The sequence below is a fragment of the Mucilaginibacter sp. UYCu711 genome (assembly GCF_050433825.1).
Lineage (GTDB): Bacteria > Bacteroidota > Bacteroidia > Sphingobacteriales > Sphingobacteriaceae > Mucilaginibacter.
Map to the genome: position 1 here is coordinate 285,558 of NZ_JBNPWM010000003.1, position 115,343 is coordinate 400,900.

Consider the following 115,343-nt stretch of genomic DNA (forward strand, 5'->3'; position numbering starts at 1 on the left):
TTTTAAGATCTATAAAGACAAATGGCGCGATAAAGAAGTTAGCTACTACCTTGAGCCTAAATATGCGCCTTATGCTAAAGAAATTTTTGGTATGACGCCCGAGCTGATCGAATTTTACTCTACAACTTTAGGGGTTGATTATCCATGGGCCAAATACGCACAAATTGTAGTGCGCGACTATGTGAGCGGCGCGATGGAAAACACATCGGCTACTTTACATGGCGTATATGTACAAGGCACCCACCGCGAATTAATTGATGCTAATTATGACGCCGGCCGCAGCACTATAGCGCACGAGCTGTTTCACCAATGGTTTGGCGATTTAGTTACTGCCGAAAGCTGGAGCAACCTTACGGTAAATGAGTCGTTCGCTGATTTTAGCGAGATACTTTGGGCCGAACATAAATATGGCAAAGACGAGGCTGATGCTCATAGCTACCAGGCAATGTTGAATTATATGGCTAATCCTGCTAATAAAACTAAGGATCTGGTTCGTTTCCATTATAATGATAAAGAAGATGTTTTTGATGCTGTTACCTACCAGAAAGGTGGACGCATATTAAACATGCTGCGCAACTATTTAGGTTACGAAGCCTTTTATAAAGGGTTAGGCATTTACTTAAAAACCAATGCCTTTAAAGCCGGCGAACCACAGCAACTGCGTTTAGCTTTAGAAGAAGCCAGCGGCCTCGACTTAAACTGGTACTTTAACCAATGGTACTATAACCACGGTCACCCTAACTTAAAAATTAGCTATAAATGGGATGATGCCAGCAAAACACAAACCGTTTACCTGCAACAAACCCAGGATGGCGACGCCTTTAAACTACCAATGGCAATTGATATTTATGCAGGTGGCAAAAAAACGCGCCATAAAGTTTGGATGAATGATAAGGCTGATACGCTAACTTTCGCATCTACCGTTAAACCCGACCTGGTAAATGTTGATGGCGATAAAATTTTATTAGCACAAAAAACCGATAGCAAAACTTTAGACGAATACGTTTTCCAATACTTTAACGCGCCGCTATATCTTGATCGTTTTGAAGCAATAACTAAATCAGCTTCAGAGCAAGGCAATGAAGGCGCCCGCAAAGTAATGCTGGCGGCTTTAAAAGACAAATACTACGGCTTGCGGATCAAAGCCGTCGTTGGGTTAAACATGACCAATGATGATGTACGCAATCCGGCCCAGCCGATATTATTATCATTGGCGCAAACAGACCCTAATACATTGGTACGTGCTGCCGCTATAACCGCCTTAGGAAAACTAAAAGCATCGGGTATGATGAACACATTCAGGGATGCGCTGAAAAGCGAATCGTATGCCGTGCAAGGTGCCGCTTTAAGTGCAATAGCTTTGCAGGATCCTGCAACAGGCATTTCATTAGCTAAACCTTTTGAGAAAGATAATAAAGGTGCGCTTACAGCAGCGTTGGTAAAAGTATATAGTTCGGCCGGTGGCGATGCGGAGTTTCCGTATGTATACAAACAATTTACTGATGCTGAAATAAACGGCAAGTTTGGTATGATAAGGGACTTTGCCGCGATGACAGGCAAGGTTACAAAACCTGAATATGCACAACAAGGCATTACAGCTATTAAGGATGCTGCTATTAAATACAAAATGTATGGTGTGGCTGCTCCGTTAAAAGTAATGATAACTGATATAAAGGGAGAACGCACTAAAAAGGGCGATACCGCGTCAGCCAACTTTGCTGATGAAGCTATTAAGGAAATAGATTCAAGTAAGTAATCTGTTTATATATTGATTTAAAAGGGAGGCTTGTTTGAGCCTCCCTTTTTTGTTTTATCAGTATTAAACAATCACGCATTTTTAATACATTGCATCAACCAATTATAACCGTTCGACATTACACTTTCTATAGCCTGTATGAACACAACCATATTAAAAAGAATCTGTACCGTAGTTTTGCTGCTCATGCTATTTTTTAGCGCAGCTTTTGCTGTTCCATTAAGAGGCATTAGCGTACTGGTTTATACCAAAAACGGCAAAGGCTATGTGCATGATAACATTGCTGCCTCTGTTGCGTGCATCCAAAAACTGGGAAGGGAAAATGGTTTTAAGGTTGATGTATCTGATGACCCTGCGGTTTATACTGATCAAAATCTGAAACGATATACCTTACTGATCTTCACCAGCACTAATAACGATGTTTTTGATACCGACGCACAGCGGCTGGCTTTCAGGCGGTATATCGAGGCAGGCGGTGGTTTTGTTGGCCTGCACTCCGCAGTAGGTACAGAACGCAGCTGGACCTGGTTCAAACAAATGTTGGGCGGCACTTTTGCCTGGCATCCGCCGCATCAAAAATTTACCGTTCGCGTCATTGATCCACTGCATCCTACGGTAAAAGACCTACCCCTGGCCTGGGAACCACCTTTAGGCGACGAATGTTATTTCCTTAAGGAGTTTTACCCCGGTATTAAAGTTACCGCCGTCCACGATATCTCCACCCTTAATCCGCACGATTCGGTCAGCATAAAAAAATATGCAGGCTCATTTGGCAGCCTGATGCCGGCCGAGTGGTACCAGCGCTTTGATGGCGGCAATAGCTGGATAACTACGCTTGGGCATGATAAGGAATATTACCAGCGGGCCGATTTTTCTGCTCATATTTTAAGTGGCATACAATACATCGCCGCGCAATCCGCTAAATTAGATTATACAAAGGCTTACGCTGATTCGCGCGATACGCCTGTTAAATATAAACCAGCATCTCTACTAAAACTCCAACAACATGGACGCTAACAAAAATGCCTATACACGCCGCGAATTTGTTAAAACTGCCGCGCTAACTACTGCAGTTATCGGTATGCCCACTATTGTACCGTCGTCGGTATTTGGTAAAAGCGCGCCAAGCAACAAGATCAACATAGGCCAGATAGGTTGCGGGCGTATTGCCATGACGCATGATTTGGTCGAAACCTTTAAATATGATAAGGCTCGTATTATGGCAATGGCCGATCTCGACCGTCCGCGTTTGCTGAGTGGGAAGAAAGTGATTGAGGGGTGGTATGATAAAAAGATGGGTAAGACCGGCTATATCGACATTAAAGCCTACGACGACTACCATGCACTGCTGGCTAATAAAGACGTTGACGCTGTTATCATCAGCACGCCCGACCACTGGCATGCCCAGCCTGCTATTGAGGCTGCTATGGCCGGCAAACACATCTACCTGCAAAAACCTACGTCGTTAACCATAGAGGAAGGGCGTGCTATGAGCAATGCCGTGAGCAAATCGGGGGTTACGTTTCAGTTAGGCAGCCAGCAACGTGGGGATAAACCCTGGCCCCAGTTTAAAAAGGCCTGCGAGCTGGTTCGTAATGGCCGCATAGGGAAGCTGCATACTGTAAATGTTGGTTTACCTGCTGATATTGTTGGCGGCAACACCGCCGAAATGCCGATACCCGAAGGGCTGAATTATGATATGCTGTTAGGCTCGACACCCTGGGTGTATTACACTTTAGACAGGGCGCATTCAACAACTGATGTTGGGTCGCGTGGTGGCTGGCTGCGGTGCGAGCAGTTTGGCGCCGGCATGATAACCGGCTGGGGTGTGCACCATATTGATATTGCCCATTGGGGTATGGATACAGAATATACCGGCCCTATTGAAGTTGACGGTCATGCTACCTTCCCTAAAACAGGTTTGTGGGATGTACACCTGGATTTTGACGTACGCGCCAAATATGCTAATGGCGTTACTATGCTTATTAACAGCAAGAACACCAACGGAATTAAATTTGAAGGTACCGACGGCTGGATCTTCGTGGCCCGCGATGGTGGCGGCGTTACCGCCAGCGATCCGGTAGCCAATAAAAACGCCGCCTTTACTGCCAGCGACCCAAAAATACTAACCTCGGTAATCGGCCCTAACGAGCATCATTTATATGCCGACGACCATGAGCAGCATGGCAACTGGCTGGATTGCATAGAAAGCAGGAAACCTACCATCAGCCCGGTTGAGGTGGCACACCGCTCGTGCAGCGCTTGTTTGGTAGCGCATATCTCGATGAAAGTACCCGGCAAACTGCATTGGGACCCAAAAGCAGAACGTTTTACCAATAGCGTCGAAGCCAATAAGTGGTTATCCCGCCCGCAACGTTTCCCATATGGCACCAATTATGTGAAAGGCGTTTAGTGTATTTCTTCGGTCCGACACACTGTGTTGTTTCACGCGTGTGTGAAACAAATGAAACAGGTGAAACAAGATTTGGCACTAACCAATTGAAATTAAGTCTATTACAAAAAATTTGTGAAACAAAATGAAACAAAATTTCAGGCTTAATTACTTGATATAAAGATAGTTAGCTAAAATAATATTTGTTTAAACATACAAATGGGGCAAAACAAGTTAATTGCCATTAACCTATTGATAATCTGACACTTAAGTAAAAACCGCACTAAAATAATTGCTATAAAAAATGGCATAAACACTTCATTTCGCCATTTTTGGTCTTGGTATTGCCATGCTTGAAAATTAGTATTATGCTTCTTTAAAGTCAGTACTTCTTAAATTAATTGACTGATAATTAATTGATTATGAATTTTATTAACATTTATATGGTACTATGTATTGCATAATACTATACAATGACTACCTTTGGTAAAAAAAACATAAGAATCATGAAAGCAAATTTAAAAAGAACAATATTGGCGCTAACCTTTATGATGGTGGCCGGTGCAAATTACGTATACGGGCAATGCGATAAAACCGTAACCCTCAAATCATCAAAAACTTTAATATTTGATGAAGAAGGCAAATTAGAACGGACCAGGGATGAGGCAACAGCAATAACTATCTCCAAAACATATATATCTATTGTACCGGGCGACGAGGGTAATACAATGTCGGGAGATATCACCTCTAAAACCTGCGAGTGGACCACGCCTTTTAAAACCGGAAAAATGGTAGTTAAAGGTACCCTGCAAAACGGTAATGGCAACGAAGTACATGCTACAATAACTATTGCAGGCGTGGATGGCAAGGTTACACTAACGTTCGAGGCCGAAGAAAAAGGCAAGCGTAAAATACAGGTTGTTGCCGATAAGTTTGAGTAACGATGTTGTTCCCTAATTGTTAAAAATGTTAAATAATTAGGGAACAACACTTTAGGTTATTAACTTAGTATAATACCTTATACGTTATGAAAAGATTATTTGCAATCCTGGCTATCCTAATCAGCACTATAGCGGTAAATGCACAAAGTAACAGCTTTTCACTTTTCCCAAAATCGGCGGTTAAAACTAAGCCCCGCAATTTCGTTTGCAACTGTAGTACTAATCATTTATTACCGTTGTTAAAATCCAAAGCCAACGCCGATTGGTTTCAAAAAATGACAAAATTATCGGTGGACACCATCCAGTATAAGCCATCTACCGTACCTGTATATGCTAACATCCCCGTAACAAACCTGCCACAGCTTTTAAACATCAACGCGGTTGCTAACCCCGACCGTATGCCTATTGCCAAACTAACTAATACCGATAAGCGAATGCCAATAGTAAAAACCGACAGGACCGGTTACAATATGCCAATTGTGGGTAAAAGCAAAGTAATAGGGTATGCAATCTACAAAACCAAAAGCGGTGCAGATAGCGTAGTAGCGTTTTAAATAATTAAATAGAAAAATCTTTATTCAGTAATTTCTCCAGCTCAGCAAAACTAATATTCATTTTAACTTTGCCCTGTTTTGCGTACGAGATCTCGCCGGTTTCTTCGGATATGATGATAGCCGTGGCTTCATTAGCCTCGGTAACACCAATACCGGCCCGGTGGCGCAAGCCAAACTGTGCAGGCAGGTCAACCTTATCCGTCAACGGCAAAATACAACTGGCCGATTTAATTTTGTTTTCGGCAATAACTACCGCCCCATCATGCAGCGGGCTGGTTTTTTGAAAGATGCTTTCTAATAACCGTTTAGAGATTTTGGCATCCATCACTTCGCAACTGTTCTGGTAAAATTGCTCGTCGTAATATTTAGCAAAAACTATCAGCGCGCCGGTACGGGTTTGCTTTAAGATCTTACAGGCATCGATAATAGGTTTAATGCGGGCGTAGTTGTTTTTCTCGTCCTGTACCCTACCAAAGAAATAGCGCCACCAGGCTTTGTTACGCTGCAGCGATGCATTCTTACCCACCAACAGTAAAAACCGCCTTATCTCCTGCTGAAATACAACGATGATGATGATTAAACTTGCATCTTTAAAATACCCTAATATCCTGGTAAGTATGGGCATATGCAAGTTGCTTACCACGAAGTAAAGCACATAGATCACACCCATGCCCAACAGAATATTTACTGCGATGGTGCCACGTACCAGGTTATAAAGCTGGTATATAATAAAGGCTACCAGCAATATATCCAATACACCAAGCGGCGTTATTTTAAAAAGGCTAAGATCTAAACCGTGCATTCACGAAGTTAATATATAGAAGCGAGATTTGAGATATTTGATTTACGATGATGCCTCTTTGACATCTATATGTTATTTCTGCAGCTATTAATTGCCCGTATACGGCCCACCCGGCACGCCCCAATCCCATTTTGGCATGGGCATATCAGGATCTTCTGCTGCTTTATCTAAATTCGAATTAAGCACAGCAATGCGGGTACCCCACTCAAGATAAGCCATAAATGCAGAGCGGAACTCGGGGTCATCAGGTAATTGCAATTCGTCGGCTGTTTCTAATAATAGCTCCATCCAGCGTTTGCGGTGCTGTTGAGTTAAGTGTTTGGCCAGATGCTTTTGGATCATCTGGAAATGGCTGCCTTCACTTTCGCTGTATAGTTTCGGGCCACCCAAAACTTCGGCTACAAAATGGGCCACGTGTAATCGATGCTGCGGCGACATATGCTTAAACACAGGCTCTAAAATATCATCGGCTAATACCTTATCATAAAATCGGTTAAACAATTGCTCAAACATGGGCATACCACCTGCCCATTCAAATAAAGAGGGGACAGACTGGTTTTTGTTATCATCCATATTGATTGCTATTTATGCTTTACTTTCTTCTTTGGGAACACCAATGATGCTACCACACTAATTACCAAAATACCCAATATAACCAACAAAGACCGCCCCGTAGTAAGGCCTATCTGGTCGACATAATTAGCTGCCAGCATTTTTAAGCCGATGAAAGCCAGTAAGGCCGCCAATCCAACTTTAAGGTAATGAAACTTATCGATAATATTAACCAACAGGAAGAACATGGAGCGCAGGCCCATAATGGCAAATATGTTAGAGAAGAATACGATATAAGGATCCTTAGTTACCGAGAATATTGCGGGGATAGAATCGACCGCGAAAACAAGATCGGTAACCTCAATAATCAGCAATACCAGGAACAATGGCGTGATAAACTTTTTCCTATCTATCTTAATAAAGAACCTGCTCCCCTCAAACTGCGGGTGTACCGAGAAATATTTAGAAGCCAGTTTCACTACCGTGTGATTTTCGGGATCGATGTTTTCTTCCTGGTTCCGGTTAATAAACATGGTTACACCGGTATAAACCAGGAACGCGCCAAACAGGTACAAGATCCAATGGAACTCTTCTATTAACGCCGCCCCAACAAATATAAACAGGAAACGCATTACCACCGCGCCAATTATCCCCCAAAGCAACACTTTATGGTAATGCCTTTTATCAACACCAAAAGCGGTAAATATCAGCACCATTACAAAAATATTATCTACCGAAAGGGCGTACTCAACCACATAACCGGTAATAAATTCAAGGCCCAGGTTTTTTCGATATAGTGCTAAGCCCCCTTCAAAATCGTTGGGATTTAATTGAAGATTATGCAGGTTTTTTGTATTGATCTCTTTTAAAGCGGCAAAACTGTCTACGTGATGCAGCAGCTGACCGAAGTTTAGTATCAACGCATAAAAGCCAAGCGCAAAACAAACCCAAACAGCACTCATAAAACAGGCCTGCTTAAGGCTTACCGGTTTGTTTGAATTGCCAAATAAGCCCAGGTCAATAGCCATCATTATAAAAATGAATACTAAAAATCCGCCTATAAATAAAAGTTCACTATCCATTACTTGTCTCTTTCGGTTGTAAACGTCACCAATTGCTCCAACCCACGGCGCGAGTCGCTCTCGGGGAATGTATTTAATATTTCAAAAGCTTCATCCCTGTATTTCTTCATTTGGGTTTCGGCATATTGCAAGCCACCGGTAGTATTTACAAACTTAATAATGGCGGCAATTTTTTCCGGTTCGTCATTATGGTTCTTTACCAGGTTGATGATTCTTTTTTTCTCCGTCGCGTCACAATTGTTTAACGCGTAGATGAGCGGCAGCGTAACCTTCTTTTCTTTGATATCGATACCCAATGGCTTACCTACATCGTCGGTGCCAAAATCAAACATATCATCTTTGATCTGGAAAGCGATGCCTATCTTCTCGCCAAACAGGCGCATTTTCTCTGTAGTTTCATCATCAGCCCCGGCTGATGCCGCGCCGCAGGCACAACAGGCAGCTATGAGCGATGCTGTTTTTTGGCGGATAACATCATAATACACAGGTTCGCCAATATCCATGCGGCGCACTTTTTCAATCTGTAATAGCTCGCCCTCGCTCATTTGCTTTACCGCTTCTGATACGATCTTGAGTAATGTAAAGTCGCCGTTATTAATAGAAAGTAATAAGCCTTTTGACAGCAGGTAATCGCCCACTAAAACAGCTATTTTATTTTTCCATAAAGCGTTGATAGAGAAAAAACTGCGACGCTGGTAAGAGTTGTCAACTACGTCATCATGCACCAATGTAGCCGTATGCAATAATTCAACCAGGGCCGCGCCACGATGGGTAGACTCGTTAATGCCCCCGCAAATACTGGCCGAAAAAAATAGGAACATGGGCCTTATTTGCTTGCCTTTACGCTTAACAATATAATGGGTTATACGATCAAGCAACGGTACTGAGCTTTGCATGGAGGCTTTAAAACGCTCCTCAAAAACGTCAATATCAGCAGCAATGGGTTTTTTGATCTCGTTGATGCTTAACATTAAAATTGCACAGGCTTTTTATGCGCCAAACTGCCTGTTTGGCTAACAGTAGCAAACATAAGCTAAAAAAGTTTATCTGCATTATTACCATAAAAATTTTGGTTGCAATTAAACTAATTCAAACTTAAACACTCTATATAATACATTGATGTTACAGCAGCGCTGTAATTAAAAGTGGAAATATAGTTTTTGGTTATTTTTTATACAAGCGAGGCATCCGGCGGGGTGCTTCGCTTTTTTTATGCTGAGCGACGGGATATTATTTTAACTTTGCGCGGTGTTAGAGATTAGTGATTGGAGATCAGAGATTAGTTAGTGATTGTAAAAATTGCTATCAAATACCATTGACCAATGACGAGTGGCTAATTAACTAATGACCAAAAACGGAGAGGTGTCTGAGTGGTCGAAAGAGCACGCCTGGAAAGTGTGTATACCTCAAAAGGGTATCGAGGGTTCGAATCCGTCCCTCTCCGCCAGCTAAAATGCTGCCTACCAAGTGGGTGGCATTTTGTGTTTAAGGGCTTTGAATTTTCTTCAGCTAAACATTAAAATTCAACGCTACAAGCGCGGCGACAGCTTAAGATGAGCCTGCTCCACAACTGATAAATGAAATTAATCCGTCTCTCTCCGCGAAGAAGTATTCAAATAAAATCAAAAACGCCTAGCTGTATTGCTGAGGCGTTTTTTGTTTGTTCGTTCTGTGTGATGCCTATGCTCGCGCTAGCCAGGGGTATTCGTCAGGATATATATGCCTGATTAGTGTTAAATCCAGCAATGCCACCCCCAGGGGCCTTCTGAAAAAACAGCTGATTAAAGGCCGGGGACGACGGAAGTGGCCGTGAGCTAATAAAAGTTTTCTCCTCGTAATTAATCTGACTCTTGGCCTCGATATATCCTGAAGTGATTAAGGTGATCGTTGGGGTTACCCATGGCTTCTTAACTGGGGGTTGATTTTCCATTTCGCAAAATAAGTAAAATGCTGAAAATGAACACCAGGAACTACATTTTTTTTTAGAATTTCTAAATATTTTATTAAAATCTAAACACCATCTTATATTGAGATGATCAATAAAGTTCGAATGCCAATTACCTAACCTTCCCCATTATACCCCGGCAAAAAAATACAAATATATTTGCGCAACTCAAAAGTTGCATATATATTTGCAACCTGAAGGTTGCGTAATTAATAAAAAATGAAACAAGATATATTCCAGGCCATAGCCGACCCAACACGCCGGGCTATTTTAACTTTACTTGCCATCCATGCGTTGACACCAAATGTAATGGCCGAAAAATTTGATATGACCCGCCAGGCAGTATCAAAACATATTAAAGTATTGCACGAATGCGAATTGATCAAACCCGAGCAAAGTGGCCGGGAAATTTACTATCACTTTAACGCGAAAAAGATGCAGGAATTTGACCATTGGTTAGCGCAATTCAGGCAAAACTGGGAAACTCAATTTAACCAACTCGACCAATTATTAACAACAATTAAAAAACAGAACTAATGAACAACGATTTGCTATTTGATTTTAACGTTGACAAGACAGCGAAAACGGTATACATCACCAGGGAATTTAATGCCCCGCAGGCATTAGTATGGGACGCGTTTACCAAAGCAGAATTACTGGACCAATGGGGAGCACCTGCACCTATGCGTGCCAAAACCAAGTACATGGATTTTAAAGTAGGCGGGCGGAGATTTTACGCGATGATAAGCGCCGACGGGCGGGAGCGTTGGGCGGTACAGGAATTTACTTCCATCACCCCTAAAACCAATTTTAAGATGTACAACGCGTTTTCAGATAAAGACGAAAACCGTGAGCTGCCGGGTTCTGAATGGGATTACAATTTCAGCGAGCAAAATGGTATCGCCAGGGTTGACATTATCATTTTTAATGAATCGTTTGAGCGACTGGAAAAATTATTGGAGGGCTTCAAAATAGGCTTTACCATGACATTAACAAACCTGGAAAATCTCTTATCAACCTTATCGGAAAAACAATAAAGGAAATTTATCAGCACATTTAAAATAAAAATCATGAGAACAATTAACACCTGGATCAACTTCAACGGAAATGCTGAAGAAGCATTCACTTTTTACAGATCGGTTTTTGGCGGCGAATTCGCAAAGATCATTCGTTTTAAGGACCTGGCAAGCGCCGAATTTTCGGTACCAGAAAAGGAAGCGAACAAAATAATGACCATTGCCTTGCCGCTTGGTAAACACAACATGTTAATAGCCAATGACGTTCCCGAATTTATGGGGCGGGTAAACGAGAACGAAAACAGGTCCAAAATAGTAGCGAGCGCTGAAAGCCGTGAAGAAGCTGACAAAATATTTAACGGACTATCAGCAGGCGGAGACATTGAAGGGGCCATCGGCGACAGTCCCTGGGGTACCTACGCCGGAATGTTTAGAGACAAGTATGGTATTGAATGGATCGTGGAATTTGACCCAAATTATAACGCGTAAATTTAACCGAGTAAAAAGCGGCCCTTTGGGAGCCGATTTAAATTTTAAAGTGCCTGGCTACGCCGGGCGCTTTTTTGCTTGTCACCTTTAACCCTTTCATTTGTCACATTCACACCTCACGCATCCTGCTATCTTTCCTGACATTTGTATCGTAACAAATCAAATTTCAAATCAATCTGTTTAAAACAAGTTAAAGGAGACAGCTATCATGAGAAAAATCATTGTATTATCATTCATTACATTAGATGGCGTAATGCAGGCACCGGGCGGACCGGAAGAGGATACCGAAAACGGTTTTAAATATGGCGGCTGGGTAGCGCCTTACAGCGACGAATCGTCAGGTAGTACGATGCGAAAAATACTGGAACCGGCGGACCTAATGCTGGGCCGAAAAACATTTGATATCTGGGAAAATTACTGGCCGCAAAATGGCGAACGCTGGCCGGGTGTAAATGAGGTAACCAAGTACGTATTATCAACCACCCGCACAAAAACAGACTGGCAAAACTGTGTGTTTTTAAGCACTGTGGACGATATCAAAAAGCTAAAAAACACAGAAGGTGCTGATATCAAAATTTGGGGCAGCAGCGAACTTGTACAGCTATTACTAAAGCATGATCTTGTTGACGAGTTTTGGCTGATGATCCATCCCGTATTGCTTGGTAAGGGCAAGCGTTTGTTTAATGATGAAGCTATGCCTGCAGCGTTTACATTAGCAGACAGCACCATTACATCAACCGGTGTTGTTATGGCCAATTATACCAAAGCCGGCGAAGTTAAAACGGGTGCTATTGGCGAATAAAAAGAAATTTATCCTGTTAAAAACAAAATAGCCCGTCCCGACTATCGTTGGGACGGGCTATTTATATTACAATATTAGGTACTTATTTTTTCTGTTGAGATAAGAAAGTAACCAGCGATGCCATTTCCTGGTATGATAAGGCATTGGCCATACCTACCGGCATCATGGAGGTTTCCATTTCTTTACGCGAGATAATATCGCTTGTTTTAACGGTGAATACGGTACCGGTAATATCACGCATTACCAAGCGGTCGGCGCTTTCTGAGGTGACAAAGCCCATATAGGTTTTATCGCCTTTGGCAGTTATTACATTGGTAGCAAAGCCTTGCGATATAGACGCGCTTGGTTTTAATATCGACTCAGCTATCTGCTCGCGTGTCATGATCGAGCCTATCTGCCCCATAAAAGGGCCTTTTGGCTTCTCACTTCTGTCTAACGTATGGCAGCTAATGCAGCCCTGCTGGGTAAACAATGCACGGCCTTTTACCGGGTCGCCTTCTAATTTTGAAATGGCAAGCATAACATCTTCTATAGATGCCTTACCAACCTGGCCTTTCTTATTTTTAATTTTCTCCAGATCTATCTTTGGCTCATTTGAAGCAACAGGTTTTTCCTCTTCGCCGCCAAATTCGGCTATCGCCATACGATGACGGATGTTAAGATAGGTTAGATACTCTTTACCGCCTGCATTGGCTTTCTTCCACTCGCCTTTCAGAAAAGCCTCGATAGTTGGCGAGCCTGCCCACAGGTCGGCTTTATAGTACGGGCCCGGTGAGTCCGGGCGGGTACCCCACCACCATGATGCATCGTACGGCGCTTCTTCCCTAAAAAGACGGGAAACGGTAGTTAAAATGTCTTTTTTTAGTTTTGGATTAGCGGTGCGTTTATATGCAGCAATTAAACCATTAACCGCTTTTTGGTTGTGCATATAACGCAATGCCCATAAACCAAGTGTCGAGTTTGGTGTACCAATTGCGGCAACACAAGCATCAGTAGCGTTAAGCGCTAATAAGGCGCGTACCGCTAAATGGGGTAATATTATTGGCGAGTTTGGCGTAGCGTGCGGGCCTTCGGCAACACCTTTTGCAGGTGTTACAAATGATGCCGGCACTTTTGTTTTTAATAAAGCCGGGATAGCCGCAGCATTGCCTAAACGGCCCAAGCCTATAATTGCAGCGGCATGTACCCGTGGGTTAGCGTCATTTAATCCTGCTAAAAATGGGGCGATAGAAACTTTTGATGCAAATTCTTTACGATCAGCAATTGCACGCAAAGCAAACTCTCTTAAATCTGCATCTTTAACTAAAGCGGTTAATGTAGCAATACCATTTATACCAGCGGTCTGAGCATAAGTATAAACACCAGCTACGCGGCTTTCAAGTGTAAGCCCTTTGTTTGTAGCAATAGCTAAAGCAATCGCAGCTGCCTGTGCAGCCGGGCGCCTTAATAACTCCTGCGATGCATTTAAACGTGCCACCGCACTTGGCGATTTAAGCAGGTCGCCTAATTCTTTTTCCGACAATTTAGCCAGCTCAGGAAAGGCGGTGTACTTCCAGTCGTTAGGTACAACTCTAACTACATAACCTTTGCTTGGGCTACCATTATAACCGGCACCATCCCACGCAGATAAATACAGCCTGCCAGAACCGTCAACATCAAGATCGGTGATCTGCGGTAGTTTTATAAATTCCTCGTCTTTTTGGGTAAAAGTTGGGCCGTCAGGTGTTACACGGTGGATGTATAGCATGCTGCGTCCCCAATCGGCCATCATAGGTACTTTGGTGTATTTTGCCGGCCAGTTCGGTTCGTCAAAATATAAAGAACCTGTACCAGACCCACCACCAACATCAACCAGGGCAGGGATTATTTCATCTGTAAAATGCTGGAACAATAAAGGATAGCCATATTCACCGGTTTGGATACTGTGCGAAAACCGGATGTTCCATCCGCCGCCGTCATTTGTATTTTCACGGGTAAATATATTCATGAAGGGGTCTATCGCTACGTCATACACATTACGTGTGCCGTGGGTATAAACCTCCATACCGGTACCATCAGGCCGTACACGTACAATACCACCGCCAAGCATGGTCATTTTTTTGCCCGAACGATCTACAGCGTTATGAAAACCAAAATCGCCCACACCTACATAGATCCAGCCATCAATACCCATACGGATGCCGTTAGTGGCATGGTCAGTACCACGTTCCTGCAAGTATTTGGTGTTGCTAAAGTTTTGGATAAGCGGTTTCTCAGGGCCATCGGCTACGCCGTCGTTATTTTTATCTTCAAAAACCACCAGGTCCATACCGGTAGCTTTGCCTGTTTCTTTAGAGAAAGTGGTATGCAATACATAAACCTTATCGCCGCTGGCAATGATGCCGCGCGGGTTATCAACCATAGCAAACTCGGTATGCTTATCAATTTTGCCGTCGTTGTCGCTATCTATCAATTTCATGATACGGCCCTTGCCCGGGTCCTTACCTAATGACCCTATCATGTCCACGCCTACAAACACTTCGCCGGTTGCGGCTACTGCTAAACAAGCAGGGCTTGGGGTAAGATCAGGGCCGGCAAACTGTGTAATGGTCAGTTCGGGTGGATTAACAAACTTAGGTTTTGGTGCTTCAAAAAAACGGCCTACTCCTAAAAAAACGGTCAGGGCCGATAGAAAACTTACGGTTACTTTTAACATGATGTATTTATTATTGTGCTGCTACTCTTTTTGTTGACATTAATTTATCTACCACGGCTTTAAGCTTAGCCGGATTTTTGGCATATTTTTCAAGATCGATGATCTCTATTTTTCTGAAATCGGTCGGGTGGCTTTCGGCTTGGATAGAGATACTGCCGCTTTTTAAAAATTCGCCTTCTTTTTCGCCTTTAGCCGGGTCATGCTGAGGTTTTTCGTACCGCATTACTTCCTCGCCGTTTACATAATGTATCACCAACGAATCGGCCAATACCAACGCTTCAACCCGCACCCACTGGTCGCCATTATAAGTTTGCGATTTCGAGTCGGTGCAATGCTGGGTTATGATCTTGCCATCTCTTTCAAACTGTGTACCCGGGGTACATAAATTCGCAGTAGAGCGATTGCCCTTGCCTGTCCCACCCAGTAATTGCACTTCCATTGAATTTGGGAAATCCTGGTCTTTTTTCATGGTTTCAGGCGCTTGCCCATGGATCATAATCCCGTTATTACGGAACGCCCAACCGGGGCCGCCTTTACACTGGTCGCCCACAAAACGATATTCAACAGCTATCAGATAATACGAGTATGGCTTTTTATAGAACAAATGACCATAGGTCTCATTAAATTTATCGTACTGATCATATCTTACTTCAAGCAGGCCGTTCTCCACCCTGAAGGTATTGTTAAAATTATCATCCAGATCGTGATAGCGGATTTTAGGATGCCAGCCGTTAAGGTTTTTGCCGTTAAAAAGCTGCTCCCATTTCGGGTCGGCTGCGGTAGTGTCTTTAACGGTGCTACCGGTAAAAACTAAAAATATCAACCCCAAAAAAAGGAGATTTCTAAACATAGTGAATTTAAACATCGGATTAATGTTAGTTGTTGGTTTATGTGAGCCTAATTGGTAAGCGTAAACTTACAATTATTTTATATTTATTTAACAGCACACAGGCATTAATTGCGACCGTATCAAGCTATTTACAAAACTTTTATTGTGCAAACGTTTGCATGGCTTGAGGAGTTTTGCTGATATTGCCTACTGTGACCTGAACATTATTTTGCAATAGGATGCTATAAAATTTCGCTTCCGGCCGTCAGCAATGACAACACTATCACATACCGTTATATTTTGGTAATTTTGCTGCATATCACATCAGCTTTATGTTTTCGCAGTTTATAGATAAGCCCTTCAGGTTACAGCTTTCGTTCCACAAGATAATTGAGGCTTTGGAAGAGACTGCCAAAGCCGATACCGGCCAAAGCGGCATAAACGCCAAAGCATTGTTGGCACGGGTTAATGAGCACCCCGAATTGTGCAACGGAATTACGTCCGAAGAACAAATTATTGAAAATACCGAATTGATAGCTGATCTGTTGGCCGACCTATTCCCTAAAGCATTAACTTTAAACGAGATAAAAGCGGTAAGCATCCCTTACCAGGGACTAATCTTTAATCATTCGCAACGATTTAAAAATATCTTGAAAGATGCCGGGCCTGGGTTTGAAATAAACATTCGCGACTTTGATGATTTGCAGCTATATGTGCTAAGCTGCTGCATGATATTGGCCAGGGTCTATGGCACGATGCTTGATTTTAGTAAACCCATGTTTTATGATATCCCCACAAAAAATGGCGTTATAAAACATTACCGGATACTATACAATGCAGATTTTATAGAGGTATTTGCTACCGATGAAGCCCCGAAGTTAACCCAGGATGACATTGATGAGCTGATGGATAACTATAACGACATTGAGCTTTGGAAAGAAAAATTCCCGATAGGCAGCTATGTAATTAAAGGCTTTGGCTTGATGACATTGATAGATGTGACTGTTGAGAATGCGCTTTCTACTTTAAAGAGTAATTTATTGAGCGATTATACTTCGCCCGAGATTAAGAAGAGCTTGATAGCCATTTTCCAGTCGATGTATGGTATACCTGATCTGCGCATGGGATTTACTTTGTTTAACCAGAACGAAGACAAATTTATGAGCGTAAAGTTTGGGCCTGATATGCAGAGCTTTTTATTGCCCTCCATTGAAGCTTGCGATACCAACGAAATACTTTGCGGAGAATCCTACCAAAACATTGTAAAGCAGCACACTTACTTTGCTGTTTCAAATGTTGATACTTATATTAAGCAAAATCCCGGGAATTTAGGAGAGCATTTTAAAAAACAAGGCATCCAAAGCTTTATACTGGCGCCTGTTATTAAAGACGATGTTTTATTGGGAATACTGGAACTGGTGTCGCCGCGGCCGCGCGAGTTAAACAGCGTTACGGCCAATAGGCTTGAAATTGTAATGCCGTTTTTGGTTGATACCGTTGATCGTAAAGTGCATGAACTGGAAAACAGGGTGAGGTCTGTTATACAAAGTTACTACACCACCTTACATCCAAGCGTATACTGGAAGTTTAAGCGCGAGGCACAGAACTATATTCAAGATACCAATGCGGGATTAACCTATGCCTTAAAAGAGATAAAGTTTAAAGAGGTGTACCCGCTTTACGGACAGGTTGACATCAGCGAATCATCCGTTACCCGCAACCTTAGTGTGAGTAATGACTTGCGTAATCAACTTAACCAGCTTATCAATATTTTACAGGGGCTAAGTAAGGCTGACAGCGGATTACCTGTTAAACAGCTATTATTTGATCTGAAAACTTTTACAAATGAACTGGCGATAACTATCAGGGCAGATACAGAGCAATTTATTCAGCATTACGTTGAAGATAATGTGCACCCAATATTATTAGCCGCAGTTAACACAGGTAAAACACTCCGGGCAAAAATCGATAACTATTTTAAACAGGTTGATCAGCTAACCGGCGAGTTCCATACCAACCGGCGCAATTATGATAAAACGCTGTCGCTTATTAACCAAAAGCTGGCCAGTATATTAGATCAACGGCAGGCAGAGATACAGGCGTTTTTCCCGCATTATTATGAGCGGTTTAAAACCGATGGCGTAGAGCATAATATGTACATAGGCGCCACAATTGCCCCAGAAAAAGAATTTACTATCCGGGATCTGCATCGCCTGCGCTTGTGGCAGCTACGGGTTATTGCCGAAATGGAAGTGGAGCAATATGATCTGAAAAATGTGTTGCCATATCAACTGGGTGTTACTTCATTGATATTGGTTTTTGGTACGCCTATCGCCATCCGGTTCAGGATGGATGAGAAACACTTTGACGTTGATGGCGCCTACAACATCAGGTATGAGGTTATTAAAAAACGTATAGACAAAGCCCATATTAAGGGTAGCAACGAACGCATTACCCAACAGGGCAAAATAACCATTATCTATGCGAAAGCCGAAGAGGAGGAAGAATACCTGGATTATATAAATATCTTACAAAAAGCTGGAATTTTGGCCGACCATATAGAGCATTTTGAGGTTGAAGAACTACAAGGGGTAGCCGGTTTAAAAGCGTTAAGAGTAGGTTTAATACATAGCTCTGAGTTGTTGTCGCAACGCGGCAAGTCATACAACTACCTGTACAATCAGCTTGGTTAAAATCTAAACCCGGCAGACACATAAGGGTAAGCCCCTTCTTTTGAAAAGCCTACAACACCCTGTACTAATAATAGCTCGCCCGGCTCAAAATAAAAACCGCCACCAAAACCATTATGCCAGGTGCTTGATATTTCGCCCGGTGTCCATACACGGCCAACATCATGGAACCCAATCATACCTAAGGTGCCGGGTAACAGGTACGATGCAAAATCACTTATCTTAACCCGTACTTCAAAATTATTATAAGCCATGCTTTTGCCGGTAAAGCGCCAGGTATAAAACCCTCGTAAGTTAGCGTTACCGCCCAATTTTAATTGTTGGTAATAAGCTGCATTACCTATAGTTGTGCCGCCACCAATCCTATCAGCAAATACCAGTTTTGATTCGTTATCGGGGTTTAACAGGAAACTAAACTCAGAAACTATTTGCCCGTACGAATGTGCATTGACGTTCAATTCTTTCATGCCGGTTAAGCTGGTTTTCCAAAGGATACCACTATGCGGCACCAAACTTTTATCGCGGGTATCAAGTGTGATATCTGACACCAAACCGGCAAGCGCCTGTTGGCCAAATACGTTTTGATCCGGATGTTGCGCATCATAGTCATTAAGCAGGCGGCCGTTGTTACTATCTTCATCGCCGTTATAATATTGGGCAGCAACGCCGGCGCTTACTGTCCAATTATCATAAGTACGCCTCAAGCGGATATCAGCATTAATATAGTTATAAACGTTGCGATAGTAACGAATCTTTTTATGGCCTTCGTCAACAAATTCAGTATTATTACCTACACCAAAAAAGTTGCTTGTATAGTTAGGCCCTTTGTTCAGTACGTTTATCACAAGGTCGTTATTTCCGATTGATTCTTTAAACTCACCATTGTAATTTACAATCAACGAGCTTACGCCCAATCCGTAATTAATAGTCATGCTCTGTCTAAAAGCGTAAGGCTCTTTCCTAAAACCTTGTTTCTGATAAACAAACTTGCCTATAAGCTGCACGCCATAGTCCTTATTATAACTCACCAAAAACAATGGTTGTAAGAAATCGTAAGCGAAGTTTTTCTTTTTGTATTGGTTAACCGTAGTGTCGGTCGAGGTTAGTAGATGTACCTGGTTTTTTGCCGGCAGCTCGTTTTTCTCGTCCGACCGATCATAAATATAGCGGTTACCCCTGCCGGTTATATTGCTGTCTATAGCAAAAGTATCGTTATCATCACCACCTATCATTCGTACTGTTATCGGCGAATGTCCATTACCGTGTACCGCAAAAACATCCTTATCAGCAAACCCATACAGCCTGATTTCATCAGTTACTTTTGGATCGAAAGTTCGGTCATACATAACCCGTTCCTTTTCGCCTTCTTTATTTACTTTGTTTACGATTAATTTAACGCTGCCATCAGGCTCATTGGTAATGTCAAAATTTTCGTGTTTATCTGTACCCAACACCTCTACCTTACTTGATAAAAAGCGGTAGTAGTTCATAGCTTGTTCTTTCAGGATATTTTTGCGGTGTATTAATTTGCTAACTATGTCTGGCCCGCACAATTTATAAATCGTATCGGGCATGCGCTTGACAGCGCTGGTTAATAATTCGTCAGTTAGTTTGCTTTGTACAAAGGCAATTTGTTCTTCCCAATCTTTTTCGTTTAACTCGTTTAAAAAATAGCGGTCAAAGTTACGGGCATTTAAATTCCAGCGGGTAATAGACCGGATATGATCCTCATAAGTCTGAAACTTAGCCATCAGCAAATATCTTGATACCAGCCACGGGGCAACGCCCCCAGTAGTGTAAAATACCTGATCGCGGTCGCGCGGTACCGGTTCATAAACGCTGCCTTTATCCGTCTTTTTCTTTTCCCAGCGCCATTGGTCTTCATGGCGGTCCCAATCACCCACCAACATATCCAGTAACCTGGCCCTTAATACGGTCTTCTGGTTTACGGTATTATCATTATCTTCTCTTAGTTTTTCGGCGACTTTTTCAGAATTATCAGTTTTCCTGGCGTCCGATGGCTCGCGTTCTTCAAACAAAAAAACCTGGTTAATAAAATCTTTGCGATACTCACCGAAAGCAGGATCATCAGCAACATATACAATTTCCGGATTAGCGTGAGGCACACCCAATGCTTCAGCCAAAGGCGGCACCGCTAAAGCCGAAAATGGGTGTTCACCTGCTATCTGGTCTTTTATGATTGATTCTGCTATAGTTTTTCTAAGTGTCGGTGGCAATACTCTTTCGGGGTATTTTTGGATGGTACGTATCACCCATTCCCGGCCGGTGGGATCTTCTAAACGCAATGATTTAGTTTGCATACCGCCGCCTTTTTCGGTAACTTTTAATCCGCCTTTTTCTTTGGATAAATGAAATACCCGCATCTTAACCGGCGCCGACCAAAGTTTACGGTAGCTCTCGCCGAAGAAAAAACGGTGCACTTTATTCGCCTCATCATATTCAGGCCCAACGGCAATAGTGATACTATCTTGCTTTACTTGCGCAAACCCTTTGGCTGCGATAACGGTTAAAAAAAAAATCGACAGGAATCTATATAACGCCATACGCTATTTTTTATAGATAAATTTGTAAACCGTACCGGGCGTTATTTTATCTCCCTCGTTACTAATATATAAGTTATTTTGGTTATCAAAGGCAATTCCCTCAGGCTGGATAAATAATGATGGGTTAATAGGGTAAACGCCTTTTACTTTAAAAGCCGCATCGGTAACCACAATCAGTTTATTAACCGACGACAAGATATACCACTCGTTGGTGCTTTGGTTTTTAGCTAATGCCGATGGATGAAACGCTACCTTTTTCTGACCTGATTGTGCCTCAATATCTTTTACGCTGATACTAAACTGGCCGCTTTGTTTTACCGCGCCGTTAGCTGCCATTCTAAAAATATAGCCGGTGTTGCTTTTCTTTGTATTATCTACATTGCAATGTTTGCAAAGCGCATACAATTGGTTGGTCTTTTCATCTGCATATAAACCTTCGTATTCGCCATCTGGTAATATATTTTCCTGCTTTTGCACATTTGCTATCTCGCCGCTGCGCACCTGGTTAAATGGAAAAGTAAAGAATACGCCATCGCTTCTTAGCATTAATACCTGGTCGTTTAAAATGGCTAAATCTTCATAATCGCCGGCTTTGCCAAATTTTGAGTAACCCGGCGCCTTTTTATCGCCTAACTTTAAATAATAGATGCGGCCGTTTTCATCCTGCTCGGCATATAGCGAATCACTTTTACCATGATGAAATGCAATGCCGGAGATCTCTAACAAGCCATCTGACATAATATATTTAACCGGTTTATTCAGATCGTATCCCGGCGGGTTAGTATAGCCCTTTTGTTCGATGCATGACAGCCCGGCAAGCATAACCAGCAACAAAAATAAAACCAATGTTATACCTTTTAAATTTTTCATCCTTTTGCGTTTAAGTATTTATACACTTCATATTGCGAACGTATAACAGGCGTTGTTGTTTTTATAAGCACGTTCTCCATATTTGCATTAAGCGTAACCGCTTTAACGTTATCCGCCAATTGCAGGTTAATTATATCGGTTATTTCAGCTTTTATTTGCTCATCATAAACAGGGAAACAAACCTCAATGCGTCGGTAAATATTGCGGTTCATCCAATCTGCCGAGCCCATATACACTTCGGGTTTGTTATTATTATGAAATATAAAAATGCGGCCATGCTCCAAATAACGGTCAACGATACGCTTAATAGTGATGTTTTCGCTCATGCCTTTTACACCAGGGATAAGGCGGCAAATACTGCGTACAATTAGTTGAACTTTTACACCTGCCTGTGACGCGTCGTACAACTTAGCTATCAGCTTAGGCTCTTCTAAATTATTAAGTTTGATGCGGATAGATGCAGGATGCCCCGTCTTTGCTTGGGTGATCTCCCTATCAATCATCTCAAAAAACCTATCCTGTAAATTAAATTGTGCAACCAGTAAATGCTCAAACTTTATCAGCTCAGCCGATTTTGGCTTTTCGCGTTTAGCAAGAAAAATAAACAGCAATTCTATTTCGCGCAGTAACTCTTTATTTGCGGTTATTAAAATATGATCGGTATAAAAAGCAGCGGTGTTTTCGTTAAAATTACCGGTAGCCAGCAAGCCATAATATTTTGTCCTATTGTTAACCGTACGCTTTACCAGGGCGACTTTGGCATGGACTTTTAGGGCAGTTACACTATAAATAATTTCGGCCCCGGCAGCTTTAAGCCTATTGGCCCATTTAATGTTATTGGCCTCGTCAAACCGGGCTTTTAGCTCAACCAGCACAGTTACTTTTTTACCCGCCGATACCGCGTTTATCAATGCATTAACAATTCGCGAATCACGGGCGACACGATATAGTGTAATATAGATCTCCTCAACCTCTTCATCCAATGCTGCGGCATTAAAGAAACGCAGGATGGTATCGTATGATTGATAGGGGGTATTGATTAGCAAGTCCTTCCGTTCAATCTGATCAAAAATTGATTCATCGGCGCTAAGCCGATTATGTATGGTTGGCCATTCATCATAATGCAAAGCAGGCGAACTAACCGGGAAACCGAGCAGATCCTTCTGGTTATGATAGTTACCCCCTTCAACCAAACTTGATGATTCTATCCCCCAACTATCACTAACCATCTGCAATATGCGCAATGGGATACCCGGCTGGTGCAAAAACCGGGTGGCTATACCTAAGTCGCGTTTTTGCAATTGCTTTTCAATTTGTTCAGACAGGTCCCCGGGATATTCGTCTTTCAACTCAAGCTCGGCATCGCGGGTAATTTTGAATGAGTAGCAATCCTTTATCGTTACGCCTCTGAATAGTTTATCAAGATTGTACCTGATAATATCATCCAAAAACAGAATATAAGTTTTGCCTTTCTCCTCAACTTTATAAAATCTCGGCAAATCGTCCGAAGGGATATTTAGTACAATTAGCTTTTCTTCGCCCTTATCATTTTCAATTACCACTAAAAAATAAAGCTCATTATTTTGCGGAAAGAATTTCTTTCTACCTGAGAATTTAAACGGGCGTAAAAAAGCCATCACCTGGCTAAAAAAGTAGTCGTTGGTTTTATCGATTAATGCAGCCGGGATGGGCTGATTAAGTAACAGGTGAATATTATTTTCTTTAAGCGCAGGTACAACGCCGCCACTAAATATTTTACCGAATTGCTGTTGCTGATGATTGATCAATTCCTGGGCGATTGTCAACGGGTCATCAACCGCGCTGGTGGGTGATGTGAGCTCGCCCAGCTTATCCATGGCCTGTAAAACCGGCATCCTTACCCTATAAAACTCATCCAGATTTGAGGAGAAGATAGCCATAAAGTTTACCCGCTCCATCAGCGGCACAGCATCCTGGCCGGCCATTTCCAGGATCCGTCCGTTAAACGTTAGCCAACTCAGGTCCCTGTCAAAAAAAGTATATTCTGCCATATTATGGTCTAACTAACGGCGCATCGCGAAAAATAGAAGCTATAATAAATCCAATAACAGCTATAATTAACCCAAACATGAAAATGTTATAAGCCACTCTCAATAACCGGTATTTGCGCCCCAAAACTACACCTTGCGAATACACATCTTTTATCAGCGTGCCATATAAAAACGCTCGGTCATCCATCACTTTTAACATGCCGGCAGTGTATTCTGGCAGGCCCATTTTATAAAAGTTGCCAAAAAATAAAAGGTTCACTTTTTTATCGTCGATATCTTTAGCGGTAAAAGTACCCTCGGGTATTGACGGACGGGTAGCCAGGATAGAGAAGATCATAGACAGTAAGCTCACTGTTAACAATACAAAACTAGGGATAGCTAAAAAACTATTCTCTTCGAGCTTACGCAAAACCAAACTGATAATGGCCGACAGGATAATGGAATTAACGGTAATGAGGATATGCGCCTTATTATCGGCCATATCGCTTAACCGCTGGTTATTGCCCGATGTTATTCGGAACATGGTTTCAATTCCCTTCTCTGGTTTTTCTTTTTTTTGCTTCTTTTCCTCTTTTATCTCTTCCGTTATCTTTTCTTTCCTGGTTGGTTCTACCCTACCGTTTTGTTTATTTTTTTCTGGCCCGGCTTTTTCTGCGTCGGCCTGTTTTTCTTTTAATTTACGCAGGTTCCTTTCTTGCTTATCATGCAATAATAACTGCGCGTAGTCTGTAAAGTAGTTATGTGCTTCCAGCAGTTCTATATTTTTTTTACGCCATTGTTGTTTATCTATATCAACGTGTTTGGCGGCGGCAATCTCTTTACGTAACTGTTTGTTTTTATCTGCGAAATCATCGGTACCTAAATGAAACAGATCAGCATCGCACATAATTTGCTGCAATAAACCGGTTGGCTTTTGGGGCATTTTGGTGGCCATTATGCAACCGCTAATTTTTTCGACCACCGTGGCACTAACTTTTAACGGCTTTAAAAATTCGGCAGCCAACCGCGCACCTGCAGCTTCGTGGTTAGCCCTATCGGTAAAGTAGCCAATATCATGAAACCAAGCCGATGTAATCACCACAAAAAAGTCCTCGTCGCTTAGCTGATAGTGATTGGCAATACGGGTAGCTGCCGTAACAACCCCTTTGGTATGATTAAGATCATGGTACAGCAGGTCGGGGTCATAATGCTCATGGAAATAATCCAAAACATATTGCTTTACATCTTCTAATAATTGCTGAAATTTCATTTAACTGCTTTAAAGTATAGTGTTATCCAAATTTACTGTTAAAATCTATATGTTTTTATGCTTGCGGTTCTTTCTTTTCGCAGTTTAACAGCGCCGCCAAACACAGCTAATAACCTAAAGAGTTGGGAAAAGTTTATGGTGCAGATGGCTGCTGGTAGAAATTTGTTAGTAAAAAATGTCTATCGCCTCCAAAAGACCTTGGTGGCTTACATCGCAGAGTTTTATAATATGGCTGTCCGTTAGCCGGGAAACTACAATCTATTTAAACAAGTCGGTCATTACTTTGCCTTTGCTGCTTTCCATTTTAAAGTTTAACAATTTAGCAACTGTTGCACTAATGTCTATTTGTTCGTAAGGGGTTTGAAAGCCTACGCCTTCTTTAAAATCAGGGCCCAGCGCTAAAAACTGGATATGCCTGCATCCTTCGCAGCCGTCGCCATGGCTAATAAAACCATCTGCAACGCCCGATAAATGCCTTCCGTGGTCGTTAGTAATGATAAGGGTTGTTTTGCCTCTGTAGTTATCATCATTTTGAATATAGTCGTATAAATCTCTTATATTTTCATCTGTTGATTGAATACCTTTGATATAATTACTCCATGAACTGCTGTGCCCGAAATAATCAGGGTCTTTTAAATTGATCAGCATTAAATTAGGGCGATACCGGCCAAGCACATTTTTAGCATGCACAACTGTAGTATCATCAAGTCGATAACCCGAAAATAAACCGTTATTACCACAATCAGTACGAGGCATATATTTACCCTTCCAATCTTCTTGTGTACAATTACCTAATATTTGCAATTTGTCTTTAGATGCTACTACCCAGGCTTTTTCGGCTGGCTTGCCGGTAGATTTAAGGAAGCTTTGAAATATAGACGGATATTGAGGTAATACATGTCCGTTGTTCTCTAAATCCTCATAATTACCTGTGCTAATAGCGTCATGCCCGGAATCAGTATTTGTGGTTCCCATATTATGGAAATTATTAAGCATTACACCTTTAAAGTATAAATTAAATTGGTTCGGGATGTTTTGACGGGTATAATCACCCCAGGTTTCGCTATAGCGGGCGCCGTCTATAACTACAATTATTACATTCTCTGTTTTACAACAAATGGCTGCAGATGTATTAACACGGGCTGTTTCTGAGCTATTGGTAGTTGCTGTTACGGTATTGGTTGCTTGCAGACCGGTAGTGTTTGATACTACTTGTGCGGTATTACCTGATTCTGATGTGCCGCTTACAGCGGGGATCGATGTGTCTTTTTGGCATGCTGCAATTAGGCATATGATTACGAAAACAATCACAGTTAGTGAAATGCGAGGGGTAAACGACATTTAGTTTAATTAATTGGCTTGTTTATACAAGTATACAATTAACACTTCAATGTAACAAGAAAGATACAATATTTTTTATAGCTGTAAATCAGCCAGTTATACAGCAAAATCCAATACTATGAAGAATACTGTCTCCAAAATATCTCCCGTGAGTCGTTGTATCATCACCCAAAGAGAAATATAGCAGTTTGTTTTTACAAGCCGTTTATGTAGGCGTCTATCATATTGTATTGATCTGTATACCAGCCAGTCATGTAAGCTGCTTCGGGATCAAGGTCCTGAGTTATGTTGGCCCATCTGTACCGCTCGCGCGCAAATGCATTGGTATTTACCAGCATCTTTCTATAAGCCTCAATACGGGCGCTTATTGTAGTTTTACTCAGTTGATTACTCTTGAGGCTGTTCCATCGGGATTTTAACAGACCTTTAAAGTTTTCAGGGTTTAATTTGATCAGGCGTTGCAACAGCTCGTTGTTTCCTGCTCCAAGTACATCATTCGCTTTATAATATCCCCCGGCATTTCTGCCCATCGAACCATCCAAATCCCATGCCGAATAGAAAAAGGCACCGGCTGTACGATAATCATAGAAGCTAAAAAATGTGTTTTTATTTTGATTATCAAAAGCTTCGGTTATGTTCATAAAGATGAAGTAATCCACCATATTATTAATGTCTACTTTATTTTTTATTTGGCTGCTAAACTCTTCATCGGTTGATGTTGAAATAAAATTAACAATGTTATATAAGTATGACCAATCAGGGGCGGGGGTATCGCCAAGGTCCGGATACTCCAGTTCCCAACCACCCCATGTATCCAGCGTATTGTCAAAAGGTGCCACGCTATAAAAATCGGTTTGATTTGTCCAATCGTTTGCTTTGTATATATCGCCATATTGCTTTTTAACCTGTAGCTGTTTACGGTCAAGTTTTTCGGTAAGGCAATATATCCCTGCGTATTTATTATTTAAAAACACTTCGGTCATATATCCCCGGGTTCCGTTATGGGCCGTTGGTTCGCTGGCTATATAAGGTACATTATTAAAACTATTCCAGATATCTGTAGTTAGCCGGTTTCTCATCCTGGCCTGGTCAATATACATAGCATCAAGTATCCAACTATTATCGTTACGTAAGCCCATCAGGGGGGCATCAGTATCGGCACCACTTGCATCCACCAAATGAACCGCGTACGAACTCTTAGGGTAATAACGGGAAGTGGCCCCCCTTATATTTATCATAATATTTGATGACATCTCTAATTTACTGCCTTGGGCCTGGTAATCGGGATTAACCAGGTTAAATGCTCCACTTATCTGATTATCACCAATTGCAGCACCGGCCTTTAACGTAACAATAGGCAAACCGGTAATAATTAATTTATAAGTAGTTGCTGCATTAAGGCTATTTAAGGCTTTAATTTCAACTTCCTGGTTGGTTGTTAGTGTATAATTAGCAATAGCACCTGCTTTTAGCCTGGTATTATCAATTAAAATGGCTTTTGCCGCCGTAGTATCAAAACTAACTACATAACCAGACAAGGAAACACTTACAGGTACCGGGTAATAATAAGCATTAGTGGTCGAATCGAAAGCGCAACTGGCCCCGTTTATTTTAAAACCAAGTAATTGTGCCGGCGCTGTTGGCAATGTTTGGGTAGGTTTACCATCATTATTGCCTGTTGTACTATTTGTGGAAGGCTTCCCTATATTATTTTTTTTACAGCCGTTAATAAACAGTAAAACTAATATGGCATAAAGCAAATAACGTGTTTTCATAAGGCAGTAATGTTGCAGCAGATATAAAAAATACAAATTGCGCGTACTCAGAAATTTGTATTGGTAAAAAGTATTTCGTTGATGAACTTCTCAGTTCCAAAAATTAATACCTGGTACGTTAGGGGAGAACAAATTGATAATACCGATTTGTTTAATTAGCAGCTGTACATAGTACAACCGCATTGTGATTTTGTTTTTGATGATTAGCCCCCAATAGTTAAAGGATTGCCACCAACAGTGTCGTTTTATAGGTTAGGATATAAAACTTATTAGCACTACAAAGCTAAAAAGTATTAGTATTGCATTGGGCGCAGCACAATAATGTTACTTGTAACAATTTTGTTTAGTTAAATTTAAGTCTGATAAACCGGGGCCTGTACAAGTTAGGGTCTCCGGGCAGATCCTTAAAAAACTCCATTGAGTTAATGTTATAGGAAATTAATAACTCGCCGGGTTTTGACAGACTTGGATGCGCCTTGGCATTGTATACAGTATAGGTTTTCTTAGTTAGGTCTTTGCTACAATCCCATATTTTAATGGCGGGGCCAAAGAGCCCATAAGGCGTTTTGCCAATACGCAAGCCAACATCTTTAGTAATGGTGCCAATTTGGAATATCAAAGCATAGCGGCCATCTGGCAATGGCGATACACTTAATTCGTTTGAAACCCAATCAGCCACCCTGGTAGCCTTTTTTATATCATTTGTCCAATTGCGCCCATTCCAATAGGTCCATTTATCATAATCTTCAAAATATTTAGGCAATACTCTGGCTACTAACAGTTCCTTCCATTTACCTATTACGCCGTATACATAAATATAACCATCAGGAGCAGGCGCACCCGCAGACTTAGTATTGACATAAATCCCTGCTCCAAATGATCCGGAATTACCTTCATTATCAGCTATATAAAATGGGGTATCTCTTTGTTGTTGGTTAGTGTAGGTAGGTTTGCTGTTAACCGGTATTTTAATTAACGTGTTCCCTACTTCTTTAAATCCAAAAGCGGCATCGCTCACGTTTTTAATTCGGTATCCAAAAATATAAATGCTATTATCCAGTTCAGTGTTTACAAAGCCATCACCCAGCCAGTAATAATCATCCGGCCCGGTTTTAGGGGTTTTAGGGATAAATAGCGTCTCGGGTTCGCCTTTTTTATCTTTTCCCCAGTAAAATATTATTTTATTCTTATCCGGGCTATTTCCGTTTAATATAGCAACCGAATTATGGGTCATTTTGTAACCGGGCATTAATGAGTTGTCTTTTATTTCGCCTATCATACTATCGCTAAACAAAAAAAGTATTTTATCAGTGGGCGATGCCTGTGCATGTTCTTTGCCGTTAAGCGGGATTGTAAAAATGCCATCGCCGCCAAACCAACCCGAACTTCTTTTTAGTAATGCAGTCCACTCAGGCGCTTCTTCTACTGTGTAGTTGAGCGTAGTTAAATCGTTGGGGTGTTGTAGCGTTTCTTCTTTCTGAGCGTTTGCATTCAGAAAAAAACATACAAACAGAATAGAAGCGAGGTATTTCATTTTTCATGATTAAGCGGTGCATACTAAGTGACATTAAATCGATAAATATAAGTCTATTATCAATATAACATAAAACATAAAACCCGGCTACAATGTAACCGGGTTTTATATAGATTGAATATTTAAGCTGTCTTATTTAAAGAATGCAAGCTCTGTTATTTGGAACGCACTTGCGAATGTGCTGATAACTCTCCACCTGTAAAATGTATATGCTCCAGTTGTTTTTAAAGGGTAATACCACCATTTTCTGTAACGGATGTCGATACCTGAAGGTCCGTTTCCACTTAAACCAAGATCAGTACCCATATCATAAAAACCTTTTGTTAGAGTGATATTATCTAACTCTATCCAGGGGCCATCTTTACTGTTTGATCCTTCAATAGCCCATTGTTTTGGGTCACGGGAACTTTGAGAGTCATTACCATTCATTATGCCATATGATTTTACAACTACCGGAGCCGGGAATTGCAGCGTAACGATCAATGGTTGTGGGAAAGCCGAATAGTACCCAAATTTAGTTGTTAAGTTACCATCTACCAATTTAGATGCACCTTCGTTAACACCTTGGGCCGTGTTTTCAACTGTTGTAATTGCTGCCGGATACAGCGGTGAATTATTGATATAAGATGCTGTAATATCAGTTGCTATACCATCTACAGTAACACTTCTGGTAAGTGAGGCAGTAGAACCTTTATCAGTAACAATTTTTACAGTAAACTGGTTAAATGATCCTATGAAAAGTTCAACTTCAGGGCTCGCTTCCGTACGGGTAAAAATAACCGGGCTGGTACTTCTGTTATCTGTAAATGTCCATAAGTAACTTTTTACGTTTGCTGCTTTTACTTTAGCCGTGAATTTAACAGTACCCGTTTTTGAGGTAGTAGCGATCCTGGCGGTGCTAAGCTGTATTATACTATCCGGATAGATCGGGATATCCAGGTATTTATGGGAAATATCACCTGTTGATGAAATAGCTTTCAAGTCGATAGTGTACTTGAACTGCTTAGCCGGATCGCCTGTGTTTACATACGTGTGCGAAACATCCGCACTGGTTGATAAACTATCGTCTCCAAATCGCATCTCCAGTTTTGTAAACTTAGTAGATGCATTTGTAAACTTAAAGGTAAAACCATCTAAAGCATCTGGTTTCACTGTAAAGTCGGCTAGTGGAAATATAGGCTGTGCATCCGGAACCACAGCTTCAACTTTACGAGAGCAGGATGATATCATAGCTCCCAGGCAAAAAAGCAAAGCTATTGATTTTAATGATCTGTTCATTGTGTTTGTTTTTAATGTTAGTTTATTTTATTTAACTATGGTAGTCTTGTAAAGACTATACCTCTCATATCGTAAGATGCATTATTCTCAAAAAGTTTAACTATGTGATAACCAGCAGTTAAAGGTACAGGTATAACGGTTCCGGCAGTATAAAACTTGGTCGCATCATTACTGTAAGTAAACGGCTTCTGATTGTTGTTATTAGTACCAGTTGCAGCATTTATTCCCATTTGGTTATTACCAGATATCGAAACATTATCTATAAATATCTGCCATCTTCCGTTGGTATTTGAAGCTCCCATCCAGGTATCCACTTGATAATTACCTGATTGCTCAACAAAAACACTCCAGGTTAACCATTCGCCGTTACCTGTCCAGCCAACAACGCTTCTTGGTGTATAATCAGGTACAACATCAACAAAGTCTGGAGCTCTCCAGCTGCCATCACCATCTTTTGAGTTATTATCATGATATGCAACGCCTTCGCCGCCAAAATCATAGTTAGCACATATTAACATATCAGAAGCAGCACCCACAGTACCTTTAATAAGGTATGGCTTGCCCAGGAATGGCCTGAAGAAGTTAGGATCCATAACAACTATCACTGTATTTTTAGAACCAACAATTGAGTATTTGCTTGGGCTGGTAATAGTAAGCGCTACAGTAGGATATTTAACTGATGGTGCACCTCCTGCGGGTTGTTGTGCCAATAATGTATTCATTTTAGTTTGGAAACTCAGGGTGGCTGTACTGGCACCCGCAGCAAATGTTACAACAGGATTGATTATACCAACATTAACGCTATTATAAGCTACCGACGTAGATAACAAACCAGAATTAATGTATTTGGTTACAGTGTCAGGAGATAGAGCAGCATTAACTGTAAACGTTGCACCTGATGTACCTTGCAAAGCAATGGGAATGTTAACTTGAATAAACGTAGAATTTATGTAATAATTTGAAGGATCTGCTGTAACATTAATAACCTTGGTTGGTGATGCAAACGCTATTTGGTGAATTGAGTTTGCCTCTAATACTTCACCTGTTTTAACTACCAATATTAAAGCACCTTTACCAGCAGCTATAGTATTATCTTTAGTTGCACCAGATATTTTAAAAACGGCAGCCATGTTTTTACCATAGCTAAGCTCCATTGCAGAGCGATTAACAATTATATTAAAACTAACAGTTTTAACACCAGCCGGTACAACAACCTGATTAATACTTGTTGCAGCTCCTGACGGGAATGCAACAGTAGTGGCGGCCGGCAATGTGCCTGCAGTTATTAATTTTGCTACTGTATCTACATTTGTAGACAAGTTAATTGTAAATGCTCTGCTTGTAGCTTGAGAGAAAGTAATGGTAGCAGGTATGGTTAAATCTGCTCCGGTAAGCGTATAAGTACTTCCGGTACCTATTTCTAATTTGTTGTCTACAGACGCACTTACGTTAGTGTAAGTTTGCGTAGTGACTACCTCACCAAGCTTTTCGCGCTGGCAAGATACCGCCAAGATAGCTATACCAGCTAAGAGGCTCACTTTAAGGTGACTAAATATTTTTTTCATTTTATGTCTTTTAAAATTATTATTTAACAATTTTATTTGTGGCGAGCGCCTATTTCCAAGGCGTCTCTAATATTTTTAATTAGTGATCCAAACTTTACCATCCAATGCCCATGAAGATTGGCGGGAAATATTAAACCAGCTCAAAATTTGGGTAGGAAGATCGGAGTTTTTTGGAACCTTTAAACTAAGGTCACTTGCAACTGGCGAGCAGATAAGGTCTGTAAATGGAGTCCATCTGTACCCATTAGTTTGTGCCTGTGCCAACGTAAAATCAGCTGCTAATGGTCCTTTATCTCTTAATACGGTACCGCTACCTTCACCCATTGGCCAGTAACCAACCAGGTAGTTAAAGAATGGATGGCTTGAATCAATTGTCTGGTCGCAGGCATATTGCTTAACTATACCATCAGGTATTGCAACTTTAAATATTTTAAGCTCTTTTAACTCAACATCAATTTTTCCAAAAGTACTGCCGCCTGAACCGTCAATCTCGCCAGGAACGTAACCTATTCTTAATACAGAGGGGCTATCAAAATTAGGTTTGCCACCAAACACAAACGCAGTAGCCGAAGGATTTGCAGTTGAACCGCCATTTTGGTTAGTAACACCCAATACACCGTCAGTGTAAACTCTAACCGCTGTTGTACCATCTGCTTTTCTTTCTACTACAGCAGTAAGATCATGCCAGGTATCGCCTGTAAATTCCATTCCCTGAGCTTCTTGCCCATTATTACTAGCTTGAGTAGTTGCCGTTCCGCCCATACCCATAAATCTCCATTTATTTTGCCATAAGCAAAGATTCCAACCATTGCCTCCGCCATTACTACCCCAATTAACTTGAGGTGTAGTAGAGCCTGTTTGACTCTGTTTGCCTAAAAAACCAGGCCATTGGTAATAATAGTCACCTCTTGAAGGGTTAGCAGGGTTTTTATGTTTTTTAATCTTAACAGAAATTGTAAAACCTGATGTATCACCAAAGTTAAAGTAAGATGACAGGTTCACTTTTGTCTGAGGATCTAAACCTAATACCTGGCCAGTACCTTTTTCCGTATCACCTAAGAATCTGATAGAAGTTCCGACATACGTGTTACCTACAAAAGGTTTAGGTATAAATGTTTGATTGAAAGATGGGTTAGAAATAATTGTAAAAGTATTTGCGTTAGGATTACTTAATACAGTTTTATCATCCTCTACAGCTTTAACAGCATATGTACCACCTTTATTAGAAGCTACAATAATCAGCCAGTTTTCTTTAGCATATGTAGCTCTCGCTTTTAATGCTGTTAATATTGCACCAAGCTGGCTATCAAATGTAGTTATTGCTGTTTTGTAAGCAGCATTCAATTGAGGATCAAATCCATTATTAACATCTGATTTCCCTGCAGCCTCAATAGCGGCAAACTCACCAATTACTAATGATGCAGTATCAGTTGCAAGAAAGCTTACCATCCTGTCTTTAAGTGCAGCATCAGTAGCAAAAGTTTCTGAAACATCAGTACCACCGGTTAAATTAGCTTTAAATGCAGCCGACGCAGAAAACGCTGCAATACGTATGGTTGGCCTGGTGGCTTTTATCCTTTGAAATATTGTAGGATAAGTTGCCAGGTTATTACCTGCAAAATCTTCGGTTAATACATTGTGTTTTTCTTTTTTCACACCTGTAATCATGTCGGCCCAGTTAGTAGCATCTGTTGATACAGTAGCATCTGCTAATGAGTTCCATGAATAAATAGCGTTTGGAGTAAGTGATTTAAGATTTGGAACGTCCGCATCCCTCACATTTACACCTCTTGCTCCATCGGCTATGATATACAACACCTTTGGGGCTTTAAACACCTGATTTGCAGTAGGTGGAGGTGATACAGGTACAACTTTATCAAAATCATGATTACATGCAGTTAAAGTCAATACAAAAAGTGATACACCAAGCAATTTGGCTTTAAAATTTTTCATATTATATATATATTTTAATTTAGTTCGTTTAAATTGGTTATGCTATTGAAGCATAGTCTTTTGTAAGACTTATTTTTAACGCAAAGTTAATAATATTATTATTTAAAAATATTATTATTCTAATGTTGCCCTAACAATATTATACCTTGGTTTACCATCAAATAAGCTAAAACTACCCATAATTAATATAGCGCGTTTGTTATCTTCTGATTTGGTTTCAAAAACATCCAGAATTGGTCCGTTTACATTACCGGTTGTATTAAATCCGTCTTTTAGTGCTCCTGTTTTATCAATAAAGAATAACCCATTCCGTATTATACCGTCGTAAGATTTAAAACTTCCATTTACCAGTACAGTACCATCCGTTAATATCTTAGCATAGAACGGGAAACCGCCTTCAAATGTCTTAGGCGTAAAACCGGCATCTACTGAACCATCATAGTTTAACTGTATCATATATTTATAAGGCTTGCCGTTCCAATTGTTAAACAATCCAACAACTATATACTTGTTTGATATTGGATCATAGTTTATATTTTGAATGCCAAAATCGGGGCCCGAACCAACATTAAATGTATTATCAATAGTTCCGTCAGCGTTTAACCTTAAAATAGAAGGAGTTGCAACGTTGTCAAATTTCGTGAATTGGCCATAAACCAGTATTTTTCCGTCAGGATGCCCAACCGTAGCTATATAGCCATTAGCACCCGGTAAACCTGCGCCAGGGATACTTGGCCTATAACCAGGAGCCGTAGGGTTAAATCTCCAGGTTTTATCAAGGCTGCCATCGATGTTTAAACGCGCTAATTGAGGCATGGTGATACTATCTATTATAGTACTGTCTTTGCTATCATAGCTGTTCTGATCATAACGGCGGGACACATAGTGTGTAAAATTACCCGTTACTATCATTTTGTCAGTACCTACCGGCAAAATGTTTGTTATACCACCACCGGCTACACCACCGTTAAACGTTGGTACAAACCTGGTTTTAAGCAAATAGGTAGTTACCTGCGTGGTATCAATCTGACCCGAAGTAAATAGCCTTGTAATTTTGCTAATAGTACCATTTTGTTGTGCATAACCGGTAAAATCACCAATTGGGAAAAAATACGAGCCTATCTGTACTACATTATATATACCACTGTTTGCTCCCGCACCAGAGGCGAACGAGCGATCCCAGCTACCATCGGGATTAACCCTTACAATATTGCCAAGCCTTTTAACCTGCCCTTTATTGTCGTAGTTACCGAAACTACCTACTATTAGCATCTGTGTACTTAATGGGATAGGGTATGCTTTGTACACAGGCCCGTTAGTTCCTGCTACGGCAACAAATGTAGGGTCAAGGTTTACTTTCCCTATTACAGTAAAGAGCGGCCCAAAAACAACCTGTCCATCAACCACAAAAGTTGTTACACCTGTACTTGCCTTACCAGGTACTTTAACAGTAAGGCCTGTTTCTGTAACCGCAGTAATTTCTGCAAGTTGGCCATTAAATAAAAAGGTTAATTTACCTGCTTTATAATAAGGTAATAACCCAGTAGCAGCAATGGTAACCGGGGTACCTGCCGTACCAGAGGCCGGCACCGGTATTTGCTGTGCATTAGCAACAATGTTTAAATTAGCTTTGCCGCCTGAATACGGGTTATCAAACACCGTTTGAGCTTTTTTACAGCTGCCAAGAAGCAAACCGATAAACACAATTAGTAAGCCAGTATATTTAAGTTTCATAACGTTTATATTAAATTCAAAAAACTTTATCTTCAATTTCTGCATTTGTCTGATTTTATCTGTTTAAAATAACCTCAGAAAAAAATTCAAACGACATCCCAAAATTTGATTCCATCATCTCACTTGTTCGCAATTCGCCAACAGAAAATCCACTCCTGTTATAGGATGCAATCGGGTAGACAGCCAAAACATGAACCACTCCATTTGTAGGTTGAATATCGGACGATGCAACAGCTGCAGACAAAGAATAATAATAGCTTGGGTTTGAAGTATCAACTATAGAAGAAATACATAGCTGGCGATAGCCTGCGTACCTAACAGTATTAGCAGTAAAATAAACTACGCCTATATTGCTTAAATCACCATTATACCCGAAGTAATATCCGCCTGGATACAACGGCCTCAAATCAAAATCCAGTTGTGGGAAATCTTTTAGAAGGAATTTCTCTTTTAACACATACCTCATTAAATATTTTCTCCAGATGCTTGGAGAGATATCAGAGAGTTTTCTAATGGTATCTTTTTTAAGATCATACAATTGTTGGTTTAAGCCCCCTTGCATTTCTGGTATTTTACCATTAACGATACCTATAGTTCTTCTAATAACCTCATCAGTAGGTGCGAAGAATGTGATATTTTCTTTCGTAAAGATATCTTCCATCCCAGCCAGCTTTACTATCTGTGTAATAGTATCAAACTTAGGGTTAGATTGAAGGTATTGCAGCACGGTGCCATTAAATTGTGCTTTTGCAAGCCCTCCATCTTTATAATAATTATCCTTTGAACAGGAAGACACCGTTATCATTAGTATTGCCGCGCAAACTACTGGTGTAATGTATTTTTTAATATAATTTCTCATGTGCTTAATTAAATTATTCAATGCCTGAACCTCTCCAATATCCATTTAACGTCATATACGGGTTATTATTTAAAGCAGATGCATCAATTGGCCATGTCCAACCGCCTCTGGCAAACTTGTCTGCTGTAAGTGGGTTATCAGTATAGAGCTTGCTTGTTATTCTTTTAGTACGTACCAAGTCAAAATAATGACTACCCTCACCCATCAACTCTTTTGCGCGCTCCCAAAAAATTGCATCTTTTAGCGCAGCATCAGCAGGTGATCCTACAGGATATGCTGTTGCGCTTGCTCTTTGCCTTACTATATTCAAATTTTCAATAGCTTTATCAGGTAAATTAAGTTCAGCATCCGCTTCGGCCCTTAATAAAATAGCGTCCGAATATCTCATAATAAGGAAAGATGCATCCGGGATTGAGTTATCAAGTGGATTTGTTGAATCAAGGAATGTGTTACCAGCAAATTTTTTCATTTGGAACGTCTCAGTGTCTTGGTTGAATGGATCATCAAACCAAACTGTTAACCTGTTATCCTGCAAATCAGGGTATAGTTTCTTCATATACTCTGCTGTAAATACGCATGGGCTTGTACGATTGTCATACTCAGGAAGCCTGTAAGGGAAGTGAATAAATGATTCCCCAAATTGTGCTAATTTAAATGGCTGAGCCAACGGGTTTGAAGATGCGTTATAGTTAACTGTACTAAACAATTCAAACAAGCTTTCTTCAGAACGGCCTTTCGCTACTGTTGCCCAATCGCTTAATGGAAGCAAGCGATAAGCCTGGCTACCCATTATTTCAGCACCAAGGCTTTCGGTATCCTGGTAATAAGCTGTTTTATTTGTCGGATCAAATCCCGCATTCCACATATCCATATTCATCAATAAACCAATAATTGATCCTCTTGACGCCCTAACACCTCTTAGGGAAGGGTCGGTTATTGCAAAAGGTAAATCATTTTTTGATGTTTTTAAATCGGCAATACAATTCTTAACCACCGAAACCATATCCATTCTTGGCAATGGATCTTTTTGGAAAGGGGTTGTGTAATAAACGACATCGCCATATAACCTTACCAGGAAAAAATAGCTATAGTTTCTGATAAATTTAGCTTCCGCCATATATCTTTTGGTTTGCTCACCAGATAATGCCGGAATACCTTCCTGTAATTTACTAACCAGGATATTTGCTGATTGTATAACTTTATAATACTCGGCCCACCTGGTAAGGTTAACAAATAACATAGGGTTGGTAATACCCGTAAGTGGATCTCGATCGGCTACAGCACTAAGTAATAAGCGGTCATTAACAACAGAGCTACCAACTATAGGCTGAAAACCACCTGAAATACCAGAGTCATTTATCCTTTTGTTATGGCCGCCAACTAAGGCTACATCGGGCCTTACAATCCTGGTACCCCGACCGCTTGCTGCAGGGATCACTTCGCCCGAGCGAAACTCGCCCGTACCGCCAGCGGTATTGGTTTGAACGTATTTGTCAAATAATTGACCATACAGATCCGTAACATTACTTTCTATATCACTTGCAGACTGGTAATAATTGTTACCGGTTAGCTTATCAATAGGTGTAATACTAAGGAATTTCTTACAGCTAAATTGCGATGCGATCATCACAAACAATAAGCAAATTGTAATTTTTTTCATATCGTATTTTGAATTAAAATTGAACTGTAAATCCTAAAGTGTAAGTACGCGGGTTAGGATAAGCTCCATCTATATCCTTGCCCAGGGCATTTACGTTTTCCACGTTTGGTCCTGAATAAGGTGTAAACATCGCCACGTTACTTGCTGATATGTACGTTCTAATATTGCTAAGGCCTAGGCGCTTAACTAAATCTTTATTTAGGTTATAGGATAAAGTAACCTGGTTAATTTTAAAGTAGCTACCATCCTCTTGCCATAAAGTTTGTTCTCTTCTAAAATTCTTTAGATATATCTCATGTGCATAATTATACACGTTAGCATATTTCGCAGTTGCATCACCCGGGCCACGCCATATACGCAAGTCTCCTGCAGTAGGTACGGAATTCGTACCAAAAGGGTTGCTTAGCCCTGTTAATCTTTGAGCTAATGAATTATTTAATACAGAACGCACCGCAGTGTAAGAAGAGTATATGTTTAATGAGAATGATTTGTATCCTACAGTGTTACTAAAACCACCGGTTATTAAGGGTTGAGTATTGCCGGTTACTTGTCTGTCTCTAACATCAATTATATAATCACCATTTAAATCCTGAATCATGGCGTCACCACCCTGGTAAGATAAAAGTACGTTATTGGTGGTTGAAAATAGCTGCGTATTATAATTTCTAATTCTGATACCTGTAATCGGATCTACCGGCACACTGGCTGTAGTAGAATAAACGCCCTGGTTATTGTATAAGTAGTTAGATAATGCATTTCTTCCAACTCTTTTTGCTAAATACTGGCCACTTGCATCAAGTGCAGCAGATGATCCTGTTGCATTTTGGATATCTATGTATTGTCCGTTATATTGAGCAGGTAGTTTTGTCAATATATCATAGTTTAATGCACCATTCAGGTTAATTGACCAGGTAACCTTGCTGCTTTTTCTTAATGGACGGATAGTTAAAGATAGCTCATACCCGTAATTAACAATTGAAGCATCGTTACTTGTATATTTATTAAATGCTAAAGTATTTGATAATTGGTTTTCAAACAGGTCATTACTGACACCTCTGTAATAAGTATCAAACGTAACATCTAATTTACCGCCAAATAATGATGCATCTAAACCAGCGTTATATTGAATAACGTTTTTTGATTTCAAAAATGGATTCGGGATTTTATCGTAATCAATACCTACACGCGCATTGTTGTTATAAAAGCCGTTAGGGTTATATTTACCATAGATGTCTGTTAAAGTACCTACCGGATATATGTTTTGCCCAGCGGTTAACCTTATATCAAACATGTCAATCCACTTAGCATTGTTTTCAATCCAAGGCTCTTTGTGAATATTCCATTTAAAACCTATTGACGGATTTTTAGTATAAGGATCTTGCTGGCCATTTGCTGATGAACCATCAACACGGTAGGTAATATCCAGGATGTATTTCTTTTTAAAGTCATAAGTAAACGCGGCGGCAAACGCAGCAGTTCTTAAATCATAAAAAGTATTTAATACACCAGCTCCTCTTGATAAGTTTCCGTCATAACCACTGGGGCCTTCATACTGATCATTTGGACTGCCCAAAATCCTGGTAAAGCTTTCTTGCTTCTTTTTAATGTAAATCTCACTGAATACGTTTATAAAGAAGTTATGCTGACCAACAGCTCTTGTGTAGTTTACGCTATTTCTGTTATATAATGTAGAAGTGTATCCATAAAAATTGTCTATTTTGGCATACTGATCATTAGCGGCAGCTGGCAAAAATTTGTCTTGAGTACTAATCTCATAATCGTAGTTTCCATTGGTTGCCACAGCTAATCCTGGCAGTAACTCATAAGTAGCGCTCATGTTGGCACTGATAGTCTTAGGACCAGAGCTTTCCCTAATATTTAGGGTTGATAATACGTCGCTTGTAGCTAATAGGAATGAAGGGCCAGGTTGTAAAGTAGATCTGTTACCACTTTGGTTCACTATGTTTTGTAACACACCTGTACCGCTACCAGATTTAATTTTACCTAAAGCTGTTCTTATCTGTCCAAAGAAACTTAATTTTGATGAAGGTTTAAACTCCATGTTCATGTTCATACTATAGTTCTCGTATCCGGTGTTTGCTACCAGACCTGATTGAGAGTAGTACTTTAAGTTAACCTTATAGTTAAATTTAGCATCACCACCATCTAAAGCAATGTTATGTGTTGTATTAAATTTGTCAGTGTAATAAATGCCTTGCCAATTTGTTGAATTGTTATAAAAAGCATTCAAACTATCTGACAAGAACGGTGTATTAGAGGCCAGGTATCTGTCTAAAAATATTCCATAGGTGTTAATTTGACCTAATTTGAAGTTTCTTTCACTAACACCACCTAAAGTTTCGCGAAGTTTTGGAACAGCAGATATGAAGAAGTTAGCTGTATAAGTGATTTTTGGTATTTTTGATTTACCCCTTACGGTTTGGATCAAAATTACACCATATGCACCTCTTGAACCGTACAACGCTGTTGCTGTTGCATCCTTCAAGATCTCCATACTTGCTATATCTTCCTGCGGGATCAAAGATAATGGGCTTACACCCGGACCTTGTTGATCAAAACCAAAGTCTGAAGCTTTATCGGCATCCAAAGGAACACCATCAATTACATATAACGGAGATGTTGGTTGTAAGTAAGTGTTATCACCACTACCAGTTGTAGCAATAGTAGATAAACCACGAATGTTAACCGTTCCGCGCATACCCGGTGCACCTGTATTGTTCTGGATATTCAAACCAGCTACTTTACCTTGTAGTAATTGTTCAACGTTACCAACCGGGTTATCTTGTACTTCTTTACCGGTAACGATATAAGAAGATCCGGTTGTTTCATCACGGTTACGTTTAACATAACCACGAATTACCACGTCATTCAGTTTCCGGTCATCCGTTATCAGGTTAACGTTTTGTACAACCTGACCCGGTTTTAATTTAATTGTTTGCGTAGCATAACCCACATTTGTAAATACCAGTGTTGCCCCATCATCAACAACTACGCTGTATTTACCATCTATGTCAGCTTGTGTCAAACCCTTGCCGGCTGTGCCAATGGTGGCTCCAGTCATTGGCTCTTTTGTTGCTGCATCTAAAATGATACCCTTAACGGTTACCTTTTTAACTTGTGCCATTAAATTCTGGCACATAAGAAGGCAGCAAAAAAACATTAACGGCCAAATAATTTGTTTTCTCATTGTATATTAGTTTTAGTCATTAGGGTTTTTAGTCGTTATCAAACTTAGGGTTAGCTGTCTTGAAGTGGAATACGATCTCCCAATCGCCTTTCTCATAAATTCTGAAATCCTGAGCAAGTATCCCTGTTTCTCGTATGTTACCAAAACCAGTTCGGGTAAAGCTAAACTCTACGTGCGCGTTATCGCCACCGCCAGTATTTGTAACACCACCTGATGTAAATTTAGTAGGTATTCTTACAAGAGGTATCGGATAAGCTACGTTATACTCAACATATGTAGCAGTTTGCACATAACCTGGCTGACTGCCATCTGCCGTAAAGCCATGAACCTGATCTATCCATTTAGTAGCATTAAATTTACCCGGGTTAATAGCAACCGAGTCCTTATCTAAAAATTTAAATCTTAGCCTGTGTCCGATAGCTGCCGCGTTACCCGTGGCGTCAGTAAATTTCCGTATGTACACATAAACTACACCTTTGTTAGGGTCGGTACCACCGTCCATATATTGGTTAGTAGCCGCATTTCTAATACCATATACTGTTGATGGGGTCATACGCACTAATACCTTACCACCCGGGGTAGTTGTATTTGGCTTACCATTAATTTGGTTAATATCCTGAGCCGGAAAATATGGCACTTCAATTTTAGGTGCAATAGTTAAGTTTCTGATAAACCTTGAACCGCCGCTATTTGAAATTTTTACATCAAAGTACCTTTTATCCTGTGGATATACAACTGAATCCTGAGGTTTAATAGTACCGCCTTTAGCAATACTTGCACCACTATCATACCAAACAAGATCACCACTTCCTCTGGTTTCTAAAATCGGGTGATTTTCTATATGCCTTTTAGCTTCAATTTGAGCCAAGCTGGTTTCTTTACCGGTGTATTCTTGGGTCCAAACTAAGGTTGGTTTTACAGCAAGCATATCGCTTGCATCTTTACCATCACCGAATCTTGGATTTTTTATCTCAAATGTCATCGGGAAACTGGAGTTACCAGAGCTAAAAATATTGCCCCCACTTAATAACTGCGTTCTTCCAAGTATGGGCTGAAAGTCCTTTGTAGTATAGTCGGCTTGAGTACTCAGATAGTTTTTCTCATCGGGCAAGTTATATAGTTTCTTGCATCCCGAAAAGGCAACCGCCGCTACTAGCAATACAAAAGCTTTATATTTTATTGTTTTTTGCATAACGTTGTTTACTTTAAACATTTCTCTTTTAATTATAATTGTTCTCTGTAGTTCATTGTCCACTCAGAAATCTGGAACAGGGTACCAAGTGAGCTACCAGTACCATTACGTGTAATGGTTATTCTATAGCCTCTGTAAGGTACTGTATTCACAAAATCGAATATCTTTTGCTGGTAATTTGTAGTCCAGTCCTGATCCTGACGTACATCTAAAAGAACCCAAATTGCACCCCCTGCTGTGGGATCGGTAGCGTTAGGATCAGCAAGTGTTGCACCTGTGGTACCTTCTACTTTGAAGTCCCTTGGGTCACGATCTTTATACAATTTAGAGTCATTCGCGGTAGTCATGGTATAGCTGTTAGCTACTCTGCCTACGTAATTACCGGCAGCATCACGTGGGAACCATGATAACGTAGGATAATATGCCGATCCCTGGTTGAAGTTACTGATGAATTTAGTTAACACAGAGCCATCCAAAACTTTTTTCAAAGTCTCGCCTGAAGATACCTGGCCATCAAAGTAACCAGAAGCAGCCGGCCATGAAACAGTAAATTTATCGTTTTTATAATCAAACACATTCCTTGGAGGTGGCACCAACGTCATTCTTGCCACAAAGTCATCAAAGCCAAACCTGTGGTCTGGTCTTAATAAGTGCACCATGCCCTTGCTAGTTTTGATGTTTACCGAGGTAGTTGTTGTTTTAGACCATTTGGCAACAAACAAACTTCTTTGAGTATTGGCAAATTCTATAATGTCTGAACCACCATTTTGAAATCCTTCAGCATCTGCATACACACGTTGAGCATGCATCGGATAACCGCCACGAACACTATTAATAAATTGTCCGTCGCCAATGGTGAAGTCGCTTGACACATAGATTTTTCTTATAATATACTTTGACACCAAAGTATCTAAGTTTGTACTATCACGTTTAGCTTTAGGTTTAAGCTTAGGGTCTGTTACCCCGCTTTCGCCGGCAGCAAGTTGTGTCAAATATATAGGCTGCTGTCCTAAACCTGCACGCACTGCGTTCAAGTTTTTAATTGCTATTTGAAAACTTGAGTTTGATGGAGCAAATAACGTAACGGTACTATCTGTTAATGTCTTTGCAATTCCCATCTTATCAACTAACAACAATAACGAGTCATAAACACCTGGTTTGCTTTTCAAATACTGGTAGGTATTTAAGTTAGTTGTATTTACAACTGGAGAGCTGCTATAATAGCCTGCCTCCCGTTTACATCCTGTTTGAAATATTACAGCAACAAAAGCCATTGCTACAATATATTTTCCGAATAAAATTGATCTTTTCATTTTCTCTATGCTCTTTATTTTATTACTTCCAATATGAATTTTGTGTTAACAACGGATTTTGTGCTAAAATATCCCTTGATATAGGCCAGTAAATACCGCCAGAGTTAATCAGTGCCATAAAAACAGGGTTATTCTGTTTGATTTTTTCATATCTAATCCTATCATACCAATGATATCCCTCGCCCATAAACTCTTTTTGACGTTCTTTAAAGATTGCTTCTATAATCGGTCCATGTTTTGCCGCGCTATAAGGAGTGTAATCACCTGCTTGATTTTGCAAACCTACCTGGTCAACATTGTACCTGTTTATTCTAACAGCGTTCAAATCATTTATTGCAAGTTGGGTTTCACCTAATACTGCATAAGCTTCGGCTCTTAATAACGTAACTTCCTCTAAACGGGTTAAAAGTATTGAGCTTGAAAACAATCTGAATGTTCCATCAGATGCATCACCACCTTGAATAACTTTTATTTTGGCAAAAATTGGATATCTGCCCAGGAAATTAGTAAAGTAGCCGCGTACGGTGCCTGAGTAGGCATCAGAGTGTGTTACACCTAAGGTATCGATATTGAAACGTGCATCGTATGTTTCTTTAAATATCGATAATATAGAATCTTTTGGAACATAGATATCAGGAACGCTTTTGTTCACAGCTGGAGCAGCAAGGGTTAATGATTCTATATTTCCTGCAAATGCACCATCCTGGTTATCAAATATAGAGCTCAACGCAAATATTTGATTATAATTTGAGCTATTAGCCGATTTATAAAACAACCCATTAGGTGCAGTTAGCGTGGTAGTACTGGTGGTATAACCAATGCCACCTTTGGCGAAATCAGTCAATACAATTTTAGTATACCTGATAACATCTACATATTTACCCTGCCATGCCGCAACCTGGCCTAATATGGCATAAGCCGCAAGTTTGGTTACTAATTGGCCAGACCATCTTGTACTTGGCTGGTTGTAATAAAGGCCCGGCTGTTGCAAGTCACTATTACTGTAATAGTATGGCAAGTCAAGCGCGGTTGCTTCCATTTCTTGCTGCACGTATGATAATACAGCATTTTGATCTGTTCTTCCTTTGTTTTCAAAACTACCATCGCGTGATGATAAGATCAAAGGCACATCGCCCCAAATTCTTACCATATAAAAATAGGCATAGGCTCTCAAGAATCTAACCTGCGCGATATCAACCTGCATGTTATTTCCTGTGTACCGGGCATCTTTAGCCTTAACCTCTTTAATACGCTCTAAAAAAGTATTAGCAGCATTAACAATTGCATAAAACCTTCTCCAGTTAGATAACTGGTTAACCACAGGATACGATGCATTCAGGTCATTCCTGATAATAGCCTTTAAATCCTGGCGGATAGGGCTTTCGAAATTACCCATACGAACGTCACCATATATCCAATGGCCATTGTTATCGGCAAGCGCTGCTCTTGTTAAACCGTATACACCCATTATGCCTGCACGGGCATCTTCTAAAGTGTTCCAAAAGTTTGTCTCACTTACAACACGTGATGAAGCAACATCTAATGATTTCTTACAACTATCAGTTACAAGAGCAAGAAAAATCAGACTTAGCAAAATTATTTTTTTCATTTCATCTATTTTAAACGGTATTCAATATTTTGTCTACGCTGTGAATTAAAAATCTACTTTAATTCCTAATATATATGTTCTTGGGATTTGCTGTCCATACCCGGTATCATAACCAGTATAGTTCACCAACTCCGGATCCTGACCCGTATACTTTGTTAATGTAAATACATTGCTTACGCTTCCATATATATAGAACTTCTGTACACTAATCGTTTTCTTTTTGAATACGCTTGTTAAATCATATCCTACCTCCAGGTTACGAAGTTTTACAAACGAAGCATTTTCTAAAAACAGATCTTGATTGATTTGATAAGGAGCTACAGAGCTTGAAGGGTTATAAATTGGATATTTTGAATAATCTCCACGTTTTTCCCAGAAAGTAATCTCTTTTACAGAGTTAATATCATTCAAGCCCTCGCGGTTGTAAAAATCAAATCTGTTAGCCATTTCCTGGTTTAATAACTGGCGGCCGATATTATAATAGAAATTCATACTTAACGACCAGTTTTGGTAACCAAAAGTATTTCTCCAACCACCTGATACTACTGGTAAGGCATGTCCCTGTAAAGATCTGTCTGCATTAGTGATCGCATTGTCACCATTTACATCTTTCCACTTAGGGTCACCTGTTTTTAAAGTAATACCATTATAAGTCATTTTCTTACCTGCTACAACAGGTACTTCAGCATCTGTATTATAAATACCCTGGTTGGTTAACAACCAATAGCTATCAACAGCTTCACCTACTTTAAGCATTCTATCTGCACCGGCAACACTATTTGTAATAACTATTTGAGTTAAGCCGCCTGGCAATGCAGTTAATGTATTGCGATTTAAGTTAACATTTAATGTTGATGTCCAGGATACTTTGTTAGCAGATGGCATTATAACACCACTGATGGTTGCATCTATACCTGTATTACGTACGGCCATTCCGTTTTGGATAATAGAAGTGTATCCATACTCTGCTGCCGAGGGCACACCCAATAACATGTTTTTATCATGTTTGTAGTAACCTTGCAAGCTTAAATACAAGCGATTGTTTAAGAATGATCCGTCTAAACCAAGGCTGGCTTGGTCTGTATAAGCCCATTTTAAGTTGTACGGAACATAACCGGCATTATAAGGACGCGTTAAAGTAGCTAAACCGTCATATCCCGGAGTAATTAAGTTACCTGTATAACCGATAAACGCGGTATACTGAGGGCCTTGGGCATAATTGTCAAAGTTTTCATATCTACCCATTCTGCCTATGCTACCCTGAATTTTTAATTCAGATATACTGCTTGCAGTTGGCAGAAGGTCTCTTTTCAAATCCCAGCCCGCAGTAACTACTGGCGAATAGAACCAACGGTTAGTTGGTTGTTGATTTGAAGATGCATCTGCTCTTAACACAACTGATAAATTAAACTTCGCTTTGTAAGAATAATCTACCTTTCCGTAAAAAGATGTTTGATTGTTTCTTGTTTTATCTAAGAACTTGTATACCAATTGTGGTTTATATACACCATCAGGAAGCAAGTACTCTGGCTTTGTAGGATCAGATTTTAACAAGTTTAATTTTATAAAGTCGTTACTTCCTTTATAAGCATAACCATAAGTATACCTGAAAAAGTCCCATTGAAATTCGTTTCCTAAAGTAAAGTCGAATTTATTGTCGGGATTGATATCATAGCTATAAGTTGCAACGTTTTGTATGGTAGAACGCTGGTTATAACCAAAGTAGTTAGATGCATAGTTTGTGGTTTGCAATAACGTTCTTGGATAGAAAATATCGCGATAACCTTCATTATAATCCGTCGCTAAAGTTGTGATGAATTTAAATTTACCCAGGTCTACGCCAAATTTAGCATATCCGTTAACAGAGTTGGTTTTATTGTTATCAAACGCAGCATTAAACTGAGACAGGTAAGCCTCATACTTAGCCTTGTTAGGTGTTAATGGCGTACTTAGATCAGGTAAGTAATTGATCTGTGCAAACCTGTCGCGAAGATTTTTGTTACGATCACGTAAAATACGGTTAGCATTAACCATTGCACTAAACGAAAGCCAGTTTAACGGTTTCATGTTAATTACAAAACGTGTATCATAACGATCCATGTTAGTGTTATCCGCAATACCACCGCTCTTGGTATCACCTAATGAGAAGCGGAAGTTTGCAAGTTCTGTACCACCTGTTATGCTGGCGTTTACGCTGTAAACAGCCGAATTACCATAGTAGCGGTCCGTCCAGTTCGACGCACCATAATAATCGTTACTTAATGAGTCAGACAAAAACAACGGATAGTTGTCATCCCCGGTAAAGCTTCCGTTAGCAGTGTATTTGTTATAAAACTGCCTTCTAAAATCATTTTCAAACTTACCGTTAATTGTGGTAACCGGGCTCGGGGTTGCAATACCGCCGTAAGTATCAAAAGTAATTCTTCTTCGTGTGCCGGCCGGTTTGGTTGTTATTAAAATAACACCGTTTGCACCTTTAGGGCCATAAATAGCGGTGCCATCCAGACCTTTCAATACTTCTATTGATTTGATGTTAGCCATTTGGATTGTAGCAAGCGTATTGGTTGCAGGGCCAATTCTGTCATATTGATATTGTTGAATATCAAATGCATAAGGGTGTTCCTGTACCAACGGGATGCCGTCTAATACAATCAATGGCTGAGTTGCGTACAACTCACGTGGAGATACCAACGGCTGTGAGGTTCCATGTATAAACATGTTTTGAACCGTTCCGGGTTCACCGGATGGCTCTTGTACGTACAAACCAGCAGCTTCGCCCTTTAAATATTGTTGAAGGGAAATGGCTGGGAACGTTGATAGCTTCACAGGATCCATACTATTCGTTTTAGACTGAAGTCTTTTCGAAATAGTTGCCTTGGCAGCCACAACACCTACAGCTACAGTATCTATAGCTGTCGAATCTACAGCAGATTTACGCGTGGTATCTTTTGTTTGGAAGCTCGCAAAAGAGCTGCGGTTAGAGATACGACCATAAGTAGCTGTATTACCAAAGGAGTACGTTGTTGTACATAGCACACCAAGGAAAGTTATAATTGCAATAATGCGCATAACAGATAATTAAGTATTAACTGATTAAAAAACTATTTATTAATTGTTTGTTGTGTTGGGATATTTTAATCGCGACTCAATAATATTCAAGCTGTATAAGCTATCAATTACTTTGTATTCAATTAAAATGTAGATAAAATCTCTTTAGCGTATTGAACTATTAAAATTTACCTGAACGAAAATCTGTACTAACTCCAGTCAGTCGATTATTATTATTCAGAAAATGATAGTAAGTGCCGGGAGGATTCACTCCAAAGGGTTTTTGTAAAATTTTGATCATAGTATGGTTTATAATAGTTAATAAATTGGTTTTGTTAGGGCAATAAAAATATAATTGGTCGTATTATAATTGGTCGTAAATACGTTGGTGTTACTGTCGCCAGATATTCACTTTGACAATGATACAAATAAAAATTTAATATGTTCCAAATAAATTTTAAAATAATATTGATAATTGGTGAAAAAGTACCTAAAAATTGGTTTTCCTGTGTAAAAATAAGAATTTATGAAGGGAATATGCGGCCTAAAGGCCTCTTTTATTCGTGCTTTTAGGTGATATTTTGCATCTATTTTAGCTATGGCAATTATAAATCTCTATTGATTCTATAGTTTTAACATATAATGTAATTTTATTGGGCCGACTAAGCATGTTAATCAGCTGCTTTTAAATTACCCTATCCAGTTCTATAAAATTAAAAAAGTAAACAATTATGTGCGTTAAATATTCTTTATTAGAATATTAATATTCCTTACGAGAATAAGTAACAATTATGTGCGTTTAATATTATTGCTAAATAAATTTTTTATCTACCAATAAATTTATGTTTTTTTACAACATAAATACCTATTGATGATTTTGAGAGCCTACCATCTTTAAATCGCCTTGAAAAACCTAATACCTACATTATAATGAAATCAAACAAATTATCGCTATCTATCGGACTGTTATGTTCGATCATGTTACTTTTTGCATTTGTGCCAAAAGCAGACGACCCTATTGAAAAATTAGTTGGCGCCTTACAAAAGTGGGCCGACACTAACCCGCAGGAAAAAGTTTACCTGCACATGGACAAACCCTATTACGCCCTTGGCGACACCATTTGGTTTAAGGGTTATGTAACCATTGGCAGCCGGCATCAGCTATCTGCATTAAGCGGAGCTTTGTATGTAGACTTTATTACCGAACAGGATTCTGTTATCCGTTCACTTAAACTTCCTATTACAACAGGCATGGTGGTAGGCGAATTTGCTTTAGGCGATGACTTTAAAGAAGGCAGTTACCGCATAAGGGCTTACACCCAATGGATGCGCAACGCAGGCGAGGATTACTTTTTCGACAAGACTTTTACGGTGGGCAGCCCAACCAGCGAAAATGTAGTTACCAAGGCAGACTATCAATATAATGAAGTTGGCAATAAACCTGTTTTAACTGCCGTACTCAATTACACCAATGATGATGGTAAAGCCCTGGCCGACAAGGATGTAAAATACCAGATAGTCATAGACAAGAAAGTTGTTCAAACCCGGTCGGCTAAAACCGATGCGTTGGGCAGCCTACGCATTAGTATAGAGAATGATAAGCGCGTTAACTTAAGCGGCTCTTATATCAGAACAATTATAAACGACGTACAACGTGACTTCCCTATAAAGGCCGGCTTGACGCCAAACGATGTACAGTTCTTTCCAGAAAGCGGAAACCTTGTTGCTGGCTTACCGTCGCGCGTTGCATTTAAAGCCGTTGGGGTTGATGGCTTAGGCACCTCCATAACGGGCAAGATAGTGGATGAGGCAAATAACGATGTCGCACAGCTAACAACCTTACATGCTGGCATGGGCAGCTTCTTGCTAAGATCTGAAGCAGGAAAAACCTACACTGCAAAAATAACCCTGGCTAACGGCACAACAAAAACTGTAGCCTTACCAAAAGTAGTTGACGATGGCTATGTCCTAAGCGTTTATCAGCCTAATAAAGATAGTATCCTGGTAAGGATTGGCGCTTCAGCAAAACAAGTTGCGGCAGCACCGAATGTTGGCTTTATTGCCCAGGTAAGCGGCGAAACCATTTTTGCATCACCGGTAAAAATTGCAAAAGCAACAACTTCTATATGGCTGGAGAAAAAACTATTTCCAAGCGGTATAGCACAGTTTACCTTGTTTAGCAATACAGGCGAGCCATTAAATGAGCGCATTGCTTTTATCAGGAACAATGACCACATGCAGCTAAATGTCAAAACGGCAAAAACCATGTATAAAGGCAAAGAGCAGGTGGCCATAAATCTTGATGCTAAAGACAGCAAAGGCAAAAGCGTTGCGGGCACTTTCTCGGTAGCTGTAATTGATGAGAGTAAAGTACCGGTTGATGAAAATGCAGAAAGCTCTATATTCTCTAATATCCTGTTAACTTCTGACTTGAAAGGATATATAGAAAAACCTAACTACTACTTTGCTAACCAAACCGAAGATGCAGACAAAGCGCTGGATAACCTGATGCTTACGCAGGGTTATCGCAGGTTTGCGTGGAAAGAGATAGCCGCAGGCGCAATTCCAAAACCGGTTTTTGCAGCCGAAGGTTTAGGCTTTGGCGTATCCGGGCAGGTAATGAACCTGGGTGGTAAGGTATCGCCAAACGCTACTGTCGACCTGGTATCGTTAAGATCACGGATTGCCAAACAAACAACTGCCGATGCTGAAGGCAAATTTAAATTTGATGGCATATTTTTAACTGATAGCGTTAGGTTTGCCGTTCAGGGCCGATCTGCCAAAGGTAGCGACAAGGTTAAAATATTGATAGACACCCTGCCGAAATTGCGCATGAACAAAAACCCTAATATGGGAGATATAAGTACCAACATCACCGGTACCTTAAAAGCTTATATTGAAAATGGCAGGAAACTGGACGATATCTACGAGAAAACCGGCCAGTTAGATAAAGTACAAAGACTAAAAGAAGTAAGGATCAAAGCCCGCAGGATTAAAGAAGATGCCAACATTAACCCACAGGGTATGTTTAGGGTGCCTGAGGCATCTGCCGACCAGGTGTTGAAGTTTGGGGATGATGCAGCAAACTGTATCACACTTGCTATGTGCCTGCAAGCGCGCATACCTGGTGTTAGGGTTGAAACCAACCTGGGTTATACCAAGCTGGTAAGTTCAAGAGGAGCTTTAGGCCTTATACTTGATGGGCGCAAGATTGATGACCCCGACCAGATGTCTGAGCTATTAGACGGCGGCATACAGCCCGAGGACGTGGCAAAAATTGTTGTGGTAAGAACAAACCTGGCTTTAATTAACACGTTAGGCGGTGATGGTAACGGTTATTTATTGATCATGATGAAAGTTGGCACCTCGCGCAAGCAGTACAACCCGGCTATAGCCAATATATCCCCTAAAGGGTTTAATAAGGTGCGCGAGTTCTATTCGCCTAAATATGACCAGCCATCTCAAAACCAGTTACCTGATTTGCGTACCACAGTTTACTGGGACCCACGTGTAAAGACAGATGCTGAAGGTAAATCAACCTTTACTTTCTTTAATGCTGATGGCCCCGGAAGCTATAAAGTAATTGTAGAAGGTATAAACGCTGCCGGCGAATTAGGCAGACAGGTTTATAAGTACACCGTACAATAGCCTTTACCAGTATAAAGCAAAAGCCCCGTCCCGACAATGTTGGGACGGGGCTTTTTTGTGGTGATGTTTTGTTTCACAAAATGGCGAAACAAATGAAACAGATGAAACAAGATTTTCAATTAACTATTTGACATAGAATGCTTTGCCAAAATGCGGTGAAACAAAATGAAACAACTTATCAGTCAGTTTTTTTATGAATGACGATGCTGTTTAAACTTGATAGTCAGACAATTGCAAAAAAGCTATTTTTACAGTGCTGAAACGACCTGTTTGAAACAAGAATGAAACAAAAAACCGCAGTTAATGAAGCCAGGTTTACCGGCGGTTGGTGTCATAAATTCTTCAGGTGGTTGGTCGACATTTATGTCAGTATTGATACCAGTTTTACCCAAATAGATACCATTAATTACCAAAAATGGCCACCATTTACGGCAGCCATTTAATTATGTTTTTTAGCCTAATAAATTCGGCTTGTTTTTATAAGTTTCCCATAAAAACTCACCGAAAAGGGTATTGGCCCAGGCAAACCATGGGCGGCTGAATTTCTTAGCGTCGTCCTTATTGAACGACTCATGCATGAAGCCTGTGCCCGCGTTGCTGTTTTTAAGGATGTTGACGCATTTTTTGATCTCGGCATCATCAATACTTGTTAAGCCGCGAATAATTACGCTCAGGGGCCAGATACGGTCTTTACCGGCGTGCGGGCCGCCAATACCTTCGCCGGCCAGGCCTTTGTAGAAGAACGGGTTGTTTGACGATAACAGCATTTTGCGCGTGTTTTGATAGATAGGATCTTTTACCGGCATAGCATCCAGGTAAGGTAACCCTAATAAGCTTGGCACGTTGGCATCGTCCATTAAGTTGTAGCTGCCGTAACCATTAACTTCATAAGCATAAATGCGCCCGTAAGTTGGGTGGTTGATAATGGCATGTTTCTTTAAGGCTGTTTCAACCTCTAACGCTAAAGCGTTAAGCTGTGCAGCAAGTACAGTATCTTTGGTGATAGCGGTTATCATTTCGGCAGCATGCCTTAAACTTACTACCGCGAAAAAGTTTGAAGGTACCAGGTATAAATAAATGGTTGCATCGTCGCTTGGGCGGAAGGCAGAGCAGATCAGCCCGTTTGGCCTTACCGGGTAACCGTAACCATCCATAGGCACACCATCAGTAGCCCAGGCTGTTTTACGCTGAAACCTGTACGGACCAGGGTTTTGCTTGCGTTGCTGCTCTTTAAAGGTCTTAAGCGTCAACTCGATAGCCGATTTCCATTTGGCATCAAACGGTGTGGTGTCGCCGGTAACTTTCCAGTAGCGGTGCGCAAGGCGTATAGGGTAGCATAACGAGTCTATCTCCCATTTACGCTCATGTATACCGGGCTGCATTTTGGTTTCGTCATGCGCCCACTCGCCTACTTTGTTCGGGTCGTTATAAAATGCGTTGGCATAAGGATCTTTTAACACACATTTGGTTTGGTGATTAATAACACCGGCTACCAATTGCTGTAATTTTTTATCCTGTTTTATAAAGTGCATGTACGGGTACACCTGCGCACTGCTATCGCGCAGCCACATGGCATCTATATCACCGGTAATAACATAGGTATCCGGCTTGCCATCCTGTTCGGTAAAGGTTACCGTAGTATCCAAAGTATTAGGGAAGCAATTGTTAAACAGCCAGGTAAGCTCTTTATCTTTTACGTTCTTGCTAAACTCGGCAATAGCGCTATCTACAGCTGTACTGGTAAAATTTCTTTTTACCACCCTAACTGTAGGGTATCCTGCCTGCGCGAATGTTGGCACCTTACTCAACAACATTGATGCGCCCAGTAAGCCGGTGCTTTTCACAAAAGTTCTTCTTTGCATATTATTTAAGTTAAATATTAAAGCCCGCACACATCTGTTCGCGACGCGTTGATCATCAGTCTTTTATTTATAAAATCGGTTTAATTTATTGTTAGGCTTTTTGCTTTGGTTAGTATTAAAAATACTTTCCAATACTAAAAACTTTAAACCACTTAAGCAAATTATATTTTATGGCTGGAGCATTCGTTTGGTACTTATTTGGGCGTTGCCTGCGGCCCGCGCCATACGCTTATACGCCACAGGCGTTGGGCTCGGGGCCAGTATCGCTTCTGTCGCTAACGCGGGTTGGCGGTTACCTGTCCGCGTCGACTCACCCCGACATCGCCGCGCTCGTCACCCCTCTCTTTGCCTTCGGCAGAAAGAGGGGAAGAAAGAAAAAAGTAACATAAAACACCCTCTTTCCCGCTTGCGGAAGAGAGGGTCGCGCACGACGTGCCGCGGGGTGAGTCGACGCAGACAGGTAAACATGTAGTACCATTGTCTGAACCATTCCGTCTCCTCAGGGTCCTCTCTGAGAGACCCTAAGGGAACATTCAAACAATTTATATTTGATGTAAGGCTACCACCTTTATTTGCTCTGCTTATAGTTTAAACTTGATACCACCATTAGCCACAAAGCCATCCAACGGCGCATAAATATCCCGGAATACCGGGTTGGTAATACTGCCTGTATAAACCGGGCCAAACTTTGTTTGCCGGGTGTCTGTCAGGTTCTCGAAATTTATAAATAACGCAAAACGCTCCCATATCTTTTCGGTCATCAACCCCATTGTCCAATAGCCGCGCCCGGTGGTGCCATCGTTTAACAACTGCGAACTGAAATAATAAGCCTCGGCCCCTATCTTCAGTTTATCTTCTATCTCGTAAACCAGGATATTGTTTAAACGGTTACGCGATACCAGTGGGTAACTGCTAAAGGTGTTGCCCGTATGCTGGCTCACATCTGCCAGGGTATAACCTACAAACAGTTTAAAATTGGCATAGGTTAGCTTTACATTTGTTTCCATCCCTTTGGTGTTTAAGTCGCCCCGGGGCTGCAGGTATTGCAGGTTTCCGTTAGTTAACGGTGTTAATATAATGGGGTTATCAACGCGGGTATAAAAGAATAGCTGGTTGATACTGAAACTCACCCGGTCATCAAACAAACCGGTACGATAGGTAAGATCATAACTGGCACCATATGAGCGCTCTGCTTTAGTGTTTGACACATCCACCGGCAATACATTCCTGAACTCCACGCGTTCCGCATCTTCGGTAAATACACTCGGCGCCTTATACCCCAACCCGACGCCTAAACGGGTAGAGATATGTGAATTGATCTTATACAAACCCGAAACGCGGGGCAGCACAAAAGTGCCATACTCATTATGATGGTCTAAACGCAGGCCCGACTCCAGGATAAATTTATCAGTAGCGTTCCAGGTATTTTGTATGAAACCACCGATGGTATGGTAATCATAACTGCGCAAAGGGAAACTGCTGTTACGGTCCTCGTTAAAATGATCTGTAAGGTAATTAAGCCCCGCCACCCAATCTGCTTTTTCGCCGTTGTAAGCATAGTTGGCTTCGCTGTAAGTAGACGTTTGTTTACCCGAAAAGCGATAACCCGGCAAATCAACACTGCGGTCAAAATAACTCACGCTGTTTTTAAAAGTAAGCTTCTCTTTATTGTTTAGTTGATGGTCAAGCTGCGCCTGCCAGCTGTAGCGCCCGGTTTTATTCAATTCGTAATAGGAATGCTGCGCATCGCCATTCTCTTTTAGATATTGCATATCGCCGCCAATACGGTTTTCAATAGTTCCGTTTACCCCGGTAATGAGCGTGGTTTTATCACCTAAGTAAAAAAATAGTTTGGGGTTTAAAGTATAACGGTTGTAGCGGGGTACAGCCGAGAGGCCGGTATTGGATGGGTCGTAAGCCGTACTATGATTATAGGCGGCGTAAACCGTCGCCCCTACCTTATTAAACTTTTGCGAATAAAAGCCGCTGGCATCCAATCCTGCTGCAGAGGTACCGTTCAATAAAAAGTCAAGGTGCCGCTTTTGGGTTGGTGTTTTCGAGACCAGGTTAACTAAACCGGCTATCGCACCGCCGCCGTATAAAGTGGAGGATGAACCTTTGATAACCTCCACCTGTTTTAAATCAAGCGGGGCTATCTGCAATAAACCCAACCCGCCCGAGAAACCTGAATACAAAGGAAAACCGTCGCGAATGATCTGGGTGTATTTGCCATCCAGCCCCTGGATACGGATACTGGAGTTACCACTGGTAGCAGATGTTTGCTGCGTTTGGATCCCCGTACTTTCGGCCAGCAGCATCCGGATATCGCCGGGTTTCATATTGCCCTTTTCGTCCAGTTCCTCGCCTGATATGACTTCTACGCGTGTAGGAATATTGGAAATGGTGCGGCTGCTGCGGGTAGCGCCTATTACTACCGTTTCCAGTTCTTCGCCCTTATCTGCCTGTTGCAGCAAAACAAGTAAGGGTTGATTTTGGGAAAGGGGGAAATTCAGCGTATCTGTTCGGGTTTCGTAGCCTAAATAGCTGAATTTAATAGTTTGTTTACCGTCATGGATGCCGGTCAGTGTTAACAAGCCGCCGGCATCTGCAGCAGCGCCTTTTGTACTGCCCTGCAAAACGGCGGTAGCGCCTGTTAAAGGTTCGTTTGTTTTTCCATCTTTAATAATGGCTTTAAATGTGTTTTGAGAATAAGCTATAGCAGTATAAAGCAGTGCAATAAAAAGCACAATAAATTTCTTCATGATTTTTTATAATTAAGTAGATACAGGAAATTGCCGGGTGGCATAAAGCGTATTAACTTAATTTTGGCGGTTGCCAGATGGATAGCGCAATTTCTTCAAGATCAGGCTGTTGGTAAACGGCTCCGTATCCCGTAGGATCTACAGCCACAATGGGCAACTGTACGCTCAGTGGCTGACTGATTATAAAACCCACGCAGGAGCCGCAAGTGAAAAACGGGGAGCAGCCCGGGCATTCTTTCTCTCTTTGCGGGACGTTGCCCGCAAGCTCTTTTTTTGAACCCGCTGCTGCCCGGCAGTCATCGGCGCAACATGGTTTTGCGGCGAGCATGATGACATAGAAAGACAATATCAGGTAAAGTATTTTCACGCCGTAAATGTAAAAAATCAATTCATATATACCTTTACAAAATCAGCGGCATAGCGCTTGATCATGTCCCGCACCCGGCGAAACTCGTCCATCACTTCTTCGGGCGTACCAACAGCCCTGGCCGGATCGGGGAAATTTTGGTGGAAACGTTCGACTTTGCCAGGGAAAAATGGGCAGGCCTCGTTAGCATTATCGCAAACAGTGATCATCGCGTCAAATGGAATTGCCAGGTACTCATCCACATGATTTGAGGTGTGATTAGAGATATCGATATGATCCTCGGCCATCACTTGTATAGCCTTCGGGTTTACGCCGTGGGTTTCAATACCGGCGCTGTAAATATTTGCTTTATCACCAGCAAAATAACGCAGGTAACCTTCGGCTAATTGGCTGCGGCAACTGTTGCCCGTGCACAATACTAATATGTTTTTCTTGCTCATTATATTTATTAACAGCACCCGCCGCCCGGTGTGCAGCAAGCCTCTGTTGGCGCAGTGAGGTTAATTAACTGGACCTTTGATTTTTCGGCTACCGGCGCACAGCATTCTTCGCCTTTATCGTTGGTGCCGCAACTTCCGCCGCGTTCCTGTGCCTTACATTGTACCGCATCAGGGCGCAGGTCAATGGTCAGGCTGTTTCCTTCCGCAGTCATTTCGTTTGGAAACATCTGCCGGGTATCAAACGCTGAATTGCCGAACTCGATCTTTACTGTCCCGTTCCCGTCTAAAGGCAACATCTTTTCTACAATGTTAATGATAGAGAGCGCCTTGCTTACCTTCATCGACCGCGCCTGCGGTTCATTATCCGGCACCCATAATTGTACGATGATCTCTGTCCAGTTATTCATCACACCACCGCAGTCTACCGAGGTGATGGGCGCTTGTTTGATTTCGGTGATATGGTAAGCGGCATCCACCAGTTTACCTTCGGCATATTGGAACTGTAATTCCAGGTCGGGATATTGTAATAGCTTACCCTTAAAAGTTTTCCAGTTTATAGCTTCTGCTTTATTCATGGCTTATTGGTTTTATTAATTGTAATATTACGATAGATATGGTCAAAAAATTTTAGCAGCAATTATTCTTATCCTGGTAAGAAGAAAATAACCCGTTTAACTCGTTTTGAAGGTTCTTCCAGGCTTCGGGTTCAATACAATAGCAAACACTTACGCCTTCAATAGTACCCTGGATCAACCCGGCATTTTTTAATTCTTTTAAGTGCTGCGATATGGTTGCCTGCGCCAATCCCAGTTCTTGAACCAGGTCGCCGCAGATACAGGCATTCGCCTTGATCAGTTCCTGCAAAATGGCGATACGGGCCGGATGCGCTATTGCCTTCAACTGTACGGCCAGGCTGTTTTGCTCCCCGGTGAATATTTCTGTTTTAGTAGCGCCCATATAAATCTATCGCAATATTACGATAGATAGTTTAGATTTCAAAACATCCGCAGAAAAAAATTTTAGATTACTTATGAAGCTCTGTGTAGACAAACCCTTTTATGAATTTTTTGCCCTGTAAGGGCTACCCCTTTGTAGCTATATCAATAAAATATTATTTTACCCCGTCAGGGGTTACCCTCCGCCGAATTTGGGTAGCCACCTCACGGGGCAATCAAACTGGTTATTCTTGGTTCTACAAAGGGGTAGCCCTTACAGGGCACATAGGCGTTAGCTTATAAAGGCGGATATCAAGGCTGTGAAAGCGAGTATTATCCTAACCATTCAACACATAATCCTTTATAATAAACAGCGGTAACGACCCATGCTGCAACGCGCGGGTATGGAAATCTTTAATGTTGAATTTATCGCCCTGCTTTTTCTGCAGTTCTTCCTTCCAATGAACGATCTGTAACGCGCCATATTTGTAGGTTACCACCTGTGCCGGCCAGCGGCGGATACGGTTGATCTCGCGCATAGCGATATCGTCCTGCCCACGGATATTTTTCTTCCAGAATACAAGGGCCTGCTCATCTGTCCAGCCGTAATAATTTAAGCCAACATCAAGTGGCACACGTACAGATCGTACAATATCCCACTCCCATTTGCCTAACTCATCATAAGGCGTTTTATACAGGCCTATGTCTTTACCTAATTCTTCGGCATAGGCGCCCCAGCCCTCGGCGAAGCCATAATAAAAAAACAGCCGTTGCACAGCGCTTGATTTAAGCGTGGTTACCGAGTTTTGATAGTGGTGGCCCGGAATGCCCTCGTGGATGAATAACCAGTCGACCTGGCGCTTGTTATAGGGCTTATCGGTAAGATTATAGTAGAAAGTGTTATCGGTATAATAGCCGGGCGCTTGCACCAGCGCAACGTTGGTGCCTTTGGCAATTTTAAGGTCTGTTATATCGGTTTGGTTAAACAGGTTATGCAGCTGGGTATTGATGATGACTTTATCTTTTTCAAAAGCCTCTTTTATGGTAGCCTCATCCGTAATAAAAAAAGACGGATCGGTTAGGTGTTTGTAGAAATCGTCTTCGTTTAGCCCGGTTTGCTTGCGGATGGCTTCGATATGGCTTTTTACCCGTTCAACCTCGGTTAGCCCGAAAGCATAGATCTGGTCGGGTGTTACCTCATCACCCACCCATCGTTTCAATAAATAAGTGTACCAGGCTTTCCCGTTGGGGAGGGTTAGCAACCCGCCGGCCGGGATCTCTTCAGGCGCATCCTTCAACCATTGTTTCTCCAGGGCAAGCCGCTCCAGGTTTAGGGCTGTTTCGTATTTAATAAGGTCGTAATCCAGTTTTTGCACAGTAGTAAGTCCGGCACGCTTATAGGCGGGGAGCTGTGCTTTTATGGCATTAAAGAAATCCACCTCTTCAGCCACGTGTCCGGCAGAGCCGATGTGCTGTAAACCGGCTACATAGCTTAGCTCCAACTGGGGGATATTGAGCGATTGATATCCGCTTACAAATCTGGCTGAAAAATTGTCGAATTTTTGTTGTTGCGCTTCGGCATTAAATAATAACAGCAATACGCCCAGCGTGGTTAAAAGCACTTTCATAAACCGGTTGTTTTTAAATAGACGTTGAAGCCCCTTTATTGTTACACCAGCTTATAGTATGGTGATTACAGCATGGAAAGCAAGTTAGCAGGCGACAAATATTATTCTGAATTAATATTATATTTTTATCCAGTTTTTAATATTATATATCCTGGGTTTATAGTTGCCTTTTCTGCTGATTTTTCCTTTAGCGTTTTGCCAATCCAGGCTCACTATATTGAAAGCTTTTTCATAATTAAAGGTTGTGCCGTCGTCCTCAAATAGCGTAGTTGTTGCTGCGGTTTGTCCATATACATAGCAGGTTATATCAAAAACAGTATCGGGCGAAACAAACTGCACCGGTTTTGCCAGGGGTAAAATGGTTCCCTCTTTTATAAAAATGGGGATCTGATCAAGCCCCGTAGTAATACTATAGCTTTGCCCGCCTGCATATATTTTATTGGTATTATAATCATACCAGTTACCCGCCGGCAGGTATACTTTACGCGTCGACGCGCTATCGGCCAATGGTGCGGCCAATACGTTATCGCCTATCATATATTCGTCTGATACGTTAAAGGTGTTTTTATCTTCAGGATAATCAACCACCAGCGCCCTAAAGGGCGGCACGCCCTCACGGTTATATTTTGCAAAAGCCGAATACAGGTAGGGTATAAAGCTCATCCTGAAATTTAACAATGTGCGGATCTGCGCCTCAACCTCTTTGGCATTGGGCAGCATTTCTCCGCGGTTATTCTTATCGCGGTTGTATTGCAGCCAGGGCGGGCTTTTAAGGTACCAGCTGTCAAACACCGTCTCGGCGGCCAGTATGCTGGTTTGCGCGCGGCGGCAAAGTTCTGTTACATTTGCCGACTCCCTAACCTCCGGCGACCATAACAACCCCGAGAAACCTGAGTTACTGATCATCCTGATGTACTCGCTATGCACATAGGTATCGCTATACAAGGTTGTAGGGAATGAGGATGCAAACCCATTTAACGAACGGATACTAAAATACGACCGCTTATTGGCCTGCTTGTAAATATTATACATGGTCTGGAAATACAGTGTACCAAATTGCTGGTGCATCTGCTCCCCATCAATCCCCGACGGGAACTGCGATAGCTCGGGAAAACCCCAAACCGCGCTGCCCTGCGTAAGGTTAGAGTTATCGCACTCGTCCAGCTTAAAGGATGCTATGCCATTATCAACAAAGGTTTTTTTATGGTAATCTGCAAAGATCGCGGGGGCGGTTTTTCCGGCAAAATCGGGGACCAGGCCGTTCCATACTTTATAATCCCCGGCGCTGGCAGCAAGTTGCCCATATATAGGCGATACCGGCGCAACATAGGCGTGTTCCCATAAATTAAGTTTGATGCCTTGCGCCTTCATCTTATCTATCAGCTCCTGCGGGGCGGGGAAGTTAACCGGGCTCCAGACATAGGAGCACGAATAGGCCGCCGTTTGCCACCTCGGCTCCAGCCCTATAACATCAACCGGCATATGGTTCTCCCTGAAATAGTTGACCATATTGTATACGTCCTGCTGCTGCGATTCGCCTTTCATACGGTACTGTAAGCCTAACCCCCACATGGCCGGCAACGCGCCGCCGCCACTAAACAGGTTGTAGCGCTGTAAGGCGTTTTTAAGCGTAGGGCCATTAAAAATAAAAACGTCGCCACCTTTGGCACCGGGGATATCCACTATCACCTCGCCCGATTTATTATTGGTGTTCTTATACAATTCTTCTACAGACTGCGCGGCCTGGCCCACCCCTGTATTTACATTCACATCGCCTTTAACTTGTTTATGCGTACCAACATAGAAAGTAGTATAACGCGATGTATTAATGAAGATTCCATACCCTTTATTCGACACATAGAACGTCGTTGGCGCGTGGGTGAAGCCCAGATCATTTAGTGGATTATCGTTCACTATAGGGCGCCGTTTTAAGCCACGCTGCCTGAAAGAGCCTATCTGCAAGCCAAAGCCATAGATCTCTTCGGTATTGCCTAACGGGATATGCACAACCGCGCCGCGCTGGTTTACTTCAATACGGATGGATTTTGGATCGACACCCATCTCGGCGACCGGTAATTGGCTCATTGCCGTAACCTTTGGCTTTTCCTGGAGAAGATTATAGGGGGAGAATTTATCGGTTTCGCCCTGCGTTACGCGGGTAACGCCGGGCGCCATTTCCTGAACTTGTTGTGCATTGGCTGCAAAGCCAATGCAAGCTATAAAAGCGATAACGCTAAACGATAAATTACGGACCATCGGTTTATAAATTGGTGGTGTAATTTACATGGATCGGCGTAATAATAAAAATGATTTGTTAGATTGATTTTAACCGATGTAAAGCCCTGCCGGGGCCATTACCTATTCAAACTCTTCCAAATAATATCAAACACATCTGTAGGCTGTACATTCTTTTCAGCCCCATCTGTAATCAATACTGCCTTATATTCATCAGCAATATTTGTTCTACCATGCGATCCTTTTATCAGCGTAGCATCCAGTGGTATCACATCCATTACATACCTGAAACCAGCCAGCTTACGGGCCAGCTTATAGGCAGCGCGGGCTTTCGAGGTCATGAACATTTCAACCGGGTCATAGCCTGGCTTTTTAAATATATCCACGCAGCGGGCATAGTCGGGCGCTACGGCATCATCCAGCCAGAAGTAATAGGTAAACCAGCTGTCCTTATCGGCCACAACTACAATGTCGCCTGCACGTTCATGGTCAATATGGTGTTTCTTTTGTGCTGCGCGATCTAATACCAGCTCAATACCTTTCACATTTTTAAGTAAAGCAGTAACTTTTTCGGTAACCGACGGGTCATTGATATAGATATGCGCTATTTGATGGTCGGCAACTACAAATGCTTTTGACGCGCCGCAATCCAGTAACTCCAGTCCATTTTCTATTCGGATTTGCAGCAGGCCATTCTCGCGGAACAGCCGGTTTAAATGCACCGGGTTACTCACCGGGGCTATACCATATTCTGATAAGATAATGATCTCGGCACCCTTCTTTTTATAGAACGTAACTAACTGTTCAACTACCGTATCAATTTCGTTTAATTCCTTGCTGATCTTTGAAAAATCAGTTCCAAACTTTTGCAGGCAATAGTCCAAATGCGGCAGGTAGATAGTTGTAAGGGTTGGATTATGCAGGTCATCATTGATCATGGATGCGTCTGCTATCCATTGGGTTGATTTGATATTGGCTCCCGGGCCCCAAAACTGGAACAGCGGGAATTGGCCCAGCTTTTCTTGCAGTGTATCCCTTAACGCTGCCGGTTGCGAGTAACAATCAGGCGCTTTACGGCCATCTGCCAAATATTGCGGGCGCGGGGTTACCGAATAATCGGCAGTGGAGTACATATTGTACCACCAAAACATATTGGCGCTGGTAAATGAAGGGTCTTCATTTTTTGCCTTATCCCAGATCTTATCACCATTAACCAGCTTGTTTGATTGCTTCCAGAATTTAACTTCCGAGTCAACCCTATCATACCAGCCGTTGCCGACAATGCCGGTATCCGTGGGCCATTTGCCGGTTAAGTAGGTTGATTGTACCGAGGTTGTCACCGCAGGTAAAACCGGCTCGATAGTGGTGATATGCCTGTCGGCGATATGTTTTTTAAGGAACGGCGTATGCTCACCTATTACAGATTTCGATAAACCTACAACATCTATAACAACAGTCTTTTTCATGGTTTTTATCAATATTGTTCTTTCACCCAGTTCAACTCACGCGCTATCGAGTCGCCAATAGGTAGTTTTTTCGCATCAGGCAATACGCCCCAGGTATACGTTTCTACCTCCAGGTGATTGGTAAATGGCTTATCTTTTTGAATGCGCAACACCTCAACAATATCCGACTGGGTGGATTGCACCAACCCATATTCCTCCATAAATATCGGCACATGAAAATGCGCCCGCCATTGTTTTACCAGCAGGTTTTCAATATCAGCCAAAGCTTCAGGCAGATCGGGGTAACGCAGTAACCTGCCATTTACCATTTTAGCTACAACCTGGTGCAGGTAGGTTGTCTCATCAAATTTTTCAAAAGCTTCTTTTATCGGCTCGCGCAAGTTTATATCGTCGGGCAAAGCAGCATTCAATGCCGCGCTGATCTGGATCTTGCCAACCTTTAATCCTTTTGCTGTCAGCTCGTCTATTACTTGTTGATGTGGCTCGTAACCTATCGCAAAGTGGCAAACATCATAACATAACGCAATATGATCTTTTATTAGTTGTTCTGCCTCATCCGTTTCAATATTAAACCTCGTTGCAATGCTTTCACGGCCTATGGGCAGTAATTCATTTTCGTACCAGTCGATAAATTCACGGCCGGTTTCTAAAACACCATCAGGCTCGGGTTCTATATCCAGGTGCATTACTACACCTGTGGCGCGGCGCAACCTTATCAGTTCGCCGGCTACTAAAAGGATATTGCTTGTGGCTTTGTCCCTGGCGTCCTGCAGCTCCTTCGCGTTATTATGCCAGTATTTATAGCTTAATGGCGAGGTTGAGATCCCGCCATCCATGCCTTTCGGCAATAAGCTCAGCAGGATATGAAACGTGCGGATAGTATAATCAAGGCGTGCTTTTGTTGTCCAGTCGGGCGCGTGCACCTGGTCCTTAACCGCAGTATTATGGAACTCTCCGTACGGGAAACCATTCATGGTAAACACATAGGCGTCATTCTCTTTCAACCATTGTGTAAACTGGAACAGGCTTTCCGCTTTTTCCAGGTCGGCGCTGGCCCTGTTTGATAAGCGCAACCCAATGCCCATTGGTTTATCCGGCGATACCTGTTGTTTTATGCCTGGAAAATTTTGTTTTAAGGCAGCAAAATGCGCGGGCCAGGATTCCCCGGGATGGATATTTGTACAATAAGTTAAATGTCCGGTCGCTAATTGCATGGTTCTTTCTATTTAGGCGGCGATTACTCACCCGGTCTTTGCTTCGCTCAACCACCCTCTCTTCGCCTTCGGCGGAAAGAGGGGTCTTTCTTTAATAATTTTTTGCCCTCTTTACCGCTTGCGGAAGAGAGGGCCGACCAGCGCAGCGTAGTCGGGGTGAGTCGACGCGCGCGTTCTGTTACGCCATACTAATTGGCGAATACTCATTTCTCAATACCTCACCGGCTTTCTTTATCAACCCGGCATCCATTTCATGCACTTCTATGCCTTCGCCAATTTTGTTAAGCAGCATAATGGTTAGTTCGCCACCCAAATGCTCCCTGAACTCTTGCAAACCTATTAATATCGGGCTCTCATTGCCGGTAACTTCCAGCAACGGGTGAGTGATCTCGAAGCCTATCTTCTTAATTAAGTTAACAATGCGGTGTGCCTCATCTGTTGATAAACGCCCGGATAAGTTGGAATAAACCGTATCTAACGCTATCCCCATAGCAACGGCTTCGCCATGCAATACTTTAAAGTTAGTTAATTGTTCCAGCTTATGCGCACTCCAATGCCCAAAATCCAACGGGCGGGATGATCCCTTTTCGAACGGATCAAGGCCGGCTATATGGTTAAGGTGCAGTTCGGCGCAGCGTTTTATCAGGTATTTCATGGTTTCCATATCGCGGGCCACCAGGGCAGCGGCGTTATTTTCTAACCATTCAAAGAAAGTGGCGTCTTTTATCAGCGATACCTTTATCGCTTCGGAGATCCCCGAACGGTAATCGCGGTTGGTTAACGTCAGTAAAAACTGATCGTCATTAAAAACAGCTACCGGCGGGGCAAACGTGCCCAGGAAATTCTTTTTGCCAAAATAGTTAATGCTGTTTTTCACCCCAACGCCCGAGTCGTTTTGCGATAATACGGTAGTTGGGATACGGATATGTTTTACCCCGCGATGCGAAACAGCCGCGGCATAACCCACCATATCCAGTAACGAGCCGCCACCAATAGCAGCTACATAACTATGGCGATCAATACTATATTGATTGATGATGTCAAGCAAGCGGCTAAAATGGCTCTCGTCGTTTTTAACGGTTTCGCCGCCGGGCATTAGTATAATTTCGGGGATGAGTTGTGCTGCTTTATGGATGGCAAAATAGGCGTGAATTTTATCAGTAAGCCCGGGGTTAGCATTCAATACATCCTTATCAACTACGAACAGTATTTTCTTTACTGATGCCGAAGTAGCGTCGGCACTTAAAAAACTATTAAATCCGTCGTTGGCCAGGTTAAATAACCCGGTGGTAAAAAAGACCTTGTACTCAAACCTTACACTAAATGCCTGCTGTAAATATTCCATATCAAATAGCGAATATCTAAAACATAAAATTAATATCCCCTATATATCAAAAATTTGACGGAAATATTGAGGTAGGATTAAAGGAGGTTAACGTTTGTACCGTATAATAGCAGCTGGCTCCTCCGGAGCAGACAATTTGCAAATCAACGGCTCCATAGGAGCAACGTGTTTATAGAACACAATAAAGAAGGTTGGGCTCCATAGGAGCTTCCTATTCGATCTATGTCCAAAAGTTTATATATTAGCTAAACTATGGCCAATACCTTTTCACAAAAGGTACCTCCAGTTTGTTTTTGCTGTACAAAATCGGCAAAATCTAATCCCAAAAGAACATAAAGAAGAATTGCATAAATATATTACTGCACTTGTACAAAACAGAAAGGCAAAAATGTTGGCTGTTAACTGTATGCCGGATCATGTTCATTTATTTGTCGGGTTTAAGCCGACGATTGCTATCTCTGATTTCGTAAAAGAAATAAAAGTAGAAAGTAATGAGTTTATCAATAGCAAAAATTGGATAAAAGGCAAGTTTAATTGGCAAGAAGGATATGGTGTATTTTCTTATTCTCAATCGCATATTGATACGGTGATTAAATATGTTCTAAATCAAGAAGCACATCATCAAAAGAAAACATTCAGACAAGAGTATTTAGGTCTTTTAGAAAAGTTTGAAATACCATTCGAGGAAAGGTTCCTGTTTCATTTTATCGAATAGCAATTGTTATCAATAGGAGGCTCCTATGGAGCCAATTATGGGGTGATGCTATTTCTATAAACAGGGTGCTCCTCCGGAGCTAGAGCGCGGATATTAAAAGACTCTTATGGAGCCAATTACGGATGCTGACTATAAACCGGATGCTCATCCGGAGCTAGAGCGCGGATATTAAAAGACTCTTATGGAGCCAATTACGGGTGCTGACTATAAACCGGGTGCTCATCCGGAGCTAGAGCGCGGATATTAAAAGACTCTTATGGAGCCAATTACGGGTGCTGACTATAAACAGGGTGCTCATCCGGAGCTAGAGCGCGGATATTAAAAGACTCTTATGGAGCCAATTACGGGTGCTTACTATAAACCGGGTGCTCATCCGGAGCTAGAGCGCGGATGCAAAGGTTCCTATGGATCCAATAGACGTTATATTAACAGATGTCCGATAGTGCAATAAAAGGCTCCTATGGAGCCACGTGTTTATAGACACAATAACAAGATAGGCTGGCTCCATTAGGAGCCTCCTTTCTGCGTGACTTACGTTACCGCAAACATCTTAGCAAACCGCATAGATACCGACAGCAAACAAGCAATAAATATAGCTGCCCACATCCCGCCAAAGGCGGCGGCCCAGGCGGCATCCATTAATATTAATGATATTACTCCGGCTTTAACTGCTTTTCCAATGTTGGGACCTATGGGGTTTTGGATGGCATTATATAAAGGCCAGTATATCATCCCCGCAAACGGCACCAGGAATATTACAGCTTCTGATTGCTGCTGGCTTATGGCAAAGTAAAGTATGGCGCAAATTACAATGGCATACAGTACGCCGCCAATATATAAATTACGCTTATTACCGCCATGCACTTCGCCCTGGCTTATCATGGTGATAGAGAAAATGTAGATAATGGGCACAACAGCCAGGTAATAAAACTGCGTAAGCATGGGCACAGAAACACTAATGCCCAACAATAAATTTAACCCCCGGCATAACCCCATATTAAGCGGACCAATAAACTTGATATGCTTGCTGATCTTATTATATAATAACGCGAAAAATGCGATCGCTACGGCGATTACCCCGGCGTGGTTACTGTACGAGAAAGCAAAACCAATACCCCATAATAACAGGAAAGTCCCTAAAAATGATGCCTCTTTTAAGCTAACCAATCCGCTGGGGATGGCGCGTTCGGGGCGCTCTATCTTATCAAGTTCGGCATCGAAAACATCATTAAAAACAATGCCACCACCATACAGGCCAATGGTTGACAGGCAAAGCAGCACAACAGGATAAAAGCTGTTTGCAGTAAATGTTAGGTGATAAAAATAACCGGATATAGCTATGCCTGCCAGCACATCGGCAACCGAGGTTACGATATTTGCCGGGCGCATCAGCCTTAAATAAACGGTTAGTTTGCCTGCCATGTTTAGCTTATTATGATGGATGACTTATCAATGCGTGGTTGTTGGCCGCCGCGTAAAATGGTATTGCCTTCAAATTTCTGGCTTTGGTCGATAGCGTTACCGGTCGATGCGAAATCAGCTTCATCTATCTGCCCGCTTTGCGCGAATGCTGTGATGGCGTTGCGATAGGTGATCAGTTCGATATCAGCATCGCTGATACCTCTTATCTTCATTAAGGCGGCGGTTTTTGGCACAGCTAACGGATCGCTGATACCCCAGTCGGCAGCCGAGTTTACCATAATATGTTCGGGGCCGTATTGTTTGGCAATCTCCACCATCCGCTCGTTACCCATTTTGGTGAACGGATAGATGGTAAACGCCGCCCAGAAACCACGGTCTAAAACGTCTTTAACAGTCTCCTCGTTGTTATGGTCGACAATAACCATGCGCGGGTCAAGGCCATGTTCGATGGCTATGTCCATACTGCGTTTGGTGCCGCCTTTTTTGTCGCGGTGCGGGGTGTGGATCTGTACCGGCAGGCCAGCTTCTTTAGCCAACTCCAGTTGAGCACGGTAATATTTTTCTTCGGCAGGGGTTTGGTCGTCAAAGCCAATTTCGCCAATGCCTACTACGCCTTCTTTGTAGATGAACAGCGGCAAGATCTCCATTACCTGCTCGGCTAAAGCTTCGTTATTGGCTTCGCGCGAGTTTAGGCCGATGGTGCAATAATGCTTAATACCAAACTGCGACGAACGGAAACGCTCCCAGCCTATCAGGCTGCTATAATAATCGCGGAAGGTATCAATACCCGTGCGCGGCTGTCCCAGCCAAAAAGCGGGCTCTATAAGCGCCACTACACCGGCGTCGGCCATGGCCTGGTAATCGTCCGTGGTGCGCGATGTCATGTGCACATGCGGATCAAAAAACTTCATGCCTTTTATGCCGTCCAAACTAACCGGGGGCGAAAGCGGTTCATTCTTAACTTCTTCAAACGAATGGGTACAACACATATCTTTCTGTATTTATTGGCCGGTTAATGTATCCCAGCTTAAGTTCTTATTTGCTATCGCTGTTTCCAGCTCGGGGTATTTATTTAATAACGCTTTTGCCGCGGGGTAGTTTGATGCAGCTATAGCTAATGCGCCGGCTTTTCGGTCGGTTAGTTTACCGTCATCAAATAAGCGTTTGATATCTTCAAACAACTTCTCATCTATAAACGGACCAACTAATCGCCATAAGCTTGGGTTAACCTCTCGGCCTGCGGCCCAGCGTTCATGTGCGTAGTCGCTTAGTATGTAGGCTAAATCTTTATTGGCACGGGCATCTAACCCTGTTACTTTGCCTATCTGCTTATCGGTAAAGAAAGCTTTTAAAACTAACTGGTTCCACGCGCTTTGATCGAGATTTTGTGATGGATACGGATTACCGTACATAATAGCCTCCAACACATCACCGATATTACTGCGGATACCTTCTGAGCATCGCTTTACCCATAACTCCGGGTAAGCTAATAATGGCAGGGTTGAATATAAGGCAACCTGTTCACCCATCTCAGCGGCCAGGAATAAGGTTTCTATTGATTTAAAGTACGCATCCTTATCCGACGGGTCTAAATTCATCAGCAAATAAGCACGGCCCAAACGGTCAACCGTCCAGCCAACGACAGAAAATCCCGGGATAGCTTCAGCAATTTGTTGGGATTGTTCTGGCGTGCTATTAATGATCGCCTTTCCTGTTTTACGGGGCAACAGCATGAACGCCGAGTTTAATGGGCGCTCTTCTTCCAGCCAGGCCAATACTTCGGGTGTGGTATTAGCTTGTAATATTTCTTTTAATATTGACTTTATCTCTTTCACTTTATTTATACATCACCACAAAATAATCAATAATCAACGCGCCCGATATGATCAACAATCCAAAAAATTCACGGGTGTTTTCAATAAAAGGCTTTTCGGCCTGCATGGTTTCTACCAGGCTTGGTTTGTTATACTTTACTATCCAATCGCGCACACCGTCCTTCTCAAAGAAAAGCTTAACCGCGTAGATCAGGTAAAAGGTCGTCAATCCTATATATAAATTAGGGTAATACATACCAAAACAAGCTAAGCCACAGCAGGCAGCGACAGCTACGTATATGGGCACCCATAAGTACCAGTCGATATCGTTTAAATTAAGGTAAGCAAATACCAGGAACGACAAGCAAAATATCACATTTATAATAATGAAGGCAATCATAACAAATTAATTTTTTGTAAAAGTACAATCAGGTTTTATTGCGATAAATGACCAAGGTCACACAACGAGTGGTAAATTTACTTTACTAACGTGTAATTGCGTTATTTAAATGCAAAGTTTATGTAAAATTTTAGGTGTGGCTATTTACCGAACCGATTTATACATACCCAAATTAGCAGGTTTGGTTAACACAATCTGCCAAAGGTGATTTTTCTTAGACCGGAACGACGCCGCACTACAACTTAGGTAATAGCGCCACATGCGATAAAAAGTTCCATCGTAATTATCTTTTATGCTGTCCCAATTATCCTCGAACTTTTTGAGCCATGCCATAAGGGTAGGATCATAGTCCGGGCCGAAATTATGCCAGTCTTCTAAAACAAGAAGCCCTTTCCAAGCGTCGCTTAACTGGCCCGCAGATGGCAGCATCCCGTTAGGGAATATATATTTATCTATCCATGGGTCAGTAATTTTTGTAGGATAGTTACCGCCGATGGTATGGATCAGCGCTATGCCGTCATCAGTTAAATTTTTTGCTACTGTTTCCATTAACGCGCGGTAATTACGATACCCGATATGTTCTGTCATGGCAATCACCGCTATCCTGTCAAACTTATCATCCAGGTCGCGATAGTCATGCACCCTTATCTCAACCGGCAGGCCCTCATTAACTTTACGGGCAACTACAGCTTGCTCCTCAGATATTGTTAAACCAACCACCGTTACGCCATATTTTTCAGCGGCAAAATTTGCCAGCCCGCCCCAGCCACAGCCCATATCCAGCATACGCATACCCGGTTCCAATTTCAGTTTGCGGCATATCAGGTCAAGCTTGGCATCCTGCGATTCGTCAAGCGTAGTAGCGGTTTCCCAATAACCACACGAGTATAACATGCGTTTATCAAGCGTTGCTTCAAAAACATCATCCATCAAATCATAATGCCTGCGCACCACCTCTTTGGCCCGGTCTTTGGTTTGCATATTAAGGAATTTAGACTTGAGGAAGTAAAAGAGCGTATTAAGGTCCTGGGGGATCATTTTATCAACCCGGTGATACTGGATCCTGAAAAACAGTTCATCCAGCGCTTCGCAGTCCCACCAGCCATCCATATAAGATTCGCCTAAACCAATGGAACCACTGCTTAAAATACGGTCATATAGTTTTTCATTATGTACCTGCATATCCCAGGGGTTATTCCCATTTACGGCAATACCGCCAGACGCTAACATGTTTGTGATAAGTTGTTTAGATGAACCCATGTATACTTCCTATTTTTTCTTTTTTGATATTCTGTATTTAGCCAGCCTGCGGCCCATATATTTTTGCCTTTTCTGCTCGGCTTCGGCTATACTTTCAACTTGCAAATTGTCGTCAAATATTTTTGGTATCGCAATACGCTGCGCACTGTAAATACCTGATTCGCCGCTAAAAAAGTAAGCAGTGAAACATGCTACAGCAAAAAACAAGGCATACTCGCTGCCAAATAGTTCCACCCCCATAAACGTACTTGCCAGCGGGGTATTTGTTGCCCCTGCAAATACCGCAATAAAACCCAAAGCCGCAAACAGGCTAACGGGCGCATTCATCAACCCGGATAATGTATTACCTAACGTTGCGCCAATATAAAACAGCGGTGTAACCTCGCCGCCCTTAAAGCCCGAGCCAAGTGTTATAGTAGTATAAATAGTTTTCCATAACCAGCTCCAGGTATCAGCACCGCCCGCATTAAAGGCAGAAGGAATAGTTACAGCACCATGATATTCTGCATCTACACCCAAGCTTAGGTAATCGGGTTTGCCAATAGCAAAAGTTAATGCAATGATGATTAAACCACCTATTGCAGGTATGGCCCATTTTGGGTAAATATATTTATTGAAGACTTTTTTAACACCATGCACAGCTTTTTCAAATAGCATACTTGCCAACCCAAATGCTACCGAGGCTATAATAATCTTAATTAACAACCCCAGGTCTATCCGCATATATGGTGCAAATAATAAAGCGTTTGCCTTAACAATAACAATGTGATAAACGGTGTGATGTATTCCCCATCCGGAAACAGTAATGTCACCAATAATACCGGCAACCAAACAAGGTATTAAGGATGTATATTGTATGCGGCCTAATGTTAAAACTTCAATTGCAAAAATGGCGCCTGCCAACGGGGTGCCAAATACCGCACCAAAACCGGCTGCTATGCCGGCAGTTAAAATAACACGGGTGTCAACTTCATTTAATTTAAACCAATAACTAAACACTTGCGCAATGCTGCCGCCCATTTGTACAGCAGTCCCCTCTCTGCCTGCCGAACCGCCAAATAAATGTGTAACAACGGTAGTTAATAAAACCAGGGGTGTCATCCGTTTAGGCACACCGCCGCCAGCTTCATGGATCTCATCGATAATAAGGTTATTCCCTTTTTCAGCGTTTTTGCCGTATAAATTATACGCAAAATAAATAGCGATACCAGCCAGGGGTAGCAAATACAAAAGCCAGGGGTGAGCAAATCGGAAATGAATAGCCCATGTTAACAGCCATAAAAATAAAGCTACCAAACTACCAATAACAAATGCAACCGGCAGTATGATAACCGTCCATCGCACCAGGTGCTTAAAAACGGTGAAATGCTTTTTAACTGATAAATGTTCGCTAACTGGCATGGTTACATATCAAACGGGTTTACTAATTTACCTGTTCTGTCATCTCTGTTTGTTGGGGCGTATTTAATTCTTTAACGTACTGTTTTTTAAGATGGTCATACAAAGAATGTTTATCAATAATAATTGACACTAAACTCGCTATCATTCCGGCAAGTATCAAGTGAAATATCACGTTATGGCGATTAGTCATTTCAAGCACCAATATTACAGATGTAAAAGGCGACCTGGTGACGCCAGTTAAAAAGCCAACCATCCCCGATAAAATCAGCATATTGGTGTCAATGTCAGACACATTAAACCAACTGGCAACCAAAGAGCCCACGCTTGCACCCGCGCCTAAAGCGGGTGCAAAAATACCCCCGGAAGCACCGGTGGTGAATGATAGTAAAGGACCAGCTATTCTTAATATCGGTGTATACCATTTAACATATTTATCCGCTGTAAACAGCGTTTTTTGCATAATATCTTTACCTGATCCTAATGCTTCCTGGCTTACAAAATAAGCTAAAGAAACAAGTATCAATGAACAAGCTACCACATATAAAATATGATTATATGAAAACTTGAACTTAGCTTTCCAATCAAAAATTATCAAAATTATTTTTGACATCCCGCTGCCCAATAAGCCAGAAATAGCCGCTACAAGCGCCACGCCGAAAAATATTGAACCTGACAATCCATCAAGTTTAGGATAACCAAGATATAAATATGGCCCTAAAAGGGCCTGGGCTGAAAGACCGGCAATTATAACTGAAGAAAATATTGCCGTTTTGTAGTAACTGAAATGTGTTTTTGTGAGCTCCTCTATCGCGAAAACGATACCACCAAGCGGAGTATTAAAGGCAGCTGCAAGGCCTGCCGCGGCCCCTGTAATTATCATGTTTTTTTTAGGCACCTTAGGCCACCAGGTTGGCAAAATCTGATATACAAATTTATATATCGATGCCGAAATTTGTATAGTTGGGCCCTCCCGACCAATTGCACCGCCGCCAATTGCCATAACAAGGCTTGACAATACCTTAATTAAAATAATGCGTAACCCTAAAAGCTTATCAACTATATTACTGTTTTTGGGCGATGATATTTCAATAGCCGCCATAACTTGCGGGATACCGCTCCCTCTTGAATAAGGCGCGAAACGATGAACCAGCCACCAGGCCAGTAAAAAACAAATTGGAGACAGTATAAAAAGTAACCAGGCGTGTTGGTTAAAAACATATGCGGTTAAATGCTCGGCTTCTACAAATAATTTAGTGTACAATACCGCAAAAAGCCCTGTAATTATAGAAGCAATCCAAAAGGGAATAGCTTGTAACGCGCTTTTCTTTAAATCTTCATTTTTTATCCGATCAAAAGATCTTTTTAATTTTATACGAAACCAATTTACAATTTTCATTAATAGGATATATGATATACCGTACAATCACATTAGGTCGGTATAATTTAAGTAATGTCAACTAATTATGACAGCGATGTATAGTGCAATATTTCAAATATAGGAAAATGTACTACGAATAACATAATTTAAACCCTTTATCAAAATAGCTATGCTTACCCATCTTCACGCGTTTGCATAATTAGACAGTGTAATACTTCTTAATTAACGCGGTAACCTTATGGCGTATATGGGTTGATATGTTTTTCTCCCAATGTATTTTATAGGTACCATCTTCTCTTTTGGTAACGGTAAAATAATCTTTCAGATCACCGTTTATCTCGCTGGCGTTGTTTATCCCTATTTGGGCAAGGGCCTTATCAAATTCTTCCATATTGTGGTTGTTTTTATGTCTATCGGCTAAGCCTCACCTAAATCCTCTCCAAAGGAGAGGACTTCGATGCATACTTTTAATATTTTTTGAAAGCCACTCTCCTTTGGAGAGGGGTTGGGGTGAGTCTTTACTTCACCGTTATTTTATCTTTATATTGTTTAAGCGAATTAACTACTACCTGCACTATTTCATCCTGGCCCGCGTCTGACATTAAATAGTCCTCGTCTACCGGGTTATTAATAAAACCGGTTTCTATCATTACTGCAGGCATGGCGCTATGGTCAAGTACTAATATTACCTGCTCTTTAACGCCGATAGTTTGGCGCCCCTCGCTTTTAAATTCCTGGTTAAGCAAATCGCCAAAAAGGATACTTTGCTTGCGGTACTTCTGCAGGTACGCATTTATCAGGATCTGGTTTACCGGGTCATCCGCATTATATCCCTGATATTTGGTTTTGTAATCTTTCTCAAAAGTAATAGCCGAGTTCTCGCGGATTGCTTCCACCTGTTTATTAACCCGGTTATAGCCATAAACCAGTATCATAGTACCTTTTTGTTTATGTGAGCTATAGCCAGTCCCTTCGGGCGATGAGTTGCAATGGATAGAAATAAACAAATTACCATTATGTTCGTTGGCTATTCCGGCCCGCCTGTCTAACGGAATAAAAGTATCATCGCTCCGCGTCATTACCGTAATAATAGCGGGCATTTGCTCCTGTATGGCTGCTCTTAATTTTTTGGCGATGGATAAAGCAATTGTTTTTTCATTGGTGTTCAGTCCATGCGTACCCGGGTCCTTGCCGCCATGCCCGGCATCAATAATAACCGTTTTAAAGCGGAATGTGCTTTTTTTTGAAGTATCCTGTTTAGCGGTAAATGAGCTTAGCGATATAATGAGGGCCAGCAGCGTGCTGTTTAGCGAAACCAACTGCAGGCTCTTAAGGGGTTTATTCATTTAACAGGCCTATATATTATTCTTTATTAGCGCATTTTGGACAAAGGCCGGTAGCGCTAAAGCTCAATTTTTCTAATTTAAATCCCGCCGGCAATGCTATAGGCGGCATATCCAGCTCATCTAAACAATACACATTTTTGCAATTGCTGCAGTTAAAATGAAGGTGCTCATCATTATGATGGTGTTCGTCACAATCAGACGAGCAAATGGCATAATTAGCCGTACCATTCAAGTCAAATACTTTATGAATGATCCCCTTTTCTTCAAACGCGTTTAATATGCGGTAAAGTGTAACGCGGTCAACATCGCCAATAACACTTTCCAGGTCGGGCTGTGATGTGGCAGTCTTTTTATTCACCAGTAAGTTTAACACCCTTAACCGCGCCTCGGTGCGTTTAAGCTGGTGCCGCTTTAATAAATGCTCGAAATGATGATTAATACCCATTTGATTAAATGATGTTTACAAAACTACTAAGAAATAGTGAGTTTGTTTTGCACTAGTTAAAGTGCATTGTTATTTAATATTGAATTATTAACGCCGAATATCGAATTTGAGGCACTTCGATATTCAACATTTTTAGCCTTAACGCCTTTTAGGATGGTTATGATTTAAATTAAAAAAATGATCCTTGTTACTGCAAACGCCCACATATTTATAATTTACAAAATGCGCGGCGGCAATAGTTAACCCACCCAATGGTACAACAATAGCTTCCTCCCAGCCTTTTAAATAAATATGGCCGGCAATTACCAATACAAAACCACTACACAATAACAATAACGGCAAAGCCCGCCTATGCGTACGGAAGTAGGATAAAAAAATAGATGATACGCCCAGCAATAATGCCAGTAAGATCATACTCCACTCAAATAATGGGTGAGCCAGAAAACCCAGCCCCGCCAATGGTAAAAATGTAAGCAATATAGGCACTATGGCACAGTGTATAGCGCATAACGTTGATGCTGTCATCCCTAAATTATCTAACCTTTTACCCAGCTTTCTTGATGCCATGGCACAAAGATATATTAATGCAACTTAATTGCATTTTATTTTTTGATAAATTATACTTCGCTGACACTAAATTTCTCAAAAGGAAAGAATTAACCCCTTTAATTATTTTGTTATTACTTTATGTTTGGTTTGTGTAATATTGCTTGTATATTCATGTAAAATAAAACACTTTTGTTTTTTATGCAGATACAACATATAGGAATAGAACTTTTTAAAAAATACGCCGTATAAGCGACATATATGAACTCTGATAACAAGCCTGTAAGTATTTTATTAGTTGATGATGATGAAATAAACAATTTCATTTCTATTAAACTGATTAAAAAAGCTGTAGATAACACGGCTATATCCGCGTGCCTAAACGGAAGGTTTGCTATTGAGGAGTTAGTTGAGATACAAAAGCAAGACCCGGCACTGTTACCCGATTTTATTTTACTGGATATCAACATGCCTATCATGAATGGCTGGGAGTTTTTAGACGAATACAAGCGCCTGAATATCGACCCACTGGGTAAAAGCAAGATCTATATCATATCATCATCTGTTTTTAGTAATGATATCAATAAGGCACGGTCATATCCGCTGGTAAAAAACTTTATTTCAAAACCGTTAAGCGTTGATAAGATAAAAGAAATGTTCAACGCAAATTAAAAGCGCATAAAATATTCCACTAAAAAACAGCGATGGGGTTTGAAACCTATCGCTGTTTTTTGTTTATACCGGTGTTATCGTAAAATGATCGCCGTTATAAGTGATGTTACCTACCGGCGAAGATTTTGCATGATAAAATAATGTTGCCCACCCTTCGGCGGCGGCTTTTTTACCGTATTCTTCGCGCAGTTCCATCGCCTTTTGGGCGTCGAAATCATATTTGGCTTTAAAGCGCCTTATCAGTTGTTCGGGCTCAGGCAATTCATCACCACCAAAAAAACATTTCGCGTCGCCATCTTCTATCCAAAACACCTGGTGATACTGGCAATGCCCGCCCGATAGTTCATAGGTTATCCCCGGTTTAAACTCGCCCGATCCTTCTACATAGGTAATATGTGCCGATCGTTGTAAGCTGTCAAATATCTCCTGGTGATAGGATGATGATTTGCCGCTGAAAGCAGTTTCCCATTCACCGCGCTGTATAACATGCTCGGCGCCGGGGAAGCTGGGTTCGAGCTTGCCATTACGCTCAACAACTAATCCGCCCGAATGGTCATAATGCAAATGCGACATCAGAACTAAAGTCACATCTTCCGGATCGAACCCCGCGTTACGGATATGCTGGTGCAGGAAAAGCTCGTCGCGGGTATCTTTATATCCCAGACCACTATCAAATAAAATCAGGTCTGTCGATGTTTGTACCAGGAACGGATTAACTTGTATGAATAACGAACCCGGCCGGTCGCGGAAATTATCCACCTGGGGATCAAAAGGAATAAATTTTTTAGAAGCATCTACCGAGTAAGAACCCTCGCCAAGTGGGAAAATTTTCATAATATATTAGTTCAGTATATAACTTCAATAGTATATTTACTGTTTTAAGCAACAAAGATATGAATAAACGGTGGGCGATAAGGGAAGTACCGGCAATTGATGATATAAACCATTTAGCTGCCGAGCTGAATATCGATCCTGTTTTAAGTACTTTGCTGTTGCATCGCGGCATAAAAACCTTCGAAGAAGCTAAATATTTCTTCAGACCGGACGAACGCCACCTGCATGATCCGTTCCTGATGCAGGATATGGAAAAAGCTATTGAGCGCATTGAAGCTGCTATCGCCACCGGCGAAAAAATAATGGTATATGGCGATTACGATGTCGACGGCACCACCGCCGTTGCCGTTGTTTACAGCTTCTTTAAAAACCATCACGGCAATATTGAATATTATATCCCCGACCGTTATAAAGAGGGCTACGGCATATCTACCCAGGGTATTGATTATGCTGCCGAAAATGGTTTCGGACTGATCATAGCGCTGGATTGCGGGATCAAATCTGTAGATAAAATTGCTTACGCAAACACCTTAGGCATTGACTTTATTATTTGCGATCACCATACGCCCGGCGACGAATTACCTGATGCAGTTGCGGTGCTTGATCCGAAGCGTGCCGATTGCCCTTATCCTTTTAAGGAATTATCGGGCTGTGGCATTGGCTTTAAACTGGCACAGGCTTATGCCGAGAAAAATGGCTTACCGTTTGAGGATGTAGCTAAATATTTCGACCTGGTAGCTGTAAGCATATCCTGCGATATTGTACCCATAGTTGGCGAGAACCGCGTGCTGGCTTATTATGGCTTGAAAAAGTTAAATGAAGATCCATGCATCGGCCTTAAAATATTAATGGGTGTTGCCGGCAAAAGCATAAGCTATACCATATCTGACATTGTTTTCCTGCTTGGGCCGCGTATTAACGCCGCAGGGCGTATTGACGACGCCAAACACGCCGTTGAACTTTTAATAGCCTGCAACGACGAAGAGGCCCAAATAAAAGGAGACCTCATCAACATAAAAAATACCGAACGTAAGGGCCACGATCTGCAAATAACCGATGAGGCTTTAGGCATGATAGGCGACAGCCAGATATTGATCGACAAAAAATCTACAGTAGTTTTTAATGAGAACTGGCACAAAGGCGTTATAGGGATTGTTGCTTCGCGATTAACTGAAAAATATTACCGCCCAACCGTAGTGCTTACCCGGTCAAACGGGCATGTGGCTGGTTCGGCGCGTTCTGTTTTAGGGTACGATCTTTACGAGGCACTTTGTGGCTGCAGCGACCTGCTCATCCAGTTCGGCGGGCACAAATATGCGGCAGGCCTAACCATGCATCCAGAGAACGTGGAAGCATTTATGGATAAGTTTGAAGAAGTGGTGAGCGCAACCATCACGGCCGAGCAATTGATCCAGCAGATACAAATTGACGCCGAATTGCGTTTAACACAGATCGAGCCTAAATTTTTCAGGATATTGAACCAGTTTGCACCTTTCGGGCCGGAGAATATGTCGCCGGTGTTTATTACAAAAAATGTGTACGTTAGCGGCAATCCGGGTTTAGTGGGACAAAATCACATAAAAATGACGGTGATGCAGGAAGGCTCGGCAGCATTTGATTGCATTGCCTTTGGCCAGGGCGAACAATTAACACAAATAAAAAAAGACGTACCTTTTGATATTTGTTATAGTATTGAAGAAAATATCTGGCGCGAAAAGCGCACGATACAGTTAAATGTAAAGGGAATAAGGTTTTAAAGCCCCTCCCAACCCTCCCCGGTAGGGAGGGCTTTTAAAAGCAAAATAAAAAAGTCTCCCCTACCGGGGGAGATTTAGAGGGGGCCATATGAACCTACGGGCAGAGAATTTAGTTAAAAAATATAAACAGCGGTCTGTTGTCAGCGATGTCTCGTTCAATGTTTCGCAGGGCGAGATCGTTGGTTTGCTTGGGCCAAATGGTGCAGGTAAAACTACATCGTTTTACATGATTGTAGGGTTGATAAAACCCAATGAGGGCCATATATTTTTGGACGATGAGGAAATAACTACCGACCCGATGTACCGCCGTGCGCAAAAAGGCATTGGCTATTTGGCGCAGGAGGCTTCGGTGTTTAGAAAGCTTACTGTCGAGGATAATATTAAGGCAGTGTTGGAAATGGGCAAAATGACCAAAGTACAGCAGGAAGAAAAACTGGAGACGTTAATAGACGAGTTTAGCCTGCACCGTGTACGCCGTAACCGTGGCGATTTGTTATCGGGTGGCGAGCGCCGCCGTACCGAGATTGCCCGCGCGCTGGCTGCCGAACCAAACTTTATTTTACTGGATGAACCGTTTGCCGGAGTTGACCCGATTGCGGTAGAAGAGATCCAATCCATGGTGGCTAAGTTGCGCCATCGTAACATAGGCATATTAATAACCGACCATAACGTACAGGAAACATTGTCTATCACCGACCGTGCATACTTGCTGTTTGAGGGTAAAATATTAGAATCGGGCGTACCCGAGGTATTGGCGGAGAATGAATTAGTGCGGAAAGTGTACCTGGGTGCAAACTTTGTATTAAAAAGAAAAACATTCGCTCAATAACCTAAATTGCCTGTATGACAATTTTCAACTCTGTTTTTACCTGGTTCATGAAAAAGCGTATCCACCAGATAGAGCTTTTTATGAAGTACCCCAACGAGGTACAGGAAGAATGGTTTGAACAATTGATATCGCGGGCCGAGAATACCGAGTGGGGGAAAAAGTACGGCTACAAAAGCATTACCAACTTAAACCAGTTTAAAGAGCGCGTACCTATACAAACTTACGATACGCTTAAGCCCTACATTGAACGGATGCTTAAAGGCGAGCAAAACGTACTTTGGCCTTCAGAAATTAAATGGTTCGCCAAATCATCCGGCACAACCAGCGATCGCAGTAAATTCATCCCGGTTAGCGAGGAGTCGTTAGAGGAATGCCACTTTAAAGGGGGTAAGGATCTGCTGACCATCTACTTCAATAATCGCCCTAATGCAAAAATGTTTACGGGGAAGATCTTGACGCTTGGCGGCAGTCACCAGGTTAGCCAGCTAAGCCCTGATACTTCCTTTGGCGACTTATCCGCAGTGATCATGAAGAACCTTCCCTTATGGGCCGAGTTTCATCGCACCCCACACCTGGACATTGCCCTGCTGGAAGATTTTGAAGAGAAGATAGAGAAAATGGCGCACGCCACCCGCGATGTTAATGTAACCAGCCTTAGCGGTGTGCCTACCTGGAACTTGCTGCTTTGTAAACGCATCCTGGAGATTACCGGCAAAAACAACTTGCTTGAAGTTTGGCCCAACCTGGAAATGTATTTCCACGGCGCGGTTAATTTTACCCCCTATCGCGAGCAGTTTAAAAAGCTGATACCAAGCGATGACATGTATTACCTGGAAAACTACAACGCTTCCGAAGGTTTCTTCGGGATCCAGGACACGATTGAACCGGGTGAGATGTTGTTAATGCTTGATTATGGCATTTTCTATGAGTTTTTACCAACCGAAAACCTGCACGACGAAAACCCGAAAACCCTCACACTTGACGAAGTAGAGCTGGATAAAAACTACGCCCCCATCATTAGTACCAATGCCGGGCTATGGCGCTATTTAATTGGCGATACCATTAAATTTACCTCGCTGGTGCCATACCGCATACAGGTTACCGGCCGTACCAAACATTTTATAAATGCGTTTGGCGAGGAAGTGATCATAGACAATGCCGAGCGTGCTTTAGAAGAAGCCTGCAGCCAAACCGGTGCTATTATCCGCGAATATACCGCCGCCCCTGTTTATTTTAACGGCGATGAATGCGGTGCCCACGAATGGCTGATAGAATTTGAGAAAAAGCCCGCCGAATTTGAACGGTTTGTAGATATACTTGACCAAACCCTGCGCCGTATCAACTCCGACTACGACGCTAAGCGCTTTAAAGACATGGCCCTGCGCCGCCCCATAGTACGCCGCGTCCCCGAAGGCACCTTCTTTAACTGGATGAAAGAAAAAGGCAAATTAGGTGGCCAACATAAAGTACCGCGCTTAGCTAATAACCGCGAGTATGTGGATGCGATTTTGAAGACTTTAGAGTTGGTTAGTTAAAAAATGGCAACTTTTAAAATAGTTGATGTATTTACTCTTCAAGCAAGAAAGCTGATTGTCATTACCGGAACAATCTTATCCGGAAATATAGCCATTGGCATGTCTTTAGTAACCGGAGATTTAAGTTTACGAATTAAATCTATTGAAGCTATCAATTCGGTTAATAATGCTGATTTGGTAGGACTGACCTTTGACACATCTAAAAGCATTGAAATAAATAACATGGAATTGTTAAAGGATATGTTGGTTCAGATTTTGATCTCGGATCAAATTTTGTCATTCTGATTTCTATGATAAAAGCAAATTAGAATAATAACTTATTATTATCCATTACGTTAGTCCGGGATTACAATCGGGACAAATCCTTGTTGGTGAATTAACCTCCCAAGCTCATCATAAATCCTATAGCCTCCGGCGAGTGCAGCGCCTCTGTTGATACCATTGTTATCTGCGCAGTTTCAGCAGCACGGGTGCGCATTTCCTGTTCAAAAGCGGCAATGGCTGCATGTGTATCAGCATAACTATCATCCAATAAACAATTACTTAGTTCCACAGCGTCAAGCATGGCCATATTTACACCTTCACCGGCAAAAGGTGGCATAAGGTGGGCGGCATCGCCAAGCATGGTTAGGTTTGGTTGCGCATCCCAGGTTTGATCAAAAGGCATACAGTATAAAGGGCGGGGTATAAACTGACCGGTTGAGTTTTCAAATAGCTCCTGCCAAACATCGTCCCAACCGCCATAAGCCGTTTTAAACCAGTCGGTAATCTGGTCTTTATTATTAAAATCCAGTCCGCTTTGTTCAATCCATTTTTCGTCAGCATTAAAGCTGGGGTAAAATACCAGGCTGCCATCACCTTTAGCGCCTACTATTAAACTTTTACTATCGCCAAAGGCAAAGATCTTACCGCCGTTTAAAAGCTTGTGAATATTAGGCGCGTTTATTACCAAATCATATACCGCGCCCTCTATCGCGGTAATTCCCGAATAGAATGGTTTGATATCGGTTAGGTAAGGGCGGATCTTAGAATTGGTGCCATCAGCAGCAATAACTATATCGGCAAATGCTTCAGTACCATTTTTAAACTCCAGTTTCCACACCCCATTTTTTTGGTTCATGCTAACAAAATGGCTATCCCAGATAACCGTACCCGGCTGTAAAGATTCCAGCAAGATCTGTTGCAGCGGCCCGCGATCAATTTCCGGGCGGGCGTATTCGCCTCCGCCATCTACATTTTCTTCTAATATGGAGTTGGCGTACATATCCATCAGGTGCATTCTGTCGGCCCCCGGGCGATAGTTAGCATTAAATTCGTCCATTAACCCTCCTTCCCGCAATGCGCGCAAACCCGATTCATAGTGCAGGTCCAACGTTGCCCCTTTTGGGCGGGCATCGGCGTGTGCATCACGCTCGTATACATTTACGTCGGCGCCTTTCATTTGTAAAAGTCGGGCAAGGGTTAGTCCGCCCGGTCCGCCGCCAACTATTGCTATTTTTTTGTCCTGAATATTCCTCATCTTTCTTGTTGTTATTAACGCAGACGAATGAGCGGCGAAAACATTTTAAAAAAATAAAAAATATTGCGGGCAGTAAGTTAAGACCCAGATTGTCTTATGGTTCCCTATTTCCACACTTTGGGGGTTTTTGTAATCATATCATTCATACAAAGCAAAATTTTAAGTTTTAAAATAAGATGGTCTTATTTTTGAATAGGTGGTAATAACTAAAAACAACAATAAACGTATTAATTATGCAAGCATCAGCTACTACTCTAAAAGCTAACTTTTCTTTGAAAACCACTTACAAGGGCAAGCAACTTAATTTAAGTATTGTTGCCAATGATGATAAATACAGTGTTTTAGAAAATGATAAACCTATAGGCCATATCAAATTAGGAAATGGCAGGCATACCTGGATAGTTGTAGACAGCATGTATGTGGCGCCGCAACTGGTAAACGAAATTGCAAAAAAGATAGCTGCCTAATCAAATTGACCACGTTGGTGTAATTTGCTATCTTGCATCACGCAAAAAGCAAAATGACCACCAAACCATTTAACCGCCCCATACGTGTATTAGTTGCCAAAGTTGGCCTTGACGGGCATGACCGCGGCGCGCGCATCATAGCAACTTCGCTGCGCGATGCTGGTATGGAGGTTATTTATACCGGCCTGCGCCAAACTGCCGAGATGGTGGTAAATACCGCATTACAGGAGGACGTTGACGCGATAGGGATCTCTATCCTATCCGGCGCGCATATGACGGTTTTTCCGAAGATCTTAAAGCTGATAAAAGAAAAAAAGATGGATGATGTGCTGGTTACCGGTGGCGGCATTATCCCTGAGGATGATATGAACGCGCTTAAACAAATGGGCGTTGGCGAACTCTTCCCACCGGGCACAACTACACAGGATATTGTAAAATATATTACCGATTGGGTGCATCAGCATCGTAATTTTTAACTTTACGCCATGGTATACCAAAATCTACTGATCGAAAACAAAGGGCGCATCCAATACATCGTAATTAATCGCGAAAGCAAATTAAACGCTTTAAATAAAGATACTTTATATGAGCTGCACATTGCCTTAGGCGATGCCTTATATGATAAAGAGGTTGGTGGCGTGATTATAACCGGCGCCGGAGCCAAGGCCTTTGTTGCCGGAGCGGATATTGCCGAATTTAAAGGTTTGAGTATGAAAGCTGCTCTTCACCTGGCGCACGAGAACCAAAAGAATATTTTCGACCTTATAGAAAATTTCGGCAAACCCATTATAGCGGCCATAAATGGCTTTGCGTTAGGCGGGGGGCTGGAGCTGGCCATGGCTTGCCACATCCGCATAGCTTCTGACAATGCGAAGATGGGGCTGCCGGAAGTAACATTGGGCCTAATTCCAGGTTATGGCGGCACGCAGCGCTTAACCAATTTAGTAGGCAAAGGCAAGGCATTAGAGTTAATATTAACTGCTGATATGATAACCGCTGCTGAAGCGTATCAACTGGGATTAGTAAACCATGTGGTTAGTCAGGACGGCTTATTAGTAAAGGCCGAAGAGATCCTAAATAAAATACTATCTAAAGCCCCGTTAGCTATAGCCGGAGCCATTACCGCAGTAAATGCTGCAACCCGAAATGAGGGCAATGGCTTCGAAACTGAAATGGAAGAATTTGCCAAATGCTTTGGCACTGCCGACCTTAAAGAAGGTATTGCAGCCTTCCTGGAAAAGCGAAAACCTTCCTTTAAAGGTAAATAAACGGCCTTTTATTACATTGCCCTGACCAAATTACCATTATAGTCAAAAAATAAATAGCTGTTAATCAATCGATTGAATAATCGTGACATTTGGATGAAAAATTGTATTGGATTTGTGCTGTTACTTTGCTGCCGTGTTAAACAACACACACAACAATTTAATAACACATAACCATGAAAAGTACATTAAAAATCACAGCACTTGTTTTAGCCTTAGCCGGTTTTACCCTAAGCGCCAAAGCACAAACCAACCCTACATCTACCAAAACAACCGCAAGTGGCATACGCTACAGCATCGGCGTTGATGCCGGTATCCCCACAGGAAAATTAGCCGATAATTATAACTGGAACCTTGGCGGTTCATTACAGGCTGATATCCCTGTTGCATCTCAATTATTTGTTACCGTTAACGCGGGCTACAACAACATATTTGGTAAAGATGTAACTGTTGGTGCAGTTACAGTAAAAGCACCCAACATCCAGTTACTGCCTGTTAAAGCCGGTTTAAAATATTTCCCGGTACAAAACTTTTATATCCAGGGAGAAGCGGGCGCAGCATTTGTTTTGAATAAAACAAAAATTGGTGCGGATAACAGCACAGCATTTATATACGCGCCACAAATTGGTTATCAGTTTGCGTTAGGTGGCAGCAATTACATTGATGCAGGTGTACGTTACGAAGCAAGTACTAAATTAAACAGTGCCGTTGACGATAGCAAAGTAAACTTTGTTGGCTTACGCGTAGCTTACGGATTCTAAACAAGCAACCTACATCTACCCTTAAAAACAAAAAAGCGCCCTTTAACCGGGGCGCTTTTTTATTTTATCAGGTTTTTAGCCTTAGTTATTAAAATTTAACATTTTTTTACATCCATTTATAACAGGTTATTGAAAACGGATATTAGCTTTGCACAAATTATATATAATAGTTACTACTAAATTACGGTAACTTATACATTGTTAAACCGATATGCGTTTAACATATTAATATTGAACTATAACATGAAAATTACTCTTAAAGCAATTATCTACTCTTTACTTCTTATATGTGTTGGTTCTGTTGCTAAAGCACAGTTAAATGTGCCCGATAGCTTGCGTATTGGCATTGGTGCAGAAATAGCTTCAACTACAACTACCAATTTTGGCACAGGTGTAATTACACCCCCAAGTGGTACTGCTGCTTCTGCATATAGTTATGGTGCTGGTATTTCTTTACGGGTTGATATACCAGTATTAACAAAATTAGGGGTTACTTTAAGTGCGGGGTATACCAGCTTTTTTCCAAACAGCAACGCGCAATATAGCCAACAAGCTATAACAGGTGTTAAGTTGGCTAATTTTAACGTTATCCCGTTAAAAATAGGCCTTAAAGCCTTTATAGGCGGAGATCGTTTTTATGTGCAGGGCGAAGCGGGTGAAACCTTAATAGCTAATAAAGCCGATGTATACGCTACTTATACCAATTCATTTACCTGGGCTCCCGGGCTTGGTTTAGTGCTGCCACTTAAAAAACGCCATACTTATATTGATGGCGGCATCCGCATGGAAAATACTGCCAGTTTTTACAACGCGAAAAACACCAATACGTTTTGGGCACTGCATGTCGCTTATGCGTTTAATTTAAAATAACAATAACCGCTTTCAATTTATCGCATTAATTAATATCTTAAAAAAATAGCGGTTAATGGGTTATTACTGTGCAAAAAATTATTGAAATTAGCATTTTTGTGTAACTTAACGGTTTAATACATTACTCAATAAACCGAAATTCCTGATATGAAAAAAATCCTCATCATAGATGATGAAGTAAATGTTGCGTTATTACTCTCAAAATTTTTAACACGCAACGGATTTTATGTAAGTACCGCAGCCAGCGGTAACAGCGGGATAGAACAGCTTAAAAATGAAGAATTTGACCTGGTATTGTGTGATTACCGGCTTGAAGACACGGATGGGCGCGAAATGCTTCGAAAAATAAAAAATCAATATCCTAATACAGGGGTTATTATAATTACCGGCTACTCTGATATCAAGATGGCCGTGGAACTGATAAAGATGGGCGCTTACGATTATATCAGCAAACCTTTATATCCCGACGAAATATTAAATACCATAACCAAAGCTATTGAAACGCGACAAGCGTTAATTGATGGTGCTAACACCCCGTTACCGGTTAGCAAAGCGGGTAAGAAACAGGTACCATTGGCAGATGGAGTTGTGGTTGGTACAAGCCGCGCATCAAAAGAGCTTTCAAGACAAATAGAGTTGGTTGCCCCAACAAATTATAGCGTTATTATTTTAGGCGAGAGTGGATCTGGCAAAGAGGAAGTTGCTAAAAGCATCCATTTACACAGCCATCGCAGCAACCAGCCCTTTATTGCAATGGATTGCGGATCGCTAACAAAAGAATTAGCAGCCAGCGAGTTTTTCGGGCATGAAAAAGGATCATTTACAGGCGCGTTCGCAACCAAAATAGGCCATTTTGAAATGGCAAATGGCGGCACCCTTTTTTTAGACGAGGTTGGAAACTTATCCTACGAGATCCAGGCGGCATTGCTAAGAACCGTTCAGGAACGTAAAGTAAAAAGAATTGGCAGCACCAAAGAGATAGATCTTGATGTGCGGATAATAGTAGCTACAAACGAGAACCTGGCAGAAGCTATAAACAAAGGAAAATTCAGAGAAGACCTGTACCATCGTTTTAACGAGTTTAGCATAGTTATGCCGCCATTGCGCGACCGTGGCAGCGATATTATGCTGTTAGCCGCGCATTTTTTGCAAGCCGCCAACCAGGAGCTGCAGCGTAATGTAACCCACTTTTCGCCCGAAGTTATAGAGTGTTTTATGAACTACCGCTGGCAAGGCAATGTGCGCGAATTAAAGAACATTGTAAGGCGCGCAGCCTTAATAAGCGAAGGAAGTGAAATAACTACCAAATCTTTACCCTTAGAGATATCGAACTATAAAATGCCGATGTTTGATTATAGCAATCAGCAAAATAGCTATAGCCAAACGGGTAATTACCAGGCACCGGAACAGCGCCATGATATAAAAGAACAGCGCCACGACCTTAAAAACGCGGCCCTGGAAGCCGAATACGAAACCATATTAAGGGTATTACGCGAAGTTAATTTTAATAAAACCCGGGCTGCCGAAATTTTAAATATCGACCGCAAAACGCTTTACAATAAAATGAAAGCCATCAACCTGAAATAAATTAGTGTATATGAGCAAAGGACCGGTTGATGCTGAAGTAATGAGCAGGTTAAGGCATGATATAAAAAATCAGCTTTCAACTATCCATATGGCATTAGAGGCATTAAAGTACGAAACGCCCAACCCATCAGAAGATTTTACATTCTGCATGAACACTATCCTAACCAGCGTCACAAAAATAAATGACCTTTTAAAGAATCCCCAATAAAACTATTTGGCGTTTATTTGTTTATAGTTTTGTTACACACAGTACTAAATGTCAATTTTTAACTATAAGCAGCGTAATAATATTATACTGGTCAGCATTATTGTGCTGGGCTGCTTTATATTATACGCGCTAAGCAGCCTTATCAGTGCCATATTGGGCGCTATTGTGCTGTTCACTATTTTCAGGCCATTTTATTTGTATATGGTCGAAAAAAAAGAGTGGAACAGGCCTGCCGCCGCCCTGATCATCATCTTTACATCGCTCACTTTAATTATACTGCCTTTTATTACTTTAAGCTTTATGGTGATAGGTAAGATAGCCGAAGTAAATTCCAACCCCGCATCCGTACAGCAGCTGGTGGTAAAAATAGATGCCTTTGCCGGCTCAACTTTTCATCAACCCCGTTTTGCAGAAAATACAATGCAAAAATTGGGTGTGTATGTAACCGACCTCTTTCCGTCGTTATTAGGCAGCGCCGCAAATATTATATTAACGTTGTTAGTATTATACTTTCTTTTATACTTTATGTTTGTGCAGATAAGAGAATTTGAGGCGGCGATGCTGCGCTATGCCCCATTCAGGGAGCAGTATGCCATAAAGTTTGCAGTTGCGTTACGTAACTCTACTTACTCAAATGTATTGGGGCAGGGCATTATAGCCGTTGTGCAGGGCGCTTTGTTGGCTAACGGGTTTTGGATCTTCGGCATACCTGATCCTGTTTTTTGGGGCGTAATAGGTGCGTTTATCTCGTTTTTACCTGTGGTAGGTGCCCCAACGCTGTGTATCCCGGCCAGCCTTTTATTATTTGCCGACGGCCATAACTTGCAGGGGATTCTTTTATTGGCTTACGGACTTTTATTTATAGGTAATGTTGATAATGCATTGCGCCTGATAATTAATAAACGTGTGGCAAACACTCACCCATTGATATCTGTTATTGGGGTATTTATTGGCTTACCTTTATTTGGTATAACCGGGTTGGTATTTGGGCCATTATTGCTATCTTACTTTTTATTGCTTATAGAGATATATGAAACCAACAGGATGGCTGCCGACAGGCTGGACAGGATACAATCAAGCCCGGACAATTGACCTGGTGGTTGAACACTTTTGTGAACAATTATAGGGCAGCTGCAAATAAAAATTATTTAATTACAGCTAAACATATACAAAATGTTGGATTAACTATATTTGGCAAGATATTTAGTCGTTATATAAATCAAATGTTCAACTTAAAAACTTATTTAATATGAATGATAACACAAAAGTAGTTGTGGCCCTACTTGCAGGGCTTGCAGCAGGAGCGGCATTAGGAATTTTATTTGCACCAGACAAAGGCGAAGAAACCCGTGATAAACTAAGCGAATCATTAAAAAACCTGGGCGACTCTATAAAAGAAACCGCAGCAGCCGAAATTGACAACCTTGTTGGTTTTAAAGACAAAGTTGTTGACAACATCAAATCAAAAATCAAAGGTGCCGAAGAAGAGTACCAGGACGATTTGGAGCACGCATAAATTAGTTATGAGTAGTGAGTTTTGAGCTGTTTTTTTACTCAAAACTCTCTACTCATAACTCAAAACCCAACTACCTCATGGAAGAAGAAGCCAAAAAAGAACAACAGGCACCGTTATTTGATCAGCTTAGGGAATATGCCGAAATAAGGTTTAAACTGGCAAAGTACCAGGCAGTTGATGGTGGCTCAGCAATTTTTGCCAACTTAATTGCTGATGTTGTTGTTGTTATAAGCATGTTACTGGCTTTTATATTTGCCAGTTTTACGTTAGCTTTCTACCTGTCAGAAGTATTCCAATCCTACTGGGAAGGATTTGGCTGTGTTGCGTTACTCTACCTGTTAATAGCTACGGTTATTAAAATAAATAAACGCGCTATAGAAAAGCCAATTGCTAACGCATTTGTGAAAAAGATTTTTAAAAACAGAAATAATGACTGAGCTTCCTATTTTAAGCCATACTGATCTGAAGAACGAAATATACCGGCTAAAGGGCTTGGAGCGCGAAAAAGGCGCTGCAATACGCGCCCACTTTAGTAGCCCGGGTGCTATATTTTCGACTGTATTTTCTTTATTCAAAGGCGATCCGAATGAAAAAGACGGCGGTATATTTAAACAGGATTTTTTAGGTGTGATATCGCGGTTTGCAATACCTTTTGCATTAAACAAAACACTGTTCAGAAATTCAAACTTTATAATTAAAGCTTTAGTGGGTTTGGTTTCACAAAAAGCTTCTCATTTTATTTCAGAAGATTCTGTTGAAAGTGTATGGGATAAAGCCAAAGGCCTGTTTGGTAAGGTTACGCATCTGTTTGACAAACCTGCCAAAAGGAAAAAGCCAGAGGGCCCTTCGTTTAAGAAGATAAAGAAAGATTAATTTTTTTCTGATTCTAAGAATAGCGAAGAATCTTCTAAAACAGCCCACCTATAAAAGCGTATAATATCCTTCGCTATGCCCAGGATGACAAACGTTATAGTCCAAGGAAATGATCAAACGTATCGCTCCTGATACCCAATCTTAAAGTTTCCAATGGTATCGTATCTGCCGGGGCAATATTACCCAGGCTTACATTGGCGCCGATGAGTTTGATGAACCAAACCTGTTGTGCTTTTTGTGGGGCTTCCCAGATAATGCTTTGCTCTGGTATTTGAGTTAATATCTCGTCAACCAATCCCTGCCTAACCTCTCCCGAGTCGCGATAGATACCCACATTACCGCTCTCGCGCGCTTCGGCAATAACTTTCCATGATCCGGCTTCAATTTCAGCTTTCATCAGCTGGATCCATTTATAGGGGGCAAAGATCTTTTGCACATCCTTTGATCCAACTTCGGATATTACCGTTACCTGTTTAACCAGCTTGCGTATATATTCGCATTTCTCTTCATGCTCTATAGTGATAGAGCCGTCGGATACTTCGGCATGCTCCAGTTTATATTTATCTAATATGCGGCAATAATCATCAAACTGTCCGCGCACAATCATCGCCTCAAATAAAGTACCGCCAAAATAAACCGGGATGCCGGCTTCCTGGTACATGGCAATTTTTTTATCAAGATTAGGGGTAACGTATGATGTGGCCCAACCCAGCTTTACAATGTCTGTATAGGTGCCTGATACTTCCAAAAAATCTTCCACTTGTCTTAAGCTCAGCCCCTTATCCATTACCATAGTGATACCACTGTCCCGTGGTTTAAGCGTGCGCTCCGGAAGATTATTGATCGTATAATTCATAATACTTTTGTAGGGTTGTATTAGCTGTAAAAGTCTAAAAAAAAAGCTAAAACGGGAAACGTTTTAGCTTTTTTAATGATAACTTAATCATTACTTCGCGTAACGATTAATAATATCAAGTATCACTTTGTTTTCCTGCAATTGCGGTAAATAATCAAACAGGATATAGTGTTTTTCCGGGTCGGCTGCCAGGGCCAGCTCCAGTTGATTTAATGCTTCATTATATTCGCCTTTGGCAAACAGGTAAGCTACCATGCGGTAGTAAAGTTCGGCCGCCTCAGGGTTATTTTTTATCCCTTCCGACATGATCTCTATGGCACCTTCCAACCTTTTGTCTTCATACAAAATAGATGAATAATCTAACCATGCGTCAATGTCCATCGGGTTAAGCTCAACCACTTTTTCGTAAGCATCCTCGGCTTCCTGCATGTGGCCCAGTTTATATTCGGCATCGGCAATGGCAAACCAGTAATCTGCGTTGGTCAGGTCGATATCCAAAGCTTTTTTATAAAAATGCAGTGCCTCAAAATAGCGTTCTTCAAAATCAAGCGTAACACCTATACCAAACCAGGCATCGGCCAGTTTAGGGTCCATTTTAACTGATTTTTTATAGAAGGCGCGGGCATCATCCATTTGCTCCAGCTTCTCATAGCATTCGCCAATGGCGCAATACGTATCGGCGTTAGGTTGCTCGTATTCGAAAGTATGGCGGTAAACTTCTATTGCTTCAGCATATTTCTCCAGGTTAACCAACGCATTACCTTTATTAAAGTAGGCCGACGCAAAGCTGTCCTTTATCAGGATGGCATAATCATAAGCATCTATGGCTTTCTCAAACAAACTTAGTTTAGTGAACGCGTTACCCAGGTTATACCATGCGGCATAGCTGTAAGGCTCGGTATCAATATATTGCTGATAAAACTGCACACTTTCTTCCTGATTGTCCAAAACGTCATAGCAAAAAGCCAGTTCGTAAAGGGCATCCTGGTTTTCCATATTTTGCTTTAAGCAAAGCTTAAGGTAAGTAATGGACGTCTCGTAATCGCCCATATTTTGGTAAACGTAGGCTATGTGTAATAGTATCTCGTCGGTTTCTTCGGCAAGGTCAAGCGCCTTTTCATAGTTCTCCAACGCCTCGGCATAACGCTCCATGCTCTCGTACATATTACCACGGATGATATAAATATCCGCGTCTGACGCTTCGAGCATAGCCGCCTTATCCAACGCTGCAAAGGCAGCACCGGTATGGTTGGTTATGGCCAGCAACTGGGCTTGTTTTATTAAAAATACTGCGGCAAAGGGATGTTGATTAATAGCATACTCGGCTACCTGCAGGGCCTTAGCGGGGTCGTTCTTTTCGATATAATAATCGATAATGTTCTCAAACGCCTGGGCATCAAAAAAGTACTGGTCATGATTCCTGATCATTTCCTCGTACCGCTCTACCGAAAATTTTGGATCTTCGGTAAAACCAAATTCAAATTCTTCTTCCATTAATTAGTGTCTAAGAACATTGGTTCAACAATCTGTTTTTTGTTAGACTGCAAAACTTTAGCTGTGTTTAAATTACCAGTAAAAGATTCTAAAAAGCAATTAAGTTTTCAACATACACACATTTTTAACATCGCTGTTTGCAAAGTATTGATTACTAACATAAAGCATTTGAGGACCAGTGGGGTGAGTTGGCAATTATTGCCTTAAAGATTTTTACCTTTGATATTACAAAAGTACGGATTATGCGCGTTGATATAACTGATACCCTAAAAGATTTACATATAGATAACATAAACGCTGCCTACAGCAGCGGTAGTATATGGGCCAGCGGGGCTGATAATGTTATTAAAGATATTATATCGCCGGTTGACGGGAAAAAGATCGCTACGGTTAAAATGGCGACTGCAAATGAATACAATATAGTTGTTGATCAGGCTGCCAAAGCTTTTACCACCTGGCGTACCATACCCGCACCAAAGCGCGGTGAAATAGTTCGACAAATAGGCGAAGCATTGCGCGAGCATAAAGCACACCTGGGCAAGCTGGTATCCTACGAAATGGGCAAGAGCCTGCAGGAGGGCTTGGGCGAAGTACAGGAAATGATTGACATTGCCGATTTTGCCGTTGGCCTTAGCCGCCAGCTTTACGGCCTTACCATGCATAGCGAACGGCCAGACCATCGCATGTATGAGCAATATCACCCTTTGGGGATAGTGGGTATCATCTCAGCTTTTAATTTCCCGGTTGCGGTGTGGAGTTGGAACGCCATGCTGGCCTGGGTTTGCGGCGATGTTTGTATCTGGAAGCCATCAGAGAAAACGCCGTTGACCGCCATTGCCTGCCAACATATAGCGCAAGCAGTTTTTAAAAAGAATAATATAGATGAAGGCGTATCATGCCTGATCATCGGCGATAAAAATATTGGCGAACTAATGGCTAATGATAAGCGCCTGCCATTAATATCAGCCACCGGCTCAACCCGTATGGGTAAAGCGGTTGGTGCCGCCGTTGGGGCACGGCTGGGCCGAAGCTTGTTAGAGTTAGGTGGTAACAACGCCATTATCATAACAGAAAACGCCGACCTGGACATGGCCTTAATAGGTGCGGTATTTGGCGCGGTAGGCACTGCCGGTCAGCGTTGTACCAGTACCCGCAGGCTAATTATCCACGAAAGTGTTTACGATGCTTTTAAAGCCAAGCTGGTGAAAGCTTATGGGCAGCTAAAGATTGGTAACCCGTTAGATGAAAGCAACCATATGGGTCCGCTGATTGACCAGGATGCCGTTAGTTTATATTTAGACAGCATAACCAAATGTAAAGCCGAGGGTGCCAAATTTGTTATAGAAGGCAATAAGCTAGACGGTGAAGCCTATAGCTCGGGCTGTTATGTTAGTCCGTCAGTTGCCGAGGTAGAAAACTATTATAATATTGTACAGCACGAAACCTTTGCCCCTTTACTTTATCTGATAAAATATAAAACATTAACCGATGCCCTGGCGTTGCAGAATGATGTTCCGCAAGGTTTATCGTCAGCCATCATGACGGGCAATTTACGCGAAGCAGAGACGTTCTTATCCAATGCCGGATCGGATTGCGGTATCGCCAATGTTAATATCGGCACCTCGGGTGCTGAAATTGGTGGCGCATTCGGCGGCGAAAAAGAGACAGGTGGTGGCCGCGAGTCAGGATCGGACGCATGGAAAGTTTACATGCGCCGGCAAACAAATACCATTAATTATTCAACAAAATTACCTTTGGCACAAGGAATTAAATTCGATTTATAATATCTTACAGAAAATTTATATACATGACTAATTTTAAGAAGTACATTTTTAGTTCCGCTACATGTGCGGCATTAGTGTTAAGCCTTAATGTAACGGCGCAAACGGCACCTCCGGCTGATCCACCAAAAAACTGGCATCAAATGGATTTTAAAGCTGATGGCTTTTATGGCATCAGCTTAAACAATGCCTACAACTTTTTAAAAGGCAAAAAAAGCAAAACAGTAGTAGTGGCTACTATTGATAGTGGCATTGATACTACACAAACTGACTTAAAAAGCATCCTGTGGGTAAACCCGAAAGAGATTCCTAATAATGGTAAGGACGACGATAAAAATGGCTTTATTGATGACGTACATGGCTGGGACTTTTTAGGCGGCCCGGGCGGCAAAGTTGATTATACTGAAACTACCGAAGAGGTTAGAGAATACAATCGCCTTAAACCTAAATATGGTGCCACTACAACCGCTCCCGAGGGTAGCGAAAAAGAATATGCATACTGGATAAAAGTAAAAACCCAGCATGACGAAACTGTTACGAAATCAACTAACGAGTCGCAACAATTATCGCCGATGATGAATGCCTTAATGGTTACCAGCGGCTATGTTAAAAGAGAATTGAAATTAGCTCCATCAGCCACATTTACAAAGAAAGATCTGGATAAGATCGCCGCTACTACCAATGACACCATCAACCAGAGTAAAGGTGTTTGGTCGCAGATGTTTGAGCAGGTAGATGGCGACAACAGCAAAGTGATAAAAGAACTGAGCGACTATTTAGCCAAGCTTAACAACGATATTAACCCCGATCTTAACGCGCGCAAAAACATTGTTGGCGATAACCCGGATGTACAGGACGGCAAACCTTATGGCAACAACGTGATTAAAGCCCCTGATGCATCGCACGGTACCGGTGTTGCGGGCTTAATTGGCGCTGTACGTGGCAACGGCTATGGTATTGATGGCGTTGCCGATAATGTGCGCATCATGAGCATTAAAGGCGTGCCTAATGGTGATGAATATGATAAAGATATTGCTAACGCGATCCGTTACGCGGTTGATAATGGCGCAAAGATCATTAATATGAGCTTTGGCAAAAAGATCTCGCCGCATAAAGACTGGGTTGATGCCGCGTTTAAATATGCTGCCGCGCATGATGTGCTGCTGGTACAGGCATCGGGCAATGACAATCAGGATATGGATGAAAAACCGCAGTTCCCGAATGATACATTCGCAGACGGATCGGGCACAGATGCGGATAACGTAGTATGTGTTGGCGCATCCGGCGCTAAAGTTGATGAGACCCTGGCTGCCTCTTTTAGCAACTATGGCAAAAAGAATGTAGATGTTTTTGCACCGGGGGCAAAGGTAACCTCTATTGATACCGATGCCGAATTTAATACAGCCGACGGCACCAGTTTTGCATCCCCGATAGTAGCAGGTGTAGCCGCATTATTGTTGGAGTATTACCCAACCTTAAGCGCTAAACAACTCAAACAGGTTATCCTGGAATCGGCCACACCGTTAACGGGTACGATGGTTTTAAAACCGGGCAGCAAAACAGATAAAGTTGATTTCACCACATTAAGCAAAACCGGCGGTATTGTTAATGCTTATAAAGCGGTGCAATTAGCGTCGAAGTTAAAAGGGGAGCGGAAGAATTAAGATGAAGGTGGTATTGGCAGCCTGGATTATTTTAAATGTATTTTTCCATATACGGGTTCAAGCACAATCTGTTAATTGCAAAAATTTCAAGATTGGAACCTTCAAATTAATTGACAAGAATCACACAACAATAATTAAACGCTTCGGGACTACACAAAAAGAATACTTTGATGGCGCAAAAATCCCCACCACATATCATGTTAAATGGAGTGATGATTGTACTTATATATTAATACCGAGTAGTGATTTTTTTAAAAAATATCCTGACACGCCTAAAGACGCTCGTTTGACAGTCCATATAACAAAAATTACAAACAATAGGTGTACAATAGTGTCGTCTGCTAACTTTGTTGCACAAGTTGTAACTAATGAGTTAATGAAAGTAAGATAGTGTCCAGCTTATTCAATTTCCATCCTGGGTCCGCTTTTTTGTTTACTACCTTATTGCTTCAATAGTAGCTGTTACTTTATTATCAAAGTCTTCAAAATACCCCTCTGATGACCAATGAACTTCGCCTTGTTTATTAATAAGATAAAAGTTGGGATCGCTGTGAACGTTGTAGGCTTTTGCAACTGATTTGCCATTTAAATATACGGGCGCTTTAATATCTTTTTTACTTATAAAATTTAACACCTCATCCTTGCTATCCTGTGTGTTGATAGTTAAAATAACCACATCAGTTCCATCATACTTTGCATTAAGCTTTTTCATAGACGGGACAGCGAGTGCCGCAGCAGCACATCCATTTGAAAAAAATTCAACAAACACTACCTTCCCTTTTAAATCTGCCAGCGAGAGTTTCTTGCCCTCTGTTGAAGTCAGTTCCCAACCGGGCGCGGTTGTGCCTTTGCCTAATAAAGGTAATGCTTTTTGCTCGGGCCTAAACCCGGACGGAACAGAAAAGTCCTTAGGGCCAGGTTCCTTTGCACTAAATTTATAATCCGAAAATGAGGCCTGGCGCGTCATCCGGATAGTACCTAACGATATCCCTCCTTTTGACATCTCTCCTTTCTGATCTGATATCACACCCAGGATCATGTTGTCTCTTTTGTTTATAAAAACATGTATCCTGTCATACAATTTCTTCGATGTATTCTCCCATTCAATAAATAAATGATAACACTCGCCTTTATTGATAATGGTATCCGAAAACATTTGAGTAGTATACCGTGTCTCGTTGATCTTTCTTTTTAAGTCGGTTACCAAAAAATTCAGCGGGTCAGCATACGACTTATCTGTCCCCCTCGGCTTCATAACGTATATGCTGTCTTTCAAATAAAGTTCAAGTTGCTGCTTACTGTTGCCCACATACTTAAATTTACCATAGCTGGCTTCACAATCAACCACGTAGCTTTCATAGTTATTATCGCCCAGGCGGTTGGATTGCGCTACTTTAATTTCGGAATGCTGATCGCTTCCGCCAAAAGGGTCATTGTTGATTTCTGAAACTTTATAACTGATGCCCGGACTATTTGTTATTTTATCAATAGAACTTTGAAGTATTTGCTGCTGAGCTTTAGCGGTAAAAGCAAATAATAAGCAACAGGCTAAGATGAAATTTGCAGATGTTGGTTTTTTCATAATAAGGTTGGGGTGGGCAAATATACTCATTCAATACTAAAGTTGTAACAAAAACATTCCTTAAAGCTATAATTGCAAATCACACATTAGTGCTTATATTTGCATTCCAAAAAACATCATTTAATTAGCAAGATGAGAGAAATACAGTTCAGAGAAGCACTTCGCGAAGCAATGCAGGAGGAAATGCGCAATGACGATACCATATACCTGATGGGCGAAGAAGTTGCCGAATATAACGGTGCCTACAAAGTTAGCCAGGGTATGTTAGACGAGTTTGGCGCAAAAAGGGTTATAGATACCCCCATCTCTGAATTGGGCTTTGCAGGTATAGGCATTGGCTCGGCCATGAATGGTTTAAAGCCAATCATCGAGTTTATGACGTTTAACTTCTCGTTAGTGGCTATCGACCAGGTGATAAACGGTGCTGCCAAGATCATGTCAATGAGTGGTGGCCAGTTCTCGGTGCCAATTGTGTTTCGCGGACCAACAGGTAATGCTGGTATGCTAAGCTCACAACACAGCCAGTGTTTTGAAAATTGGTATGCCAATTGCCCGGGCTTAAAGGTAGTTGTACCATCAAACCCTGCAGATGCTAAAGGTTTATTAAAATCATGTATTATTGACCCTGATCCTTGTATCTTCATGGAGTCGGAATTAATGTATGGTGATAAAGGCATGGTTCCTGAAGAAACTTATTACACCCCAATTGGCAAAGCTGCCGTAACTAAAGAAGGTACAGATGTTACTTTAGTTGGTTTTGGCAAGATCATGAAAGTGGTTAACGCTGCCGCTGCCGAATTGGAAAAAGAAGGTATCAGTGCAGAGGTAATCGACTTACGCACTGTTCGCCCTATTGATTATGAAACTGTTATTAACTCTGTTAAAAAAACCAACCGTTTGGTATTGGTTGAAGAAAGCTGGCCATTAGGATCAATAGCTACCGAGATAGCCTTTAAAGTACAAAAAGACGCGTTTGATTACCTTGACGCGCCTATCCTGCGTATTATGGGCGGCGACGTGCCATTGCCATACGCACCTACATTGATACAAGAGTACCTGCCAAACGCAGATAAAGTAGTTAAAGCGGTTAAAGAAGTAATGTACGTTACCAAGTAACAATAACTTGATATTTTAGAAAGCCTTCCGATATACGGGAGGCTTTTTTATGCTTATAATTGTGTAACCAATTTGCCCGCTCATGAATTTTAAGAAAGCATCCCTGTTAATTTTCGCCGTATTGTTTAGCGCCGTTATTGCCTTTGCGCAAAAGCGCAATATTAATATCGTCTTCATTGGCAACAGTATAACGTATGGTGCAGGTTTGCCTGACAGAAATACACAATCACCTCCTGTGATCTGTGCTAATTATTTAAGGGAGCAATCAAATATTGGCACTGTAGAGATCTCAAACCAGGGCCATAGCGGCTTTACCACGCTGGATTGGTTGCCGGGTACAAAAGCCTTTATTACTGCCGAAAGCTGCTGCCAGGGCTTTTGGCGATAAACAAGCGCAGGTTTTATTCTCCATTAAAATTGGCACTAATGACAGTGCCATTAAAGGAACCCACGGTGCGCCGGTTGCCGTGGAAGATTATCGCACTAATCTGAAGTCTATTATCGACCAGCTATTGGCAGATTTCCCGGGGTGCCTGGTAGTGATACAACACCCTATATGGTATAGCCCTAACACCTATAATGGCACTGCCTACTTGCAGGAGGGGCTTACCCGTTTGCAAACTTATATCCCGGTTATAGATAAACTGGTGAAAGAGTATAGGGAAACCAACCCTAAACAAATTTACATAGGCGATAAAAAAGCATTTAAATACTTTAAGAAAAACGCCGAAACAGATTTCCAGCATGAGCAGGGCAAACAAGGGATCTTTTACCTGCACCCTAACCAAAAAGGTGCGATAGCGTTAGGCGATTTTTGGGGTAAGGCTATCGCGAAGGTGTTGAAATAGAAAAAATATCATTTTAACCCTATGGTTTTTCCATTAGGGTTTGCCGGCATTACATCCTTATAGGTCATTTGGATGCTTTGACTTTCAGCCCGTACCTCCAGAGTTTTACTGGGAACGGATACTTTAAATTACTTAAGTGATAGACAAGGTATCCTGAGTCGATACTTTGATCAGGCTGATAGCTAATATGATGGTTAGAAACATACTGCGCTTCATATTTCAATTACAGTTGGCACAATTAAAAGTTTGTAACTTGCCCCCGAAATCTTAACACCCCAATATGGACGAAATCATAGTAAAAGACAGTAACGGCAACCAACTGCACGATGGCGACTCGGTAACGGTAATAAAAAGCCTTAAAGTAAAGGGTGGCGGTACTAATATAAAACAAGGCACCACCGTAAAAAAGATCCGTCTTACTGATGACCCGGATGAGGTTGACTGTAAAATTGACGGAATGAGTATTGTATTGCGGACGGAGTTTTTGAGAAAGAAGTAGTTTGTGATTAGAGATTAGTTGCCGAAACCAACTAATCTCTAATTAACCAATCACTAATCTCTGCCGCAGGTATCACATATTCCTCCTGTACTGCCCCCCCACCTCATACAACGCATGCGAGATCTGCCCGAGCGAGCAATACTTACAGGCTTCCATCAGGCTTTCAAAGATGTTTTCGCCGGCTATAGCCGTGTTTTGAAGTTTATGCAATAGTTTACCTATCTTATCAGCGTTGCGCTCCTGGAAAGCGTGTAATGCGCTTATCTGGTATTGTTTTTCTTCCTCGGTAGCACGGATAACTTCGGACGGTGTAATAGTTGGCGATCCCTTTTTGTTGAGGAAGGTATTTACACCTACAATCGGGTACTCCCCGTTATGTTTAAGGGTTTCGTAATACAACGATTCTTCCTGGATCTTGCTGCGCTGGTACATAGTTTCCATGGCACCTAAAACGCCGCCGCGATCGTTGATATTCTTGAACTCGTTCATTACCGCTTGCTCAACCAAATCAGTTAATTCTTCAATAATAAACGCACCCTGGATAGGGTTCTCGTTTTTAGCCAATCCCAGCTCTCGGTTAATAATTAGCTGGATAGCCATCGCCCTGCGCACCGATTCTTCGGTAGGCGTAGTTATAGCCTCATCGTAAGCATTAGTGTGTAACGAGTTACAGTTATCATAAATAGCATATAAGGCCTGCAGCGTGGTGCGGATATCGTTAAAATCTATTTCCTGAGCGTGTAATGAACGGCCACTGGTTTGGATATGGTATTTTAGTTTTTGCGAGCGGTCGTTCCCTTTATATTTATTCTTGATGGCCTTGGCCCAGATGCGCCTTGCCACTCTTCCAATTACAGAGTATTCCGGGTCTATGCCATTGCTGAAAAAGAACGACAGGTTAGGCGCGAAATCATCAATATTCATCCCCCGGCTTAGGTAGTATTCCAAGTAGGTAAACCCGTTTGATAAGGTAAACGCCAATTGCGTAACGGGGTTGGCGCCAGCCTCGGCTATATGGTACCCTGATATAGATACCGAATAAAAGTTACGCACTTTTTCGTTGATAAAATACTGCTGCATATCGCCCATCATGCGTAAGGCAAACTCGGTGCTGAAAATGCAGGTGTTTTGGGCCTGGTCTTCTTTTAATATATCTGCCTGTACCGTACCGCGTACAGTAGCAATGGCATACGCTTTTATCTTTTGGTAAACGTCTGGCGGTAAAACCTGGTCGCCGGTTAGGCCCAATAACATTAAACCCAAGCCATCATTGCCGGTTGGTAATTTACTATCGTGATATTTTGGCCGGGCCAATCCCTTATCTTCATAAACCTCCTTAAACTTAGCCTCAACCAAATGCTCCAGTTTATTTTGGGTGATATGTTTTTCGCATTGCTGATCGATAGCTGCGTTCATAAAAAAGCCAAGCAACATAGGTGCAGGGCCATTAATAGTCATGGATACCGAGGTTGACGAATCACATAAATCAAATCCAGAGTAGAGTTTCTTAGCATCGTCAAGCGTAGCTATGCTCACACCTGCGTTGCCTATTTTGCCGTAAATATCAGGGCGCACATGCGGATCTTCGCCATATAGCGTAACCGAATCAAAAGCAGTACTCAACCGATGCGCCGGCTGGCCCAGGGATACATAGTGAAAACGCTTGTTCGTACGCTCCGGGCCGCCCTCGCCGGCAAACATCCGGGTGGGGTCCTCACCCTCGCGTTTTAACGGGAACACGCCTGCGGCATAAGGAAATTCGCCCGGCACATTTTCTGTTAACAGCCAGCGCAAAATATCGCCCCAGGCTTCATATTTAGGAAGGGATATCTTAGGAATTTGTAATTGCGATAACGAGGTGTAAAACAAAGGTTGCTTGATCTCTTTATCGCGCACTTTATAAATAAAATTATCGGCTTTATATTTTTCGATGGTATGCGGCCAATTAGCCAGCAAGCGTTTACAATCGGAATGCAATTGTTCTTCCAGGTGGTTTTCAAGGTCTGTAAGAGCCCCCTCTAAATCTCCCCCGGTAGGGGAGACTTTTAATTGAGCATCTTTTAAAGCCCTCCCTTCAGGGGAGGGTTGGGAGGGGCTAGTAATTCTTATCACCCCCTTAACCTGCCATAACTGCTGCGCAATTTTGCATTGCTCATTTACCCATTTGGTGTAGGCTTCGCTGCTTTCGGCTATTTCAGCAAGGTAACGTGTACGTTCCGGCGGAATAATGTAGATCTTCTCTGCCTCGCTATCGCCTAAACTTATAATGTCTTTTAATTTAAATTCAACCCCGGTTTTAACCGCTACCTTTTTAACCAGCGCCGCAAACAGCGCGTTCATTCCCGGGTCGTTAAACTGCGATGCCATGGTGCCGTAAATTGGCAGCTCATCATCCTTTGCCTCAAATAATTTATGGTTGCGTTTATACTGCTTCCGCACATCGCGAATAGCGTCTAATGCTCCCCGTTTATCAAATTTATTAAGAGCCACCATATCGGCGAAGTCCAGCATGTCAATTTTTTCTAATTGGGATGCCGCGCCAAATTCGGGTGTCATTACATATAGTGACAGGTCGCAATAATCGGTGATCATCGTATCGCTCTGGCCTATGCCCGATGTTTCGACAATGATCAAATTATACCCAGCTGCCTTGCAAATATCAACCGACTCCTGCACGTGCTTGCTCAAAGCCAAATTGGCCTGCCGCGTAGCTAACGACCGCATATAAACCCTCGGGCTGTTAATGGCATTCATCCGGATCCGGTCGCCCAATAATGCACCACCGGTTTTACGCTTGCTTGGGTCGACAGAAATAATAGCCAGCGTAATATCTGTCTCCATTAAAAAACGGCGCACCAGCTCATCAACTAATGATGATTTACCCGAGCCGCCGGTACCGGTTATGCCGATGACGGGGATAGTTTTGGTAATAGGCACAGTTGCAGTAGCAGGTATTGCTGTGCCAGCTTCGGCAAGCGTTATCAAGCTTGCTATCGCATGCGCATCCTTGTCGCCTAAATGTTTTAATTGGCCGTTAAGATGTGTTACGGTTTTAAAATCGCATTGGCGAAGCATATCGTTGATCATGCCTTGCAAACCCATGGTGCGGCCATCATCAGGCGAATAGATCTTGCTGATACCGTAATCTTGCAGTTCCTTGATCTCGTGCGGAAGGAACACTCCGCCGCCGCCCCCAAATATTTTGATATGGCCCGCGCCGCGTTCGGCTAACAGGTCATGCATATACTTAAAATACTCTACGTGCCCGCCCTGGTAGCTGGTAAGGGCTATGCCTTGTACATCTTCCTGTATGGCACAGTTTACCACCTCGTCAACACTGCGGTTATGCCCCAGGTGTATCACCTCGGCGCCGCTTGCTTGTAGTATGCGGCGCATAATGTTTATGGTAGCATCGTGCCCGTCAAACAATGAAGCAGCGGTAACAAAACGTATTTTATTGGCAGACTGATAAGCAACGCTATCCATGGTATAATTGGGTATAAAACAAAATTAATAAAATTTACGTTAAAAATGTTATGCATGCATAACATTCACTGTTCATTTTTATGGTGTTAAGCTATTGGCATTCAGGGTATTTTTTTTATTTTTGATAACCCCTGCCCTATGAACCTGGTAAGAAACGTAATACAAAGTTTTTTTAGCGGCAATTTTTGCCGGAGGGGATTGGTGTGTGGTTTGCTTTTTCTGGTTAATAATATCGCCTGGGCCCAAGCTCCACCAAATATTAGTTACGCACCGAGCTCGCAGGTTTACACTGTAAACACATTAATAGCGCCTTTACAACCAAACAACATAGGGGGGGTTGTTCCACCAAATGAATATGGACGAGTTAGCACCTTCGCAGGTAGCGGTCAGGCAGGATCAGCAGATGGCATCGCTACTGTAGCAAGTTTTTATTCACCAAGGGGGCTAGCTGTTGACAACAATAATAATATTTATGTGGCTGATAATGCCAGACATCTTGTAAGGAAAATCACCCCGGGAGGGATCGTAAGTACGTTTGCAGGTACAGGTTTAGCTGGGGCTGTTGATGGCACCGGAACATACGCAAGTTTTAGTAATCCCAATGGTGTAACGACAGATAATGCAGATAATATTTATGTTGCCGATCAAGGCAATCAACTTATACGAAAAATAACTACCAATAGCATTGTATCCACCTATGCCGGTACCGGCACCATGGGATCAACTGATGGGCCAATAGCATCAGCAAGCTTTAATTTCCCTTATGATATTGTTGTTGATGGGCTTGGGAATATTTTCGTGGCCGACTACATGAATAGTATTGTCAGGAAAATTAGCCAGGCTGGCGTAGTAACTAGTTTCGGTAAAGCAGGAGTTAACGGAACCACTGATGGTGATGCAACAACAGCGAGATTTCATGGACCATCTGGTTTAGCAGTTGATGCGTCCAATAATATTTATGTCGCCGATTATGGTAATTGTATGATCAGGAAAATTACACAGGCGGGCATAGTTTCAACAGTTGCAGGGAATGGGGTTCCTGGTTCAATTAATGGCGTTGGTACAGCAGCTCGTTTCAGATATCCCTGGGATTTAGTGGTTGACGCATTAGGTAATATTTTCGTTACCGATTCGTACAACTTTACTGTCCGGAAAATTGACCCCTCCGGCTTGGTAACTACATTAGCTGGTGTCATGGGAGACAGCGGATCAGATAACGGAAACCGATTATCTGCTCGATTCCGTGCTCCCATTGGTGCAGTATTAGATAAAGCAGGTAATTTATACATATCAGACAGTGACAATACTATCAGGAAGATATTATTAAGCGGATATGATATCGACAAACCCCTGCCGGCTGGTTTAGTATTTAATACTGCAAATGGTACAATTAGCGGAACACCAACCACCCCTTCACCGGCAACTACTTATACTATTACTACATATAATGATTTTGGTAGCAGTAGTTTTCCACTTAATATAAAAGTAAATGCTGCACCAGTTGTTATTAATCCCCCAAATATTAGTTATGTACCAAGCTCGCAGGTTTACACGGTAAACACCCCAATAACAACTTTACGGCCAAACAATACCGGTGGCCCCATACCTGCTTATGCTTATGGCGAGGTAACCACTGTTGCTGGTACCGGCTTATCAGGAAATACCAATGGTACCGGAACAACCGCCAGTTTTAATTACCCGCAATCATTAACCAGCGACACATCAGGTAACTTATATTCCACAGATTTTAATAATAAAGTAATACGCAAAATTGCACCCGGTGGCGTGGTTACCACTTTCGCAGGCCTTATGAACACGCCGGGCAACTTAGACGGGCTGATCACAACCGCGACCTTTACCGGCCCCACATCGATAGTTTTTGACAGCCGGGGCAATATGTTTGTCGCGGATTATACGGCTAATACTATTCGTAAAATAACGCCCGGGCAACCAGGTAGTGTAAGTACTTTTGCAGGTACCAGCGGAGTATCAGGGTTTAACGATGCTACGGGGACAAATGCAACTTTTAATGGCCCCTATGGTCTAGCTATAGATGCCTCAGACAATTTATATGTAGCAGAAACCGGCAACCATGCCATCCGTAAAATAACGCCGGTGGGTGATGTTACTACCCTGGCGGGTAATGGTTTTAGCGGCTTTGTAAATGGAACCGGCGTTACGGCCCAATTTACCGGACCAACCAATTTAACTGTAGATGCTTCAGGAAATATAATTGTTGCCGACGCCGGCAATAACGCGATCAGGAAAATAACTCCTTTAGGAGTAGTAACTACTATCTCCGGAACAAACGGCCAAATACCAGCGGGCATTAGAATAGGCCCTGACGGTAGTTTTTATATTGCCATACTTAATAAGCAGCAAATCATTAAAATGGCACTCAATGGGTCGTCAACTGTAATAGCAGGTTCCGGCGTATCGGGTTCTGCAAATGGCCCTGCTGCCACAGCGACCTTTAAACGGCCCGAAGACGTAAATTTTGACACTGAAGGCAATTTGTACATTGCCGAACAGGACAATAACCTAATACGCAAGCTAAATTTAACAGGCTATACCATTGATAAATCCTTACCGGCAGGTTTGGTATTTGATGCCACAACCGGTAAAATCAGCGGTACCCCTACAGCAGCATGGCCTTCAACGGTTTATACTATTACCGGTTATAATGCAAGCGGCTCAAGCACTACAACCGTTAACATTACTGTAAACGCAATAAATACACCTCAGGCATTAGCTCCACCTGACATTACTTATGCAACCCCGCAGGTTTATACAGTAGGTACAGCCATAACTCCATTACAACCAACCAATAATGGCGGTGCAGTACCTGCAAAAGTTTATGGGCAGGTAACTACTTTTGCCGGCAGTGCCCAGGGTAGCTTCGACGGTGCCGGAACGGTTGCGCGTTTTAATGGACCTACATCGCTAAATTTTGATGCGGCAGGCAATCTTTACGTGGCTGATTTTGGCAATAAAACAATACGAAAGATAGACCCGTCGGGAGCAGTTACTATTTTTGCGGGGCAGGCGGGCACGGCAGGGAGCGCCGATGGGCCAAGACTTTCAGCAACCTTTACCGGCCCATCATCGGTAGTGGTTGATAGTCATGGAAACATATTTGTGGCTGATAATGCAATTAATAATACAAACAATACTATCCGCAAAATAGATGCGATAACCGGTATAGTCAGCACATTTGCGGGCAGCGGTGCTGCCGGTTTTGTAGATGGCACAGGCATTCTTGCCCAGTTTAAACAACCGTATGGTTTGGCTATTGACGCGGCCGACAATATTTATGTAGCCGACGCGGCCAATAATGCTATCAGAAAAATATCTCCATTAGGGGTTGTTACCACGCTCGCGGGTACAGGTGCCTCAGGCACCCAAGACGGGCCTGCCAATACAGCAACATTCAGGGGGCTACTGTATGTTGCTGTAAATAGCCAGGGAACCGTATATGTAAACGATTCAATAATTGGTATTGTAAGGGTTATAGCTAACGGGATGGTAAATACCCTCACCGGTATAAATATAAATGTGTCGGGGGTGCCTTACGGGATGAGATCTGATGCCGTTGGCAATCTTTATTTTGCAGGCAAAGATCAGATCTTTAAGTTAAATCCCAATGGCAATCTTACCAGCGTGGCCGGTAATACTGCAGGTAAGGCCGGAAGTACAGATGCAATTGGCTCTGCTGCAAGTTTTGCCATACCGGTTGACATTGCGATTGATAATACCGGCGATATATACATAGCAGATAAGGGGAATAATCGCGTTAGAACATTAGCCATGACCGGTTACGCTATTGACAAAGCCTTGCCGCCTGGCCTAATATTTGATGGTACAACAGGTACCATTAGTGGTACGCCTACGGTGCCTTTCGAAATTACGAATTATACCATAACCGCTTATAATACAAGTGGCAGTAGTGCCACTACCGTAACTATCCAGGTAGATGGCCCGTCTAAGCCGGCTAAAATCCCTCCGCCAAATATCAGTTATGCGTCGCCGCAAACTGTAAGCCCCGGTTCAAATTTTGTTAACATATCGCCAACTAATACCGGCGGCGCGGTACCGGCTGCAATATATGGCACAAAAACCAACATAGACCCGGGGTTAGGCAGACCCACAGCTGTTGCTACAGATGTATATGGAAATATATACGTGACAATGACTAATGGAAATCAAATAAAAAAAATAGATGCAGCAACGGGTGTTGTTACAACAATAGCCGGCACCGGTGCCGTTGGCCAGACTAACGGGATTGGCAGTAAATCTAATTTCACGGGCCCTATAGGTATAGCTTTAGATTCATTTGGCAATATATATGTAGCAGACCAGAAAAATAATTCGATAAGAAAAATAACCCCTGCGGGTGATGTATCAACTTTTGCCGGCAGCATAAATGGCACTTTCGGTTCAACTAATAACTCGAGGACAGTTGCAACTTTTAATGCGCCACGGGGGATAACGATAGATGCATCCGACAATATTTATATAGCCGACTTCGAGAATAATTTAATAAGGAAAATAGATGCGCAATCAGGCCAGGTATCTACCATTTTTGACGCCGGTCCGCTTAAGGATCCCAGCGGTGTTGGCATTGACGCTTCAGGTGGTATTTTATATATTGCTGATGCGGGTAATAATCGTATACAAAAAGTGGCCAATGGCACTGTTACTACTGTTCCCTTCCCGGCAGGTACGCTAAACTCCCCCCGCGATGTAAAGGTTGATGGTACCGGCAACCTTTATGTAACCGACCAGGGCAATAACAGGGTAGTAAGAATAACACCTGATAACGTAGTAACTACCGTAGCTACATTTGCACCAACTCAGACGGTTGTTGGTGCCGTGCTTGATGGGTTGGGCAACCTGTATATTGGCGATAACGAATATAAAGTAGTTAAAATAGTTGTATCGGGTTACGAGATAGACAAACCCTTACCTGCGGGCCTGGTGTTTGATAAAAAAACCGGCATCATCGGTGGAAGCCCTACAACACCGACATTAATGCAAACTTATACCATTACCGCTTATAATGGTGGTGGCAGTAATAGTTTTCCATTACAACTTGAAGTTGCAAACACGTCCACAACTACCATTACATTTAATGCGCCTGCTTTAAAAATCAATGCCGATGATACGGTTACCCCATCTGTCACCAGCAATAATACTGAAGCTCCTATTATGTATACCAGCAGTAACCCAAATGTTATTTCGGTTGATGCCAATAATGTATTACACTGGGTAGGCCCGGGCACAGTAACCCTTACGGCATCGCAAGTTGCTTCGGCACACTTCACAGCGGGCGTCAAAACTTATACAGAAACATTTAAACTAAGGCAGATAATATTATTCCCGGTAATTGCACCAAAAACAATTTGTGATGCAGATTTTCCAAGCGGGATAACAAGTACAACATCGGCAATAAACCCACTTTCTTACACAACCAGCAATCCGGCTGTTGCCACAATAAATGCCAGCGGAACAATACATATAGTTGGTTTAGGCACTACCAATATTAGCGGGAACCAGGCAGGTGATGCAAATTATGACAACGCTACACCTGTTTCGCAATTAATAACGGTTACGTCCGGCATACAGCCAATAGTTACTGTATCCCCGGGCACTAAAAATATTTGTGCCGGCACGTCAGTTACTTTTACCGCAAATGTTAGCAATTTAAGCGATCTCACTAACCCAAGCTATCAATGGCAGGTTAATGGTGCCAACGTTGGCACAAATGCCACTACTTATACAGCGCCATCAGTTGCAAGTACTGATGTTGTTAAATGTACTGTGACTAATAATGCTACCTGTTCGGCAAGTAATTCGGGCACTTATGCAGGGCTTACCGTAACCTCTATGTCAACCTTGAATATAACCATAACTTCGTCTGCAAATGGCGCGGTTTGTTCGGGCGAATCTATTACCTTTAACGCTACCCTGAGCCAACCCGCCGCTGACATAATTTATCAGTGGAAGCTAAACGGTAACAATGTGGGCACTAACAGCGCCACCTACACCGGCGTCAATTTTTTTAATGGGGATATAGTTAGCTGCACATTCACTAACCAGTCGACACCATGCCTTATTACAAATACAGGAAATTCAAATTCCCTAACAGTAAACATTACTTCGCCTGCAAACCCGGCGCCAACTGTTGCTATAACCGAATCGGCTAATAATGTATACGAGAGCACTCCTGTTACATTTACAGCAACGCCATTAAATACTACGGGCACTATAACTTACCAATGGCAGGTGAATGGAAATATTGCAGGTACAAACAGCGCTACGTTCACCTCATCAACTTTTTCAAATAGCGATAAGGTTACCTGTACAATATTATCGGGCGGCTGCGCGGCACCTGCTACCAGCGCGCCGGTAACTGTGACTATTAAACCGCCACTTCAAATACTCCCGCCAACAGCATTCACACCAAACGGCGATGGCATTAATGACCTTTGGACCATTAGCGGTTTATTAAGTTACCCAAACTGTTTAGTTAATATTTACAGCCGCAATGGCGAGTTGGTATATCAATCAAAGGGCTATGCCAAGCCATGGGATGGTGCCCTTAATGGCAAAAACTTACCTGTTGGCACGTATTATTATGTTATTGACCTTAACAGTAATAATAAGTCTAAAGTTAGCGGCTACATTGCTATAATAAGATAGTTTAGGCGTTTTAAGGGCGTTAAATGTTAATTATTAGCTAGTTGTGCAAAAGTATAGTGTTAAATCCACGTTAAAACCACGCGGAATATTAACCTATTAATCATGTAGAATTTATATTTGTACAATTGTTATTATCGAACTACACCAAATGTTCTTTATGGTAAGTTAATGAGTCAGTTAATACAGAAGAGAGAGCCTGCACGCTCTCTCTTTTTGGTTAAAGGTTTTTTATATTTAAAGGGAGTAAACATCCTGACCGTTGTGGTGTTATTAAAAATAAACACCAAGCCATGATCGAGTTAAAAGATACAACACCAGCCGAAAAAGACGGAAAATACCAGTTTAAACTACACTACTCTGGCCGCGAGGTAAATTGCCTGGTAGAAAAAGAACAACAAATGCTTCACGTGACTATAGATGATAATATTACCGCCGAACTGAAAATAAATAACGACAATACCCTAACACAAACCGCCGGCACAAACCTGCCCGACTCCTCTATAGATTTTATAAAGAAGAAAGTTTTAGGGCTGCAGGTATAGGGCCTCACCCCAACACCTCTTCCAATATCCCGTGCGAATGGATATTGCCAAAACCTTCTATATGCAGGGCGTAGTATTCAAGCAGCTTGGCTATTAAATATCTGCGCTCATCATTAGTTAGTTTTAATGTGGGTAAGCCCTCAAAGTTGCATTGCAATAACCGGCCAAAGTTTTGCGTATGGGGCGGCGACAGGTATGAAAAGCTATCGGGCTTATATTTGATGAACACCCCATTTTTCAGATCAAAATAATCAGCTTCATTGGCTTGGTACCTGTCGGGATAAAAACCCAGGTAACGGGTAAGCTGCGTTAAAAACAACAGGTGAAAATTAGCCAGCCCCACAGTTTGGTGATCCAGCCATTCTATCGCGCTGAATGCAAAATCAAACAGGTTCTCATCGGCAGTTTGCTGGCGGATAGACTTATACAGCACCTCGTTTAAAAACAGGGCCATGCTGCTTTTTATCACATCGTAAGGGATGCTGAGCAATACCGGCGATGTCTTCAATTCGGCTATCCGTTGTACGTTACCCGCAGCTTTATGATACACCACCATATCCAACAGATGAAGCGGCTGCAGCATGTTTCGGCTTATTTTTGCCTTGGGCTTTTTTACCCCGTTAATAATGTACGACTGCAACCCCAGCTTTTCTGTAAACACCTGTACAATAACGCTGCTCTCGCCATAGTCCGTGGTTTTTAAAACGATGCCCCGGGTTTTATGCAGCATGGATAAGCGACAGCAATTTGGGTAAGAAAATAATAGCGCCGGTTGCCAGGGCAAACAACGCTGCTATAACAACTGCCCCGGCACTAATGTCTTTTACGTGGCCTGCAAGTTCATTATACTCCGGTGATACCAGGTCGACCAAAAACTCAAAGGCGGTGTTAAACAGCTCGGCCATTAAAACCAGGGCGATGCAGAGGATTACCCATTGCCACTCGTTTACAGTTATATGCAAAGCATATCCCATAAAGATAGCCAGTATAGATGCCACCAGGTGCACCCTGAAATTTAGCTGCGTTTTAGCCGCATGGCCCAATCCCTTAAAAGCATAACCAAAACTGAGGATGAGTTTTTTCATTAGTCAAATTTACGGAAAAGCAGGCGATGATTTCATTCTCTTTTTCGCAGTTCACAGGGTGTTCCATTTTTTAAAAGTGGAACACCATGGAACGGGTGGAACACCATGGAACACCTCTATTTTATCTCCACTATCGAATAAACATCAACCCCGTCAACATTAAACTTAACCGTGCCATTAGCATAAGTAAACGGTACCGAAATATTACCCGGTTGTACCCGGATAACACCCGGTTTTACCTGCATATTAACCGTAACTGCTAATTTATCGGCAATGGCCGGTAATTTAAAATCGAGCTGGTTATTTGGCAGCGTATCGTAGTGATCATTCACATTCACCAGGTGGATCAGCGTCGACTTATTTTTCCTATTGATAGTAACATGCACCTTTGCCGACCCGCCAACAGCTACCCTAGGATGCGGAAACAATTTACTTACTATTCCTGCTACCGCCTGTCGCAAGGTATCATTTCCTGTTTTGGCATATTTAAGTGAGATATTATCATCAATGCAAGCTATCATACCTTTGCCATAAGTTTGCATCCGCACCGGCAATTTAGCTATATTATCAGTGCTTGTTGTTACAGTTTCGGGTAGCGAGTTAGTAAATATGTGCTTATCGCCAATGGCTAAAACTTTACCACCCCCGCGTACATAGTTTTCAATTTTTATCACAAACTCAGGCTGCAGCTTTTTCCATTCGGATATAACCAATATGGGGTAGTCGGCCAGGTTGTTTTGCAAATGATGCTCCTGTAATAACTGTACACTGTATTGCGAGTTTAATAGCATGGCCAGCGTGCCTTTTACATTGTTATTGCCGCCCTGCCCGTTCTCAAACACGCCCGGCGACTCATTATAATGCCCATAGGCAGATAACAATAACGCTACCTGTGGTATCGGCGTTGTTTGGTAGCAATAAGCCTTACGCGCATGGGCAAATTTTGATATTTCGGTTAATGTCGGCACCATTTCTAATTGTAATGATGCATCGCGCTTTTGCGGAACATAAACCTGGTAGCCACCGCCCTGCGACAATA

The 115,343-nt window shown here is 42.0% G+C and carries 92 protein-coding genes and 1 tRNA gene (2 of these 93 cut by a window edge); 38 read left to right on the forward strand and 55 right to left on the reverse strand.

The window, feature by feature from the left end; translation table 11 throughout:
• From ABIB50_RS08515 to ABIB50_RS08535, 5 genes are all read left to right on the forward strand, one after another.
• A protein-coding gene (locus ABIB50_RS08515) for a M1 family aminopeptidase (RefSeq protein ID WP_429378907.1) crosses the window boundary here: on the forward strand, positions 1–1,756 show its 3' portion. It extends 740 nt beyond the left edge of the window; the window shows 1,756 of its 2,496 coding nt (coding positions 741–2,496); the start codon falls outside the window, past its left edge; the stop codon is at positions 1,754–1,756.
• A 138-nt stretch (positions 1,757–1,894) separates the two neighbouring features.
• Entirely contained in the window at positions 1,895–2,773 is an 879-nt protein-coding gene (locus ABIB50_RS08520) for a ThuA domain-containing protein (RefSeq protein ID WP_429378909.1), read from the forward strand.
• Complete coding sequence (locus tag ABIB50_RS08525) at positions 2,763–4,169, forward strand: Gfo/Idh/MocA family protein (RefSeq protein ID WP_429378911.1); 1,407 nt, start codon at positions 2,763–2,765, stop codon at positions 4,167–4,169. The genes ABIB50_RS08520 and ABIB50_RS08525 overlap by 11 nt, the downstream gene beginning before the upstream one ends.
• Before the next feature lie 485 nt (positions 4,170–4,654).
• Positions 4,655–5,089, forward strand: a complete 435-nt coding sequence (locus tag ABIB50_RS08530; RefSeq protein ID WP_429378913.1) for a hypothetical protein — start codon at positions 4,655–4,657, stop codon at positions 5,087–5,089.
• 86 nt (positions 5,090–5,175) lie between these two features.
• Positions 5,176–5,643, forward strand: coding sequence for a hypothetical protein (locus tag ABIB50_RS08535; RefSeq protein ID WP_429378915.1), 468 nt, complete (start codon positions 5,176–5,178; stop codon positions 5,641–5,643).
• A 4-nt stretch (positions 5,644–5,647) separates the two neighbouring features.
• On the opposite strand, the gene cdaA is transcribed toward ABIB50_RS08535, so the two are convergent.
• The 4 genes from cdaA to ABIB50_RS08555 all read right to left on the reverse strand — a co-directional run bounded on the left by cdaA (position 5,648) and on the right by ABIB50_RS08555 (position 9,050).
• A complete protein-coding gene (gene cdaA / locus ABIB50_RS08540; protein ID WP_429378917.1) occupies positions 5,648–6,445 on the reverse strand; it encodes a diadenylate cyclase CdaA in 798 nt (265 codons plus the stop codon).
• Between the two features lie 87 nt (positions 6,446–6,532).
• Positions 6,533–7,018 carry a group II truncated hemoglobin gene (locus ABIB50_RS08545; RefSeq protein WP_429378919.1) on the reverse strand — a complete coding sequence of 162 codons (486 nt, stop codon included), beginning with the start codon at positions 7,016–7,018 and terminating at the stop codon, positions 6,533–6,535.
• Positions 7,019–7,026: 8 nt separating this feature from the next.
• Complete coding sequence (locus ABIB50_RS08550) at positions 7,027–8,079, reverse strand: TerC/Alx family metal homeostasis membrane protein (RefSeq protein WP_429378921.1); 1,053 nt, start codon at positions 8,077–8,079, stop codon at positions 7,027–7,029.
• Positions 8,079–9,050: a polyprenyl synthetase family protein gene (locus tag ABIB50_RS08555; protein ID WP_429378923.1), complete on the reverse strand. Its 972-nt coding sequence runs from the start codon at positions 9,048–9,050 to the stop codon at positions 8,079–8,081. The genes ABIB50_RS08550 and ABIB50_RS08555 overlap by 1 nt, the downstream gene beginning before the upstream one ends.
• 385 nt (positions 9,051–9,435) lie before the next feature.
• Here ABIB50_RS08555 and ABIB50_RS08560 point away from each other — a divergent pair.
• The 5 genes from ABIB50_RS08560 to ABIB50_RS08580 all read left to right on the forward strand — a co-directional run bounded on the left by ABIB50_RS08560 (position 9,436) and on the right by ABIB50_RS08580 (position 12,331).
• A tRNA-Ser gene (locus tag ABIB50_RS08560) sits at positions 9,436–9,526 on the forward strand.
• Positions 9,527–10,243: 717 nt separating this feature from the next.
• Positions 10,244–10,561: an ArsR/SmtB family transcription factor gene (locus ABIB50_RS08565; protein WP_429378925.1), complete on the forward strand. Its 318-nt coding sequence runs from the start codon at positions 10,244–10,246 to the stop codon at positions 10,559–10,561.
• Positions 10,561–11,061 carry an SRPBCC family protein gene (locus ABIB50_RS08570; RefSeq protein ID WP_429378927.1) on the forward strand — a complete coding sequence of 167 codons (501 nt, stop codon included), beginning with the start codon at positions 10,561–10,563 and terminating at the stop codon, positions 11,059–11,061. The genes ABIB50_RS08565 and ABIB50_RS08570 overlap by 1 nt, the downstream gene beginning before the upstream one ends.
• A gap of 33 nt (positions 11,062–11,094) precedes the next feature.
• Positions 11,095–11,529 carry a VOC family protein gene (locus ABIB50_RS08575; RefSeq protein ID WP_429378929.1) on the forward strand — a complete coding sequence of 145 codons (435 nt, stop codon included), beginning with the start codon at positions 11,095–11,097 and terminating at the stop codon, positions 11,527–11,529.
• A 208-nt stretch (positions 11,530–11,737) separates the two neighbouring features.
• A complete protein-coding gene (locus ABIB50_RS08580; protein ID WP_429378931.1) occupies positions 11,738–12,331 on the forward strand; it encodes a dihydrofolate reductase family protein in 594 nt (197 codons plus the stop codon).
• 82 nt (positions 12,332–12,413) lie between these two features.
• Here the strand turns inward: ABIB50_RS08580 and ABIB50_RS08585 are convergent, their stop codons facing one another.
• Together ABIB50_RS08585 and ABIB50_RS08590 are read right to left on the reverse strand one after the other, a co-directional pair.
• Positions 12,414–15,026 carry a DUF7133 domain-containing protein gene (locus ABIB50_RS08585; RefSeq protein WP_429378933.1) on the reverse strand — a complete coding sequence of 871 codons (2,613 nt, stop codon included), beginning with the start codon at positions 15,024–15,026 and terminating at the stop codon, positions 12,414–12,416.
• A 10-nt stretch (positions 15,027–15,036) separates the two neighbouring features.
• Positions 15,037–15,876, reverse strand: coding sequence for a 3-keto-disaccharide hydrolase (locus ABIB50_RS08590; RefSeq protein WP_429378935.1), 840 nt, complete (start codon positions 15,874–15,876; stop codon positions 15,037–15,039).
• Positions 15,877–16,187: 311 nt separating this feature from the next.
• On the opposite strand from ABIB50_RS08590, the gene ABIB50_RS08595 reads away from it, so the two are divergent.
• Entirely contained in the window at positions 16,188–18,548 is a 2,361-nt protein-coding gene (locus ABIB50_RS08595) for a GAF domain-containing protein (RefSeq protein WP_429378937.1), read from the forward strand.
• On the opposite strand, the gene ABIB50_RS08600 is transcribed toward ABIB50_RS08595, so the two are convergent.
• The 18 genes from ABIB50_RS08600 to ABIB50_RS08685 all read right to left on the reverse strand — a co-directional run bounded on the left by ABIB50_RS08600 (position 18,545) and on the right by ABIB50_RS08685 (position 49,348).
• Positions 18,545–21,109 (reverse strand): BamA/TamA family outer membrane protein, encoded by a 2,565-nt coding sequence (locus tag ABIB50_RS08600; protein ID WP_429378939.1) that lies wholly within the window; start codon positions 21,107–21,109, stop codon positions 18,545–18,547. The two genes, ABIB50_RS08595 and ABIB50_RS08600, sit on opposite strands and share 4 nt — an antisense overlap.
• A gap of 3 nt (positions 21,110–21,112) precedes the next feature.
• Positions 21,113–21,979, reverse strand: a complete 867-nt coding sequence (locus tag ABIB50_RS08605; RefSeq protein WP_429378941.1) for an SdiA-regulated domain-containing protein — start codon at positions 21,977–21,979, stop codon at positions 21,113–21,115.
• Positions 21,976–24,009: a polyphosphate kinase 1 gene (ppk1, locus tag ABIB50_RS08610; protein ID WP_429378942.1), complete on the reverse strand. Its 2,034-nt coding sequence runs from the start codon at positions 24,007–24,009 to the stop codon at positions 21,976–21,978. Before ppk1 ends, ABIB50_RS08605 begins: the two co-directional genes overlap by 4 nt.
• A 1-nt stretch (position 24,010) precedes the next feature.
• A complete protein-coding gene (locus ABIB50_RS08615; RefSeq protein WP_429378944.1) occupies positions 24,011–25,258 on the reverse strand; it encodes a Pycsar system effector family protein in 1,248 nt (415 codons plus the stop codon).
• Positions 25,259–25,516: 258 nt separating this feature from the next.
• Entirely contained in the window at positions 25,517–26,599 is a 1,083-nt protein-coding gene (locus ABIB50_RS08620) for an alkaline phosphatase family protein (protein WP_429378946.1), read from the reverse strand.
• Positions 26,600–26,793: 194 nt separating this feature from the next.
• Positions 26,794–28,374 carry a CotH kinase family protein gene (locus ABIB50_RS08625; RefSeq protein ID WP_429378948.1) on the reverse strand — a complete coding sequence of 527 codons (1,581 nt, stop codon included), beginning with the start codon at positions 28,372–28,374 and terminating at the stop codon, positions 26,794–26,796.
• A 343-nt stretch (positions 28,375–28,717) separates the two neighbouring features.
• Positions 28,718–29,908, reverse strand: coding sequence for a DUF4185 domain-containing protein (locus ABIB50_RS08630; protein ID WP_429378950.1), 1,191 nt, complete (start codon positions 29,906–29,908; stop codon positions 28,718–28,720).
• Positions 29,909–30,040: 132 nt separating this feature from the next.
• The gene (locus ABIB50_RS08635; protein WP_429378952.1) at positions 30,041–31,186 is read right to left on the reverse strand and encodes a hypothetical protein; all 1,146 of its coding nucleotides are present in this window, start codon (positions 31,184–31,186) and stop codon (positions 30,041–30,043) included.
• Between the two features lie 35 nt (positions 31,187–31,221).
• Positions 31,222–32,751, reverse strand: a complete 1,530-nt coding sequence (locus tag ABIB50_RS08640) for a hypothetical protein (RefSeq protein WP_429378954.1) — start codon at positions 32,749–32,751, stop codon at positions 31,222–31,224.
• Positions 32,752–32,826: 75 nt separating this feature from the next.
• A complete protein-coding gene (locus ABIB50_RS08645; protein WP_429378956.1) occupies positions 32,827–34,704 on the reverse strand; it encodes a DUF4983 domain-containing protein in 1,878 nt (625 codons plus the stop codon).
• A 114-nt stretch (positions 34,705–34,818) separates the two neighbouring features.
• A complete protein-coding gene (locus ABIB50_RS08650) occupies positions 34,819–36,438 on the reverse strand; it encodes a DUF5008 domain-containing protein (protein WP_429378958.1) in 1,620 nt (539 codons plus the stop codon).
• 55 nt (positions 36,439–36,493) lie between these two features.
• Positions 36,494–37,342, reverse strand: a complete 849-nt coding sequence (locus tag ABIB50_RS08655; protein ID WP_429378959.1) for a fasciclin domain-containing protein — start codon at positions 37,340–37,342, stop codon at positions 36,494–36,496.
• On the reverse strand, positions 37,311–38,957 hold the full coding sequence (locus tag ABIB50_RS08660; protein WP_429378960.1) for a RagB/SusD family nutrient uptake outer membrane protein: 1,647 nt from the start codon (positions 38,955–38,957) through the stop codon (positions 37,311–37,313). Before ABIB50_RS08660 ends, ABIB50_RS08655 begins: the two co-directional genes overlap by 32 nt.
• 13 nt (positions 38,958–38,970) lie before the next feature.
• Positions 38,971–42,102, reverse strand: coding sequence for a SusC/RagA family TonB-linked outer membrane protein (locus ABIB50_RS08665; RefSeq protein WP_429378962.1), 3,132 nt, complete (start codon positions 42,100–42,102; stop codon positions 38,971–38,973).
• Positions 42,103–42,193: 91 nt separating this feature from the next.
• Positions 42,194–43,357, reverse strand: a complete 1,164-nt coding sequence (locus ABIB50_RS08670) for a DUF5007 domain-containing protein (protein ID WP_429378964.1) — start codon at positions 43,355–43,357, stop codon at positions 42,194–42,196.
• A gap of 32 nt (positions 43,358–43,389) precedes the next feature.
• Complete coding sequence (locus tag ABIB50_RS08675; protein ID WP_429378966.1) at positions 43,390–44,670, reverse strand: hypothetical protein; 1,281 nt, start codon at positions 44,668–44,670, stop codon at positions 43,390–43,392.
• 22 nt (positions 44,671–44,692) lie between these two features.
• A complete protein-coding gene (locus tag ABIB50_RS08680; protein WP_429378968.1) occupies positions 44,693–46,279 on the reverse strand; it encodes a RagB/SusD family nutrient uptake outer membrane protein in 1,587 nt (528 codons plus the stop codon).
• Between the two features lie 45 nt (positions 46,280–46,324).
• Positions 46,325–49,348, reverse strand: a complete 3,024-nt coding sequence (locus tag ABIB50_RS08685) for a SusC/RagA family TonB-linked outer membrane protein (RefSeq protein WP_429378970.1) — start codon at positions 49,346–49,348, stop codon at positions 46,325–46,327.
• Positions 49,349–50,257: 909 nt separating this feature from the next.
• On the opposite strand from ABIB50_RS08685, the gene ABIB50_RS08690 reads away from it, so the two are divergent.
• Positions 50,258–52,975, forward strand: a complete 2,718-nt coding sequence (locus ABIB50_RS08690) for a carboxypeptidase-like regulatory domain-containing protein (protein ID WP_429378972.1) — start codon at positions 50,258–50,260, stop codon at positions 52,973–52,975.
• 281 nt (positions 52,976–53,256) lie between these two features.
• Positions 53,257–53,418, forward strand: coding sequence for a hypothetical protein (locus ABIB50_RS08695; RefSeq protein WP_429378974.1), 162 nt, complete (start codon positions 53,257–53,259; stop codon positions 53,416–53,418).
• Positions 53,419–53,427: 9 nt separating this feature from the next.
• Here the strand turns inward: ABIB50_RS08695 and ABIB50_RS08700 are convergent, their stop codons facing one another.
• The 11 genes from ABIB50_RS08700 to ABIB50_RS08750 form a co-directional block, all read right to left on the reverse strand.
• On the reverse strand, positions 53,428–54,837 hold the full coding sequence (locus ABIB50_RS08700) for a glycoside hydrolase family 125 protein (RefSeq protein WP_429378976.1): 1,410 nt from the start codon (positions 54,835–54,837) through the stop codon (positions 53,428–53,430).
• 581 nt (positions 54,838–55,418) lie between these two features.
• Positions 55,419–57,599 (reverse strand): TonB-dependent receptor, encoded by a 2,181-nt coding sequence (locus ABIB50_RS08705; RefSeq protein ID WP_429378978.1) that lies wholly within the window; start codon positions 57,597–57,599, stop codon positions 55,419–55,421.
• Between the two features lie 52 nt (positions 57,600–57,651).
• Positions 57,652–57,966, reverse strand: coding sequence for a DUF6660 family protein (locus ABIB50_RS08710; RefSeq protein ID WP_429378980.1), 315 nt, complete (start codon positions 57,964–57,966; stop codon positions 57,652–57,654).
• A 17-nt stretch (positions 57,967–57,983) separates the two neighbouring features.
• The gene (locus ABIB50_RS08715; protein WP_429378982.1) at positions 57,984–58,406 is read right to left on the reverse strand and encodes an arsenate reductase ArsC; all 423 of its coding nucleotides are present in this window, start codon (positions 58,404–58,406) and stop codon (positions 57,984–57,986) included.
• An 8-nt stretch (positions 58,407–58,414) separates the two neighbouring features.
• Positions 58,415–58,981 carry a DUF6428 family protein gene (locus tag ABIB50_RS08720; protein WP_429378984.1) on the reverse strand — a complete coding sequence of 189 codons (567 nt, stop codon included), beginning with the start codon at positions 58,979–58,981 and terminating at the stop codon, positions 58,415–58,417.
• A 52-nt stretch (positions 58,982–59,033) separates the two neighbouring features.
• A complete protein-coding gene (locus tag ABIB50_RS08725) occupies positions 59,034–59,363 on the reverse strand; it encodes an ArsR/SmtB family transcription factor (protein ID WP_429378986.1) in 330 nt (109 codons plus the stop codon).
• A gap of 316 nt (positions 59,364–59,679) precedes the next feature.
• Entirely contained in the window at positions 59,680–60,969 is a 1,290-nt protein-coding gene (locus ABIB50_RS08730) for a DUF885 domain-containing protein (protein WP_429378988.1), read from the reverse strand.
• Between the two features lie 117 nt (positions 60,970–61,086).
• Complete coding sequence (locus ABIB50_RS08735) at positions 61,087–63,225, reverse strand: TIM-barrel domain-containing protein (protein WP_429378990.1); 2,139 nt, start codon at positions 63,223–63,225, stop codon at positions 61,087–61,089.
• Positions 63,226–63,323: 98 nt separating this feature from the next.
• Complete coding sequence (locus tag ABIB50_RS08740; RefSeq protein WP_429378992.1) at positions 63,324–64,670, reverse strand: alkaline phosphatase family protein; 1,347 nt, start codon at positions 64,668–64,670, stop codon at positions 63,324–63,326.
• 8 nt (positions 64,671–64,678) lie between these two features.
• Complete coding sequence (gene eboE / locus ABIB50_RS08745) at positions 64,679–65,884, reverse strand: metabolite traffic protein EboE (RefSeq protein WP_429378994.1); 1,206 nt, start codon at positions 65,882–65,884, stop codon at positions 64,679–64,681.
• Positions 65,885–66,062: 178 nt separating this feature from the next.
• A complete protein-coding gene (locus ABIB50_RS08750) occupies positions 66,063–67,229 on the reverse strand; it encodes a 3-dehydroquinate synthase (protein WP_429378996.1) in 1,167 nt (388 codons plus the stop codon).
• 319 nt (positions 67,230–67,548) lie between these two features.
• On the opposite strand from ABIB50_RS08750, the gene tnpA reads away from it, so the two are divergent.
• Positions 67,549–67,944, forward strand: coding sequence for an IS200/IS605 family transposase (tnpA, locus tag ABIB50_RS08755; protein ID WP_429379247.1), 396 nt, complete (start codon positions 67,549–67,551; stop codon positions 67,942–67,944).
• A 531-nt stretch (positions 67,945–68,475) separates the two neighbouring features.
• Here tnpA and eboC read toward each other — a convergent pair.
• From eboC to ABIB50_RS08810, 11 genes are all read right to left on the reverse strand, one after another.
• Positions 68,476–69,366: a UbiA-like protein EboC gene (eboC, locus tag ABIB50_RS08760; protein ID WP_429378998.1), complete on the reverse strand. Its 891-nt coding sequence runs from the start codon at positions 69,364–69,366 to the stop codon at positions 68,476–68,478.
• A gap of 2 nt (positions 69,367–69,368) precedes the next feature.
• A complete protein-coding gene (locus tag ABIB50_RS08765; protein WP_429379000.1) occupies positions 69,369–70,355 on the reverse strand; it encodes a TatD family hydrolase in 987 nt (328 codons plus the stop codon).
• Between the two features lie 12 nt (positions 70,356–70,367).
• A complete protein-coding gene (locus ABIB50_RS08770; protein WP_429379002.1) occupies positions 70,368–71,201 on the reverse strand; it encodes an EboA domain-containing protein in 834 nt (277 codons plus the stop codon).
• Between the two features lies 1 nt (position 71,202).
• Entirely contained in the window at positions 71,203–71,580 is a 378-nt protein-coding gene (locus tag ABIB50_RS08775) for a transmembrane 220 family protein (RefSeq protein ID WP_429379003.1), read from the reverse strand.
• A gap of 144 nt (positions 71,581–71,724) precedes the next feature.
• Positions 71,725–72,840, reverse strand: a complete 1,116-nt coding sequence (gene cfa, locus ABIB50_RS08780; protein WP_429379005.1) for a cyclopropane fatty acyl phospholipid synthase — start codon at positions 72,838–72,840, stop codon at positions 71,725–71,727.
• Between the two features lie 9 nt (positions 72,841–72,849).
• On the reverse strand, positions 72,850–74,241 hold the full coding sequence (locus ABIB50_RS08785; RefSeq protein ID WP_429379007.1) for a voltage-gated chloride channel family protein: 1,392 nt from the start codon (positions 74,239–74,241) through the stop codon (positions 72,850–72,852).
• A 22-nt stretch (positions 74,242–74,263) separates the two neighbouring features.
• Positions 74,264–75,637 carry a chloride channel protein gene (locus ABIB50_RS08790; RefSeq protein WP_429379009.1) on the reverse strand — a complete coding sequence of 458 codons (1,374 nt, stop codon included), beginning with the start codon at positions 75,635–75,637 and terminating at the stop codon, positions 74,264–74,266.
• 181 nt (positions 75,638–75,818) lie between these two features.
• Positions 75,819–76,010 carry a hypothetical protein gene (locus ABIB50_RS08795; protein ID WP_429379011.1) on the reverse strand — a complete coding sequence of 64 codons (192 nt, stop codon included), beginning with the start codon at positions 76,008–76,010 and terminating at the stop codon, positions 75,819–75,821.
• 127 nt (positions 76,011–76,137) lie between these two features.
• Positions 76,138–76,965 (reverse strand): N-acetylmuramoyl-L-alanine amidase family protein, encoded by an 828-nt coding sequence (locus ABIB50_RS08800; protein ID WP_429379013.1) that lies wholly within the window; start codon positions 76,963–76,965, stop codon positions 76,138–76,140.
• A gap of 16 nt (positions 76,966–76,981) precedes the next feature.
• Positions 76,982–77,410 carry a Fur family transcriptional regulator gene (locus tag ABIB50_RS08805; RefSeq protein ID WP_429379015.1) on the reverse strand — a complete coding sequence of 143 codons (429 nt, stop codon included), beginning with the start codon at positions 77,408–77,410 and terminating at the stop codon, positions 76,982–76,984.
• A 138-nt stretch (positions 77,411–77,548) separates the two neighbouring features.
• Entirely contained in the window at positions 77,549–77,977 is a 429-nt protein-coding gene (locus tag ABIB50_RS08810; protein WP_429379017.1) for a MerC domain-containing protein, read from the reverse strand.
• Positions 77,978–78,217: 240 nt separating this feature from the next.
• Here ABIB50_RS08810 and ABIB50_RS08815 point away from each other — a divergent pair, with 240 nt between their 5' ends.
• Positions 78,218–78,628 carry a response regulator gene (locus ABIB50_RS08815; RefSeq protein WP_429379019.1) on the forward strand — a complete coding sequence of 137 codons (411 nt, stop codon included), beginning with the start codon at positions 78,218–78,220 and terminating at the stop codon, positions 78,626–78,628.
• A gap of 63 nt (positions 78,629–78,691) precedes the next feature.
• Here ABIB50_RS08815 and ABIB50_RS08820 read toward each other — a convergent pair whose 3' ends face one another.
• Positions 78,692–79,462 (reverse strand): MBL fold metallo-hydrolase, encoded by a 771-nt coding sequence (locus ABIB50_RS08820; protein ID WP_429379021.1) that lies wholly within the window; start codon positions 79,460–79,462, stop codon positions 78,692–78,694.
• Between the two features lie 59 nt (positions 79,463–79,521).
• Here ABIB50_RS08820 and recJ point away from each other — a divergent pair, with 59 nt between their 5' ends.
• From recJ to ABIB50_RS08840, 4 genes are all read left to right on the forward strand, one after another.
• Positions 79,522–81,219: a single-stranded-DNA-specific exonuclease RecJ gene (recJ, locus tag ABIB50_RS08825; RefSeq protein ID WP_429379023.1), complete on the forward strand. Its 1,698-nt coding sequence runs from the start codon at positions 79,522–79,524 to the stop codon at positions 81,217–81,219.
• Between the two features lie 88 nt (positions 81,220–81,307).
• On the forward strand, positions 81,308–82,048 hold the full coding sequence (lptB, locus tag ABIB50_RS08830) for an LPS export ABC transporter ATP-binding protein (RefSeq protein ID WP_429379025.1): 741 nt from the start codon (positions 81,308–81,310) through the stop codon (positions 82,046–82,048).
• A 14-nt stretch (positions 82,049–82,062) separates the two neighbouring features.
• A complete protein-coding gene (locus ABIB50_RS08835; RefSeq protein ID WP_429379027.1) occupies positions 82,063–83,583 on the forward strand; it encodes a GH3 auxin-responsive promoter family protein in 1,521 nt (506 codons plus the stop codon).
• A 3-nt stretch (positions 83,584–83,586) separates the two neighbouring features.
• Complete coding sequence (locus ABIB50_RS08840) at positions 83,587–83,868, forward strand: hypothetical protein (RefSeq protein ID WP_429379029.1); 282 nt, start codon at positions 83,587–83,589, stop codon at positions 83,866–83,868.
• 91 nt (positions 83,869–83,959) lie between these two features.
• On the opposite strand, the gene ABIB50_RS08845 is transcribed toward ABIB50_RS08840, so the two are convergent.
• Positions 83,960–85,102, reverse strand: coding sequence for an FAD-dependent oxidoreductase (locus tag ABIB50_RS08845; protein ID WP_429379031.1), 1,143 nt, complete (start codon positions 85,100–85,102; stop codon positions 83,960–83,962).
• A gap of 233 nt (positions 85,103–85,335) precedes the next feature.
• Here ABIB50_RS08845 and ABIB50_RS08850 point away from each other — a divergent pair, with 233 nt between their 5' ends.
• The 11 genes from ABIB50_RS08850 to ABIB50_RS08900 all read left to right on the forward strand — a co-directional run bounded on the left by ABIB50_RS08850 (position 85,336) and on the right by ABIB50_RS08900 (position 92,649).
• On the forward strand, positions 85,336–85,569 hold the full coding sequence (locus tag ABIB50_RS08850) for a hypothetical protein (RefSeq protein WP_429379033.1): 234 nt from the start codon (positions 85,336–85,338) through the stop codon (positions 85,567–85,569).
• Positions 85,570–85,622: 53 nt separating this feature from the next.
• Positions 85,623–86,045 carry a cobalamin B12-binding domain-containing protein gene (locus tag ABIB50_RS08855; protein WP_429379035.1) on the forward strand — a complete coding sequence of 141 codons (423 nt, stop codon included), beginning with the start codon at positions 85,623–85,625 and terminating at the stop codon, positions 86,043–86,045.
• A gap of 9 nt (positions 86,046–86,054) precedes the next feature.
• Complete coding sequence (locus ABIB50_RS08860) at positions 86,055–86,837, forward strand: enoyl-CoA hydratase/isomerase family protein (RefSeq protein WP_429379037.1); 783 nt, start codon at positions 86,055–86,057, stop codon at positions 86,835–86,837.
• 173 nt (positions 86,838–87,010) lie between these two features.
• On the forward strand, positions 87,011–87,595 hold the full coding sequence (locus ABIB50_RS08865; RefSeq protein ID WP_429379039.1) for an outer membrane beta-barrel protein: 585 nt from the start codon (positions 87,011–87,013) through the stop codon (positions 87,593–87,595).
• Between the two features lie 243 nt (positions 87,596–87,838).
• Positions 87,839–88,465: a hypothetical protein gene (locus tag ABIB50_RS08870; RefSeq protein ID WP_429379041.1), complete on the forward strand. Its 627-nt coding sequence runs from the start codon at positions 87,839–87,841 to the stop codon at positions 88,463–88,465.
• A gap of 147 nt (positions 88,466–88,612) precedes the next feature.
• Positions 88,613–90,052, forward strand: coding sequence for a sigma-54-dependent transcriptional regulator (locus ABIB50_RS08875; protein WP_429379043.1), 1,440 nt, complete (start codon positions 88,613–88,615; stop codon positions 90,050–90,052).
• 10 nt (positions 90,053–90,062) lie between these two features.
• Positions 90,063–90,260, forward strand: coding sequence for a hypothetical protein (locus ABIB50_RS08880; RefSeq protein ID WP_429379045.1), 198 nt, complete (start codon positions 90,063–90,065; stop codon positions 90,258–90,260).
• Between the two features lie 48 nt (positions 90,261–90,308).
• Entirely contained in the window at positions 90,309–91,352 is a 1,044-nt protein-coding gene (locus tag ABIB50_RS08885; RefSeq protein WP_429379046.1) for an AI-2E family transporter, read from the forward strand.
• Positions 91,353–91,509: 157 nt separating this feature from the next.
• Positions 91,510–91,776, forward strand: coding sequence for a YtxH domain-containing protein (locus ABIB50_RS08890; protein ID WP_429379048.1), 267 nt, complete (start codon positions 91,510–91,512; stop codon positions 91,774–91,776).
• A gap of 77 nt (positions 91,777–91,853) precedes the next feature.
• Complete coding sequence (locus tag ABIB50_RS08895) at positions 91,854–92,213, forward strand: phage holin family protein (RefSeq protein WP_429379050.1); 360 nt, start codon at positions 91,854–91,856, stop codon at positions 92,211–92,213.
• Positions 92,206–92,649 (forward strand): hypothetical protein, encoded by a 444-nt coding sequence (locus tag ABIB50_RS08900; RefSeq protein ID WP_429379052.1) that lies wholly within the window; start codon positions 92,206–92,208, stop codon positions 92,647–92,649. The genes ABIB50_RS08895 and ABIB50_RS08900 overlap by 8 nt, the downstream gene beginning before the upstream one ends.
• Positions 92,650–92,743: 94 nt before the next feature.
• Here the strand turns inward: ABIB50_RS08900 and ABIB50_RS08905 are convergent, their stop codons facing one another.
• Both ABIB50_RS08905 and ABIB50_RS08910 read right to left on the reverse strand, forming a co-directional pair.
• The gene (locus ABIB50_RS08905) at positions 92,744–93,505 is read right to left on the reverse strand and encodes a phosphosulfolactate synthase (protein WP_429379054.1); all 762 of its coding nucleotides are present in this window, start codon (positions 93,503–93,505) and stop codon (positions 92,744–92,746) included.
• Between the two features lie 90 nt (positions 93,506–93,595).
• The gene (locus ABIB50_RS08910) at positions 93,596–94,999 is read right to left on the reverse strand and encodes a tetratricopeptide repeat protein (RefSeq protein ID WP_429379056.1); all 1,404 of its coding nucleotides are present in this window, start codon (positions 94,997–94,999) and stop codon (positions 93,596–93,598) included.
• 242 nt (positions 95,000–95,241) lie between these two features.
• Here ABIB50_RS08910 and amaB point away from each other — a divergent pair, with 242 nt between their 5' ends.
• Both amaB and ABIB50_RS08920 read left to right on the forward strand, forming a co-directional pair.
• Positions 95,242–96,783: an L-piperidine-6-carboxylate dehydrogenase gene (gene amaB, locus ABIB50_RS08915; protein WP_429379058.1), complete on the forward strand. Its 1,542-nt coding sequence runs from the start codon at positions 95,242–95,244 to the stop codon at positions 96,781–96,783.
• Between the two features lie 23 nt (positions 96,784–96,806).
• Entirely contained in the window at positions 96,807–98,444 is a 1,638-nt protein-coding gene (locus ABIB50_RS08920) for a S8 family serine peptidase (RefSeq protein ID WP_429379060.1), read from the forward strand.
• A 436-nt stretch (positions 98,445–98,880) separates the two neighbouring features.
• Here the strand turns inward: ABIB50_RS08920 and ABIB50_RS08925 are convergent, their stop codons facing one another.
• The gene (locus ABIB50_RS08925; RefSeq protein WP_429379062.1) at positions 98,881–100,026 is read right to left on the reverse strand and encodes a TlpA family protein disulfide reductase; all 1,146 of its coding nucleotides are present in this window, start codon (positions 100,024–100,026) and stop codon (positions 98,881–98,883) included.
• Between the two features lie 132 nt (positions 100,027–100,158).
• On the opposite strand from ABIB50_RS08925, the gene ABIB50_RS08930 reads away from it, so the two are divergent.
• From ABIB50_RS08930 to ABIB50_RS08945, 4 genes are all read left to right on the forward strand, one after another.
• A complete protein-coding gene (locus tag ABIB50_RS08930) occupies positions 100,159–101,142 on the forward strand; it encodes a pyruvate dehydrogenase complex E1 component subunit beta (protein ID WP_429379064.1) in 984 nt (327 codons plus the stop codon).
• A gap of 82 nt (positions 101,143–101,224) precedes the next feature.
• A complete protein-coding gene (locus ABIB50_RS08935; RefSeq protein WP_429379066.1) occupies positions 101,225–101,530 on the forward strand; it encodes a hypothetical protein in 306 nt (101 codons plus the stop codon).
• A 79-nt stretch (positions 101,531–101,609) separates the two neighbouring features.
• Positions 101,610–101,990, forward strand: coding sequence for a hypothetical protein (locus ABIB50_RS08940; RefSeq protein WP_429379068.1), 381 nt, complete (start codon positions 101,610–101,612; stop codon positions 101,988–101,990).
• Positions 101,991–102,270: 280 nt separating this feature from the next.
• Positions 102,271–102,489 carry a zinc ribbon domain-containing protein YjdM gene (locus ABIB50_RS08945; RefSeq protein ID WP_429379070.1) on the forward strand — a complete coding sequence of 73 codons (219 nt, stop codon included), beginning with the start codon at positions 102,271–102,273 and terminating at the stop codon, positions 102,487–102,489.
• A 72-nt stretch (positions 102,490–102,561) separates the two neighbouring features.
• Here the strand turns inward: ABIB50_RS08945 and ABIB50_RS08950 are convergent, their stop codons facing one another.
• Positions 102,562–105,975 (reverse strand): methylmalonyl-CoA mutase family protein, encoded by a 3,414-nt coding sequence (locus tag ABIB50_RS08950; protein WP_429379072.1) that lies wholly within the window; start codon positions 105,973–105,975, stop codon positions 102,562–102,564.
• A gap of 138 nt (positions 105,976–106,113) precedes the next feature.
• Between ABIB50_RS08950 and ABIB50_RS08955 the strand changes: the two genes are divergently transcribed.
• On the forward strand, positions 106,114–112,677 hold the full coding sequence (locus ABIB50_RS08955) for a gliding motility-associated C-terminal domain-containing protein (RefSeq protein WP_429379074.1): 6,564 nt from the start codon (positions 106,114–106,116) through the stop codon (positions 112,675–112,677).
• A 290-nt stretch (positions 112,678–112,967) separates the two neighbouring features.
• Positions 112,968–113,219: a hypothetical protein gene (locus ABIB50_RS08960; protein ID WP_429379076.1), complete on the forward strand. Its 252-nt coding sequence runs from the start codon at positions 112,968–112,970 to the stop codon at positions 113,217–113,219.
• A gap of 4 nt (positions 113,220–113,223) precedes the next feature.
• Here ABIB50_RS08960 and recO read toward each other — a convergent pair whose 3' ends face one another.
• The 3 genes from recO to ABIB50_RS08975 form a co-directional block, all read right to left on the reverse strand.
• Positions 113,224–113,949, reverse strand: coding sequence for a DNA repair protein RecO (gene recO / locus ABIB50_RS08965; RefSeq protein WP_429379078.1), 726 nt, complete (start codon positions 113,947–113,949; stop codon positions 113,224–113,226).
• Positions 113,939–114,304, reverse strand: a complete 366-nt coding sequence (locus tag ABIB50_RS08970) for a diacylglycerol kinase family protein (RefSeq protein WP_429379080.1) — start codon at positions 114,302–114,304, stop codon at positions 113,939–113,941. Before ABIB50_RS08970 ends, recO begins: the two co-directional genes overlap by 11 nt.
• A 116-nt stretch (positions 114,305–114,420) precedes the next feature.
• A protein-coding gene (locus ABIB50_RS08975; protein ID WP_429379082.1) for a hypothetical protein crosses the window boundary here: on the reverse strand, positions 114,421–115,343 show its 3' end. Its footprint extends 964 nt past the window's final position; 923 of the gene's 1,887 nt are visible here — the last part of the coding sequence; its start codon lies off the right edge, out of view — the gene reads right to left on this strand; its stop codon occupies positions 114,421–114,423.

Coding starts and splice junctions, on each gene's coding strand:
- ABIB50_RS08555 (WP_429378923.1), bottom strand. CDS start 9,050: ATGTTAAGCATCAACGAGATCAAAAAACCCATTGCTGCTGATATTGAC.
- ABIB50_RS08800 (WP_429379013.1), bottom strand. CDS start 76,965: ATGAATAAACCCCTTAAGAGCCTGCAGTTGGTTTCGCTAAACAGCACG.
- ABIB50_RS08605 (WP_429378941.1), bottom strand. CDS start 21,979: ATGAAAAATTTAAAAGGTATAACATTGGTTTTATTTTTGTTGCTGGTT.
- cfa (WP_429379005.1), bottom strand. CDS start 72,840: ATGGGTTCATCTAAACAACTTATCACAAACATGTTAGCGTCTGGCGGT.
- ABIB50_RS08845 (WP_429379031.1), bottom strand. CDS start 85,102: ATGAGGAATATTCAGGACAAAAAAATAGCAATAGTTGGCGGCGGACCG.
- ABIB50_RS08525 (WP_429378911.1), top strand. CDS start 2,763: ATGGACGCTAACAAAAATGCCTATACACGCCGCGAATTTGTTAAAACT.
- ABIB50_RS08695 (WP_429378974.1), top strand. CDS start 53,257: ATGAAACAAAAAACCGCAGTTAATGAAGCCAGGTTTACCGGCGGTTGG.
- ABIB50_RS08570 (WP_429378927.1), top strand. CDS start 10,561: ATGAACAACGATTTGCTATTTGATTTTAACGTTGACAAGACAGCGAAA.
- ABIB50_RS08705 (WP_429378978.1), bottom strand. CDS start 57,599: ATGAAGAAATTTATTGTGCTTTTTATTGCACTGCTTTATACTGCTATA.
- ABIB50_RS08740 (WP_429378992.1), bottom strand. CDS start 64,670: ATGAAAAAGACTGTTGTTATAGATGTTGTAGGTTTATCGAAATCTGTA.
- ABIB50_RS08860 (WP_429379037.1), top strand. CDS start 86,055: ATGGTATACCAAAATCTACTGATCGAAAACAAAGGGCGCATCCAATAC.
- ABIB50_RS08530 (WP_429378913.1), top strand. CDS start 4,655: ATGAAAGCAAATTTAAAAAGAACAATATTGGCGCTAACCTTTATGATG.
- ABIB50_RS08835 (WP_429379027.1), top strand. CDS start 82,063: ATGACAATTTTCAACTCTGTTTTTACCTGGTTCATGAAAAAGCGTATC.
- ABIB50_RS08665 (WP_429378962.1), bottom strand. CDS start 42,102: ATGGCACAAGTTAAAAAGGTAACCGTTAAGGGTATCATTTTAGATGCA.
- amaB (WP_429379058.1), top strand. CDS start 95,242: ATGCGCGTTGATATAACTGATACCCTAAAAGATTTACATATAGATAAC.
- ABIB50_RS08900 (WP_429379052.1), top strand. CDS start 92,206: ATGACTGAGCTTCCTATTTTAAGCCATACTGATCTGAAGAACGAAATA.
- cdaA (WP_429378917.1), bottom strand. CDS start 6,445: ATGCACGGTTTAGATCTTAGCCTTTTTAAAATAACGCCGCTTGGTGTA.
- ABIB50_RS08620 (WP_429378946.1), bottom strand. CDS start 26,599: ATGTCGTTTACCCCTCGCATTTCACTAACTGTGATTGTTTTCGTAATC.
- ABIB50_RS08895 (WP_429379050.1), top strand. CDS start 91,854: ATGGAAGAAGAAGCCAAAAAAGAACAACAGGCACCGTTATTTGATCAG.
- ABIB50_RS08590 (WP_429378935.1), bottom strand. CDS start 15,876: ATGTTTAGAAATCTCCTTTTTTTGGGGTTGATATTTTTAGTTTTTACC.
- ABIB50_RS08930 (WP_429379064.1), top strand. CDS start 100,159: ATGAGAGAAATACAGTTCAGAGAAGCACTTCGCGAAGCAATGCAGGAG.
- ABIB50_RS08870 (WP_429379041.1), top strand. CDS start 87,839: ATGAAAATTACTCTTAAAGCAATTATCTACTCTTTACTTCTTATATGT.
- ABIB50_RS08920 (WP_429379060.1), top strand. CDS start 96,807: ATGACTAATTTTAAGAAGTACATTTTTAGTTCCGCTACATGTGCGGCA.
- ABIB50_RS08715 (WP_429378982.1), bottom strand. CDS start 58,406: ATGAGCAAGAAAAACATATTAGTATTGTGCACGGGCAACAGTTGCCGC.
- ABIB50_RS08750 (WP_429378996.1), bottom strand. CDS start 67,229: ATGGAATATTTACAGCAGGCATTTAGTGTAAGGTTTGAGTACAAGGTC.
- ABIB50_RS08875 (WP_429379043.1), top strand. CDS start 88,613: ATGAAAAAAATCCTCATCATAGATGATGAAGTAAATGTTGCGTTATTA.
- ABIB50_RS08815 (WP_429379019.1), top strand. CDS start 78,218: ATGAACTCTGATAACAAGCCTGTAAGTATTTTATTAGTTGATGATGAT.
- ABIB50_RS08655 (WP_429378959.1), bottom strand. CDS start 37,342: ATGGATATTGGAGAGGTTCAGGCATTGAATAATTTAATTAAGCACATG.
- ABIB50_RS08890 (WP_429379048.1), top strand. CDS start 91,510: ATGAATGATAACACAAAAGTAGTTGTGGCCCTACTTGCAGGGCTTGCA.
- ABIB50_RS08840 (WP_429379029.1), top strand. CDS start 83,587: ATGGCAACTTTTAAAATAGTTGATGTATTTACTCTTCAAGCAAGAAAG.
- ABIB50_RS08535 (WP_429378915.1), top strand. CDS start 5,176: ATGAAAAGATTATTTGCAATCCTGGCTATCCTAATCAGCACTATAGCG.
- ABIB50_RS08670 (WP_429378964.1), bottom strand. CDS start 43,357: ATGCAAAAAACAATAAAATATAAAGCTTTTGTATTGCTAGTAGCGGCG.
- ABIB50_RS08805 (WP_429379015.1), bottom strand. CDS start 77,410: ATGGGTATTAATCATCATTTCGAGCATTTATTAAAGCGGCACCAGCTT.
- ABIB50_RS08635 (WP_429378952.1), bottom strand. CDS start 31,186: ATGAACAGATCATTAAAATCAATAGCTTTGCTTTTTTGCCTGGGAGCT.
- ppk1 (WP_429378942.1), bottom strand. CDS start 24,009: ATGGCAGAATATACTTTTTTTGACAGGGACCTGAGTTGGCTAACGTTT.
- ABIB50_RS08810 (WP_429379017.1), bottom strand. CDS start 77,977: ATGGCATCAAGAAAGCTGGGTAAAAGGTTAGATAATTTAGGGATGACA.
- ABIB50_RS08565 (WP_429378925.1), top strand. CDS start 10,244: ATGAAACAAGATATATTCCAGGCCATAGCCGACCCAACACGCCGGGCT.
- ABIB50_RS08595 (WP_429378937.1), top strand. CDS start 16,188: ATGTTTTCGCAGTTTATAGATAAGCCCTTCAGGTTACAGCTTTCGTTC.
- ABIB50_RS08660 (WP_429378960.1), bottom strand. CDS start 38,957: ATGAAAAAAATTACAATTTGCTTATTGTTTGTGATGATCGCATCGCAA.
- ABIB50_RS08650 (WP_429378958.1), bottom strand. CDS start 36,438: ATGAAACTTAAATATACTGGCTTACTAATTGTGTTTATCGGTTTGCTT.
- ABIB50_RS08850 (WP_429379033.1), top strand. CDS start 85,336: ATGCAAGCATCAGCTACTACTCTAAAAGCTAACTTTTCTTTGAAAACC.
- ABIB50_RS08785 (WP_429379007.1), bottom strand. CDS start 74,241: ATGCCAGTTAGCGAACATTTATCAGTTAAAAAGCATTTCACCGTTTTT.
- ABIB50_RS08575 (WP_429378929.1), top strand. CDS start 11,095: ATGAGAACAATTAACACCTGGATCAACTTCAACGGAAATGCTGAAGAA.
- ABIB50_RS08880 (WP_429379045.1), top strand. CDS start 90,063: ATGAGCAAAGGACCGGTTGATGCTGAAGTAATGAGCAGGTTAAGGCAT.
- ABIB50_RS08630 (WP_429378950.1), bottom strand. CDS start 29,908: ATGAAATACCTCGCTTCTATTCTGTTTGTATGTTTTTTTCTGAATGCA.
- ABIB50_RS08945 (WP_429379070.1), top strand. CDS start 102,271: ATGGACGAAATCATAGTAAAAGACAGTAACGGCAACCAACTGCACGAT.
- ABIB50_RS08545 (WP_429378919.1), bottom strand. CDS start 7,018: ATGGATGATAACAAAAACCAGTCTGTCCCCTCTTTATTTGAATGGGCA.
- ABIB50_RS08905 (WP_429379054.1), bottom strand. CDS start 93,505: ATGAATTATACGATCAATAATCTTCCGGAGCGCACGCTTAAACCACGG.
- ABIB50_RS08730 (WP_429378988.1), bottom strand. CDS start 60,969: ATGAAAGTGCTTTTAACCACGCTGGGCGTATTGCTGTTATTATTTAAT.
- ABIB50_RS08550 (WP_429378921.1), bottom strand. CDS start 8,079: ATGGATAGTGAACTTTTATTTATAGGCGGATTTTTAGTATTCATTTTT.
- ABIB50_RS08885 (WP_429379046.1), top strand. CDS start 90,309: ATGTCAATTTTTAACTATAAGCAGCGTAATAATATTATACTGGTCAGC.
- ABIB50_RS08950 (WP_429379072.1), bottom strand. CDS start 105,975: ATGGATAGCGTTGCTTATCAGTCTGCCAATAAAATACGTTTTGTTACC.
- eboE (WP_429378994.1), bottom strand. CDS start 65,884: ATGCAATTAGCGACCGGACATTTAACTTATTGTACAAATATCCATCCC.
- ABIB50_RS08580 (WP_429378931.1), top strand. CDS start 11,738: ATGAGAAAAATCATTGTATTATCATTCATTACATTAGATGGCGTAATG.
- ABIB50_RS08690 (WP_429378972.1), top strand. CDS start 50,258: ATGAAATCAAACAAATTATCGCTATCTATCGGACTGTTATGTTCGATC.
- ABIB50_RS08955 (WP_429379074.1), top strand. CDS start 106,114: ATGAACCTGGTAAGAAACGTAATACAAAGTTTTTTTAGCGGCAATTTT.
- eboC (WP_429378998.1), bottom strand. CDS start 69,366: ATGGCAGGCAAACTAACCGTTTATTTAAGGCTGATGCGCCCGGCAAAT.
- ABIB50_RS08640 (WP_429378954.1), bottom strand. CDS start 32,751: ATGAAAAAAATATTTAGTCACCTTAAAGTGAGCCTCTTAGCTGGTATA.
- ABIB50_RS08615 (WP_429378944.1), bottom strand. CDS start 25,258: ATGAAATTTCAGCAATTATTAGAAGATGTAAAGCAATATGTTTTGGAT.
- recJ (WP_429379023.1), top strand. CDS start 79,522: ATGAATAAACGGTGGGCGATAAGGGAAGTACCGGCAATTGATGATATA.
- ABIB50_RS08735 (WP_429378990.1), bottom strand. CDS start 63,225: ATGGTCCGTAATTTATCGTTTAGCGTTATCGCTTTTATAGCTTGCATT.
- ABIB50_RS08970 (WP_429379080.1), bottom strand. CDS start 114,304: ATGAAAAAACTCATCCTCAGTTTTGGTTATGCTTTTAAGGGATTGGGC.
- ABIB50_RS08855 (WP_429379035.1), top strand. CDS start 85,623: ATGACCACCAAACCATTTAACCGCCCCATACGTGTATTAGTTGCCAAA.
- ABIB50_RS08765 (WP_429379000.1), bottom strand. CDS start 70,355: ATGTGTTGTACCCATTCGTTTGAAGAAGTTAAGAATGAACCGCTTTCG.
- ABIB50_RS08645 (WP_429378956.1), bottom strand. CDS start 34,704: ATGAAAAATTTTAAAGCCAAATTGCTTGGTGTATCACTTTTTGTATTG.
- ABIB50_RS08925 (WP_429379062.1), bottom strand. CDS start 100,026: ATGAAAAAACCAACATCTGCAAATTTCATCTTAGCCTGTTGCTTATTA.
- ABIB50_RS08585 (WP_429378933.1), bottom strand. CDS start 15,026: ATGTTAAAAGTAACCGTAAGTTTTCTATCGGCCCTGACCGTTTTTTTA.
- ABIB50_RS08720 (WP_429378984.1), bottom strand. CDS start 58,981: ATGAATAAAGCAGAAGCTATAAACTGGAAAACTTTTAAGGGTAAGCTA.
- ABIB50_RS08910 (WP_429379056.1), bottom strand. CDS start 94,999: ATGGAAGAAGAATTTGAATTTGGTTTTACCGAAGATCCAAAATTTTCG.
- ABIB50_RS08600 (WP_429378939.1), bottom strand. CDS start 21,109: ATGGCGTTATATAGATTCCTGTCGATTTTTTTTTTAACCGTTATCGCA.
- ABIB50_RS08795 (WP_429379011.1), bottom strand. CDS start 76,010: ATGGAAGAATTTGATAAGGCCCTTGCCCAAATAGGGATAAACAACGCC.
- ABIB50_RS08700 (WP_429378976.1), bottom strand. CDS start 54,837: ATGCAAAGAAGAACTTTTGTGAAAAGCACCGGCTTACTGGGCGCATCA.
- ABIB50_RS08685 (WP_429378970.1), bottom strand. CDS start 49,348: ATGCGCATTATTGCAATTATAACTTTCCTTGGTGTGCTATGTACAACA.
- ABIB50_RS08680 (WP_429378968.1), bottom strand. CDS start 46,279: ATGAAAAAAATAATTTTGCTAAGTCTGATTTTTCTTGCTCTTGTAACT.
- ABIB50_RS08820 (WP_429379021.1), bottom strand. CDS start 79,462: ATGAAAATTTTCCCACTTGGCGAGGGTTCTTACTCGGTAGATGCTTCT.
- ABIB50_RS08625 (WP_429378948.1), bottom strand. CDS start 28,374: ATGAAAACACGTTATTTGCTTTATGCCATATTAGTTTTACTGTTTATT.
- ABIB50_RS08675 (WP_429378966.1), bottom strand. CDS start 44,670: ATGAAAAGATCAATTTTATTCGGAAAATATATTGTAGCAATGGCTTTT.
- ABIB50_RS08935 (WP_429379066.1), top strand. CDS start 101,225: ATGAATTTTAAGAAAGCATCCCTGTTAATTTTCGCCGTATTGTTTAGC.
- ABIB50_RS08865 (WP_429379039.1), top strand. CDS start 87,011: ATGAAAAGTACATTAAAAATCACAGCACTTGTTTTAGCCTTAGCCGGT.
- lptB (WP_429379025.1), top strand. CDS start 81,308: ATGAACCTACGGGCAGAGAATTTAGTTAAAAAATATAAACAGCGGTCT.
- recO (WP_429379078.1), bottom strand. CDS start 113,949: ATGCTGCATAAAACCCGGGGCATCGTTTTAAAAACCACGGACTATGGC.
- ABIB50_RS08725 (WP_429378986.1), bottom strand. CDS start 59,363: ATGGGCGCTACTAAAACAGAAATATTCACCGGGGAGCAAAACAGCCTG.
- ABIB50_RS08520 (WP_429378909.1), top strand. CDS start 1,895: ATGAACACAACCATATTAAAAAGAATCTGTACCGTAGTTTTGCTGCTC.
- ABIB50_RS08960 (WP_429379076.1), top strand. CDS start 112,968: ATGATCGAGTTAAAAGATACAACACCAGCCGAAAAAGACGGAAAATAC.
- ABIB50_RS08775 (WP_429379003.1), bottom strand. CDS start 71,580: ATGATTGCCTTCATTATTATAAATGTGATATTTTGCTTGTCGTTCCTG.
- ABIB50_RS08790 (WP_429379009.1), bottom strand. CDS start 75,637: ATGAAAATTGTAAATTGGTTTCGTATAAAATTAAAAAGATCTTTTGAT.